The organism is Paenibacillus sp. Leaf72, from assembly GCF_001422685.1.
Taxonomy (GTDB): domain Bacteria; phylum Bacillota; class Bacilli; order Paenibacillales; family Paenibacillaceae; genus Pristimantibacillus.
The window spans coordinates 57672-140046 of record NZ_LMLV01000004.1; the positions used below are offsets into that span (position 1 = coordinate 57672).

80 protein-coding genes, 5 tRNA genes and 7 pseudogenes (1 of these 92 running past the window's edge) are annotated in these 82375 nt (G+C 44.1%); 16 read left to right on the top strand and 76 right to left on the bottom strand.

Annotation, left to right across the window (positions count from 1 at the left end):
• Together ASF12_RS11160 and ASF12_RS11165 are read left to right on the top strand one after the other, a co-directional pair.
• Positions 1-54, top strand: partial view of an S-layer homology domain-containing protein gene (locus ASF12_RS11160; protein WP_056034067.1) — the 3' portion only. It extends 639 nt beyond the left edge of the window; only the last 54 of its 693 coding nucleotides appear in the window; the start codon falls outside the window, past its left edge; its stop codon occupies positions 52-54.
• Positions 55-377: 323 nt separating this feature from the next.
• Positions 378-1295, top strand: coding sequence for a stalk domain-containing protein (locus ASF12_RS11165; RefSeq protein ID WP_056034070.1), 918 nt, complete (start codon positions 378-380; stop codon positions 1293-1295).
• A 100-nt stretch (positions 1296-1395) separates the two neighbouring features.
• Here the strand turns inward: ASF12_RS11165 and ASF12_RS11170 are convergent, their stop codons facing one another.
• From ASF12_RS11170 to ASF12_RS11205, 8 genes and pseudogenes are all read right to left on the bottom strand, one after another.
• On the bottom strand, positions 1396-3117 hold the full coding sequence (locus ASF12_RS11170; RefSeq protein WP_056034073.1) for a DUF4127 family protein: 1722 nt from the start codon (positions 3115-3117) through the stop codon (positions 1396-1398).
• Between the two features lie 173 nt (positions 3118-3290).
• Positions 3291-3372 (bottom strand): annotated as a pseudogene (locus tag ASF12_RS36525) (helix-turn-helix domain-containing protein); the annotation flags it as partial.
• A 672-nt stretch (positions 3373-4044) separates the two neighbouring features.
• Positions 4045-4129: transfer RNA gene (locus ASF12_RS11180), tRNA-Leu, on the bottom strand.
• Positions 4130-4157: 28 nt separating this feature from the next.
• Positions 4158-4233, bottom strand: a tRNA-Lys gene (locus tag ASF12_RS11185).
• A gap of 19 nt (positions 4234-4252) precedes the next feature.
• A tRNA-Glu gene (locus tag ASF12_RS11190) sits at positions 4253-4327 on the bottom strand.
• An 88-nt stretch (positions 4328-4415) separates the two neighbouring features.
• Positions 4416-4504, bottom strand: a tRNA-Ser gene (locus ASF12_RS11195).
• Between the two features lie 5 nt (positions 4505-4509).
• A tRNA-Asn gene (locus ASF12_RS11200) sits at positions 4510-4585 on the bottom strand.
• A gap of 55 nt (positions 4586-4640) precedes the next feature.
• Entirely contained in the window at positions 4641-5123 is a 483-nt protein-coding gene (locus tag ASF12_RS11205) for a SprT family protein (protein WP_442952525.1), read from the bottom strand.
• A 226-nt stretch (positions 5124-5349) separates the two neighbouring features.
• On the opposite strand from ASF12_RS11205, the gene ASF12_RS11210 reads away from it, so the two are divergent.
• On the top strand, positions 5350-5700 hold the full coding sequence (locus ASF12_RS11210; RefSeq protein ID WP_056034079.1) for a hypothetical protein: 351 nt from the start codon (positions 5350-5352) through the stop codon (positions 5698-5700).
• A gap of 78 nt (positions 5701-5778) precedes the next feature.
• Positions 5779-5931 (top strand): cortex morphogenetic protein CmpA, encoded by a 153-nt coding sequence (cmpA, locus tag ASF12_RS34395; RefSeq protein ID WP_099516750.1) that lies wholly within the window; start codon positions 5779-5781, stop codon positions 5929-5931.
• 182 nt (positions 5932-6113) lie between these two features.
• Here the strand turns inward: cmpA and ASF12_RS11215 are convergent, their stop codons facing one another.
• From ASF12_RS11215 to ASF12_RS11245, 6 genes are all read right to left on the bottom strand, one after another.
• Complete coding sequence (locus tag ASF12_RS11215) at positions 6114-6755, bottom strand: nitroreductase family protein (protein ID WP_056034082.1); 642 nt, start codon at positions 6753-6755, stop codon at positions 6114-6116.
• Positions 6756-6901: 146 nt separating this feature from the next.
• Positions 6902-7366 carry an RrF2 family transcriptional regulator gene (locus ASF12_RS11220; protein WP_056034085.1) on the bottom strand — a complete coding sequence of 155 codons (465 nt, stop codon included), beginning with the start codon at positions 7364-7366 and terminating at the stop codon, positions 6902-6904.
• Positions 7367-7468: 102 nt separating this feature from the next.
• Positions 7469-9745: a Tex family protein gene (locus ASF12_RS11225; RefSeq protein WP_155973061.1), complete on the bottom strand. Its 2277-nt coding sequence runs from the start codon at positions 9743-9745 to the stop codon at positions 7469-7471.
• A 196-nt stretch (positions 9746-9941) separates the two neighbouring features.
• Complete coding sequence (locus ASF12_RS11235; protein WP_081418765.1) at positions 9942-10577, bottom strand: MBL fold metallo-hydrolase; 636 nt, start codon at positions 10575-10577, stop codon at positions 9942-9944.
• A 32-nt stretch (positions 10578-10609) separates the two neighbouring features.
• A complete protein-coding gene (locus ASF12_RS11240) occupies positions 10610-11176 on the bottom strand; it encodes a thioredoxin family protein (protein ID WP_056034092.1) in 567 nt (188 codons plus the stop codon).
• 59 nt (positions 11177-11235) lie between these two features.
• The gene (locus ASF12_RS11245; protein ID WP_056034095.1) at positions 11236-11844 is read right to left on the bottom strand and encodes a DedA family protein; all 609 of its coding nucleotides are present in this window, start codon (positions 11842-11844) and stop codon (positions 11236-11238) included.
• A gap of 147 nt (positions 11845-11991) precedes the next feature.
• On the opposite strand from ASF12_RS11245, the gene ASF12_RS11250 reads away from it, so the two are divergent.
• Entirely contained in the window at positions 11992-12303 is a 312-nt protein-coding gene (locus ASF12_RS11250) for a hypothetical protein (protein ID WP_056034098.1), read from the top strand.
• Between the two features lie 112 nt (positions 12304-12415).
• Here the strand turns inward: ASF12_RS11250 and ASF12_RS11255 are convergent, their stop codons facing one another.
• From ASF12_RS11255 to rfbA, 16 genes are all read right to left on the bottom strand, one after another.
• Positions 12416-12595, bottom strand: coding sequence for an H-type small acid-soluble spore protein (locus ASF12_RS11255; RefSeq protein WP_056034102.1), 180 nt, complete (start codon positions 12593-12595; stop codon positions 12416-12418).
• A gap of 25 nt (positions 12596-12620) precedes the next feature.
• Complete coding sequence (locus tag ASF12_RS11260) at positions 12621-12821, bottom strand: hypothetical protein (protein ID WP_235533129.1); 201 nt, start codon at positions 12819-12821, stop codon at positions 12621-12623.
• Positions 12822-12916: 95 nt separating this feature from the next.
• Positions 12917-14362, bottom strand: a complete 1446-nt coding sequence (cls, locus tag ASF12_RS11265) for a cardiolipin synthase (protein WP_056034105.1) — start codon at positions 14360-14362, stop codon at positions 12917-12919.
• Positions 14363-14702: 340 nt separating this feature from the next.
• A complete protein-coding gene (locus tag ASF12_RS11270; protein ID WP_056034108.1) occupies positions 14703-15683 on the bottom strand; it encodes a glycosyltransferase family 2 protein in 981 nt (326 codons plus the stop codon).
• Complete coding sequence (locus ASF12_RS11275; RefSeq protein ID WP_056034109.1) at positions 15673-17079, bottom strand: undecaprenyl-phosphate glucose phosphotransferase; 1407 nt, start codon at positions 17077-17079, stop codon at positions 15673-15675. The genes ASF12_RS11270 and ASF12_RS11275 overlap by 11 nt, the downstream gene beginning before the upstream one ends.
• A gap of 114 nt (positions 17080-17193) precedes the next feature.
• A complete protein-coding gene (locus ASF12_RS11280) occupies positions 17194-18123 on the bottom strand; it encodes a glycosyltransferase family 2 protein (protein WP_056034296.1) in 930 nt (309 codons plus the stop codon).
• Positions 18124-18189: 66 nt separating this feature from the next.
• On the bottom strand, positions 18190-19728 hold the full coding sequence (locus tag ASF12_RS11285; RefSeq protein ID WP_056034114.1) for an alginate O-acetyltransferase AlgX-related protein: 1539 nt from the start codon (positions 19726-19728) through the stop codon (positions 18190-18192).
• Positions 19729-19740: 12 nt separating this feature from the next.
• On the bottom strand, positions 19741-21159 hold the full coding sequence (locus ASF12_RS11290) for an MBOAT family O-acyltransferase (protein ID WP_056034117.1): 1419 nt from the start codon (positions 21157-21159) through the stop codon (positions 19741-19743).
• A 44-nt stretch (positions 21160-21203) separates the two neighbouring features.
• Positions 21204-23111, bottom strand: a complete 1908-nt coding sequence (locus ASF12_RS11295; protein WP_200931610.1) for a rhamnan synthesis F family protein — start codon at positions 23109-23111, stop codon at positions 21204-21206.
• 56 nt (positions 23112-23167) lie between these two features.
• A complete protein-coding gene (locus tag ASF12_RS11300) occupies positions 23168-24022 on the bottom strand; it encodes an NAD-dependent epimerase/dehydratase family protein (RefSeq protein WP_056034121.1) in 855 nt (284 codons plus the stop codon).
• A 33-nt stretch (positions 24023-24055) separates the two neighbouring features.
• Complete coding sequence (locus ASF12_RS11305) at positions 24056-24790, bottom strand: ABC transporter ATP-binding protein (RefSeq protein WP_056034124.1); 735 nt, start codon at positions 24788-24790, stop codon at positions 24056-24058.
• Positions 24791-24819: 29 nt separating this feature from the next.
• On the bottom strand, positions 24820-25593 hold the full coding sequence (locus tag ASF12_RS11310) for an ABC transporter permease (RefSeq protein WP_056034126.1): 774 nt from the start codon (positions 25591-25593) through the stop codon (positions 24820-24822).
• 184 nt (positions 25594-25777) lie between these two features.
• Entirely contained in the window at positions 25778-26626 is an 849-nt protein-coding gene (gene rfbD, locus ASF12_RS11315; RefSeq protein WP_056034129.1) for a dTDP-4-dehydrorhamnose reductase, read from the bottom strand.
• Between the two features lie 11 nt (positions 26627-26637).
• Entirely contained in the window at positions 26638-27690 is a 1053-nt protein-coding gene (gene rfbB / locus ASF12_RS11320) for a dTDP-glucose 4,6-dehydratase (protein ID WP_081418760.1), read from the bottom strand.
• A 34-nt stretch (positions 27691-27724) separates the two neighbouring features.
• Positions 27725-28276 carry a dTDP-4-dehydrorhamnose 3,5-epimerase gene (gene rfbC / locus ASF12_RS11325; RefSeq protein ID WP_056034132.1) on the bottom strand — a complete coding sequence of 184 codons (552 nt, stop codon included), beginning with the start codon at positions 28274-28276 and terminating at the stop codon, positions 27725-27727.
• Between the two features lie 36 nt (positions 28277-28312).
• Positions 28313-29185, bottom strand: coding sequence for a glucose-1-phosphate thymidylyltransferase RfbA (gene rfbA / locus ASF12_RS11330; RefSeq protein ID WP_056034135.1), 873 nt, complete (start codon positions 29183-29185; stop codon positions 28313-28315).
• Positions 29186-29489: 304 nt separating this feature from the next.
• On the opposite strand from rfbA, the gene ASF12_RS11335 reads away from it, so the two are divergent.
• The 3 genes from ASF12_RS11335 to ASF12_RS11345 all read left to right on the top strand — a co-directional run bounded on the left by ASF12_RS11335 (position 29490) and on the right by ASF12_RS11345 (position 33446).
• Positions 29490-31733 carry an O-antigen ligase family protein gene (locus tag ASF12_RS11335; RefSeq protein ID WP_056034137.1) on the top strand — a complete coding sequence of 748 codons (2244 nt, stop codon included), beginning with the start codon at positions 29490-29492 and terminating at the stop codon, positions 31731-31733.
• A gap of 198 nt (positions 31734-31931) precedes the next feature.
• Positions 31932-32972: a M23 family metallopeptidase gene (locus ASF12_RS11340; protein ID WP_155973067.1), complete on the top strand. Its 1041-nt coding sequence runs from the start codon at positions 31932-31934 to the stop codon at positions 32970-32972.
• Positions 32973-32996: 24 nt separating this feature from the next.
• A complete protein-coding gene (locus tag ASF12_RS11345; protein ID WP_063892545.1) occupies positions 32997-33446 on the top strand; it encodes a bactofilin family protein in 450 nt (149 codons plus the stop codon).
• Positions 33447-33799: 353 nt separating this feature from the next.
• Here the strand turns inward: ASF12_RS11345 and ASF12_RS11350 are convergent, their stop codons facing one another.
• From ASF12_RS11350 to ASF12_RS11370, 4 genes are all read right to left on the bottom strand, one after another.
• Positions 33800-34603 carry an ABC transporter permease gene (locus tag ASF12_RS11350; RefSeq protein WP_056034144.1) on the bottom strand — a complete coding sequence of 268 codons (804 nt, stop codon included), beginning with the start codon at positions 34601-34603 and terminating at the stop codon, positions 33800-33802.
• On the bottom strand, positions 34596-35498 hold the full coding sequence (locus ASF12_RS11355) for an ABC transporter ATP-binding protein (protein ID WP_056034307.1): 903 nt from the start codon (positions 35496-35498) through the stop codon (positions 34596-34598). The genes ASF12_RS11350 and ASF12_RS11355 overlap by 8 nt, the downstream gene beginning before the upstream one ends.
• A gap of 661 nt (positions 35499-36159) precedes the next feature.
• The gene (locus tag ASF12_RS11365) at positions 36160-37110 is read right to left on the bottom strand and encodes an LCP family glycopolymer transferase (protein WP_056034152.1); all 951 of its coding nucleotides are present in this window, start codon (positions 37108-37110) and stop codon (positions 36160-36162) included.
• 13 nt (positions 37111-37123) lie between these two features.
• Positions 37124-37555 carry a PilZ domain-containing protein gene (locus ASF12_RS11370; protein ID WP_056034155.1) on the bottom strand — a complete coding sequence of 144 codons (432 nt, stop codon included), beginning with the start codon at positions 37553-37555 and terminating at the stop codon, positions 37124-37126.
• Between the two features lie 428 nt (positions 37556-37983).
• Here ASF12_RS11370 and ASF12_RS11375 point away from each other — a divergent pair, with 428 nt between their 5' ends.
• The gene (locus ASF12_RS11375; RefSeq protein ID WP_046228883.1) at positions 37984-38352 is read left to right on the top strand and encodes a helix-turn-helix domain-containing protein; all 369 of its coding nucleotides are present in this window, start codon (positions 37984-37986) and stop codon (positions 38350-38352) included.
• 1110 nt (positions 38353-39462) lie between these two features.
• Positions 39463-40218 carry a collagen-like protein gene (locus tag ASF12_RS11380; RefSeq protein WP_235533124.1) on the top strand — a complete coding sequence of 252 codons (756 nt, stop codon included), beginning with the start codon at positions 39463-39465 and terminating at the stop codon, positions 40216-40218.
• A gap of 220 nt (positions 40219-40438) precedes the next feature.
• Here the strand turns inward: ASF12_RS11380 and ASF12_RS33625 are convergent.
• A pseudogene (locus tag ASF12_RS33625) lies at positions 40439-40582 on the bottom strand (transposase); the annotation flags it as partial.
• A 182-nt stretch (positions 40583-40764) separates the two neighbouring features.
• Positions 40765-45366: a glutamate synthase large subunit gene (gene gltB / locus ASF12_RS11385; protein WP_056034163.1), complete on the bottom strand. Its 4602-nt coding sequence runs from the start codon at positions 45364-45366 to the stop codon at positions 40765-40767.
• A gap of 389 nt (positions 45367-45755) precedes the next feature.
• Here gltB and ASF12_RS11390 point away from each other — a divergent pair, with 389 nt between their 5' ends.
• Positions 45756-47135, top strand: coding sequence for a stalk domain-containing protein (locus ASF12_RS11390; RefSeq protein WP_056034167.1), 1380 nt, complete (start codon positions 45756-45758; stop codon positions 47133-47135).
• A 128-nt stretch (positions 47136-47263) separates the two neighbouring features.
• On the opposite strand, the gene kapB is transcribed toward ASF12_RS11390, so the two are convergent.
• Complete coding sequence (gene kapB / locus ASF12_RS11395; RefSeq protein WP_056034168.1) at positions 47264-47650, bottom strand: sporulation phosphorelay system protein KapB; 387 nt, start codon at positions 47648-47650, stop codon at positions 47264-47266.
• A gap of 299 nt (positions 47651-47949) precedes the next feature.
• Between kapB and ASF12_RS11400 the strand changes: the two genes are divergently transcribed.
• The 3 genes from ASF12_RS11400 to ASF12_RS11410 are packed head-to-tail and all read left to right on the top strand — an operon-like array spanning position 47950 to position 51743.
• On the top strand, positions 47950-49065 hold the full coding sequence (locus ASF12_RS11400; protein ID WP_056034172.1) for an MGDG synthase family glycosyltransferase: 1116 nt from the start codon (positions 47950-47952) through the stop codon (positions 49063-49065).
• A gap of 49 nt (positions 49066-49114) precedes the next feature.
• A complete protein-coding gene (locus ASF12_RS11405) occupies positions 49115-50530 on the top strand; it encodes an NAD-dependent malic enzyme (RefSeq protein WP_056034175.1) in 1416 nt (471 codons plus the stop codon).
• Between the two features lie 25 nt (positions 50531-50555).
• Positions 50556-51743: an acyltransferase gene (locus ASF12_RS11410; RefSeq protein WP_056034177.1), complete on the top strand. Its 1188-nt coding sequence runs from the start codon at positions 50556-50558 to the stop codon at positions 51741-51743.
• Positions 51744-51858: 115 nt separating this feature from the next.
• On the opposite strand, the gene ASF12_RS11415 is transcribed toward ASF12_RS11410, so the two are convergent.
• From ASF12_RS11415 to ASF12_RS11445, 7 genes are all read right to left on the bottom strand, one after another.
• Positions 51859-52866, bottom strand: a complete 1008-nt coding sequence (locus tag ASF12_RS11415) for a C40 family peptidase (protein ID WP_235533125.1) — start codon at positions 52864-52866, stop codon at positions 51859-51861.
• A gap of 341 nt (positions 52867-53207) precedes the next feature.
• Positions 53208-54107, bottom strand: a complete 900-nt coding sequence (locus tag ASF12_RS11420; RefSeq protein ID WP_056034179.1) for a cation diffusion facilitator family transporter — start codon at positions 54105-54107, stop codon at positions 53208-53210.
• Positions 54108-54279: 172 nt separating this feature from the next.
• Positions 54280-54606 carry an L-rhamnose mutarotase gene (locus tag ASF12_RS11425; protein WP_056034182.1) on the bottom strand — a complete coding sequence of 109 codons (327 nt, stop codon included), beginning with the start codon at positions 54604-54606 and terminating at the stop codon, positions 54280-54282.
• A gap of 31 nt (positions 54607-54637) precedes the next feature.
• On the bottom strand, positions 54638-55690 hold the full coding sequence (rhaS, locus tag ASF12_RS11430; RefSeq protein ID WP_056034186.1) for a rhamnose ABC transporter substrate-binding protein: 1053 nt from the start codon (positions 55688-55690) through the stop codon (positions 54638-54640).
• Between the two features lie 142 nt (positions 55691-55832).
• Positions 55833-56825, bottom strand: a complete 993-nt coding sequence (locus ASF12_RS11435) for an ABC transporter permease (RefSeq protein WP_056034188.1) — start codon at positions 56823-56825, stop codon at positions 55833-55835.
• Between the two features lie 2 nt (positions 56826-56827).
• Positions 56828-57889, bottom strand: coding sequence for an ABC transporter permease (locus ASF12_RS11440; protein ID WP_200931612.1), 1062 nt, complete (start codon positions 57887-57889; stop codon positions 56828-56830).
• 83 nt (positions 57890-57972) lie between these two features.
• A complete protein-coding gene (locus ASF12_RS11445; protein WP_056034315.1) occupies positions 57973-59487 on the bottom strand; it encodes a sugar ABC transporter ATP-binding protein in 1515 nt (504 codons plus the stop codon).
• A gap of 270 nt (positions 59488-59757) precedes the next feature.
• Between ASF12_RS11445 and ASF12_RS11450 the strand changes: the two genes are divergently transcribed.
• Positions 59758-60912, top strand: a complete 1155-nt coding sequence (locus ASF12_RS11450; protein ID WP_063892546.1) for a DUF6688 domain-containing protein — start codon at positions 59758-59760, stop codon at positions 60910-60912.
• A gap of 115 nt (positions 60913-61027) precedes the next feature.
• Here ASF12_RS11450 and ASF12_RS35050 read toward each other — a convergent pair whose 3' ends face one another.
• Both ASF12_RS35050 and ASF12_RS34405 read right to left on the bottom strand, forming a co-directional pair.
• Positions 61028-61423: an immunity 22 family protein gene (locus ASF12_RS35050; protein ID WP_056034195.1), complete on the bottom strand. Its 396-nt coding sequence runs from the start codon at positions 61421-61423 to the stop codon at positions 61028-61030.
• A 412-nt stretch (positions 61424-61835) separates the two neighbouring features.
• On the bottom strand, positions 61836-62003 hold the full coding sequence (locus ASF12_RS34405; RefSeq protein WP_155973073.1) for a hypothetical protein: 168 nt from the start codon (positions 62001-62003) through the stop codon (positions 61836-61838).
• 174 nt (positions 62004-62177) lie between these two features.
• On the opposite strand from ASF12_RS34405, the gene ASF12_RS11460 reads away from it, so the two are divergent.
• Positions 62178-63674 carry an alpha/beta hydrolase family protein gene (locus ASF12_RS11460; RefSeq protein WP_056034198.1) on the top strand — a complete coding sequence of 499 codons (1497 nt, stop codon included), beginning with the start codon at positions 62178-62180 and terminating at the stop codon, positions 63672-63674.
• 306 nt (positions 63675-63980) lie between these two features.
• Here the strand turns inward: ASF12_RS11460 and ASF12_RS33635 are convergent.
• The 30 genes and pseudogenes from ASF12_RS33635 to ASF12_RS34425 all read right to left on the bottom strand — a co-directional run.
• Positions 63981-64168: pseudogene (locus ASF12_RS33635) on the bottom strand (IS66 family transposase); the annotation flags it as partial.
• 78 nt (positions 64169-64246) lie between these two features.
• Positions 64247-64336, bottom strand: a pseudogene (locus tag ASF12_RS36530) (IS66 family insertion sequence element accessory protein TnpA); the annotation flags it as partial.
• Between the two features lie 235 nt (positions 64337-64571).
• The gene (locus tag ASF12_RS11470) at positions 64572-65585 is read right to left on the bottom strand and encodes an ABC transporter substrate-binding protein (protein WP_235533126.1); all 1014 of its coding nucleotides are present in this window, start codon (positions 65583-65585) and stop codon (positions 64572-64574) included.
• Positions 65586-65695: 110 nt separating this feature from the next.
• A complete protein-coding gene (locus tag ASF12_RS11475; RefSeq protein ID WP_056034205.1) occupies positions 65696-66694 on the bottom strand; it encodes a helix-turn-helix domain-containing protein in 999 nt (332 codons plus the stop codon).
• Between the two features lie 214 nt (positions 66695-66908).
• Positions 66909-67664, bottom strand: coding sequence for a barstar family protein (locus tag ASF12_RS11480; RefSeq protein ID WP_056034207.1), 756 nt, complete (start codon positions 67662-67664; stop codon positions 66909-66911).
• 176 nt (positions 67665-67840) lie between these two features.
• Positions 67841-68260: an SMI1/KNR4 family protein gene (locus tag ASF12_RS11485; protein ID WP_056034210.1), complete on the bottom strand. Its 420-nt coding sequence runs from the start codon at positions 68258-68260 to the stop codon at positions 67841-67843.
• 278 nt (positions 68261-68538) lie between these two features.
• A complete protein-coding gene (locus ASF12_RS36315; protein ID WP_327204914.1) occupies positions 68539-68739 on the bottom strand; it encodes a hypothetical protein in 201 nt (66 codons plus the stop codon).
• Positions 68740-68809: 70 nt separating this feature from the next.
• A complete protein-coding gene (locus tag ASF12_RS11495) occupies positions 68810-69259 on the bottom strand; it encodes a hypothetical protein (protein ID WP_056034214.1) in 450 nt (149 codons plus the stop codon).
• 294 nt (positions 69260-69553) lie between these two features.
• On the bottom strand, positions 69554-69841 hold the full coding sequence (locus ASF12_RS11500; RefSeq protein WP_162241891.1) for a pre-toxin TG domain-containing protein: 288 nt from the start codon (positions 69839-69841) through the stop codon (positions 69554-69556).
• 228 nt (positions 69842-70069) lie between these two features.
• On the bottom strand, positions 70070-70327 hold the full coding sequence (locus tag ASF12_RS11505; RefSeq protein ID WP_056034219.1) for an Imm32 family immunity protein: 258 nt from the start codon (positions 70325-70327) through the stop codon (positions 70070-70072).
• A 1-nt stretch (position 70328) separates the two neighbouring features.
• The gene (locus ASF12_RS11510) at positions 70329-70847 is read right to left on the bottom strand and encodes a polymorphic toxin-type HINT domain-containing protein (RefSeq protein ID WP_235533127.1); all 519 of its coding nucleotides are present in this window, start codon (positions 70845-70847) and stop codon (positions 70329-70331) included.
• A gap of 546 nt (positions 70848-71393) precedes the next feature.
• Positions 71394-71795 carry a hypothetical protein gene (locus ASF12_RS11515; RefSeq protein WP_056034226.1) on the bottom strand — a complete coding sequence of 134 codons (402 nt, stop codon included), beginning with the start codon at positions 71793-71795 and terminating at the stop codon, positions 71394-71396.
• A gap of 16 nt (positions 71796-71811) precedes the next feature.
• Positions 71812-72526 (bottom strand): polymorphic toxin-type HINT domain-containing protein (locus ASF12_RS35565; protein ID WP_442952526.1); only part of this gene is annotated, 715 nt, incomplete at its 5' end.
• Between the two features lie 192 nt (positions 72527-72718).
• Positions 72719-73009: an immunity 53 family protein gene (locus ASF12_RS11525; RefSeq protein WP_056034230.1), complete on the bottom strand. Its 291-nt coding sequence runs from the start codon at positions 73007-73009 to the stop codon at positions 72719-72721.
• Between the two features lie 13 nt (positions 73010-73022).
• A pseudogene (locus ASF12_RS36535) lies at positions 73023-73715 on the bottom strand (polymorphic toxin-type HINT domain-containing protein); the annotation flags it as partial.
• Between the two features lie 105 nt (positions 73716-73820).
• Positions 73821-74327: a hypothetical protein gene (locus ASF12_RS35190; RefSeq protein WP_056034321.1), complete on the bottom strand. Its 507-nt coding sequence runs from the start codon at positions 74325-74327 to the stop codon at positions 73821-73823.
• Positions 74328-74343: 16 nt separating this feature from the next.
• Positions 74344-74838, bottom strand: coding sequence for a hypothetical protein (locus tag ASF12_RS36540; RefSeq protein WP_162241892.1), 495 nt, complete (start codon positions 74836-74838; stop codon positions 74344-74346).
• Positions 74822-75136 carry a polymorphic toxin-type HINT domain-containing protein gene (locus ASF12_RS36545; RefSeq protein WP_442952528.1) on the bottom strand — a complete coding sequence of 105 codons (315 nt, stop codon included), beginning with the start codon at positions 75134-75136 and terminating at the stop codon, positions 74822-74824. Before ASF12_RS36545 ends, ASF12_RS36540 begins: the two co-directional genes overlap by 17 nt.
• 279 nt (positions 75137-75415) lie before the next feature.
• Positions 75416-75667 carry a hypothetical protein gene (locus ASF12_RS11545; RefSeq protein WP_056034238.1) on the bottom strand — a complete coding sequence of 84 codons (252 nt, stop codon included), beginning with the start codon at positions 75665-75667 and terminating at the stop codon, positions 75416-75418.
• A gap of 2 nt (positions 75668-75669) precedes the next feature.
• Positions 75670-76002 (bottom strand): hypothetical protein, encoded by a 333-nt coding sequence (locus ASF12_RS11550; RefSeq protein WP_056034241.1) that lies wholly within the window; start codon positions 76000-76002, stop codon positions 75670-75672.
• 286 nt (positions 76003-76288) lie between these two features.
• On the bottom strand, positions 76289-76582 hold the full coding sequence (locus ASF12_RS11555; protein ID WP_056034250.1) for a hypothetical protein: 294 nt from the start codon (positions 76580-76582) through the stop codon (positions 76289-76291).
• Positions 76583-76594: 12 nt separating this feature from the next.
• Positions 76595-76897: a hypothetical protein gene (locus ASF12_RS11560; protein ID WP_056034251.1), complete on the bottom strand. Its 303-nt coding sequence runs from the start codon at positions 76895-76897 to the stop codon at positions 76595-76597.
• A gap of 253 nt (positions 76898-77150) precedes the next feature.
• Positions 77151-77549 carry a hypothetical protein gene (locus tag ASF12_RS11565; RefSeq protein WP_155973079.1) on the bottom strand — a complete coding sequence of 133 codons (399 nt, stop codon included), beginning with the start codon at positions 77547-77549 and terminating at the stop codon, positions 77151-77153.
• Between the two features lie 432 nt (positions 77550-77981).
• Positions 77982-78728, bottom strand: a pseudogene (locus ASF12_RS36550) (polymorphic toxin-type HINT domain-containing protein); the annotation flags it as partial.
• Positions 78714-78971, bottom strand: a pseudogene (locus tag ASF12_RS36555) (RHS repeat-associated core domain-containing protein); the annotation flags it as partial. The pseudogenes ASF12_RS36555 and ASF12_RS36550, both read right to left, overlap by 15 nt.
• Before the next feature lie 145 nt (positions 78972-79116).
• On the bottom strand, positions 79117-79407 hold the full coding sequence (locus ASF12_RS34415; RefSeq protein WP_155973082.1) for a hypothetical protein: 291 nt from the start codon (positions 79405-79407) through the stop codon (positions 79117-79119).
• Positions 79408-79510: 103 nt separating this feature from the next.
• Entirely contained in the window at positions 79511-80074 is a 564-nt protein-coding gene (locus ASF12_RS11575; protein WP_056034262.1) for a hypothetical protein, read from the bottom strand.
• A 14-nt stretch (positions 80075-80088) separates the two neighbouring features.
• Positions 80089-81066 carry an RHS repeat-associated core domain-containing protein gene (locus ASF12_RS35585; RefSeq protein ID WP_081418763.1) on the bottom strand — a complete coding sequence of 326 codons (978 nt, stop codon included), beginning with the start codon at positions 81064-81066 and terminating at the stop codon, positions 80089-80091.
• A 232-nt stretch (positions 81067-81298) separates the two neighbouring features.
• The gene (locus ASF12_RS35590) at positions 81299-81502 is read right to left on the bottom strand and encodes a hypothetical protein (protein WP_056034267.1); all 204 of its coding nucleotides are present in this window, start codon (positions 81500-81502) and stop codon (positions 81299-81301) included.
• Positions 81503-81875: 373 nt separating this feature from the next.
• Complete coding sequence (locus tag ASF12_RS34425) at positions 81876-82025, bottom strand: hypothetical protein (RefSeq protein ID WP_155973087.1); 150 nt, start codon at positions 82023-82025, stop codon at positions 81876-81878.
• Positions 82026-82375 lie beyond the last annotated feature (350 nt).

The following is an 82375-nucleotide window of genomic DNA, read 5'->3' on the forward strand; positions in this document are numbered from 1 at the left end:
GCCGCGCATCCAGCACCAGCTCCAGTCGAGCCGGAAACGGGAGCCGCCGAGTAGACGCAAGCCCGCTACCCGCCCATCCCGTTAAATTCCTGGTGCCTGCCACAATGCTGCATCGAAACAAACACAAAAGCAGCCCACTCTTCAAAGGGAGTGGGCTGCTTTTGTGTTTGTTTGAATAGTTGATTATAGCAAGTCAATATTGAAACATTTCCTCCAGTTCAACAATTAGGAAAAAAGATATATACTCTTATTCGTATATCCTATATAATCAAAAACAGATAATAGTTCTTTATAACTGCATAATTAGGATTAAATTCTCATTATTCTTCGTCATATAGTTCTATTTGTCTATACATTCATATTTAGGGGGATATAAAGTGTATATTAAAAAATCTTTTTTTGTATCATCTTTAGTAGCATGCGGCTTGGTATTTGGAACAGTAGGTATTTTTGCAGCAAGTGGTGTCGAGAAAATCCAAGTATTTCTCAATCACGATATTAAATTCCTTGTTAATGGTTCTTCTTGGACACCTAAAGATAACAATGGCAAAGTAATGGCTCCTATTGTGTATAACGGCTACACCTATTTGCCGGCAAGAGCGGTATCCGAGGCTGTAGGTGCCAGCGTCAAATACGAAAGCAGTTCACAAACGATTCAAATTACAGCTAGTGGAACTTCTTCTTCAAACGAAGGTGTTCCATATAATGACGATACTGACAGTACAAGTACTAGTCCAGCTGCTACACCTGCTCCTACTGCAAAACCGACTGCAACGCCTGCTCCTACTGCGAAGCCGTCTACAACGCCTACTCCTAGCAGCACATCGTCATCCAGCTTTAAAACAAATTGGCCAGCAAATGTGACTCTGAGCAGTGTAAGCAAAGAAAACAAAACACAAGTAGTGCAGCTACTCAAATATTTCTCAGCTGCTTTGGAAACAAATGATTACAGTCAGTTTAATAGCTACGTAGATAAATATGTTGAAGATAAAACCGAAACTAACAAGTACTTCGAGGGTAAAGATTATTCAAAAAAATTATTCAAGGAAACAGTAGAAGGTCTTCAAAAAGCTAATGATAAAAACACGATCAAAAAATATGCAGCCGCTCTGAAAAATGCAACTGTTTCTGATATTAAAGATGGTATTTCTCCTTATAAAAGCGTTTATAGTATGGATGTAAGCTTTAACTTTATACCCGAAGATTTTTCTGCATACAGTAGCACCTATGTATATTTTAAATATCAAACTTTCGCTGACGGATCGTTTGGCTTAAGCAGCATTGATATTCATTAAGATTTTACTTTAAGATTAGCTAAAAACTGAGCCTGGATGATTGACACTCCTTTCCTTTTGATAAGGAATGTCAATCACCCAGGCTTTTTTCTGCTTAATATTAATAATGTTGTCTTCGCAAAACGATGTCTGGCTCCACCGTAATTTCAAAAGCGCGGTCCCAAATAAATTTTGGATTATCCCGCTTCAAAACGACACGGGTATATGGCGCAAGCGACCATCTTCCATCACGGATTTGACGGATCGCGCAGGCCGGGGACGCTGAGCCAATGCCGAAAGCCTTTTGCTGGGCAAGTGTCGTCGTATTTGTCTGCATGCGGCCCTGCAAAAGCGCAGTCAACAGCTCAAAGTCGCTGGTGGAATTGAACAGCCGCATATTTTGATCCGCAGTCACATTCGTATATGGCGAGCGTCCGCGAGACTCCGTGCGTACTTCCGCGATTGTAACAACCTTGTAATAATAGTCCTTCAGAAAACGCTTGAACAGCAGCGAGCCGTGTGCATCCATGGCCGCATCGAGCACAGCCGCATGCGTCTCCATCGTCAGGCAGGCATAACGTGACTGAGCCATGCCAAGTGCCATGCCGATTTTATTGCCGGCCGTATTCCAGCCGCTATAGCCAAGCAGGCTGCCCGTGTATTTGCTGCCTAGCAGCGCCGTCGTAACAGCCGCATTTGCCGCGCCGCCGCCTGTAAAATCAATCACAATCGTCGGCCGCATATTCGCCGCATTTTCAGCCTCACGGCTCACCGCATTTCCCGCTTGGTCAACCGCGGTAATCGCAATGATTTCTATATCGCTCTCGATGCCTTCGCAGCTGTCCACCGCTTCCCCGCCCACAATATCGATATGGCGCAGCAGGTTTTGATGAACATCCATATATTCATAGGGATTCACAATCGCCCGGCCATCCGGGCCAAAATATCGGATTGCAAAGCGCGGCTTGCCGTTCACACAATATAGTTTTTTCGCCATGCGAGCCAGCAAGGAATGTCCTAATCCATCAGCATCCGGCAAAATAATAGCCCGCTCTGGGTTTTGTCCATCCGCGCCGCCAAGCCACTCATTAATCCGATTTTCCACAAAAGCGATCTCATTCGCCTGAATCCCGTCAATATAGGCATCGTCAACGCCAATGGCGACAAAATCAATATAGCCCTCCCTTGCGAGCTGATCCAGCATGTAATACGTCGTCGTCAATTTATGGCGCTTCGCATTATAATATTGCTCCTTATCCACGTAGACGGTATCAGGGAAGCTCGTTCCATCCGGCTGAATATCGTAGCCATTCAAAATAGCCAGCAGCTCCGTCTCCGGCTTACGCGGCTTTTGCATGAGCGTACGCGTCTCGGTATAGGCTGGCATCGCCAGACCGTCTACGAAGACGGTAGAGGCAAGCCGCATAATCGTATCGAGCACATAAATAGGCTTATACGGATAAGCCTGCTTGACCTCGCGAATAACATCAAGCAGCTCAGTCGTCTGCGAGTCATATGCAGGATATGTGCCTTCAGCAGTAGCGCGCAAGCGCCTGCTCCCAATAAGCCCGCCGTACACAAGCATATCCAGAGAAATAATAAAACCGTCCACCTTGGAAGCATGATGAAAAATAGAACGGCGAATATGCTCCGGCTTGCCGAACGTCGGGCCAGAGGTACCGGTCACAAGCGTTCCATCTGTCGTCATGTGGGAATCGAGGCGGTTGCGAATATCTCCTACTGGCGGCACAATTACTTGAATACCAGCGGCTTTGCCTTGCAAAATAATATCGTCCAAATTCGCTGGACGGTCGTCGAGCGGAATGTATAATACTTTTTTCATTTCAATCACTCCATGAAGTAAGGGTAGGCACTTCTCATTGAAATATCTTGTACCTTCACTTATGTAGGTAACCTTTTCGTTAGAATAACAACCATAAAAATATTTTAATTCTTCAGTACAGTTCTCAATCGCCTCAAGAGGACACTTGAAACCCGCATCTGAAAGTGCGGCTGCTCCAAAAAGTAGAAGAGCGCGCGCCTTTTGCAGCCTTAATTGCTTTTGGAATTGCAGCGGGCTCATCGCCGTTATTTCCTTTTGCTAAAGCGATCTTGCTTGCGATTGAACAGCCATCTGATGTTAATGTGAATGAGATAATCGTCAGGCCTACGGCAAGCTTGGCTTAAGTCAAGCCATTTTTAAATTTTACTTAGGGCGTATATGCAACGAAAGCGAGCGAGATTAGGATAGAAGCCAGCATCAATTATATTCCTTCTATATAATGGGAATGTCACAGCTCATAAATGTGAACATATGTGCCAAAAGGCTGTTCTATGTTCTTCGTAACAGGGGGTAACCCGTTACCCCATCATAAAGATAAAATTGGCGGACTCAGGAGCCGCTATTTTAACAAAATCATGTTTAAGACATAGTCTGCGGACTCAGGAGCCGCTAATGCGCAGCAAATAGCCATTTTGACGGGATAATGAGAGCGATAACGGTTTTCCTGTCCGCTTACGGCATGAAATCGATTTAAAAGCCAGAATAGCGGAACCTCAGTCCTCCAAAAAAAGAAGTGAATGTTCCTCGTTTCCTGGCCTCAGCAACAATCACAGGCTGCGGTTCCCCTGCCCTCGTCAGATGAAATTGCTCTCGAATATGCACTATGCAAGGTGCAGCAGACCGATTCCAGCTTGCTTGCACATCCCCTAAATAACTGTAAAATAAAAAGAAGCCTTGAATATCAAGGCTTCTGGAAGTTTTAAGTTATGGTGCGGTAGACAGGATTTGAACCTGCACGTCCATTGGACACTACCCCCTCAAGATAGCGTGTCTGCCGTTCCACCACTACCGCACATTTAGGGAAGTCTTACAAGAAAAGATGGTGAGTCATGTAGGATTCGAACCTACGACACCCTGATTAAAAGTCAGGTGCTCTACCAGCTGAGCTAATGACTCGCACTAACAAAAAAATAAATGGTGACCCGTAGGGGACTCGAACCCCTGTTACCTCCGTGAAAGGGAGGTGTCTTAACCACTTGACCAACGGGCCTTAAATGTCGCACACTGTGATATTAGGCGTAAAAAAAAGACCGGCATGTTGAACGGCCTTCCGTTACAATCACTTTTGAGAAAAAATATGGCGGAGAGAAAGGGATTCGAACCCTTGCGGCTGTTACACCCTAACGCTTTAGCAAAGCGCCCCCTTCGGCCTCTTGGGTACCTCTCCATGTGTGGCTCCCCGAACAGGACTCGAACCTGTGACAACTCGATTAACAGTCGAGTGCTCTACCAACTGAGCTATCAGGGAATATTTTGTTTTTTCTCAGTGTTGCCTGTGAACCGCGGCGACAAGTAATAATTTATCATGTATCTGAATTTAAGTCAAGCGTTTTTAAAAATAATTTTCCACGACATTTTCCGCACGCATATTTTGCAGGATTTATCCGCCTTTTTCGCATGTATTCCATCCCGCATTCCTTGCATACAAGCTTGTACCGAAATGGCTCTACACGGCGCTCCGGCAGCGATTGGCAGTACCTCGAACCGCCCACCTGAGCAAGCAGCCGCTTAAAATCCTCATCCCGGTGACGATAGCCTCTTTTCAAAATATGTAGATGATAATGGCACAGCTCATGCTTAATTATTTTTTCTGTTTCGTCCACACCGAACGTCGATAGTTGATAAGGGCTAATTTCAATATTATGCGACTTCATAAAATATCGTCCGCCCGTTGCCTTCAAACGACCGTTAAAAGTTGCCAGATGTTTGAATGGCCGTCCAAAGCTTTCCAAGGACACCCGCTCCACCCATTGCTGAAGCTCCTCGTCTTTCATCGTCTGCACCATAAATCTTGATTCTCCCTTGTTCATTTGTTCTCTTGCACTCTAGTTTGCCAAATAAAATAACAACCGTAAAGAGGGCCAAAAAAGTGCAGCAAATTCCGACTCGTTTTTCTGGCATTTTTGCAGCCCATACGCTACACTGTCAAGTAGTGATGCACTTTTATGGCACAGCAGCAATAAACAGCTGCATGATGCAGCGAATGTTTTGAGGGGAGAATCCAATCATCTTATGCCAACGATGCGTTTTGTACTAATGAAAAACAATGATCAGGTCTTCTTTGTAGAAATGCCTGATACGCATGCCTATCAATTAAGCGCCCTTAACTTGCGCCTGCACAAGGAGCTGGACAAGCTTACTGCTGAGCAGGTGCCTGCGCTTCCATATGCGATTGCTGAATGTGACCGCGTAGAGCTCCATGACAGCTCGATTCGCATTGCTTCGGGCTTAGACTACATTAACGAGTTGGAACGCGAATTTGCGGCTGTTAAAGAGTCTGCTTACCCGCTTATTGCGCTGCTCACGGAAATTCGTGCGCTGCAAGCTCAGCTTGAGCAATGGTACGAAGATGAAATCGGCTAAATAGGACCTGCACGGACATTCGCCCTTCCCCATATGGTAGTAATACATCAGGGATGACCGGGAGGAGGGCGATCCACTATGCCGCAGTGGCTGTGCAATCAAATGATGCGTGCGTTTCATAAGAAAGATCGCAGGCAAATTAAGCTGCTAAATGAATGCTGGTATTTTTATCGCAGCAAGCAAAGCACCAAGGATACGGACAATAACAACGAATTGACGATTCGCCATTGAGCGTCATAGCAAGCGTAAACGGCTGTCGCTGTCCTCTGGCGGCAAAGCTGCCGTTTCTAGGGTGAAAGATAAGAATTTATAAGGGTGCAGCTTATACATTCTTATCTTTTTTTAAAAAAAGAAGCCTCCGGCTCCCACTAATTGCAGTGGCTGCCAGAGGCTTCTTCGTTTATGATTATGAATTACATTTTGTTGAAAAATGCAATGTCGTTGATCGGCAGACGCGTACTCGGATGTCCGGTTTGGGAAGCTTTGCCGATTGGCAGCAAAATGTTCAATGCATAACGCTCTGGAATGTTCAGCAGCGCTCTTACTTTATCGCGATCGTAGCCGCCCATAGGCACGGTATCATAGCCTTTCGCTTTTGCTACTTGCATAATTTGCATCGATACGAGGCCTGCATCAAATACAGTCACTTCATGTAGACGTTCCTTTGGAATGGATGTGTACAGCTTTTGCGAGTTGGCAGCGAACGATTCGCTCATCTCTTTGGTCATAAGGCCAGCTTCCGCCATTGAACCGTAAATCTTTTCAGCATTCTTATACATTTCCAGGTCGCCCAACACGACGATAACAGCTGCTGCGTCCACAACCTGCTGCTGATTGTTCGAGATAGGCAGCAATTGCTGTTTGAGCTCCTCGTCCGTTACAACTAGAAAACGCCAAGGCTGCATGTTCGACGATGACGGTGCTTTAGCGGCAATTTCCAAAATTTCCGTAATTTCCGCTTCTGTCATTTTTGCAGTATTGTCATAGTGGCGCACCGAGCGGCGATCGCTTAATACTTGATAAAAAGATTGATCCAGCTGTGTTTGTACAGTCATGATAATTCCCTCCGAATATCGTTTATATAAGTGCAATTCTTACTGTGCGTAATATAACACAGTTGATTTCAAAAAAAACATCTGCTACACAAGCAATAGTATAGTCCTCCATCTACTCACTTGTCAATCGTATATTTCTAACTATTTTATAGTTGATTATCTGTTACCTTTTTAAGGTCGCAAACCCGTCTCGTCAGCTGTTCAATTGTCCCTTGACCAAGCATTTCGAGCGCGCTATTTTTGACTCCTTCAGAAATTTCACCAAATGCCTGACGCATTTCCTGTCCAAATTCATGCTCTCCAGTCGTCTGCTCCAGCCCTTTGCATAAAGGCTCGCCTAGTTGAAGCGCTAAATACACATCTGCGAGCGTAATTGCGCCTGCAGAACGGCTTAGCTTGTAGCCTCCGTCCTTGCCTTCCTTCGTTGCCAAAAGCCCCTCGCGGGCAAGCTCCGCCATCACGCGACGCAGCAGCGTTGGCTCGACCTGGAGCCGTTTTGAAATTTCTGCGCTTGTGCATGGCTGATCCTTATGAGCAAGCACAACGAGCGCCTGAAGCGCTATGCCAAACCATTTATGATGGGGAAAAGTGCTGCATTTCTCGGCTTGCATAGATAGTCATCCTCTCTGTCACATAACAGGGTCATTCATTATATTCCCTGTTAAGTATGACGGACTTGCCGACAATCGGCAAGTCCGTCTTTCAAGCTTTTATTAACCTGGCTTGCGCATCGTAAGGCCAACGCGCCCTTTTTTCACATCTACGGTCAGTACCCAGACGGTAACGGTATCCCCTACAGAAACAACGTCCATCGGATGCTTCACGAATTTATCGCTTAATTGGGAAATATGGACGAGCCCGTCATTTTTAAGCCCAATATCGATAAAAGCGCCGAAATCGATGACGTTGCGAACCGTGCCCTGCAGCTCCATGCCCGCTGTCAAATCCTCCAGATTCAGCACCTCGGTATGAAAAATAGGAGCGGGAAGCTCCTCCCGCGGATCGCGTCCGGGACGCAGGAGGCTGTCCACAATGTCGCGCAGCGTTGGAACCCCGACGCCAAGCTCAGGAGCAACGGAAGCCACATCAAGCTCTGTCAGCTTCTGCTTCAGCTCTTCCGAGCCAAGCTGGTTCAGCTTAACGCCCAGATGGGCAAAAAGCTTGTCTACGACCGCATACGACTCGGTGTGGATTGGTGTCGCATCCAGCGGATTGGCCGCTTCAGGAATGCGCAGGAAGCCGATACACTGCTCGTACGCTTTCGCGCCAAGACGCGGCACCTTTTGCAGCTGCGCCCGCTTCACGAAACGGCCATTTTCCTCGCGGTATTTGACGATGTTGCGAGCTGTTGTTGCATTAATGCCTGCCACATAGGACAGCAGCGACGCTGAAGCCGTATTAACGTCTACACCAACATGGTTAACCGCTGACTCCACGACAGCGCCCAGGCTTTCATCCAGGCGCTTCTGGCTCACGTCATGCTGGTATTGGCCGACGCCGATTGCCTTTGGCTCAATCTTGACCAGCTCGGCCAGCGGGTCCTGCAGCCTGCGTGCAATGGACACGGCGCTGCGCTCGGCAACGTCAAGCGAAGGGAATTCCTCGGCTGCCAGCTTGGAAGCCGAATACACGCTCGCCCCTGCCTCGCTGACAATAATATATTTCAGCTCGAGACCAGGCGCAGCTTGGCGGGCTTTAATCAGGTTCGCAATAAATTGCTCCGTTTCCCTTGAGGCCGTCCCATTGCCAATGACAATCAGCTCGACTTTATATTTATCAATCAGGCCATTAATTAAACGCTCCGCTTCCACTACTTTATGATGCGGGGCAGTCGGATAGGATACAGCCACCTCCAGCAGCTTGCCTGTATCGTCTATGACCGCCAGTTTGCAGCCTGTGCGGAAGGCGGGATCGACGCCAAGCACGACATTGCCGCGAACAGGCGGCTGAAGCAGCAGATTGCGCAGATTTTCCGAAAAAATCGAAATCGCGTGCTCCTCCGCTTTATCCGTCAGCTCACCGCGAACCTCGCGCTCAATGGACGGCGCTATCAAGCGTTTATACGAATCCTCAATGACGGCAACGAGCACGCTTCGCACCGCTTCAGCTGTATGATTCCGTAAAATTTTACGACCAACATGCTCATGAATCCGCTCTGTGGACAATTCGAATGCTACCTTCAGCACATCCTCGCGCTCGCCGCGATTAATCGCCAGCACGCGATGAGGAGGCAGCTTGCGCAGCGGTTCATTGTAGCTGTAGTACATTTCGTATACAGACTCCGCTTTCGCATCACGTGCCTCGGTACGAATAAGCGAATGATCAAACGTATGCTTTCGCACCCAAGAGCGAATCGACGCGTCATCCGCTATATTTTCAGCCAAAATATCCATTGCCCCTTGCAGCGCTTCCTGAGCGCCGGGAACACCTTTGGCCTCATCGATATATTTAACTGCCTCGGCGAGCGGCTCTCCTTGACGCGGCTGCGACCAAAGCCACTGGGCAAGCGGCTCTAATCCACGCTCCTTCGCCACGCTCGCCCGCGTCTTGCGCTTCTGGCGATAAGGCCGGTATAAATCTTCGATTTCCTGCAGCTTTACGGACGCATTGATGGCTAAGCTCAATTCCTCGGTTAGTTTGCCCTGCTCGTCGATAAGCCGGATTACCTCACGCTTGCGCTCTTCCAAATTACGCAAATATTGCAGTTTTTCCTCAATCGCTCTAAGCTCGGTTTCATCCAGCTCGCCCGTCATTTCCTTGCGGTATCTGGAGATAAACGGAATCGTATTGCCTTCATCCAGCAAGGCGACAGCCGCTTTCACTTTAGTAACCGGGATAGACAGCTGGACAGCTACGCCTTTAATAATCCGTTCATTTTCCGCAGCTATTTGCTCCGCTGTCCGTTCCACCTTGCCAGTTGGTCCATCGAGCGCTTCACTCGTTATATTCGTCGTCGTATTTGCCAAGCGGTATGCACCGTCCTTTTGCATTTTCATAGCCTGCTTGTTTTGCCGCAGGTGGGCTTCTTCCTATTTTACCATTATGTTGGGCAAGTGTTCAAAATCATTGGACCGCCTATACATTTCAAATGTGCACAGCTACCGGATTCAGCACAAAAAACCGCCAGCCGCAGGCGGCAAATGCCACGCTGGCTGACGGTTATATTGCTTGTAAAAGCCTAAGCGATTATCGCGTAAAAGGATTATTCGCCTTCTCAAAGCCAATCGTTGTCCGCGGGCCATGCCCCGGATATACTTTAACCTCATCAGGCAGCTTGTAAAGCTTGCCCTGAATGGAATCGTATAAATCCCGCTCGCGGCTGCCCGGCAAATCCGTACGTCCAACGGAAAGCCTGAACAGCACGTCGCCGGAAAAAAGATCGTTGCCGCGCAGAAAGCTCACGCTGCCTGGAGAATGTCCCGGCGTATGCATAACGCGAAATTTCTCGCCCAGCAGCTCCAGCGTCATCCCTTCATCCAAGGCGTATTCGGCCGGATCGGTCGTCAACGGCGGCGTTACCTCCTGCCAGCGCATCGAACCATTTTTCCCAGCATCCGTCAGCCAGTCGGCCTCCAAATCGTGAATATAAACTGGGCAGCCTGCCGCTTTGCGAACCTCATCCACACCGCCCATATGATCGAAGTGGGCATGCGTCAGCAAAATCGCCTCAATATGCGTATCGGCAATCCGCTTCAGCACACCTTTCGGGTTCATGCCCGGATCAATGATGAGGCCCCGTTCCTTGCCTGTTTCCTCATCCTTTACCGTGAGGAGGTAACAATTTGTCTGGAGAGGTCCCAGCGCAAATGACTCAACTCGCATTTCACTCATGATCAGCGCTCCTATTCTTCTGTTTAGAACGACTCCAGCAGATCGCGCAGCTCTTTCACAATAACCGAATGATAGCCTGTGCCTTCGCCGTAACGGCGGCCCATTTCTTGGCGAACAAGTCCAAGCTTGTCTTGATAATCCGCTGCTTCACGGTCTGGATTTTCCAGCTTGAATGCGGTCATCGCTTCTTGAACATGCTTAGGACGCGGTCCCCATTGTCCGAGCACATGGCCGCCTGTATCTGCAATAATAACGATCGGCACCGCGCGGCCGCCCATGGTCAAAAACTGCTCCATCGTATCGAGATGCTCCTCCATAATGAGCACCTCTGTTGGAACGCCGCTATTTTCGAGCGCACGGAATACAACCGGAATATTGCGAATGACATCGCCACACCATTCTGCCATTAAAATCAAGCAGCGCAAATCGTCGCGGTTGTTCAGCGATTCGAAAAATTCACGATCGCTTTCATCCGTCCATGCAAACTGATTGTACCAGTCTTGAAAAGCCTCTTTATTTTTCTCCATGCCGTCGATGAATTGCTGCGGGCTAATGCCTTTATTCAATTTCTCTGCTACGCTTTTGCTCATAATTAATTACCCTCTTTCTCCTGTTATATGTATCGTAGGTTCATGCGGATCAGGCTGCATTACGCTGATTTCTTACGTGATTTTCTAAATTTATAAAGCGAATAAACAATGATTAACAATACTGCGAGAATAATAGCTGGAAGCACATAATCCTTCGCCTGCTCATGAATATTTTCCCAATTTTCGCCAAGCGAGCGGCCCAAATGGACGAACAATAGCGCCCATGGCAGGGAAGCAGCTGCGGTAAGTGCAGTAAACAGCCAGAAATTCATCTTCGCCATGCCTGCAGGAATCGAGATGACCTGACGCATGACGGGAACGAAACGGGCTGTAAATACAATGCCGGAGCCATATTTTTTGAACCATTCTTCGGCTAGGTCGACATGCTTCTTTTTAATTTTAATATATTTTCCGTATTTCTCCACCAGGGGACGTCCGCCGAATCTGCCGAAAGCATACAAAATCCAGTTTTGCCCAACCGCGCCGAGCGTTCCAAAAAAGACGGCGCCCGCGTAGGAAATTTCGCCTTTGTACACCAAGTAGCCGCCAAAGCCGAGTACAATCTCGCTTGGAATGACCTCCATCAGCAAACCGATCAAAATCCCAAAGTAGCCAAGGCTTTCAATCCATAAAAGCAGGGTATGCAAAATCTCCGAAATGCTATCCATCACGCTTGCCTCTCACATCCTCTCTAAACTACTGCTTCGTTTGTTATTCTACCACACCGAAGGAAGGCTCATCCAGTCGAAACCGTGCAGGTGACGTTCATGCGGGCGGAAGCATACATATAGAGGAAAGAGAGGAGCGGGTCTGCCATGAAGCCTACTGCCCAGAAGCATGACTCAAGCCTGCCTACCGCTCGCAAAATACGGCGTGCCTGCAGCAATGAGCTGTACCGTACGGCCAAACGTTTAAAGCTGTGGGTGTCCAAAGAAAAGCTTGATCAGGCGGAAAATTTGTATTTTAAGAAGGTAGCAGTCAATCTGCTGTGGATTCACGAGCATAAAAGCAATCGCAAGCTGCTCGCGGATTGGTGGGATGAGAACGTCTCCGCTGAAATCGCCGAGCTATGGGAGACGGACCGAGCGAAGCTAAGCGAAGCCTTCCGCGAGTCGTTTGGCGGGTAAGATGCCCGGCCTGTGGGCATACGAAAAAAGCAGGGTTTTTCTATGGGCCGCTGGCCTGAGAAAATACCCTGCTTTTCATGATATGCTTAGGCTGCGCCTCTTAAAGCGGGAATTACTCTTCCCGCAGCCGCTCCACCGATACCGTTTCCGTATTTAATGGATTGGAGCCCACCTGTACGGTTGCCATGCTGTTCGCTACGTCTACATGCTCGATCCATACGGCTTTCCCATCGAGCTGCACTCCAATTGTTTGCGATGAATCATAGATCTGCTTGGCGCGCGAAACGTCCATCAGGATCCCTCCTTAAGCTTAATTGCTATCTGCCCTCTTCCTCCATCGTATCGGTCGTCGATTCATCAATAAGGCCGTTATGAGGCGTTACATTGCCTCCTCCAAGCCCTTCGTTCACCATACGGTCAATATCCATAAAATAATCGGAGCGCCCTTCATGCTGGGCGTCAACGCCTGTACCATTAGTTGTGTTTTCGCCTGCTGGTTGATCATTCATATCTGTCATTGCCATCCCTCCTTTCTTTAAACAGCTCCTTGCCTACTTGCAAAATATGCCCGATCGGACACTTGTTCATTCATTCCTGCCGTTCAAGTGCCCGCTTATAATAATGGAGACAGCAGATGCGCAGCAGCTTCCGCCATTTTCTGAAGGACTGGCCGCTCCGAAAAACGGTTCAAGCTCAGCTCCTCGCTATCCCGCTCATCCTGCCGAAAATCCCGCTTCAGCTGCGAAATAGATCCCGCATCAAATAAAAGCGCATTTTGCTCATAATTGTTGTAGAAGCTGCGCATATCCATATTCGCCGTTCCCACTGACGCCAGCATGCGATCAATGATGAGCACCTTGGCGTGTATAAATCCTTTTCGATAGCGAAACACCTTAATCCCCGCCTTAAGCAGCGGCTCTACATAGGAGAGCGTAGCCCACAATACAAGCTGGGAATCCCCTTTGCCCGGAATAATAATTCGCACATCGACGCCGCTCAGCGCCGCTACGCGAAGCGCCATCAGCAATCCCGGATCAGGTATAAAATAGGGCGTCGACAAGCATATGCTTTCTTTCGCAGCCATTACCGAAGCAACGACTGATTCCAAGATCGGCTCCCCGATTTGATCAGGGCCTCCAGGCGTAATCAATACGGGATCGTTGCCTTCACAATGATGCAGCGGCATATAGAGCGCTTCGCTCAGCTCTTCTTTTGCAGCAAAAGCCCAATCGCTCCTGAACAGCTGCTGTAAAAAATAAACCGCATCTCCCTCCAGCTGCACATGGGTATCCCGCCAAAACCCAAGCTTCGGATTTTTACCCAAATACTCATCGCCAATATTAATACCTCCAACGAAGCCGATTTTGCCATCGATGACTACGATTTTACTGTGATTGCGGTTGTTCAGCCTCCGCTCGTACCAGGCATGGCGCGGCGGCAAAAAACAGCTTGTCTGAATGCCAGCCGTATTAAGCTCGTGAATATAGGCCTGGCTTAGATTCATGCTGCCGATGCCGTCATACAGCACGCGAACTTTTACCCCCGCCCTTGCCCTCTCGATCAAAGCTTGCTTGAAGCGCTGTCCGATTCTATCATCCCGTATCGTATAATAATCAAGATGAATAAAGCTTTGTGCCCGGCTTATCGCCGCCAAGATCGCCTCGTAGGTATCGTGTCCATTTTGGAGCACATCGACCTTATTGCGCAGTGTAATACAGTGGCCTTTCGAAGCCGTCAACAGCCGGAATAGCTGTTCTTGCCCATCAAGCTCCTGTCTTGCCTTCAAATCAGCAAAGCTTTGCGCATTTTGCGTCAGCTCCCCGGCTTGGAGAAGCTTCTCTTGAGCCAGCCGTTTATGTGTATGGCTGCTTTGGCGATTCACCGGCCGTGCAAGCAGCAAGTAAAGCACAATCCCTAAAATCGGCAGCAGCATCGTAATCGTCATCCAGGCAGCTAGGCGTGTAGGCCTACGATATTCCATTGTGAAGATAAATACAAATTGCAGTAAATAAAGCCCTAGAACGATGGCTAGGGCAATTGTAATCAACCAAACGGACATGATAGGTCCCCCTTGTTGTGACGCGTGCTTAAAGCGGCACATAACCTACTAATTTTTGCAATGTAATATAAAAAAGCAACTTGCGGCTAGAATCCTGCTTATTTAGTGTCCGCGGTTCATCGTTCCATTATGCGCTTGTTTCTTTATAAGCAAGCTGATTTGATATGCAGGAGATTAAAAACACATAACATAACAAAACAGCACGCGCCCCCGATTACCGAATCGGGGGCGCGTGCTATTCTGTCTGCTGGAAGGTTTACTAAGTATCGTTGCTACAATCGCTAATAACCATAAGCAGCTTCATCTATAATTTAGAGAATATCTTTATCTGCTAATTAGGCTAGCCTGTACGTTTCATAGGAGTTGACGCATCGTTAACGCGATGCATTCGGTCCCAAATCAGCTTATGCATGCTGAAATACCTGCACAAAAACACCGGAAGACGTTTATGTTTGATACCCAGCTTGTAGCCGATAAGCTTCGCTGCTGATTCCGCAAAAAGCACAGGTATCAAATGATAACGATGCTCTTTCAGCAAGCATTGGAGCTGGGTTTTGACCAGCTTAAAGCCGGGCTTGCCCACTTTGCTAAAAGGGATAATCCATTCGTTACGGCACATCGATACTCCATTGTCAAAAAAACGCCTGAACTGCTGCATCAGCGTATAATCATGAGAATGGTAAACGCCTGCTTCCGCCGCATAAGCAATGCTGTATCCGTTCATGACACAGGTTGCGGCCATAAACATATCCTCATTAAAAATAACAGGAGCATCAAAGCTGCCCATCTCATAAAAGGTTTCTCTGCGATAGGCCGCACATACATTCGAGCAAATAAACGTTTGAATGCCCATTTGATCAATATCTGCTTTAGATTTCAATCGTGGCTCACGCGGATAGTTAGATGCTCTCGCCAATCGCTCCAATATACCTGCATGGGGATATGGTATTTGCCTTGCGTAGGAGCAGGCGGTTCTAGCATCATCAAGCAGCGGCTGGACAAGCTTTTCAAGCAGCTGTTCATCATATGGCAGCGCATCCTGCGTCATAAATACGAAAAAATCGCCTTTTGCCTGGGCAGCAGCCGTATTGCGCGTACCGCCATGATCAAATTCACTGCGCAGCACCGTCAGCACACGCGTACCCAGTTGAAGCGCCCGCTCTGGTGTACCATCCTCGGAGCTGGAGTCCATAACGATAATTTCGTAGGGCAGTAGTGTTTGTTTCTGCAGCCTTTGAATAAGCTCAACAAACTCCAATCCTGCATTTAATGTAGGAATTATTACCGAAACCTTCACATTTGTACTGCGGTCAGTAAGCATTTTTATTGACAAACCCTCTCACAATCGTCATTACGATGATTTTTAAATCCAAAATAAAAGTCCAGTTTTCAATATAAAATAAATCATGTACGATTCGATCCTCAATGGAAGTATCACCACGCAGCCCATTCGTCTGCGCCCAACCGGTAATGCCAGGACGAATCTGATGCTTGATCATATACTTCGGAATCTCTTCTTTGAACTGGCTAACGAAGTACGGACGCTCCGGGCGCGGACCGACAACGCTCATATGTCCGAACAGCACATTAAAAAACTGCGGCAGCTCGTCAAGGCTCGTGCGGCGCAGGAAGCTGCCAAACTTCGTACGGCGCGGATCATTTTCCACCGTCCATTGGGTGTTGGACACTTCACCTGTCGATACGCGCATCGAACGGAATTTATACATGAAGAAATTTTTGCGGTTCAATCCCATCCGCTCCTGTTTAAACAGAACTGGTCCAGGCGAGGTCAGTTTGATGCCAATGACCGTCGCGAGCATAATAGGTGAAGTAACAAGGATTGCAATAAGCGAAAAAATAATATCAAAGCCGCGCTTCAGTACACGATTACTCAGCTCATCTAGCGGAACATCCCGTACATTTATAAGCGGAATACCGGCAAAATTATCAAAAAACGGCCTAGCGGGCAACAAATCAAAAAAATCAGGGATAATTAGCGTCTTCACGCCAGTCTTCTCGCAAGTCTCAATGATCTGCGCATATTTCTTATGCGCTTCGAGCGGCAATGCGATAATAACCTCGTCAATCGTAAGCTCATTCAGCTTCGCTTCAAGATCGTCCAGCTTGCCGATAATCGGCTGCATGAACTGATGCTCCTCCGCATGTTCACCTTGATAATCATCTAGAAAACCGACTGCTTCATACCCCAGTTCAGGACGCTTCTGCAAATTATGATAAAAGCTGCGCCCCACTGAGCCTGCCCCGACTATTAGCACATAACGCTTGTTATAACCGCGACGTCGAAAGGAGAACAGCATCGATTTTACTACATAACGATAGAGGGCTATAGCAGCAATATTCATCAGGAAAAAGATTAAAAGTAATTCCCGGGAAATATGAACTTCACCTGTGAAGTAAAATAAGCTGAGCAAGAACAGGAAACTAATCGTCTGAATCTGTATAATCTTCAGTACTTCATAGGAATAATTTTTGCGACGCTTAGGCGAATAAAACTGCAAATAAAAACCGACTACGACAGCTGAAAATGAATAGACGGTTCCCCAAACCAAATAGGTGGAGAAAGGAACGGAATTCACATAGGACAGCCAGTCACTATAAAATTTAAGCCAATAGGCGGCAAGAAATACAATTAACGTACATAACAGATCCGCAAGCATATATAACTGGGACAATATCCTCTGGTTTTGCCGGATCATAAATGCAAATTCACCCACATTCTATCAGATTTCGACTCTAGTAATATTGTATCAAAATAAGGATGCAAAAAGAACCCCATATGTTTCCACATGAGATTCTCATTAAATGACTCATTAACTAAGCTTTTCCTTCATCTTGCGATTAACCTGCCTGCGCTTGCGCAGCATAGCAGGCAGCATTTTGATAATAACTGGCCAACAGCCGAGCAGCCCTGGTTCTCTGAGCAGAATATAAGCAAGCTTCGCAGCTTCCACGAAAGTTAGCAAGGGAATCAACCAGAGCAGCTGCCAGCTGATTGGCTCATTTTTAATAAGCGTGAACCAGCGGTTTTGATAGGAGTGCCTACGGATGAACAATGGGACAGAACGGCGCCCTCCCTGCTTCCATCCTCGATGATGCAGCGCACCAGCAGAAGGCACATAACTGGCTTTCCAGCCTAGCTTCTGCGCCCGCCACGCCACGTCTACATCCTCTTTATAGGCAAAATAGTCCTCATCAAAAAACTGGCCGTCGATTTGAATATCACGAATCATTGCCGTGCGATACACTGCCGCTGCTCCGGATACCCCGAATACTTCCAGCGGTTTGCTCCAATTCGCGGCAGGCTCATCAGTGGCCAAATCATAGGCTTGACGAGTGCGGCGCATGCCAAGTCCTGCACTATCCATCTTAGTAGGATCGGAGCCGAGTACTAGCTTCCCAGACACGCTGCCAACTTGCGGATGACTTTCCATGAAAGCTACCGCTTCCAACAAAAAATCCTGACCCAACGTCACATCGGGATTAAGAACCAGAACGTAATCAGCGTCGGTTTGAGCGATCGCCTGATTTTGCCCGCCAGCAAATCCATTGTTATCTTCATTTTCAATAAACAAAATCTTTTTCCCAAATTGCCTTACTCTCTGAGCAGTACCATCTGTTGAAGCATTATCGATAACAATTATACGATCAATTGGGATGGATTGATTCATAACCGCCTTTAAGCACTGATCTATGTCGTCCTCACTATTATAAGTTATTATACAAACACTAGTTGTAGGCATTTTCTTTATCACTCACTGTTCTTAAATTAGTGATTAACACCTCTTTTAAAAATAAATTAAACTCCTTTATTTTGTTACAATTTGATATTCAACTGGAGAATACTGATATTTTTGATCCTTTGAAATAATTACAAAACTAAACTTGCCCTCTTTTTTCAACTCCGAAGCATTTACTGTAAAATTAAATCCCGAATTTGTTAGGTTAGGGTTTTTAAAATGTTCAGATACACTAGTACGAGGAGCACCGTACGATCCCGAATAATATTTATCTCCAACCTTGAGAAATAAATTGGAGGCCACATCATTAGCTTTTGGGTCTAAAGCCCATCCTGAAATATTTACTGCATTATTTATATTATTTATACTAATGCTACCTTGTTGTTGAACAAGTTCATTATTAAAGTAGTCAATCCACATTAATGGTCGATCCTCAACTATAGTTAAATTTTTATAAGTACTATAGTCCATAAATTCTGTAGATGTCGATAAAATATTCATAGTTTTCTCGAAACTTCGCTCGACATTTTCGTAAATAACTATGTCGGGTTTAAGAATTTCTACTAAACTTTTGATTCTGTCCATATTGTCCGTATAAACAAATGTTAATTCTGAAAAACTCTCGGCAAGATATGGTGTCATAAATTCATATAAATAACTGTCACCTAGAACTAGGATCTTGGGTAAGTTGTCATTAGTATTCTGGTAACTTACTGACATATAACTATTTGATAAATTCAACTTATCAATTATATCGTGAGTCTGAAAAGCCGAACTATCACGTTTCAAACTAAATGAGTAATCTTTTTCTGAGAATGAAACAGCATTATATATTTTCACTTCTCGTTCATACGTGGTGATTTTAAAATCATTCCATGACAATACCTTGATATCAGGTAGATACGTTTGAACCTTTTTCATTAATTCTAGATATCCTATAAATGCACCGTAACTATTCCAATGCCCATTATCATAACTTGGCGAATACACTGTTGCTTTATTTTTTGCATGTAATAATGCATCTCTTGGTGTGAAAAAATCTACATTTGTTTTATTTGTTAAGTATTCTTCAACCAAATCGCTCCTTGAAAAATCACCAACCTTCAATATAGTCTTAGGATAATTCTCTGGATAAATAGTTTTCTTATCAAGATTCAACATTGATATAAACGGAATTCCTTCCATATTTAAATAATTATTTATTTGCTCGAGTGAATTTCCCCATTGACTAAGTTGCTGTTCTGATGGCAAGTTCAAATGTTGATAATCCTTAATTATTTCTGGTGTGACATAATAAAGCCAATTGTCGCTCCCAATCATTGTGTCCTTTTTAGTCAACATACCAAATAAATTATACTGAATTACTGTATTAGCCGTAACAAATTTATCTCTAAACCCTAAATTGTCATTAAACCATTCTTCAAACTCTTTTATAAATTGAGTATTTATTCCTCCATCTCCATTTGTAAAAGCTGGAAAGCTAGCCAATACTCTATTTTCAGCAGTGGATATCTTTCCAGATGACTTGTTCACAGCTACTAAAGGGAGTGATATTGCCAAAACAAAAAATACTGCCATCAGTATATTGAAAACCTTATATGCCTTCATGTCTCTAACTCCTTAAAATCTAAAGTATATAAACGGGTTGTAGGTTGATGTAGCCATGAACATTATACATATAACTAACAATATAACAATATAGGCATTTTGAATGAAAAGACTGAAACCACTATGCTCTTCGTACACCCCTACATTTTCTTTTATATACTTTGAAATTGGAATCGAAGCAATGCATGCAATTACCAACATTGTTATGACCATAGGGTCCAAGTAATACCAAACAGTAAACCCTACATCATACGGACTTGTAATACCAAACATAATTTTAAGATAATTAATCGCATGGGTAAAATCAGGCGAGCGGAAAAATACCCAGCCTATAATAACAATAATCATAGTGTACAACCATGTTATAAATTTAGGCACTTTCCACTTAAAACCTGATTTTTTTAGCACACGTTCAATAATAAGAAATAAGCCGTGCCACAATCCCCAAATAATAAAATTCCATGCAGCTCCATGCCATAGGCCTGTGACAATAAAAACAATCAATAAGTTAAAATATACATTTCCTGTTCTATTACCACCTAAGGGAATATATAAATAGTCCCTAAACCAAGATGAGAGAGAAATATGCCATCTACGCCAAAACTCTGTAATGGACTTAGATATATACGGAAAATCAAAATTTTCTTTAAATCTGAAACCAAACATTCTCGCAAGCCCTATCGCCATATCCGAATAACCAGAAAAATCAAAGTATATCTGTAGCGAGTAGCATATAGCACCAATCCATGCTATTGCCATTGTATTTTCATGATATGGCAATCCAAAAATATTATCCGCTACTTGTCCCAATGTGTTTGCAATAATAACTTTTTTTCCTAGTCCCATTACAAATCTTCTGACACCATAAGCAAAATCATCTACTCTTGTGACACGATTATCAATTTGATCATGTACATCAACATACCTAACGATAGGTCCGGCAATCAGTTGTGGAAAAAAAGACTTAAACAATGCAAATTTCAACAGATTCTTTTGAACGTCTACTCTTTTCAAGTAAACATCAATAACATAAGAAAGTCCTTGAAATGTAAAAAATGAAATACCAATTGGCAATATGATATGTTGTATTGGAAACGCTAATCCCGTTATACTGTTTATACTAGTAATAAAAAAATCAAAATATTTAAAGTAAAATAAGAGACCGCAATTTGCAGCGACACCAATCAACATAACTATTCTGCTTATTAAAACGCTAAAATTTTGTTGAGAGAAATTTATTAACAATCCAAATATATAATTTATAAGTATGGATAGTATTATTACTAGGACAAAACGCGGTTCGCCCCAGGCATAGAAGAAAAGGCTAGCTGCTAATAAAAACAAATTGCGGTACTCTATTTTTAGTAAATAATAGATCAATAAAACCAGTGGGAGAAAACAAAATAGAAAAACGGATGAACTAAAAACCATTGTTCTTACTCCTCGTCTGTAGCTAACAAAAATAGATAATGAATCTATCTTTTGTATATAGCTCTTTTTATAGCCTTTAATTTGTTTACTACTCTTGGTGGCAGGTTCTCACGCAGCTTAGTTTTGATGTAAAACTTAAATGATCTTTTTTTACCGATACTATTTCTCACTCCACCTACTATATCACTATGGTGCTGGTATCTATACATCCCATTTTCGAATATAGCCGTGTTTATTTCTCTTAGCATATGGTGTAAATTAGTTATTTCAATTTTTGCGTATTTGTCTGAGAAAACCCATGCCGGATAATACCCTTCATGTTGAGCAACGTAAGGGTATATTCTTTCAATAGCATGCAGGATGGTCCCATCCATGTCATTCGGTTCTTTCGGAAAATCTTCATATTTCCAATCATAATCAATTAAAGTCTTTAATGCCTTCGATCTGAACCAAAACATTGTACCTAAAGGAGCAATCGGCTCTTTCAGCCCATCCATCGGGATATCTTTCATTCCCAACTTCTCCAATAAAATTTTTGTGTTTTTAAAGTTATTTGACCATTCTAGACCAATAGTAGAATAATATATGCCATGGTTTGGCGGTGGCGGGGTTAACAACCCCAATTTTGAATTATCCTCAAAAGTTTGAATGATATTTTCGACAAACTCCCGACTGCCAAGTATATTTTCAAAACATTTATACATGAAAGACTCCCCAACACTGTAAGGCTTAATTTGTGCTGTTTTCTTATCATGTGCAAAGCAAATATAATCATAGTTCATTATAATATCCTTGCTTGCAACCAAAAGTGAAGACACGTCTCTACCTCTATTAGCAATTACCCAAACTTCTAATTTATTGCATTCCAATTTATCAAAAACTTGTAGAATGGCTTTCTTTTTTTCTTCTGTATTAGTAGTAATATATACATCAGCTTCTTTAGGCATTGCTTTTGCATATTCAAAACAGTTTTGAATCAGATCCTCAAAATATAAATGCATTATTAACGCTACATTTGCATTTCCTTGTGTTGTTCTCTTCTCGCTATATTTCGTAGGTAAAATATAATTTAATTGCATGTTCTTCTTAATATCTGCTTGATTGCTAGTCCGTAATACATTATTCCAAATAAGCTCAACATCATAATCAAGATTATTCCTGATATATTCATACGATTCCAAACCAACTTCACCAGTATTATAACGAAGGTAATAGTCATAATAATCAAAAAAGACTTTTCTTTTAACAATCGGACATCGTCTTTTCATTAATTCTAGTGGTGCATAGGTAGTTGGAGCTTGTGTATACTCCTTCAAATCATCCGTATTGATGTAAACATCACATGAAAATCCACTATCAACAAAGTCCTTCGTAAAAATGCCTTCATGAAATGCCATTGATTCAATATAAGAACCAATTGGCCTCATATTATTCCAATACTTTTTAAATTCGAAACTATTCAACATTCTCTTTCTGATTACAATAAAGAATGACTGTATAAAATCCGGAATGTAACCATACTTCATATTTCCTCCAGTCCAGTCATCATCTGAACCGTAATGCTTAGTAATTCCCCAAAAATCTATATTACGTTTATCCATTTCATCAAACATTTCTTTGAAAGGATATAACGGGCCAAACATTGTGTAATTTAATAATACTAACTCATCATAATCAGATAGACTTTCCCACCCTATGTAGTCTATACCTTCTTTGTACGCCCATACATCAAACCCTTTGTTCTCTCTTACAACTATATCTTTTGTTAGTTTTTCAAACTTCTCTCTACCCTCAACCGTTAACTTACCATTACATACAACTACAAGCCTCTCAACATTTTTATTTATATCTTCTAGCATATAAGGAATGTAATCATCAACTATTCCATCTTTATCATAAAACAAAAATATTGCTGCTCTTTTCATATTCGCTTCTACTTTTAATAACGTCATTTATACTGCCCCTTTATCTTTCCTCTGTGAGCTAAAGTTAGTTATGCAACTTCTCTTTACACACGCCAAGTAGTATTTTGCAATATCTTTTGTATTTTTTCATTATTACCCCAAATAGCAGGAGAATCATATGGACGATCTGGGAATGCACCGTACTCTAGCTTAATTTTAAATTCATTTTTGAGCAGGAAGCTTTCAACCATATCTTGTAAAGAGATAGGTGATCCTGAACAACAATTAATAACTCCGTTTATCTCTGACTGCAGGACACTTAAAACTATCTGTTCTGCAAGCTCATCAACAGTTATAAAATCATACATATTTTTACCCGAGGTAAAAGGGAATTTTTCTTTTCCTTCTTGCTCTGCTTGAATTATCTTCGTAAAAATAGATTTGTTTTTGGAATCATCCCCATATATATAAAAAGCCCTTAGCCATTGAAATACAACTTCTCTATCCTTTAAAAGGATTTCGAGGGATTGACGCAAACTGTTTTTTGCAACACCATAAAATGAATAAGGTAACGCTGGCGTATTTTCATTTATTTCACCCTCATGGTAACCAATTTCATGCATCGTTCCCATAACCGAAATTTGCTTCAGACCGCCTTCTAGCATCTTTTTAATGAATTGATAATGAGAATACATATATTTCAAATGAGACTCAGCATTATGAACAAATCCATCTGTCCAAGCCATATGTAAACAAATATCAGGACTGCCAAGCTTCTCGTATACATTATCATTATCCGAAAAAATATTATATTCGATTATATTAGCTCTAAGATCAATGTTACTGGTATTATTTCCAACGGCAATAACTTCAATGCCCATATCTAAAAGCTTTTCTACTACATAACGTCCGATATAGCCCCCGGCCCCAGTTACTAAAACAGTCTTATTTTTAGACATAATACACTCTCCTAAACTTATTCATAAATCGTGCTATTGCCCTTGTAAGTATGCGTTACAAACATCTTCTACTGGGCCTGAGGCAGCAACTTCACCTCTTTTTAACCAAATTGCATTTTTACAAACGTTCCTTACCTGTTCAATCGAATGAGAAACCAATAGTAGTGTTGTGCCACCCATAGTAAGCTCGTCCATTCTCTTTTCACATTTCGCCTGAAAAGCTTGATCACCCACGGATAGAATCTCATCCACAATTAGTAATTCTGGTTTTACAAGTGTTGCAATAGAAAAGCCAAGACGAGCAACCATTCCTGATGAATAATTTTTAAGAGGCACATCTATGAAATCGTGCAACTCAGAAAAATCTATAATTTCCTCGAATCTCTCTAGCATAAATTTTTTTGAATGCCCTAAGACCGCTCCATTTAAAAAAACATTTTCACGCGCTGTAAGCTCCACATCAAAACCAGTTCCAAGTTCTATTAATGGGGCTATGCTTCCACTTACTGAAACCTTCCCTTCAGAGGGTTTATAAATTCCAGATATTATTTTTAGCATTGTACTTTTTCCAGAACCATTTCCCCCAACGATTGCAAAAGAATCTCCTTTCCTTACTTGAAAAGACACATTTTTAAGAGCATAAAACTCATTATATTCAATATTTTTTTTTAAAAGCTTGATCGTATATTCCTTTAAGCTGTTTATCTTTTCTCTCTCAAGATTAAAACGCATTGAAACATTAGTTACCTCAACCGCGAGTTCTGACATACACTTTTCCTTTCTAACGATCGGTTTCTTTAAATATGTAATACAAATTTATGTTGATTTTTATAGAAAATAAAAGCTCCCACAACAATGGAGACAATAGAAAAACTTAAGCATGCAATATTGGTTTGCAGATCCGGAAAGCGGTTATACAGTACAATATCCCGGAATGCCTCAACATAATAGTACATCGGATTTGAATAAATAACTGTTCTCACATAATCAGGAACAACATTTATTGGATAAAAAATAGGTGTTAAATACATCCATGCAGATAGTAGCACCGTATAAAGATGTAACATGTCACGAAAATATACGGCTAAAACAGACATAATAAGTCCCATACCAATTGCAAACATTAATATGTAAATCAATGGTAATGGGAACAGAAGAATAGTTGGAGTAATAGGCGCCCCAGTGACTAACATCACAATTAAAATTGACACGAGCGAAAAAAGAAGCGAAATAAAAGAAGAAAATACTCTTGAGACAGGAAAAATATATTTAGGAACATATACCTTTTTTATTAAAGATCCCGCATTAAGAATTGAACTCATGGATAAAGTAGTTGCTTCAGCAAAAAAACTAAACATAATTTGCCCTGCTAAAAGATAAACTGGAAAGTTAGGTATATCGAATCTGAAAATATTAGAAAACACAGCTACTAATACAATCATCATTAAAAGCGGATTTAATAGACTCCATAAATAACCAAGAACAGATCGACGATATTTCACTTTTAAATCCCTAATAACAAATTGAGCGAGAAGTTCTTTATATTTCCAAAAATTATTTAGATACGTCATTTTCATCGATCCTCAAGTTTTTATTTATCATACACATTAAGCTTGTCCACTTCATCTTATATCCAATGAAGTCAAGTATATATAAATAAAAATAGATTTTGAATTATACACATATTTCTTGCTGAATCACAATCTCCTGCGATTCAGCAAGGCATGCTCTAATTATCCGTTGCAATTTTCATCTCTAGCTAATCCCGATTTTATTTAAATAGCGCCCCAGCGCATCCTGCCAAGTCGGCAGACGTCCGAAGCCCGCATGATCAAGCGTAGCTTTAGACAAATTTGAATAACTAGGTCTTTTAACAATGGTTGGATATTCACTTGATTTAATAAAATTAACTGTGGTGCTATACCCCGCCTGCCGAAAAATTTCAGTTGCAAATTCCGCCCAACTGCAAAACCCCTCGTTAGTCACATGGTAAACACCATATTTTTCTGTTTTTATCATTTCTACAATAAGCATTGCTAAATCCTCAGTAAACGTAGGCGATCCAATTTGATCAGCTACAACATTAATTTTTCCCTGATTTTCACTGAGCTTCAGCATGGTACTTACAAAGTTATTACCATTGACGCCAAATGACCACGATGTCCTAATTATAAAATGTTTTTCTACATTTTGTAGTACTTCAATTTCACCGTCTAATTTGGTTTGGCCATAAACCGATAATGGTTTCGTTTTAGAATATACTTCGTAAGGTATTTTCTCTTCACCAGAAAAAACATAATCTGTACTTATATAAACAAGCTTTGCGTTTATTTCCTTGCAAACCTTTGCTATATTAGCAGTCGCGTCAACATTTATTAATCGGCATTGTGCTTCATGGCTTTCCGCTTTATCAACATTAGTAAAAGCCGCACAATGTATTACAACGCTCGGCAAATAATTTCTAATAAATTCTGCTGTTTTGTCCATATCGCTAATATCTAGCATTTGCCTATCCAGGCCATAGAATTCCGTTCCTTGCGATTCCAGAAACTGGACAATATCATGTCCCAGCAATCCTTTAGCGCCTGTTACTAACACTTTCATGGACATGTCTCCTAAGGATACATTCTGGAGTAATACTCCTTATACTCTCCACTTTTTACATGATTAAGCCATTCTTTATTATCTAGATACCAACGTATTGTCATTTGAATTCCTTCTTCAAACATAACAAGCGGCTCCCAATCTAATTCCTCTTTCATCTTGGCAGCATCTATTGCATATCTCCGGTCATGCCCTAGTCTATCCTTAACGTAGCTTATTAAGCTTTCCGGTTTCTCCAGCTCTTGTAAAACCAATTTCACAATTTCAATATTGGTTTTTTCGTTATGCCCGCCTACGTTGTACACTTCTCCTGATTTCCCTCTATGGAGAACCGCAGCAATTGCACTGCAATGATCTTCAACATAAAGCCAGTCCCTAATATTCAAACCATCCCCATATATAGGAAGCTCCTTGTTTTCAAGAGCATTCGATATCATTAAAGGGATAAGTTTTTCAGGAAACTGGTAAGGCCCGTAATTATTAGAGCATCTTGTTATGCTTACATTTAACCCGAATGTCTCATGGTAGGCTCTTACAAACATATCGGCAGATGCCTTACTCGCTGAATAAGGACTATTAGGAGCTAGAGGAGTTGCTTCTGTAAAATAGCCAGTTTCACCAAGCGAGCCATACACTTCATCCGTTGAAACTTGTAGATACTTTTGATTCGTATAGGGAGCAGTCCAATATTTCCTACATGCATCAAGCAAAACACGAGTACCTTCAATATTCGTCTTCAGAAATATTTGTGGATCGGTGATGCTGCGATCCACATGAGACTCTGCAGCAAAATTCAATACATAATTAGGTTGATATTGTTCGAAAATTTTCTCAACTAATTCACTATCACAAATATCTCCTTTAACAAAAACATAGTTGCTGTTGTTCTCAACTTCTTTCATATTGTCAAGATTCCCTGCATATGTTAAAGCATCAAGGTTAATAATTTTGTAATTAGGGAATCGCTTAAACATGTGCAAAATAAAATTACTCCCAATAAACCCTGCTCCCCCCGTCACTAAAAGGGTTGCTTGTTGTACTTCCCGTTCTTCTTTGACTGACAATTTATTCTCCTCCTAATATATACATATGCATTTGTTATAAGTTTTGTTCAGATAGCGTTTTTAAATTTTTATCTTTTTCAGACAGCAAAACTTCTTCCAGTTGTTCAATCGGCCATTCTATTCCGATCTCGGGATCGTTCCATAACACACCAGCATCGAATTCCGGATAATAAAAGTCAGTACATTTATAGGCAAATTCTGCTTCTTCAGATAAAACTACAAAGCCGTGTGCAAAGCCCTCTGGAACGTAAAACTGTTTTTTATTTTCTCCAGTAAGAATAATTCCTTCCCACTGTTTGTAAGTAGGTGAGTCTTTCCTCAAGTCTACAGCTACATCGAATACCTCACCCGATAATACGCGAACTAGCTTTCCTTGAGCATGCCGATTCTGAAAGTGGAGCCCGCGAAGAACTCCTTTACGGGACTTGGATTGGTTATCCTGCACAAATTTCATATCCAGCCCTGCTGCTTTAAAATCATTAAAATTATATGTCTCCATGAAATATCCACGTTCATCCCCAAAAACCTTAGGCTCTATTATCGTCAAACCTTCAATTTTCGTTTTCACAAAATTAAACTGTCCCATCCAAATCCTCCTCAGTGAATCAGTATTCCCTTAACTTTAATTAAAACCTTCAGCAACCTGCACTAAATATTGACCGTATTCGCTTTTCATAAGTGGACGCGCTAATTCAAGAAGCTGCTCTTTCGAAATGAACTTTTTGTTGAAAGCAATCTCCTCAACACAAGCTATATATAGCCCTTGCCGCTTTTGCACTGCCTCGACAAAGTTGCTCGCCTCTAACATTGTATCATGTGTCCCAGTATCCATCCATGCCATGCCTCTACCGAGCAATTTGACATTTAGCTTCCCTTTGATAAGATACTGATTATTCACTTCAGTGATTTCCAGTTCTCCGCGGGCTGATGGTTTAATACTTTTTGCTATCTCAACTACGGAATTATCATAGAAATACAAACCCGGAACCGCATAATGGGACTTAGGCTTTGTAGGCTTTTCTTCAATAGATAAAACTTTCCCGTTGTTATCATATTCAATTACTCCGTATGCTTGAGGGTTTTTCACAAAAAAACCAAAGATTGTTGCTCCTTCTTCCAGTTTGGTTGCTTCCTCAAGAATCCGTCCAAAACTTTGCCCATAAAAAATATTATCACCTAAAATTAATGCAACTGAATCGGTACCTATAAATTCCTCTCCAATAATGAAAGCTTCGGCCAACCCATTAGGAGATTCCTGTACGGCATATGTTATAAACAAACCTAAATCAGACCCATCACCAAATAATTCTTCAAAAATTTTAATATCTCTAGGGGTTGAGATTATGAGAATCTCCCTAATACCTGCTAACATCAGAACGGATAGCGGATAATAAATCATTGGCTTATCATAAACTGGAACGATTTGCTTAGATATTGCTTTTGTTATAGGATATAATCTTGTACCTGATCCACCTGCGAGAATAATTCCTTTCATCTACCTTAAACCCCTTCCAAAGTATATATAAATAACTAACTATGTATTTCTCTGATCAATTATTATTACAAGAAAAAGATCGAATAAAGTAATTTTCTGACGTTTACGCACAGAGTCATTCTATCAAAATTACTATGCGAATACCACTCTCATTCCTCAAATCCCAGAAAAACCAAGCTAAGACCACTCATTTTAGAAATGAAACTTGTCACTTCTTCACACACCCCCTTATAGTAATCGACTCCCTCATTTGTTAAAATAGTACTATGAAGAAATCTACTACGCATACAAGGAGTACATATTAATGAGTTCAAGGAAAAAAGCAACACAAAACACAGCGGAATTGTCTAAAGAGCAGCCGCTGTTGCAAGGGTTATTGACACTTGGCTTGGCTTTGTTCGTCCTTATTTTCCCATACGAGCGCGGATTGTTCAATGGCTACGAGTATGGCTTTGAGTCTCCCATTTACAACGCGGCCATCTATGGCTACGTTCTACTCGCCGCAACCGCCTTGTTCGCTTATCTTACGGGCTGGAAACTGAATAACCATCGCAGCGTGCTGTCGATTGCAGTTTTGCTGCTTCCGGCCATCTATTGGCTCTCATCGATGCAGGCCGTCTCCAGCTATTATGCCAAATTTATGACGTTTGTCTTTTTCCTGCTCGCTGCCCTGTTTCTGACCAGTCTATATGCCGCTGGAAGAGTACAGATGCGAAAATGGCTGGAATATGGCGTTGTGCTCTCTGCCTATTTAATCGTATTTTTCGGCCTGCTGAACTTGTTCGGCCAGCAATATTACAAGGATGCGATGTGGCTAGCCCACGATGGCTACCGGCTTAGCTCAGTCTTTCAATATTCCAATACATATGCCGGCTTCCTAATTGCCATCTTTCTGATCGCCGCTTATTATGCCGCAACCTGTGAGCGCTGGTATATGCGCCTAGCTAATTCTATTATGCTCGTACCAATTTTAATTTCTTTTTTTCTCGCTTATTCGAGGGGCGCCCTCGTTATTATTCCAGTGATGCTTATTGTACTTCTGCCTTTCCTGAAGCTGGCTAGGCAATTTGCCTATGTCGTCTATGCTGGTCTATCCGCTTTGCTGACGCTCGTTATTTTGGGCAAAATCACGGCTAATACAGAAGCGATTTCCGCAATTGTCCAGCCGACCGAAACGAAAGTGGCGACGACGATTTCGATGTTCGACAAGCTGCCGCTGCAAAGCTGGGCATTGCTTGCAGGCGCAGCCCTTGTTAATGCAGGACTGATCATGCTTATTCACAAGAAGCTGTTCCCTTGGATCGAAAAGAAAAGTGCACGCCTTGCGCAGCGCAAATGGGCGTTTGCTGCTTTTCCCGCTGCTATTGTCGTTGTCGGACTATTGGCAGCCGTATTGCTTATTACAAGCGACGGCATCCGTGATCTGCTGCCTGAGAAAATGGCTTCCCGATTCGAAAACATCAACTTGCAGCAGCACAGCGTTCTCGAACGCTGGACCTTCTATGAGGATGGCCTTAAGGTTGCCAAAGACTATCCGCTGCTCGGAGCTGGCGGAGGCAGCTGGCAGGCTCTATATGAGCAATATCAAAACAATCCATATTGGAGCAGACAGGCGCACAGCTTCTTCATTCAAACGCTAGTTGAGGTGGGCTGGATTGGATTTGCTGCGCTTATCGGGCTGCTCGTTTATGTCTATTACTTATACATTCGCTCGTACATCCGTTACCCTGAACGTCGGGGCAGCCACTTGATCTTTTTTATTTTGGCAACGACGCTTCTGCTGCATAGCGCTATCGATTTTGATATGAGCTACGTCTATTTGAGCGCTTTGCTGTTCATTAGCTTGGGCGCTATGATTGCGCCATATGGCAAATCGCTTGCGTTTAAACAAGAGGCAGAACAACCCGTACAGGGCAGCGCAGTAAAATGGATCTATCCATCTGCCATCGGCGTGCTCGCAATTGTCCTGCTCGTCGGCTCCGCGCGCGCGAACGGCGCAAACAGCACGTTTCAGGATACGTATAATACGGCTGCTGCTGGGAAGGCGCAGCTCAACCAACTGCTGCCTTCACTCAATAAGGCCATTAAGACTTCTCCTGATCATTCCGTGTTTAGCCTGACCAAATACGAATGGCTGATGCAGGTCTATGAGCAGACGCAAAATGCTTCCATGAAAAATGAAGCGCTGCAGACGCTTGCAAGCGGCAAAGCCAATGATCCTTATAACCGTTCGTTCATTATGGCCCAATATCAAAATGACAAAAAGGACGGCAAAACAACAGAGATGCTGCAAGTGCTGGAAGAAGGCATTAGCAAATTCCGTTGGGATATCGAGTTTTATGATCATGCCATTGTTGAATATGTCGCGGCCATTAGCAGTGATGCTGGAAATGCAGAAAGCTACCACAAGCGTGTGCTGGAGCTTAAAGCGGAAGTGGAGCGGCGTATCGCCCAGCTTGCGACACTGCCTCCAGAACAATCGCAGGGACGCGACTTCAGCTTCACACCTGCGATGCAGCAAGCACTAGCTTCTATTGAAACCAAATAAGCAATTGCCACAAGAATAAGCGCCTTTCCGGCCTCGTCTTTAAACGGTTGAATCTATGCATTACTTACGCATAAACCCGTTTTGAGACGTTCCCTAGGAGGCGCTTTTCCTATTTTTCTGACATGTTTCCCGCCGCGGCAGAATAAATTGCATTAGAACGTTCTAAATTCTCATACCGGCCGGAAGGAGAAACCTCTATTGAATCGATCGTCTAATTCAAAGTGGTCGTTTGTAGTCATGCGCGGTGCTGACAAAACCGTCAAGCAGTTTCATGTCTCAAAGCGATCCGTCATTGCGGCCCCTGCCGCAGCTGCACTGGCCGTGTCGGGCTGCTTTGCCGCCCTCCAGATCAAATCGGTCTTCGAGCTGCATGAGCTTGAGGCGCAGCTTCAGGAGCAGGCGACGCAGCAGGATGAACAATCCCAGCAGTATCAGCATACCGTCGCCAATAAGGATGAGACGATCCTCGCCCTACAGCAGCAGTTGGCAAGCCTTGCTCAGCAAACCGAGGACATGCAGACGCGTGTAGATGAGCTGCTTGCACTGGAAAACAAGCTCAAACAGTTCATCGACAAATATGGCAGCTCTGACTCTGGGATAGACACGAGCAGCCACAAGCTTGGGCAACAATCTGAACAGTTGTACAAGCGCGAGCAGGCTTTGGCACAGCAAGCCGGTTATGATACGAGCGGTTCCTTGCAAACGAGCGGGATGTCCTTTCGAGCTTTGGCTTCCTCTACCTCGTTTGACGTTCAATCATTAAGCGCAATGATCGACTCTTTGGAGAAAACGATGGCGCAGACGCTGCGGCAAGCACAGATAAGAAGGCAGCAGGTTGATTCCTATCCATCAGGCTGGCCTACCTATTCGAAGAAGCTGACGTCCAGCTTCGGCTACCGCAAAGATCCTTTTACAGGGAAAGCCGTCTTTCATGCCGGCATTGATATTGGCGGCAAAGCAGGCGATCCTGTTTTCAGCGCGGCGGATGGAACGATTAAGGAAGTCGGTACTGGAGGCTCTGAGGGCAACTATATCATTATCGACCATCATAACGGGCTGAACAGCGTTTATATGCATATGCAAAGCATAGAAGCCAAGGAAGGAGAACAGGTCGTGCGGGGCGAGAAAATCGGCCTGCTGGGCTCTACAGGCAGAAGCACGGGGCCTCATCTTCATTTTCAAATTATGCAGGGCGACGAGGCCGTCAATCCTTTGCCCTACTTGCTTCAACCATCCTAAGCTGCGAAACAAGGAGGTTTTTCCATGTCTATTTTTAAGGAAAACAAACGAATATCCCCTACGGATACACTGATTGGACAGGGGACCCATGCGGAAGGCAAGCTCATATGTGAAGCAGGCCTGCGTATTGAAGGCGAATATCGTGGAGACATTGAATGTGTTGGAGATGTCATCATTGGCGAATCTGGAGTAGCTCGTTCAAATATAACGGCGAAGGATTTGACTGTAGCAGGCAAACTTTTCGGGGATATTACGACAAAGGGTCGGCTCACGATTACTGCAACCGGGCAAATCACAGGAAACATTTATGCCCATTCCTTAATTATTCAAGATGGCGGAAGCTTTAATGGCAGCTGCCATATGGAACGGGGTCAGGCCCCGCTCACACGCCCGCTTTCGGAAACAGACAGCGCAGGGAAAGATAACGCTGCTAAAGACGGCAGCAATCGGGATAAGGCCCGTCAGGCCGTCTAGCAAGCGTCCAGTGTGTGCCAATGAACCACATATAAGCATATAAGCAGCAGCTTGAAGCACTCAGCTGAAACCACATAGAACAAGCAATCGGATTGGATTAGGGGAAGCAGCCTGCTAACAGCATTCGGGAACATACTGTGCAAAAAGCTTCACTTATATTTGAACATACAAAAGCAGGGCAGGCGAATTATCGCCTGCCCCTTTACTTTTTACTTGCTTTTGCTTTTGCTTATTTCTTGCTAATCCAGCTGTGCACCTTATTCAGGAGTCAGGCTGGCAAGGTTCCTTTTTTTCTACGAATTAGAACTAAGCCGGGGCGAGCTCCCATCTCCCATCATGCTTATGCGGCTTCACTACGCGCCAACGTCACGCTTAGCGAATACAAACCAGGTGAGTGCTGCGAATATTGCATAATACACAGCAAGCACGCTTATCGCGAAGCCGAGCGTCCGATCACCAACGTTTCCGGTCAAATAAGGCACCAAATCCAATTGGACGAAAAACAAGTAGTCCACCCATTTATAATTCATCAGGCCGATAAATGGACCGATGGAAATGGAGGAAAATACGAGGAAAATGGATAGCCCGATAGCAAGCCCGCCGCTCCGGAATACCGTTGACAGCATAAACGCTATCATCGAGGTCACAAGCAGGGCAATAAAGCGCATCAAATAATATTTCATATTATATACTGCCGCTGAGCCTTCAAATTGGCCATCAGCAACTAAAAAACCGTGAATTTCTGCAGCCGTTACATTCGTATGGTCAAAAAACAAAAAATTGAACGCAATAGTAAATGCATATAGCAGCACAACCTGTAACACCGCGAACAGCACGACTGAAATATATTTGGACAATAAAATTTTCCATCTCATCCACGGGCGAATAAGCAGCAGCTTAATCGTTCCGCTCGTGAACTCCTCAGCAACGCTCCCCGCCGCAACGACGGATGTGAACATGGCAATAAGCATATAACCTACTGCTGATTCATATTTTACAAGTGTCCACATCGATACCGCACTGTCTTTGGACATAAAATAAACGGGTACGGTCATAAATACAACCAATGCCAGCAGCAGGCCCGTCATAATCCAAGTTCTTGTGCGGAGGTATATTTTCATATTTTCATTCAATAGCAGCTTGCTGAAGTTATACAATATGACCGCCCCCCGTCTTCTCGAGGAACCGATCCTCTAAAGATTGATGCTGTGCCTGAATGCCGTATACTTTAATGCCTGCCGCTACGAGCTTTGCATTAAAGCTAGCGACCGCTTCCTTATCCGCCCCAATGGCAATGGCGTGGCCAGCCCGTTCCCCCGCTATTCCCTCATTAGCCGCAACAGCCAGCGCCGACTCTAAATCGTCCACTTCAAAAACGACCCGCTGCGTTGCATTCTGTTCCGACTCTCTGTTCTTCTCGACCTGGACGACCTCCACTAGCTTGCCCTGCTGGATAATGGCTACCCGGTCGCACATCAGCTCCATCTCGGCAAGCAAATGGCTGGAGACGAATATCGCCAGTCCCTCCTGCTTGGCCAGCCTTTGCAAATAATCGCGAAGCTCACGAATGCCCATGGGATCCAGTCCGTTCGTCGGCTCATCCAGAATGAGCAGCTTGGGCCGATGCAAAATCGCCTGCGCCACACCAAGCCGCTGCCTCATGCCAAGCGAATAGGTATTCACTTTATCATGAATGCGCGAGCCAAGGCCGACGAGCTCCGTCACCTCCTGAATACGTGAATGCTCAACACCCGGAACCATCCGGGCAAAATGAACCAAATTTTGATAACCAGTCATATATTTGTACATCTCCGGATTTTCGACAATGGCACCGACATGGCGAATCGCTTTCTCAAATTGCTTTGAGATGCTGTGACCATCAATTTTGATCTCGCCTTCTGTTATTGAAATGAGGCCGACCATCATTCGGATCATTGTCGTTTTGCCGGCGCCATTGGGACCGAGGAAGCCGAATACTTCACCAGCCGGCAAGTCAAGACTGAGATGATCAATGATCGTCCGTTTGCCGATGCGCTTCGTTACATTTAGCATTTGTACGATTGGCTGCTCCAATTTTTATTTCCTCCTTCTCCAGTGGATCGCATGTCCTGTCACATTTCTAATAGCGATCTAATAATGATCTAACATTAATCTAACTACAACTAACCTTACCTAGTATAATCGAATTAGGAAACGATTGGAATATGTACACGAATCATAGAAAAAGCCTCCTGCTACACAACTTCTGTAGTCAGGAGGCTTTGGGATGCAGGATAAAAGCTCGTTTGATAGGGATCAAAATCAGATTTAGCAGTTAGCGGGATCACTCCGCCTGTTGCGCCTTGCATTTGTGCCTCCAACTTGTTAGCATGGCCAGCTTGGGCCTGAGCACAGGCTCTACAACAACCTAGCCGATTTACTACACGGAAAAATCCGGTTCGGAACAACACATTCGCTTGCCCAGTAGGTATCATGTTTTGGCATCCGACGCAATAGAACTGCTCCTGAGGCTGAATCACCTAATCACTCCTTGTATACTTAATGTATCATAATTTATGTAAAATGTTACGTAATGTATCTGTTTGTTTATATTTTATGGTATTTAGCGAATAATGTCAACAGAAAACTCAAATTTTGTCGCCTTACAGAAACATCGAACCCTGACACCGATATGTCAGGGTCCTTATCCTCTTTTTTATAGAAGCCGAAAGCTTTAAACCGCATCCGTTTCTATGCTCATTTGTTTTTTCAGAAGCTCGTGAATTCGATTCCGCTCCTGATCGCCGACGATGTAATACCATACTTTATCAATCATCGTTCCGCTGCCACTTATTTCAATGCTATCCACCTTTTCGATCCCGGTCCCATATTCTTTAAAAAAGGTTTTCATCTCGTCAAACGATATATTCGTTCTTACATTGTCACCCATCTCCGCAAGCAGATTGCTTATTTGCGTAGCTCCATATAAGGTAAATACATTGGAAATGAGCTGCTTTAGGACGGCGCGCTGGCGGTCATTTCTGCCCCTGTCCCCCTTCGGGTCCTCATATCGCATGCGAGAATAAAGCAGCGCCTGCTCTCCATTCAATTGAATAGGCCCTTGCTCAAACGTATGACCACTGAAATCAAAAGCATAAGGATTGTTGACGGTTACTCCGCCAAGCTCGTCTATGATTTTTGAGAAACCTTCCATATTGACCCGAATATAATAATCAATCGGATAATCAAGAAAATGCTCTACCGTCTGCTTTGACATTTCTACCCCGCCAAAAGCGTAAGCATGGTTTATTTTATCCGTCGTGCCATGTCCAATAATAGCCGTTCTCGTATCACGCGGAATGTTGAACATAAAGATCGAATGCTTGAGCGGATTCACCGCCATGACAATCATGGTGTCTGTTCGTCCCCGATCATTCGTTCTTTCATCTACACCCATTACTAATACGGTGAACGGCTTCTCCGCAGTTATTGCTTCTTCTATGCCGGATATTTGCAGCTCCGAATCTGAGCTGACGTATGGTGTAGATATGATGGGCTCGAACATATCAGCAGCCGTTTTTTTAAATTTTCCATAAAGATACCAGCTGTATAGGGCCGTTCCCAAGCCAGCGACCAGACATACGGTGCTGACGATAATAAGTGAGCGTTTCACCCATCGTTTCACCCGAAGAGCCTCCTCATTTGACAAAAGTGCTTCCTGCGTTCAAACTGCGATATAGCTGATGGATTTTCCGCTGCTGCGGCTGTTGGGCGAGTAATTCTTCGTTTAATAGGCGGGTAATAATGGATTTGATAAGCAGTGGGGGCTGGAAATGCATACCGTACTCGAAAACATTATCCGTTCGTTTACGCCAAACGACATTTCCCTGAAGCCGGATGTTTTTGCCTGAAAGCTTCATGCGGACTTCTACCATGTACATCCGATGTACGGGGAGCCTTAAGGAAGACCAAAAGCATAAACCCTCCTGGCTTAAATTCAGCACTAATACCGTTCCAGTAGATGGACTCATTAAATGGCCATGCCGATTGAGCAGCCTCAATCCTGCTTTAATGCCTGGCCTCAGCTTTAAACGCACCTTGCTGCGTGAGTTTTCCTCTTTACCGTCCATTTATTTCTCCTTATAGGTATAAAGTGATAATGACTTGGAAATAATTTGATACGTTATGTATCAAACTTTTCCTTCACTTTAAGATACAAATTGTATCATGTCAAGCAAAAAAAACGTCTAACAATATTTTTTGCGACATTTCGTTGCAACAAATGCAAATCTAACGTTTCCGTATTAATATAGGTGTAGCAGTTATAATCCAATAAGTGTGTATACAAACTAGGTTTTGCATAGCAAAACCTGCCGTTTATATGTTGTAAGCAAGTTTATGCTTACAAAGATGGTTTGCTTCGCAAACCTAAGTTTATGCTTACGAAGATAGTTTGCTTCGCAAACTCAAGTTAATGCTTACGAAGATGGTTTGCTGAGCAAACTAAAGTTAATGCTTACGAAGATAGTTTGCTTCGCAAACTTTTAGGAGGGGTCATATGAACATAGGCAGCAGAATTGCTCAATTGAGAGATGACAGACACTGGACACAAGAGCAAACCGCAGCAAAGCTAGGCATTTCACGCGCTGCTTTATCTCATTATGAGAAAAATCGCCGGGAACCGGATTCCGAGACATTGAAAAAATTTGCCGATCTATACCAAGTATCCGTTGATTTTCTGGTTGGACGCACCCTTCATCCGCAAACGGTACTTAGTGACGATGTCCGCAATTTTGCCGAGCATTTGGAATTATCCGATGATGAAATATTGGAGAAGTTTAATTTGAGTATTGATGGGCGTAAGTTGACAGTGGAAGAAACGAAACGGTTTATTGCTTTTGTACGAGCGGAGAGAATGATGAATTAGACTATTTATTTGGATGGTGAATTCACTAGCGGCGGCCATTTCTCTGGAGGAATTCCCATTTGCCTAAGTATATCCTTTACATCTAGTTCAATACGGCCTGAATTTTTCTCTGCCATCTTCGTATCCGACTCCTGCCTTATGTATAGTTTGAACAATACTGTTATTATACCCAATACCTTACTGGGAATTTGTCGTAAGGTGGGAGCACGATTGTTCTTTTTTTGTTGTTTTTTTGTCGAATTACGTAGATTTAAGGTAAATATTTTTTGTTTTTTGAAATACTTTTCATTTTTCCTAAATTAGTGAACAGTGCTTGTACGAAAAAGCAAATATTAAAACCTGCCCGCATAAGCAAATGCTTATAAAGATGCAGCATAAAAATAATAAAAAACGGCCCTCAGTTAAGTTTTATTTCTCGACAAATAATCGTTCGAACAAATATAAAAGTAATAATGTCTGTTATGTTGTGACGCCATTAGCCCATCTGAACTTCTGTACCGTTCAGGTGGGTTCTTATTTTATAAAGCTATACCGATTAACCATTAATTTAACGGGCACCATAGTTTAATCATAAAATTGAAAGAACGACTGGACAAGCACATCCAACTGACAAAGTGGTGGGTCATCTCGTTGCTTCCTTAGACGGATTACGTTCAGCCGCTGCCATCAGGCTCTCGCTCCTTCTTCAGCCCATCGTTCATCTTAATATTAATTTATGTAATCATAACTGAAAGAGTGTTAGATTTTGAGCTATAACACTACCCTAGCATAAGCCCAAATTTTTGGAAATAGTTTCTAGTCTAGCCGATTGCAGGTTATTAGTCTATACCTAAAAAAAACGACTCACGTACACTGAACAATCTTTACAGGGAGGTGTCGTGATTGAGTTGTTCCGATATAAAAAAACGGTGTAAAAATAAAACCATAGTGGTGTGCCATCCAAAAGGAAAAAAAAAGAAACGTCGTCATCGCGTAATTAAAAAGCTTGTTTGTAAAAATTGTCCCCCGCCTGAAGGACGGCAATTACTTCAAGGACTTGCGGGAGCGATTGCAGAAGCTGGACCTCAAGGACTTGCAGGAGCACTTGGACCCCAAGGATTAGCCGGGCTCGTGGGAGCAATTGGCGCACTTGGACCCGAAGGAATTGCAGGAGCACTTGGACCCCAAGGAGCAGCAGGAATTGTAGGAGCGATTGGCGCACTTGGACCTCAAGGACTCGCAGGAGCACTTGGATCCCAAGGAGCAGCAGGAATTTTAGGAGCGATTGGCGCACTTGGACCCCAAGGACTCGCAGGTGCACTTGGACCCCAAGGACTGGCAGGACTGGCAGGAGCAATTGGCGCAGCTGGACTGGCAGGACCTGCTGGTCCTGCTGGAGCAGTAGGTCCAGCGGGTCCAGCAGGAGCAGTGGGCCCAGCGGGACCTGGAGGGCCAGCAGGTGGAGTATTAGGCTTTGCAGATTTTTTCGCCTTGATGCCACCTAATAATGCAGCAACTGTTGCTCCCAACACGGATGTAAGTTTTCCGCAAGATGGTCCAATTAGTGGGACTGCAATTACCCGTATAAATGCGAGCTCATTTAACTTGTCTGCAATTGGCACATATCAGGTTTTGTTTCAGGTTAATGTAAACGAAGCGGGTCAACTGATTTTAACACTAAATGGCGCTGATCTGGCCTATACGGTGGTCGGGCGTGCAACAGGAACTACTCAAATAGTAGGAATGGCACTTGTGCAAACAACGGTGATTAATTCAGTACTCACAGTTCGAAATCCTGCTGGCAATTCCACGGCACTCACAATCACTCCATTAGCTGGAGGAACAAGGCCAGATTCCGCACATCTTGTTATTATGCAGATCGCATAGAGGGGAAAATATAATATTTTTCGATAACATGCCAAATATCAAATAGAGGCCGCCCTCTTGTTTAATGTGTGCATGATTAAGCTAATGGAGAACCATAGTGCAATGAATACTGTAAAGACAATCACACTGCCTTATTCAGAGGTTAGTGATTGTCTTTTCAGTGTTCTAACGCCTTCTTGAAGCCTCGACCAGACTCGCTCATATCCGCGTTCCATATTTACCCATTCCGAGTATTCGTTGTTGCTTTATTTTTCGCCTCATGCTTCTTGTAGCCCAGATATGTGTCCATCTCCGCTTCTAGCATCTCTTGAATGGCCTCTGCAAACAGCTCTTTAAGCGCATTTTGCGCATCCTGTGCTGTCACCTATTTGTTCCCCTTAAAAAGAGGCAAAAAAAAGCATCCTCAATGAAAATGAGAATGCTTGTTAAAGATATAATGTGATACTTCATTTGTAGCTTTTAGTGGCGATAGGGATTAACCACATACACAACAGTTAAGTTTACATATCGGAGAGCCGTTTTTCATTTATCTATTGGCAACATGGATCAGCCGCCTGTACGGGCAAGCTCTTTCATGCTGGCTTCAAATGCTGACAGCAGCGCTGCATCTTCCTTCAAACCGGAATCTTCAGCTTTGCGGATGTACTCCAGCATTTTCTTGTAATCTTTCGGAATGACTTTTACGAATTTCTCAAGCGATAGATCCCAGTCATTCAATACACGGCCGCCAATGGCGCTATCCGTATAGGAAACATGGCGTTCAATCAAGCCGCGTAATTCAGCCATATCCGCTTCTTCTTCAAGACGCTCCAGCAATACCATTTCGATATTGCAATGCTTGTAGAAGTCACCTTGCTCATCATAGATGTAAGCAACACCGCCGGACATCCCAGCTGCAAAGTTACGGCCAGTCTGACCAAGAATGACGACTCTGCCGCCCGTCATATATTCACAGCCATGGTCGCCTACGCCTTCAACAACAACGCTCACTCCGCTGTTGCGAACCGCGAAACGCTCCCCAGCAATACCACGAATATAAGCTTCGCCGCTTGTTGCTCCGTATAGTGCCGTGTTGCCGATAATGACATTTTCCTCAGCGGCAAAGGTTGCTTTCGATGAAGGAGCAACAATGACCTTGCCTCCGGAAAGTCCTTTACCAACATAGTCATTCGAATCGCCTTCCAGCGATAGCGTAATGCCTTGAGGAACGAAAGCGCCAAAGCTTTGGCCTGCTGAACCAACGAAGTGGAAGGAAATCGTATCCTCTGGCAAGCCCTTCGCGCCATAACGACGAGTCACTTCACTGCCAAGCACTGTTCCAACAACACGATTCGTATTCAAAATTGGGAATGTACCGCGTACTTGCTCCCCATTTTCCAAAGCGGCTTTCGCAGCTGGCACCAGCTCCTGAACATCAAGCGACAAATCCAAACCGTGGTTTTGCTCCTGCGCACAGTGACGAATAGCACCCTGGGATACCTCCGGTTGATACAACAGCGGCGTCAGGTCAAGACCTTTCGCTTTGTAATGCTCAGCCAGATGCTTCGCTTCAAGAATATCTACGCGTCCAACCATTTCCTGAATCGTCCGGAAACCAAGCTCAGCCATTATTTCGCGCAGCTCTTCACCAACGAAACGCAAGTAGTTGACTACATGGCTCGGATCGCCCATAAATTTCGCGCGCAGCTCTGGATTTTGCGTGGCTACGCCGACCGGACACGTATCCAGTTGGCAAACACGCATCATTACGCAGCCAAGTACAACAAGCGGTGCTGTCGAGAAGCCATACTCTTCAGCGCCGAGCAAAACAGCGATCGCAACATCGCGTCCGTTCATCATTTTGCCATCTGTTTCAAGCGTAACGCGATCACGCAAATTGTTGATCATCAGCGTCTGGTGCGTCTCAGCCAAACCAAGCTCCCACGGCAGTCCGGCATGACGAATCGAGTTCATCGGAGATGCGCCCGTTCCTCCATCATAACCGCTGACCATAATAATGTCGGCACGGCCTTTGGCAACACCTGCTGCAATCGTACCAACGCCAACCTCGGATACGAGTTTTACGTTAATGCGCGCGCGCGGGTTAGCATTTTTCAAGTCATGAACAAGCTCAGCCAAATCCTCGATGGAATAAATATCATGATGAGGCGGCGGCGAAATCAAGCCTACGCCCGGTGTGGAGCCCCGAACCTCAGCAACCCAAGGGTATACTTTACGTCCTGGCAGCTGTCCGCCTTCTCCTGGCTTCGCGCCTTGCGCCATCTTGATTTGAATTTCATCCGCATTGACCAAATAATTGCTCGTTACGCCGAAACGTCCCGATGCCACCTGCTTGATTGCACTGCGGCGGGAATCGCCGTTCTCATCCGGAATGAAACGCGCTGGGTCCTCGCCGCCTTCTCCCGTATTCGAACGTCCGCCAAGGCGGTTCATCGCAATCGCTAGGCTTTCGTGCGCTTCCTTGCTGATCGAGCCGAAGGACATAGCACCGGTCTTGAAGCGTTTCATAATCGATTCCAGCGGTTCAACCTCTTCGATTGGAATCGCCGTTCTGCCATCCTTGAACCTTAGCAATGAACGAAGCATCATATGCTTCTTGTCCTCGCCTTGAACAAGATTGGAGAATTTTTTGTAAAGCTTATAATCGTTGGAGCGAGCCGCCATTTGCAGAGTGTGGATCGTCTGCGGACTAAACAGATGGTCCTCGCCGTCTTTACGCCATTGGTATTCGCCGCCAGACTCAAGCTCCGTTACACGGCCTTCTTGGTCAGCGTAAGCCAAGTTGTGATATTTAAGCGTTTCTTCTGCAATTACATCAAGTCCAATACCGCCGATACGCGAAGGTGTCCAAGTGAAATATTCATTTATGAGTTCCTCTTTCAAGCCAAGCGCCTCGAAGATTTGAGCGCCACGGTACGACTGAATCGTGGAAATACCCATTTTGGACAATACTTTCGTAACGCCTTTAGTAGCAGCTTTAATGAAGTTTTTGACCGCTTTCTCATGCGAAATATTTCTCAGCAAGCCTTGGCGAATCATATCATCAAGCGTCTCAAATGCCAAATACGGGTTAACCGCACTCACGCCGTAGCCGAGCAGCAGCGCAAAGTGATGAACCTCGCGCGGATCGCCGGATTCAAGCAAAATTGCTACTTTAGTCCGCGTACCTTGACGAATCAAATGGTGATGCAATGCGGATACGGCAAGCAATGCCGGAATCGCTGCATTTTCCTTATCGATACCGCGGTCGGATAAAATAAGAATGTTATGCCCTTTGTCGATAACGCGGTCTGCTGCTTCGCACATTTGCTTCAGTGCTGCGCGCAGTCCCTCTTCCCCTTCACTTGCCGTGAAGAAGATCGGCAGCGTAATCGACTTGAAGCCCGGACGGCGAACATGGCGAAGCTTCGCAAACTGTTCATTGGAAAGGAGCGGTGTCTCCAGCTTAATGTGGCGCGCACTTTCCGGCTCCGGATTCAATAGATTGCGCTCAGGTCCGATTGTCGTACCTACTGCAGTAATGATCTCCTCACGAATCGAATCGATTGGCGGGTTCGTTACTTGCGCAAACAGCTGTTTGAAATAGTTGTACAAACGCTGAGGACGATCCGACAATACAGCAAGCGGAGCGTCATAGCCCATTGAAGCAATCGGCTCCATGCCGCTGCTTGCCATAGGCTCAAGCACTTTGCGCAAATCTTCAAACGTATAACCGAAAGATTGCTGGCGCTGCTGTACCGTCGCATGATCAAGCTCAGGCAATTCAGGCGCATCCGGCAAATCTTCAAGATCAATCAAATGCTCGTTCAGCCACTCGCGATACGGGTGCTCTGTCGCAATTTGCTTCTTCACTTCCTCATCGGAAATGATTCTGCCTTCCTTCGTATCGATCAGCAGCATCATGCCTGGACGCAGACGGTCTTTGTATAAAATGTCCTCTGGCGGAATGACAACGGTACCCGCCTCGGAGCCTAAAATAATATGGTCATCCTTCGTCACGTAATAACGAGCTGGACGCAAACCGTTGCGGTCCAGGAAAGCGCCGATCTGCACGCCATCTGTAAAGGCCATTGCAGCCGGTCCATCCCAAGGCTCCATTAATGTGCTGTGGTATTCGTAGAAAGCTTTCTTGTCATCATCCATGCCTTCGTGGTTGGACCATGGTTCAGGAACCATCATCATTGCCGCATGCGGCAATGAACGCCCCGACAAGTATAGGAATTCCAGCGTATTGTCAAACATCGCTGTATCCGAGCCATCTGGATTAATAATCGGTTTAATTTTGTCCATATCGCTGCCGAACAATTCCGTCTCGAACAGCGTTTGGCGCGCATGCATCCAGTTCACATTGCCGCGGAGCGTATTAATCTCACCGTTGTGAATTAAATAATGGAACGGATGGGCACGTTCCCAGCTTGGGAAAGTGTTCGTACTGAAACGGGAGTGGACAAGCGCCATCGCTGTAACGACGGACTCATCATTAAGCTCCACATAGAAGGAGCCAACCTGTTCAGTCGTAAGCATGCCTTTGTAGACGATTTTCTTCGTGGACAAGCTCGGGAAATAGAACATTTCTCCGCCTTCTTTGCCCGAGAAGCGAATGGCGATTTCCGCCCGTTTGCGAATGACATACAGCTTGCGCTCGAATGCCAAGACGTCCTTCAAGCTTTCGTTCTTGCCAATAAATACTTGGCGGACAAAAGGCTTAACCGACTTAGCAGATTGACCGAGCTTTGCATCATTCGTCGGCACGGTACGCCAAGCGATGAGCGACTGGCCTTCTTCACGAATAATAGTTTCAAGATCGTTCTCCAGCGAACGGCGAACGTTCTCATCCTGCGGCAGAAACACCATACCTACGGCATATTCGCCTTCGCTTGGCAGCTCCACTTCCATACGCTTCAGCTCATTTGCAAAAAACGCATGTGGAATTTGAAGCATAATGCCTGCTCCATCTCCCGTATTTGGTTCGCTGCCTTGACCGCCGCGATGCTCCATATTCTCCAGCAACGTCAGCGCCTGGCGAATAATCTTGTGCGACTTTCTTCCTTTGATGTTCGCCACGAATCCCATGCCGCATGCATCTTTCTCAAATTGAGGATCATACAGACCTTGTTTCGGCGGTAATCCAAAAATTTTCTCTTTCATTGTGTGCAACCTTTCTATCAGAAGATTTTTGGGGCGTGCATAACGGAACCAAGCCGATCGCTGTGAGAACAAGCAGTAATGCTTCATCAAACAGGCTTGTTGCTTGATAGCAAAGCGGTTAGCAGAGCCAAACCGCCAGCTTATCACTTTGCATAATTACTCAAACGACTGTATCCGGCAGCGCGCCGAATAGGTGTACACAAACTTTTTAGCTGCACTCGCAGGGAAACGTTCGTGTTATGTTGAATAAAATTAAGCAGCGCTGCGGGGATCGTTTGAGGTTGACCATATTCCGGGCTGTATTCCGCCACTTGCGATTATTACAGTATTTTAACATCAGGCCAAAACGGAATCAATTTAATATTTTCATAATTGGGAGCAGAACGGCAATGTTCGTGTTCTTACTGCAAACTTTATACACAATTATGCAAATGAATGAAAACCCGCTGCTACTATTTTATCAAAAGGAAGTGTCTATGTTGTCTGGAAAGTGGAGGAAAGTGTCGTTTCTATTTATAATTATCGGTTTATTGGTGGCTTCACCTGGCTGGAAAACAGCTGCCGCTGCAGAAGAAGCTGCGGCTGCAACCTATCAAATTGTTGCGCTTGGAGATTCACTTACGGCCGGCTATGAGTATGGCTTTGATGCAAAATCTGTGCCCTATGGCTATGTGGAGCATGTATATGAGCAGGCCTTGTTCCAGGGGCTTCGCGCGGAATATGTCAATTATGGCCTGCTTGGGCTGACGTCAACAGGCTTTAGCCACTTACTTGGAGCGGTTAAAGATGGCAAAAGCGTCTCTGTGAGCGATGTGCAGCCTAGCCTGAAAGATCCGCGTGCCACTAGCATTATTGGCGATACTGCAAAAATCGGAGGCAGCATCCGCGGTGCCGATCTGATCGTCATGACGATTGGCGGCAATGATCTGCTTGGTGTAGCTGCACAAATCACTTCCACAACGACAGATGAGGAGAAGGCACAGCTGCTGCAAGCCTCATTGACTCAATATGAAACGGGACTGACTGCAGGACTGCAGGCGGTAACGTCACTCGCGCCAAAAGCAAAACTCGTGATCGCCGATCAATATATGCCGATTCCGGCAACGATTACGGTTGGCAGCCTAAGCTTTCCTCTGCCTCCAGATGCAGCACGCCTGCGCGAATTTGAATTACAGGCGCTGAGCCAGCTAAACGAAAAGCTAAAAACGATTGTTGCCGCTATAAAAGCGGAAGGCATCGATATTTCCATCACTGAGGTCAGCAAGCCTTTTGTCGGCAAGGAGCTGGAATATACGTCAATCTCCAACAGCGATGTCCACCCGACTCGCCTTGGGTACGCTGCTATGGGTCACACTTATTCTACCACAATATGGAATAAATATTTGAATGTTCGCACTCGCCCAGCGAATGTGCCCGTTTCGGTAGTTGTGCGCGGCAAGGAACTGCCCGCTGCATCCCCTGCCACGATGAAGAGCAATCGCACCTTCGTACCGATGCGCGACATTACAAATGCCATTGGAGCGAAGCTTGACTGGAACAAAACGACCCAAACGGCAACCGTTTCCTACAATAAACATACGGTAGCGTTTACGATTGGATCGTCAACTATACTCGTCGATGGCGTGAAGAAAAAACTGAACAGTCCTGCCGCTTATTTGCAAAAGAACGGCAAAGAGCAAAAAACCTATTTGCCGCTAGCGGTCCTCTCCGAGGAACTTGGCTTGCAGGTTACCTACCGCAGTACACTTCAAGCTGCCTTCATCAACTAGCTTCAAGCTAGGAAAGCAGGCAGGCGCAAGACTACTCATAAATGAAACAAATGGCAGCCGTCCTAAGTGAACGACTGCCATTTGTTTTATCCGATTGGCGCAGCCCAATCCAGAGGCTCCATCAACGGCTACTTGTATTGCTTTCCAAGCTGCTCAAGCAAAGCAAGCCCCTGCTCGGACCAGCGCTTTAACCGGTCAAGCGTAGCCACTTCGGCTGCCAAAGCCGCATGCAGCGATTCGCGGTAATCCGGCACATGGCCGCTAAAGGTCTGCAGCTGGCGCAGCGGAATCATCGTCTTCTCTGTATAGGCCAGCGCCGGCCGCTCATGAAATAGCGGTACATCCGGCTCATACGGATGGTGCAGGTCCCCTTGCTGTGGATGCTTAAGGACAGCCAGCACCTTGAACAAGGCACGGGGCCCATGCAATTCCATTACTTCTCCTACATATAGTCCCGATCTTACTTCCGCTTTTACAATGGCTCCGACTTCAAACGCGCTCCTTGCTTCTTCCATTAAGCATGCCTCCTACTTGAATGCCCATTATAAGTGTAATACTTATAACTGCTTATATTTTAAATGAAACGATCCTAATGAATAATCTGCTTCCGGTTAATGCCATTCTAATCATAAAGGACAATAGCGCCGGCAGGCAAGCTCTGAACCCCGCTGCTTGCGACAGGTAGCTGCATCAGCATATTGAGCAAGCTACTAAAGAACGCAACAGGTGCGGACACTTGCATTTTAATAACCTGGAATGACTTGTGTTCCCAACCTTGGCGACGTATTATGGAATTAGAAAAGTAGGTGACATTATGCGTAAGAAAAGAGTGCTGCTGCTCTCCGAGGGCTTTGGCTCGGGACATACGCAAGCCGCATATGCTTTAGCGGCGGGACTGCGCCAAATTAACCCCGAGATTCAAACCCGCGTTATCGAGCTGGGCAAATTTCTTAATCCGGTTGTCGGGCCATGGATTATGTCTGCTTATCGCAAAACCGTAAGCAAACAGCCAAAAATGGTCGGCCTGATGTATCGCAGCAATTACAAGAAATCGCTTAACCGCTTTACGCAGCTTGCTCTTCATCGCATGTTCTATACACAAACGTCGCAGGTTATTTCCCAGTTGAAGCCGGATCTTATCGTATGTACGCATCCTGTTCCCAATGCAGTCGTAGGCAGGCTAAAGCGTCTTGGACTACATATTCCGCTTTACACGCTTATTACCGATTACGATGCTCATGGCGCATGGGTCAATCCGGAAGTCAGCAAATACCTGGTATCTACCCCGCTTGTGAGAAACAAGCTGATGGAGCGCGGCGTAATACCCATGAAGATAGAAGTGACCGGCATTCCGGTACATCCGAACTTCTGGACAACCTACGACAAGCAGGAGCTGCTGCAAAAGTTCAACTTAAAGCCGATGCCTACCGTGCTTATAATGGGTGGCGGGTGGGGATTGATGTATGAAGACAATCTCCTTGAATATATGACCAAGTGGCGCGACAACATACAGTTGATATTCTGCGTAGGCAGCAATGAGAAGGTAAGGGAAAAAATGCTTTCGAGCACGAAGTTTCAGCATCCGAACATTCAAGTGCTCGGGTTTACGAACGAGATCAGCAAGCTGATGGACATTGCCGATCTTCTCGTGACGAAGCCTGGCGGGATGACCTGTACCGAAGGCATGAGCAAAGGAATGCCAATGCTCTTCTATGAACCGATTCCGGGACAGGAAGAAGAAAACTGCGAATATTTTATCCGCAATGGCTTTGGTGAAATGCTTGATTCTGCTGCAATGGTAGATAAGTGGTTTGCCATGATTCAGGAACCGTATACCTCAGGCCAATTCCGAGAAAGCTTGCTAACGAAGCGCAACCAACAATACGACCCGAAGAGCTGCCCGAATGCCGTCCTGCGTTTAATGCAGTGACGGCGTTTTTGTCAGACTCATCGGCCAATCGATAAGGAGTGGAAAGCGAATGAAGGAACGCAGCATGGACGGTAAAACGATTATTTTACGGGTGGAAATCGATATTCAGCAAGCACAGTTCGGCAAGGCCGCGACGGCTATTGAGACTGCTGGCGGCGATATTATAGCGATTGACGTCATTCATACCGATAAAACAACGACCGTACGGGACTTGACCGTAAAGATGACCGAAGCAGGCACAGCCGATCGTATTTCCTCGGCTCTTGGCACGCTGCCCGGCATCCGCCTTCAGCACATTTCCGATCGCACCTTTCTGCTCCACCTTGGTGGCAAAATTACGGTTCAGCCAAAAACGCCGATACAGAACCGCGACGATCTCTCGCGCGTTTATACGCCAGACGTCGCAAGAGTATGCCAAGCGATTGAACAAGATCCGTCCAAAGCATTTACACTAACGATTAAACGCAATACCGTCGCTGTCGTCTCTGATGGCAGTGCCGTGCTCGGGCTTGGCAATATCGGGCCATATGCGGCAATGCCTGTCATGGAGGGCAAGGCGATGCTGTTCAAGCAATTCGCAGACGTTGATGCGTTTCCCATTTGCCTCGATACCCAAGATACGGAACAGATTATTCAAGCCGTCAAACAATTAGCGCCGGGCTTCGGCGGTATTAATCTAGAAGATATTTCCGCTCCGCGCTGCTTTGAGATCGAACGCCGATTGCGTGAAGAGCTTGATATCCCTGTGTTTCACGATGATCAGCACGGTACAGCCGTCGTCCTGTTCGCCGCTATGCTGAATGCGCTCAAGCTGACGGGCCGAAACATTTCTAATACCCGCTTCGTTATATGTGGTATTGGTGCAGCAGGTACGGCTTGCACCAAGATGCTGCTTGCCGGCGGCGCAAAACATATTATTGGAGTCGACCGTGAAGGGATTTTAACCGCAGACCGCCATTATGACAATGGCATGTGGCAGTGGTACGCCGAACATACAAATACCGAGAAGAAGGCGGGCCATTTGTCCGAGGCGCTTGCTGGTGCAGATGTATTTATTGGCGTATCGGCGGGCGGGATTTTGACCAGAGCGCATATTGAATCGATGAATGCAGAGCCGATCGTATTTGCTATGGCGAATCCCGAGCCTGAAATTCGTCCAGAGCTGGTCGAGGATATCGTTGCTGTGTTTGCAACAGGGCGATCCGACTATCCGAATCAAATTAACAACGTTCTGTGCTTTCCGGGCATTTTCCGCGGGGCACTCGATAGCCGTGCAACTACCGTCAATGAAGAAATGAAGCTGGCTGCCGCCGAAGCGATTGCTTCTGTCATTAGCGATGACGAGCTCAGCCCGATGTATATTATCCCTAGCGTTTTCAATGCCAAAGTCGTAGAAGAGGTGCGAAAACGCGTCATCCATGCTGCTATCGAAAGCGGTGTAGCTCGCAGACATCCGCGCGAATAGCCTCACAGAAAGGAAGAAATGCTACATGTCTACAGCATCCTTGCAGCGCCGGGAAGCGATTCCCGAGCTGCAGATGGTTCGTGCAATGGCCATATTAGGTGTATTATCGGTCCACTCGACCTCCTACGCTACGCTGAAAATGGTCAATTCCGGCTACTATTTCTTATATAACTTTTTTAATATTTTTATGAAATTCGGCACGCCGACCTTTATTTTTCTAAGCAGCTTTGTGCTATTTTACAATTATTATACGAGGCCGCTGGACGCCAAGCTGATTGGCTCCTTTTATAAACGCAGAGCGCTTTATATCATTATTCCTTATTTGGTTTTTTCCGTTATTTATTTCACCCTGCTGCATTACAACTACTATCCAAACAGGCCGCTTGATCAAACGCTAAGCAGCTTCTGGGACAAGGTGTTGACGGGCAACGCCTATACGCATTTGTATTTTGTGTTTATCAGCATCCAGTTTTATTTGCTTCTTCCGTTGTTTCTATGGCTGTTGAAGAAGTTTCCAGCTCTAGTCAAATGGGCAATACCAGCCGGCTTTGCCATTCAATGGGCCTTCGTTCTCATTAATAAATACGCGCTGACGACGCCGATACCGAATAAGGGCAGCTACTCGCTATCCTACTTCTCCTACTATTTGATGGGGGCAGCAATCGGTATCTATTTTCCGAAAATCAAGCATTGGATCATTATAAACAAACAAAATGCGAGCAAAACGCGAGTTGCGGCATGGCTTGCATTATGGTGCCTATGGCTTGCCGCTGGGTTATGGCATGTAAGCATTTGGTATGATACGAGACTTAAAATCGAGAGCTACCACTCGCTGCTGTATGAATTTTTATGGAATATGCATACTTTCTTCTCGGCGCTCGTGCTGCTGCAGCTTGGCTTTCTGCTGTACCGCAAGGCAGCGCCTTGGCTAGTTTCGCTGCTTTCTAAGCTTGGCGCTTTATCGTTCGGCATTTACTTGGTTCACCCGTTCATCCTGTTCTACTACCGCGAATATCCACCTGTGACAGGCAATTCCTTGCTGCTGCACAGCTGGTATGTGGGCGGCTATGCAGCTGCGCTCGTCGGCTCTTGGATTATCGTTTCATTAGCCGCACGGTTTTTGCCTTTCTCCTGGGTGCTGTTCGGCAATTTGCCCAAACCAGGGAAACGGCGGCAAACGCCAATCGCGCCGCAGAAAGACTTTACAGCTTAACCTCAGGCTTGCTCAATGAGCAGCCTCCAGCATCATTGTCGCTTAGCGATGAATGCTGGAGGCTGTCTTTTTTTATAGCAGATGTTTCAAAATTGGTGGTTGTCCCTTGCCCGGCCTACAGCGCGCTGCCTCCATACAAGAATCGATATTCCCAATGGGTGCCTGCTATGCTGCTTATCGTTACGCCGCCAGCCTCATTGGAATATGTATGCAAAATTTTGCCGTCCCCTAAATAAATCCCGTCATGCGTAATCGTTGCTGATGCTTTGTTCGTGCCTGCATAAGCAGAAGCTTTACTTCCCTTATAAGACATGAAAAACATAAGATCGCCACGCTTAAGCTGACGCCAGTCCGACACCGCTTTCCCTCGCTGCGTAATATACTCCCCTTGTCCCCTCGAATCAGCTGGCAGCTTAATGCCTACCCCATCCAGAAAAGCTTGCCTTACAAAATCCGAGCAATCAAATGTGGATGTCGTGCTGCGGCTTGAGCCATATTCATAAGGTGTACCTAAATATTTAAGCCCCGCCGCAATGACGCTTTCCACAGAACCGGTCGATGGTGCTGAGCTGCCTGAACCGCTGCCACTGCCGCCACTTCCACTGCCGCCTGATGAAACGTTTCCTGAGACGCTAATATATTGGGATTGCGAGCTGACAAAGCCAGCTTGTCCAGAAGAATCTTTAATTTCATACCAACTGCCGTTTGGCTGGGATACAATCGCTACCTGCTCACCAGCCTGCAAAAACCGGATACGGCTAGCCGACAGAGAAGCGCCCGTCCGAAAGGCTACCGACTTTTGAATCGTACCTGTTGCCGTGTTTGGCTTCGCTACGGATGATACTGAAAAATAGGAAGGCGAAGCATAGCCTGTCCGTCCAGAAGAATCCTGCAGCTTATACCAATACGCATTGGAAGCATCCAGAATCGTTACCTGTTCTCCTTTTTTAAGCATGCGAATAACGGGAGCCGATGCCGCTGGTGCGCTGCGGAAGTTCACGCCTGCATCTACGGTTGCGCTCTGAGCAGCCATCACTGTGGGAATTGAAGCCGAGACAGAACCCAGCAATAGGGATGCAGTGAAAGCGGCGGTGATCATCCTTTTTTTCATGGTGTGTTTCAAGCTGTACGCCTCCTTGGTTGTTTGAAAATAAATAAATGGTGCTTCAACCATTGTAGGGTCGCCATCTTGCCGCCAGCATCAACCTTTTATCCTATTTGCCAATTTGCCAAATTGGTAAATTGGAAGCATTAAAAATTCGCATTAAAAAACGAAGAGGCCTTCGCATTTGCGAATGACCCCTTCATATAAAGCGCTGCAGCTACTGCTGTTACTCACTTTATTGCTTTTTTAACCCAAGTCAGAAAACAAGACTTTAGTCGCGATAATCAACCGAGACTAAAGGACTAGTTAAATTGGTTTATTTTACCTTGGGAACAATTACATCCCTTTTATTCGACATCTCACTCGACATTTGGCTCGCGTTGCGCAGGCTCCAGCTCATGAGGCTCCACATGGACATGCACACTCATAATATTATGCTTGCGCTCCATGCGATGCTCAATATTATCACAAATGATATGGCTTTCGATTAGCGTGAGCTCTGGATCCACCTGTACAATGACGTCAACCAGCACGTTGCTGCCATGAACGCGGGCTTTAATATCCTTAATGGATTTCACCCCTTTCGTACGTTCAATCGTCGCTCTAAGCGTCGTCAGCTCCTTCTCATCGAAGCCGTCCGTCAGCGCATGGGTCGAGCTGTAGAAAATTTCCCAAGCCGTCTTGCAAATGATAAGACCGACCGCAATTGCCGCTACTGGATCAAGCCAAGGCAGGCCGAACTGCGCGCCGATAATGCCAATCGCTGCTCCCGTACTGACTAGCGCATCGGATAAATTATCTTTTGACGCCGCCATCAGCGCCTGATTGTTGATCCGCTTGGCCAGCCGCCGATTGTAATAATAGACGCTCAGCATGACGACCGCAGAAAATAAAGCGATCCACGCCGAGCTAAGCGCTGGAGCAGCCTCCGCATCTGACCAAAGTGCTCCGACCGCTGTAATCAGTACTTGAATGCCGACCGTTGCCATAATAAAGGACGCAATCAGCGCGGCAATCGTCTCTGCCCGAAAATGTCCATACGGATGATCTTTATCCGGCGGCTTCTGTGAAATTCGCAAACCGATAAGTACCGCAAGCGATGCCACGATATCCGTTAAATTGTTAAAGCCATCCGCAACGAGCGCTCCAGAAGCAAAATAATAGCCGCCTCCAAGCTTTAGTGCGGTAAGCGTCAAATAGGTGGCAATGCTAAGCCAAGCACCCTTCTCGCCCTGCTTAATTTTTTCATACTGATCCAAAGCGTCCTTACCTCATTTCCTAATGATCTCCAAGTAAAGGTATCATACCCGACTAAACCAGAGTGGGTCTAGAGAAACAGTGTTGACCTTATGCGTACTTTTATGCAGCAGGGCAACACTTTACCTTGAAAATCGCATAACGGCAAGGGCTGAGGCGGATCGCTTTAAAACGCTATTTCAGAAAAAAAATTTCGCGAAACGGTTTTATCGGCTCGGCTTGCTCCAAATGAAATGATCCTTGAACCATTTTGGACGTAAGGGCATTCCAGCGGTTGCAAGCATCGCTTTTTGCAATATAGGCGAAGGCCGTTGCCACATCATCGCACTCAAAGCAATAGAAAAACTGCGTGCCATTTTGAAAAATAGAATAGTTGGAGATGCCGGCACTGCGATGCTCTTCCATAATTTCCGGCCACGGATCAAGATGCATCCGGACATATTCCTCCAAGCATTCCTCCTTCACCTGCCAGCTCCAGGCATATTTATTGCTGAGTGCCATGATGCTTCCTCCTTTTTAACCCGGCCCTGTTTTAGTAGACTTCCTTCCACTCTGCAATGTTTGCCGCATCAAATTTGAATGGATCGCCGAGCATAATTTGCGTGCCGCCGACGTCAACGATCACTTCTTTATCACCGAGGCGTCCTGCTGTAAACTTGTCGCCTACCTCGCCTTTAATGGTGCCATTCACTAGTGCGTCAGCCGCATAGCCGGACAAGTAGCCCACATCAAGCGGATTCCACAAGTACATCCATTCACTCACGCCGCTTTCAATATATTCCGCCATTTCGCTTGGTAGGCCCAGGCCCGTCAAATGAACTTTGCCCGTCAGTCCTTTATCGGTAAGCACTTTGCCTGCCGCAGCAATCCCTACTGTCGTTGGCGCAATGATTCCTTTCAGGTCTGGATATGATTTGAGCAGCGCCTCTGTTTCCGATACGCTTTTGTCCCGCAGATCGTCGCCATAAGCGACCTTCACTAGCTCGATGTCTTTATATTTCGGGTCCTCCAGCTCTTTCTTCATCCATTCGATCCATGTGTTCTGGTTCGTCGCCTGCGAAGTTGCACTGAGAACTGCAATTTGCCCTTTACCGCCGATCATATCGGAAATGGCCTGTATCTGCACACGCCCAATACGCTCAGGGTCTGCTTGGTTAATGTGCACCATCCGGCTTTCCCCATTAACTGCGGAATCAAGCGACAGCACCTTGATGCCTTGATCCATCGCTTTTTTCAGTGCAGGCTGCAAGGCGTCGGGATCATTGCCGACGATGGCGATAGACGCAACCTTTTGCGAAATGAGCTCCTCGATCATTTGAATTTGCGCTTCAGCAGTCGGCTGATCCGGCGCCTTCAAAATCGCCTCATGCCCCAGTTCCTCAATCGCCTGCTTAAAGCCTTCCATTTCTTTCTCGCCATACGGGTTGCCCGTATTTTTAAAGATGATGGCAAATTTCTTCTTGCCGCCGCTCGCACCGGTATCGCCGCTGGACTCCCCTGCTGGCTTGCTTCCCGAAGTGCTGCATGCGGCTAAAACCGTTAACACCATGATTACTGTCAAAAATGTCGCTAAAACCTTTTTCATCTGTATTGCCTCCCTTTTATCATTTGTATATAAAAAGCTGCATCTTTCCCGGATGAGCCGGGCAGGCTGCCGCAAACGAAACGCTTTTCTCTCTCTGCTGCCCGCTCCTGTTAAAAATGCAGCCGTTTACCGTGCATTGCGCTTAGCGGCTTGGCTTCTTTGCAGGAGAAGACAGCTTAAGCTTCGGCAGCATAACCGCTACGATGAGCAGCAGACCGAGAATAATAAGCAGCATTTGCGCAGGCACATTGACGAGCCCAAGGCCGTAGCGCAGGAAGCCGATCAGGAACACGGCCAAAATCGCGCCAATCATTCGCCCTTTGCCGCCCGCTGTGCTAATGCCGCCAAGAACAACCATCGCAATAACATCCAGCTCATAGCCTGTCGCTACATTCGGTCTCGTGCTGCCCATGCGCGAGGTGAGAAACAGCGCCGTAACTGCCGCCATCAAGCCCGCCAAGGTGAAGACGATAATTTTCATCCGATCGACGCGAATACCCGAGAAGCGGCTCGCTGTCAAATTGTTGCCCATCGCATAGATGCGCCGCCCGAAGGTCGTGCGATGCAGCAGCACGATGAACGCCGCCGCGAATACGGCGAATACAATGAGAATAAAGGGAACCGGGCCAACGTAGCCCCAGCCAAGAAAGCTGAACCACTCTGGAAACTTGCCTGCCGCTTGATCCTCCAGCAAAATATAAGCGATGCCGCGATAAATAATCATCGTTGCCAGCGTCACTATAACCGAGGAAAGCTCCTTGAACTTGACGATTAACAGGCCGTTAATAAAGCCGCATACGACGCCGACGCCAAGGCAAATCAGCATTGCCAGCGGCATGGGAACGCCCGAGTTATATAAGTCCGCCATGATGACGGAGGATAACGCAACAATCGATGCTACAGAAATATCAATGTCCCCAAGAATGATGATAAGCACCATCGGCAGAACGATAAACGCTTTATCAAGAAACGTCATCGTCGCATCCCGCAGGCTGTCAAAGCTCCAATAATACTCGGACAAATTCATATTCATAATGTTTACGGCAATAAATATCAGCACCAGCATCCATTCCCATTGCATAAAAAAGCGCTTCCATGAAAAGGCCCGGCTGCCCGAAATGACTCGTGTTTCCATCGTTAAATGTTCCTCCTCATGAGGTTATTGCGGTCAACGCCCCGTTTAACGAGCGCATTCGTAATAACGGCGATCAATATAATCGAGCCTTGAATGCCCGTCTGCCAAAAAGGCGATACATTAATAAGCGGCAGCGCATTATTAAGAATGCCGAGCAAGATCGAGCCAAGGATAACACCGGAAACTTTGCCCGAGCCGCCCGCAATGCTCACGCCGCCGAGTACACAGGCCGCAATTACGCTTAGCTCATATCCCATAGCTGTGTCGCCTTGCGCAGAAGCGAACTTGGATACCCATAGCACACCGGCTAGACCAGATAAACCGCCCATAATCGAATAAACGAGCCATAAAATGCGATCATTGCGGATGCCGCTGATTTTCGCCGATTCCGGATTGCTGCCCACCGCGTAAATCTGTCTACCGGTACGGGTGTGATTGATGAAATAATAAAATACGATGTAAATGACGACCGCAATGACGATCAGCGTATTGATGCCGAAAATCGAGCCTGTTGCAATCGCTTTGAAGCTGACCGGCATTTGATGGGCGCTTACCCATTTGCCGCCGCTGGCCATAAAGGTCAGCCCGCGGAACACGTTCATCATGCCGAGTGTGGCGATAATCGGGAGAATGCCCATTTTTGCAATGAGAAACCCGAGTACGACGCCGCACACTAGTCCGACAGCCGTTCCAAGCATAATCGCAATAAGCGGATTGACCTCCGGGAACGCATTTACCGTCAGGGCAGCAATCATACCCGACAGCGCAAGCGTCGCTCCAATTGACAGGTCAATCCCTCTTGTAATGATGACGAGCATCATGCCTGCCGCCAAAATGCTCAAAATCGCCGTATTCGTAATCATGTCGTTCATATTTTCCAGCGTTAGAAAGCTTGGATTGCGCAGCTGCACGATAAGTGACAGCACAATAATAAACCCCAGCAATCCCAGCTCGCGAAACTTCGCGACCACAGCGCTCAGCGACTGCTTCTCTGCTGGCTTGTTTACTAGCCCCTTGGCAGCCATTTTTGTCTCGGCCATTGCCGTCCCACCCTTTTCGTTCATAATGGAATATTCCCCGTTCAAAAATAACGCTTGCGAATCGTCCCGTCTTAGCAGCAGACTGTTCTTGCTATAGCTCACCACCGCTACGCTAGCACAACACCCGGGCTGCGACTTTCCATCGCCGCCTGCAAAATATTTTCCTGCGTCACCTCATCCTTGCCGAGCATCGCCGTCATTCGGCCTTCGCGCATAACGGCGACCCGGTCGCACATCCCGATGATTTCCGGCATTTCCGAGGAAATCATAATGATGCCGTAGCCTTGCCCCGCCAAGGTGCTAATAATTTCATAAATGGCTGATTTCGCCCCAACATCTACACCTTTCGTCGGCTCGTCGAGTATGAGAATATCAAGATCAGCCGTCAGCAGCTTGGCAAATACAACCTTCTGCTGGTTGCCGCCAGATAGCGAGCTGACCAGATTGTAAATGCTTGGCGCCTTGACGTTCATTTTTTGCGCCAGCCTGACTGCTTCCGCCTCTTCCTTCCCCGTATCAAGCGAGCCTTTGCTGACGAAGCGATCCAATGCGGGCAGCGTGATATTGCGTGAAATTTCCCAGTCCAGCACCAGCCCCTGCTTCTGCCGATCCTCCGGCAAGTAGCCAATGCCAAGCTTCATCGCCTGCTGCGGATTATCTACTCGCACCGGCTCGCCCTTCACGAACACATTCCCTTTGTCATACGCTTCAATGCCGAACAGGCCTTGAAATACCTCTGTGCGTCCTGCGCCTACAAGTCCGGTAAAGCCTAATATTTCTCCGCGCCGCAGCGAAAAAGAAATATCCGCAAAATAGCCTGTTCTGCCCAGCCCCTCTGCACGGAGCACTTCCTCCCCCAGCTTTGCCTCCGTCTTCGGAAACAGCTGGGTAATTTCCCGGCCTACCATGGCGACGATTAAATCTTTATTGTCAATTTCATCGACCTGCCAGCTGCCGATATATTTGCCATCGCGGAACACGGTCACCTTGCTCGCCAGTCGATACATATCCTCGAAACGATGGGAGATGAAAATAATCGAAGCTCCCCGATCGCGAAGCCGCTCCGTAATTCGGTACAGCTCCTCGCTCTCCCGCTTCGTGAGCGCCGCTGTCGGCTCATCCATAATGATGATTTTCGCATCGGCGGATAGCGCTTTCGCAATTTCGACGATTTGCTGCTCCGCTACGCTGAGCGACCCCATCAGTGTACGCGGGCTGAATTTTGCGCCAAGGTCATCCAGCAGCTTTTGCGCTTCCTTGTGCATCTCGCTCCAGCGGATGCGACGCGTGCCTTTTTGCACCTTTTCATGCCCCATAAAAATATTTTCCGTCACGCTAAGATCCGGATAACAGGTGACATGCTGGTAAATCGCAGCGATGCCGAGGCGCTTCGCGTCATTCGGGTTTTGAAACTTCACCTTCTGCCCATTCACGTACATCTCACCTTCATCGGGCGCGTGCACGCCGGTAATGATTTTAATGAAGGTCGATTTGCCTGCTCCATTTTCACCCATTAGCGCATGAATTTCGCCGGGTCTCAACTGGAACAAAACATTGCTCAACGCTTTAACGCCGGGAAAAATTTTTGTAATCGCTTTCAATTCTAAAACATATGGCTCCATCGGCTTGCTCCTATTCATCAGCTTATTTAAAGCAAACATGAAATAGCTTTTTTGTGACGCTTTAGATGTTTATTTACTTTCTTTTGTGATTATTCATGTTCGTTGATTTATCATTTCGACATGTTGTGCGCGATTCCTTTTTTTGAAATCGGTTTTTTTGGGAAAATTTTTGAGTTCGCTAGACCGAAATTGGGTAAATATGAGAGGATATAAGGATGAGATTGCGAGACTGCCCAGCGTTACATCACCGTTGTCCGCATAATTTAAGGAGTGAACCGCTTGATTTTGTATCTATTTTTAATTATTGCCTTCTTTCTTTTCCCAATCAGCTCCATTGCTCTCATGATTCGAAGCTGGATTATAGATGAGCGTACATCCGTTAAAAAGGTGCATGTAAAAATAATGGAGCTGCTGTCCTTCATCGCAATGGTAGTGTTTCTATGTGCAGGCTTTCTTCTAAACGACCACGGTGTAGCAGGTGGGTTGCCGCTGCATCAATTGGAACGGACATTACACTTTCGGGATGCGTACGCTACCCTTTCCAATGATTATGTTGTGACCATTATTTGCAGCATGATTTTGAGCGCCTTCGCTTATTGGGGGTTGAAAAGTAACAGAGGAGCATTGTCACCGCTTCTATACACAGCAGCATCTGTCCTCTTAATTGCCAATGTTATATTTGCTATCGTTTATTTTTCGCATACTGGCTTCGGCCATTACGGCGATGATTCCGCTGGAGCCACTCCTATTATTTTGCTGCATTTAGGCTTCGCTTGCTTAATCGGTTTGTATGCAGCTGAGCTTAAGCATTCCGCCAATGCATTTATGCACAGCGCCCAGCAAGAAGAGATTGTGTACAGCAGCAAATGGCTGCGGTTCATGGACTATTTTCGCCAAAAATATTACCGGCTGCCGCTGCTCTGGTCGATTGCATTTTTCCCTGTCATGCTAATCGTCCAGTTGCCGCTTGTCCTGTTCGGACAGCGTCCAGATAGCTTCATCCGTGTATTTCTCGAAACGAGCAGCTTTCATTATTCGAAATTGCCAGCCCCTCCACCGATTCTCGTGCCGGGAGACGGTCATTATTTATGCACCGTTTCGGTGAGGGGGCATCGTAAAATCGTCAAGCCACTGCGTGCCGGGCTTCGGCACGGCAACAGAATCGTCGTCAACCGCCAGCTGCTGGTTGCGAATGCTTTTGAAAATATTATTGAAGAGTACGCGCCACGAACGCACAAAATCATCCGCCGCTGCTATGACAAATATGGCTATCCGCTCAGTAAGCACATCAATCAGCCGTGGTCTGCCGATGTCGTTTACCTGCTGATGAAGCCGCTGGAATGGATTTTCCTCGCCGTATTGTATACGGTCGACCGAAACCCAGAAAACCGTATTCATCGGCAATACAGCGAGCTGCGAAAATAGCCTTTTGACAATAAAAAGAGCAATGAAAAAGAGAGATTAGCTTTGCTTAAAAAAGCAGGCTGATCTCTCTTTTTTTTAAAACGAAAAGGTTGGATTCATTGGACATATGCTGTCATTATGCCTGGTACGGCACACTTCCAATAAACTCCAGCTGTGTGGATGTATCTTGATAGCTCCCCTGTTCGCCACCATACTCGAAGTTGTACAGAATAATGACGGTATTAAATTCATCCAAAGTCATACCTTTTAGTAAAGCGGCAAACTTCGGAATCAATTCCTCCTCATAGGAGAAGCCTGCCAGCAAATTCGCTGCATCGCCACCTCGATCTTCCTCTGCGAAAAATTCAGCTTCCCTGAAATCATCGTCATACCACTCGATGCCAAAATGCCCCGCGAAGGCAGAAGGAATCGAATCTCCATCCTCTGTATAATTAATTTCAAGCAGATCATCGAACTGCTCCTCAGAGCCCAGCTTCCCCAGCCATAATGAAGCATAACCTGCTTTTTCCATGATAGTCCCTCCTGTAGCTTCTCGATAATATTTTCTTCTTTGAAGTCCATAAGCACTTCTTCCCTCCTCATCCTTCAAATCATGAATGATTAAAGCATTTGTTAAAGATAAAGTTGTTGATTTTTGTAATGTGAGATCATAAACATTATGATATCTAACTTTAACTCTGAATGGCTCTTTTGTTTCTAAAACAATTACATAGAAAGATATATCAAGTGTCCCAATGTAATCATCCTCATAATCGAGTTCAACCTCGTACTCCATTTTAACAAATAGTTGTTGTACACCCACGAACCATGAGCATTTAGCTTGTCAGTTATTATTTCATGATTTTTTATAGGGTAAGCGTCAAATAGCCCCCACCTGTTCAACTAGACGAGGGCTAAGTTATGCTGAATTATGATTTAACAAGTTAGCGGAAGTGATGCTGACCGAGGTAACAGCTTGTCCAAAGCTCCTGGATCGTCGCCGGAAAACCAATCGATTGATCTGGTTCATCCTTCGCAAGCGGCCATGGAGCAAATCGCGCAGAGATTGTATGCTGCGATTTCCGTTCATCCTCACCATTCCGAAACCGCACACCGAAACAACCCCGGCCGAAAGACAGGAATCCGCACATTACATGCCGTTTTCTGCGCCATCGTCGCGCAACCTTACAAGAGTGTAAGGCAATTGTCATCTAGATCAATGGCATCAACCTATCTGCTCCTCTATACTAATCCATTGATAGGACTATTTTTAAGGGGGAGTTGGCGTGAGGTTTTTTGAAATGCTGTTATTCTTTTCAAGTGCTTGTTTGTTGGCACTCCTGTTCATTTTCAATCAACGTATCCGAAGATCAGCTTTGCTCCTGACAAGCGGAGCAGGCTCCATTTTTTTAGTGATACATTTGCTTGTCGAAGGATACAGGGTTCAGCTTTTATTTTTATACGGATTTACGATCCTGATGCTTATGCTTTCGCTTATAGACGTTTTCATAACGCCGAAAGTCGTTCGGACTGCCTCGCGAATCCGTAGGGTGCTGGGCCGCCTTTTTATCGTGATTGGGCTAATCGCAACGGGGTGCTTCCTCTATGTGTTTCCCGTATTCGACTTTCCGGCGCCAACCGGCGAGTTGAAGGTAGGCACGCAAGTCTTTCATTTCATCGATCCAAGCCGGGAGGAGACATTTGGCAAAACCGCGACAGGCAAGAGGGAATTGATGGTTCAGGTATGGTATCCGGCTGGCACCGGCAAGTACGCTCCCTTTATTCCCGATACCCAGATTTTACGTTATATGGCCGCGAACTATGGCCTTCCCGGGTTTACTTTTCAACACCTGAAGTACGTATCCAGTCATGCTTATTCGGGGGCCGAAGTCTCTTCGGCACAGACTTCATACCCGCTGATCCTTGCGAATCCCGGCAATGGCTCTTCCAGGTTCCTCCACACGTCGCAAGCCGAAAATCTCGCGAGTCACGGATATATCGTGGCAGTGATCGACCACACCTACAATACATTTGCAACCGAGTTTCCGGACGGTCGAATCACGACCAGCACAACCAACGACTTATTCTCGCCCGACCATGATTACCGGACGAGTAGAGGAAATCGCGACAAGTTGGGAAAAGTTCTAACCGACGATGTGGCGTTTGCACTGGACCAATTCGAGCTCATCCAATCGGGGCAGATTCCAAGTCATCTAAAAGGGAGGATTGATCTCGGTCATGTCGGGGTATTCGGTCATTCCATCGGCGGAGCGACGGCCTATGACGCTTCTTACGATCCGCGAATCGCGGTTGGAATAGACCTTGATGGAGGGCTTTATCGATTGCGTGACAGAGAGGGTCTGCGAAAGCCGTTTTTGTTCATCAACTCGGAAAGCTATTCTGAAAAATTAAAAATGGTGATGGATAACCGGGTCTACACGGATGCAGAGCTTAACCGTATGGGCTCAACAAGAGAGTGGGAGGATCAAGTAACAGAAGATAAAAAGTTGGAGCTTGAACGGATGCGCGAAACGGTCGACGAAGGGGGACAAGTCCTCTATATCGAAAATACGGAGCATTTGAATTTTGCCGACGTACAGTTCATTTCTCCGATTTTCAAAATGCTGGGTATTACAGGAAAGATTGCGCCCGAAAGAGCGAACTCCGTTATCAATGCCTATATGCTGGATTTCTTCGATATGCATCTGAAAAATCAAGGCGGAATCTTAATGAAAGGACCGGATAGCCGCTTTCCGGAGGTGAAGTTCTTAACCTCACTATAAATTACGGAACAGGCTACCTATTTTGATATGCTCTCCTTCAAGTAAACAGGTTTAATAAATAAACCGCTACTTGAAGGGGAGTTTTCCTTTGTCTAAGAAGAACGAATACAATGCGATTGAGAAACTAGCCATCATACAGGAGTTAAAAGCAGGGCAGAGCAGCCGTGTGGAAGTAGCAAAAAAAACATAACATCAGCGTTACCACCTTTAGCAAAGGGCGGTCTACCAATCATCAGGAACGAATAGACATTGTTCTTTACTGTCATGCCCACGATCATGACTACGGGAAGACAGCGGAACAGTATCATTCGCAAATAACCAGTTCTTTCTCCCGATTACGAATGGCTTGATCGAGCGCTTACTGCGATTATTATCGCTCTCGAGCCGACCATCCTTCAGGAAGGCAATTTTCCCCACTGATTCAGGCTGTAAGCAATCGCTCTTCCAAACAGACACTTCGGCAGTGTTTGAGAGCGCTGTTGCTTGAGCCATATTAGAGAAGGAGAAACGCTGCCAGGTGGATCTACAGTGGCAAGAGGTACAAACTGTACGGGAGAAGTCTTTGGATCTGGAGTAGCTGAGGATGATACACGCTTTATTTTGTACAGCCAATATTTCAATTGTTCGACAGAACAATGATTTGCGGAGCACCAAGCTTTCATCGTGAGGCCACTTGCCCGATAGGCAGCCGTGTGTGCCAATCTTGTCTGCGTTGTTCTTTGGCATTCATGAGTTACCCTCCGTATTCAGGTTAATCTCATGATCTCATAGCTAGGTTAGTAGTTGAAGGGGTGGAGAGTTTGACGCTTACGTATAGGAAGCGTGCAAAAAGGGCGCCCCGGCCATATAACGGCTTCAGATGCACCCTCTTTGTATTATCTAGATTGTAATACAATTTTATTTAAGTATATCGTTTGCGAGTTGTTCAAGCAGCGCTTGTTTTCCTAGTGCGGTAAAAGCTTCATTATAATTCTGTCTCGTAGAAAGCTGATAGACTTGAGAATCCTTCACAGCTTTTAATCCGCTCCAAATCTTGCTGTCCTTAAGCACATTTTCTTCACTCTCTGACATAAGAATAATGTGATCCGGGTTTAAAGTGGACAATCCTTCAATACTTGTAACTTTGCCTCCCCATTTGTCCGGATCCGGAATACCCGGTGCTTTGGGCAGCTTCAAGTCGGAGTAAATAATATCAGCAACTCCAGTTGTGGAATAGATTCGCACTTCCTTTGCTGTTGCTTCAATGATGGCAAAAGTCTCATCAGGAATAGCCTTATTAATCTCGTCATGCAGTTGTGCAGCCCGAGCATCGTACTCTTTCAGCCATGCATACATTTCATCCTTTTTATCAAGCACATCCGCCACGAACGCAAATCGTTCCCGGAAAGAGCTGAAATTATAGGGCACTAATACTGTAGGAGCAATTTGGGAGAGTTTATCATAGATCGGTGCCTGAGGGGGACCTGCCAAAATAAGATCAGGAGCCGCCTCCATAATGATTTCTGGATTGGTCTCCGTATTGTACCACCCTGTGTTTAAAGTTTTGCTATCCAGCTTCGCCTGCACAATAGGGGTAAAGAGCGAGGGATCAGCCATATCTGTATTTCCGCTAGCAATCGGCTGGAAACCTAAAACCAGCAGTTCCTCTGTTGCTCCTGCAATATCCACAATTCGTTGCGGATTAGCGGGAATCGTTATCTGCTCCCCCCTTGCGTCAGTAACAATGCGTGTTGCAGAGCCCTCACCCTGTTGTGACACGGACGGTGAAGCAGAAGCGGAGGCTGTTGGTTGCTGTTGCTGAGTATCTGCAGCCTGCTGATTGCCTGTTGCTGAGCCCGAACTACTGCACCCAGCCATTAGCAAGATCATGACAATTGAAGTTAGTTGCACAAAAAAGGATTTCCTTAACACAAATATGCCCCTCTCGAATGATAATCATTTTCAATCACCGATTAAGCATATATCGACAACCGCAGACAAGCTACCAGCCGACGGAGAAAATAACGGTTTAACGGATTTTTTCAGGGCTTTATCACGATGTGTTGCTTATGCCGTTCCCTCCTTACGTCCGACGGAGAGCAGTCAAAAGATTTACGAAACACTTCAGCAAAATGGCTGAAGTTGCTGTAGCCCACAATTTGCGCGGTCTGGCTAACACTCATATTTTCAAAACGCAGCAAGCTCCAAGCTTTTTCCATCCGTTTATCCCGCAAATAGGAAAATACACTTTTACCAAATTGCTCTTTAAATCCGATTTTCAGCTTAAAATCATTTACCCCGCACATCCGCGAAAGCTCGATCAACGAAGGGGGATCAGCCATATGTGATAGTAGAAGCTCTTCCGCTTTCTTGATTTTATCGCGATCACTTCTAGAGAGTCGGCTCGGTCTATATTTTTGGTCTCGTTCAAATAATAAAGATTCAAAATATAAAGAGAACAATTCCAAGGCCTTACTCTCGACATACATTCTGCGCATGGATGAGCTACTAGGGAAATTACGCAACTGGTTGAGAATCTGCAACGTTTCCGGACCTATACTTGTTCGAAACATTCGGAAACTTCGGGTTCCCAAAATATCTGCAAAACTCGTTTTCGTTCTCCCTCCCACTTCCTGCATATAGCTATCGAACAAGAACAGGGGGATACCAATAGCCATTGTCTGCAATTTCGACTGACTTCCATAATCGAACGATACTTGAAAATCTTTCATAAATTGCAGTGTGCAGCAGTTCGGTTCTAATTCATAGGCTGAATCCGAGACACATACCTCTGCATTTCCTTGAAAACAAAAACTAAGCTCTACCATCGCCGCGTTGGATTGAAAGCTTACAATACGCCGTTTATTAAAATTTAAATTTGATTCAATGCATTCAATACCAGAATGGGTAATGAGACGGTTTATTTTTCCTTCTCCAATCACTGAATCGAGCCGTATTTCATCCATTTTTTCATCGTAACGTTGTGGTGAGGATAAGACATTAAAATAACGATTAATGATGCCATGATGTTCAGCTCTCATAATAAACCCCGTGTGGTCGCGCCCTGACCGTCAAACAGTCTGAAAAAATTGTGAATGATGGAGTTTGCCTTTATAAATAATTCATTTTGGATGGGTACAACAATAAGCTCTGTTATTGAAAAATTCATGTTAGCTCCTTTCTTCGATTGCAATTCATATATAGTTAAATTTTTGGAATATGCCGCAGTCTGTTTTTTAACTATATCAGACGAAATTAATTACAGACTAATGCTACATTTCTTACAGAAAATACTTCCTTTAATTGTTGAACAAAACTGATATCTTTCTTCCACTTACTATTAACATTAAGCAGATAAATAACAAATGGTGGCGCTGCACCGAAACCTCCACAAAGACAATCCTCAAGACTTTTAATATCATAACCATAGTAACCACCTGGGCCGTTAATAGCCTCACCAAGTGCACAGAAGAAATCAGAAGAATTTGTTACATTGGCTGTATCAATATAGTACTTTCCATTTTGTTGATCTTGAGAATTATGGCTTGTTTTGTAATGTAATCGGGCAACTTCTATCCATCCTATTCGCTGTTCTTTTGATAACGTTGTCCATACGTTTTTTTCTGTAAGTGATGATCTTCGCATCTCCCAAATCGCTAAATCTTCTTCCGCTGCCACTTGTAACAATTCCCCAATTAATTCAAGCTCAATCCTACACTCACTAAACTCGGACCTGAAATAATATTGAGGCTCTTTTAAAATTAAATAGTAAGATCCTATTGGGATCCCCTCATTATTTAGTATAGTGAGATACAAATTATTTATATATGTTTTGTTTTTCTTGCAATATTCCTTAAACTCATCATTAAATCGAAAATTTTTCAGAATTATTTTATGAAAAACCTCACTATCCATTTTCTCAATACAGTTTCCAGTCAGGCCAATAAGTTCAGAAGAGTTTCCAATAATTAAGTCACTCTCAGCATCTATTAAAGAAAATTTATAAAACATATAGCCTCCATAAGCTTTGACTTATTTCTTCCCACCTTCTAGATACAATGGGCCTGGAAATAGTCTAGATATCCTTTACTCATGATTTAATGCAAATTCAAGCGAGCCATCCATCCACTCCCTTGCTCTTCTGTCTCTCAAAGATACTGAGGGGACTGCCTCCTTAGGGCAGAGAACTAATAGAATTTGCAGATCAACTCACTAAATGAATTACAAACATGTACTTCTTCTATTCCACTATCTGAATCAGACTTACATAAAGATACCGAAGGTTTACTGCCTGACCGATAATCGAAGCAAAAAAGATGCTCATCCTCCCCTAGCCCGAACGGGACTAAGCCAGATGGAATATGTTTTTTCACTGAATTATATTTCTCAAGAATATCAAATTCATCAAATGCCAAGAACGTCAATAAGCAAATAAATTGTATACTACCTCTTCCATCCACCATAATATTTGAAGGAGATGGATAGCCACCTTGATATTTGATTGTATAATTCAGATAGTCTTGAGGAAAATGTATGGCTAATCTCTCCTCAACCATTTTAACATTTTCAATATCAGCTTCATCATAATCTGTTGTCCAAGTGACCATTAAGAATCCACTCCAACCGTTATAAAATCCGTTAATTCTATAATCATTTTCTTCAGTTAATATCGTTTATAGATCATTCTGCTTTGTTATTCAAAATCAATCATTTCATCTATTGCATCTTTAAACCAATCCCAAAATGTAATATATGACTTGCGCTGTTCGTAACCAGGGGATGAAAAATCATGAACAATCTGTACTTCTTCAGTTTTTCCTACTTCAAAACAAGCAATATCATCATTATCAATCCTCCGGGCGAAGGGGATTAATAATCTATTTGGTTATCTCTCTTGCAATCCCTTCAATCTTTGAAGAACTTGATCCTCATTCATTACATTCCATATATCAAAATCCACTAAATTAAGTCTAACTGTCATTAAAAAAGCATCCGGATATTTAAAATCCTTTGGCAGTTGAGAAGTATTTGGTAATTTTATTTGCATGATATAGTTACCATCCCATCCAGTAATATTTGCTCCCAAAGATACATAGTTCCAAACGAATAAGAATACAAACTTCTATGTCCTTGTAAACGCTCCAAAAAATTCATCATCAGCTACTTGCCCATATTGAATGTCTTGGTAATGAGCTGCTACAGTTAGGGCAATTAACTCTTGGTGTTTTATGAGCCTCATCCAATGCCTCCCATCTATCCGGACAACCATAATACAGCTCTGGAATTGTCGGGTTTGCAATAACTCCGAACCAATTACACTCTTGGCATTGCACATTCTCAATTTGCACTCTTTGTAGTTTGTTATTCATGTTGAATAATAAACAAAACATCCACCTGTTCTGATCCCCTAATGGATAGAATGCAAGAGAAAACAAAGTATATTTTTGCACGAAATTCATCATGTTAAAAACCATGTCTAATGCACCAATCCTCTGCCCCTCAATAACAGGATTGTTTACCAGAAGTTTAAAAGCTTTTTTATCTAAAATATATATTAGTTGATTATCAATCTGTTGCTGAGAAATTAACTCATTATTTAGGTTCACTTTGGAGTAAAACCTCCTATACCAAATTTAATTAAGAACTCATTTTCTGTAGACCCCGGTATTGTTTGAGGTAGTAACTGGGATTTCGGGATTTAGCCTCGTATACTTTTCCATCATTTGCAAAATACTTGGCAATCTTCTCATCAGTAGTGACAGACATCAATGTCCTATCCATTTTAAAGGCTTTTGGCAAATCTGTGCCGAATGCACCATGAGCTTGAATACCAGTTTCACTATATGCTATTCGGGTGGCGTCACTTAATAAATGTCCTGTTTCATCATATATTAAATTCTCTAAATAGTTATCTGTCCCCGATATACTGTAACTAGTTCATCCGCTTCACCAAAAATATTCTTCAGCTTCGAACCCGCCAAAATGACACCCTTGGTACCATACTTACCCGCATGCTTCAGACCCGGAATCGGAATAATGCTCAATGTTGCTCCGATTCCTTCGCCCCAACGATCTCCCGCCGAGAGATGTTCGCCAGTAATATAATTGTTACCCGTAAATGCCTGCTGGAAGCCTTTCACCGTGCTTACCCATGGCACGAGATCAGCTAGGCAGCTTCCGCCTTGCATGTTTGCCGCACCCATCACTAGCCATTGAACAATTGGAAAAAAGCTACATCCGCTTGATTTCCGGAAACAGCCTTAGTCCTTGCTATTTTTCAGTGACTAATAAATAAGGGCATGACCATCGGATAAATCTACATCTTTTTTAATTCCCACTATAAGGACACCTTAGCCTAGATACTTTTTCTAAAATCCAATCTATGAGTACAAGTTAACAATCGAGCCCTTTCATCATTAAATTTTTTCAATTATTAACTCACAAGAACCGTCTTCCAGAGAATTAAGATCATCGTAATGCATATGATTTCCTGACGGAACTTCTGGTTGTGCAAGGGTTAGTAACTGCCTAGCTAAGGATCGTAGACCTGCTTCATTCGCTTTAATGGTAATAATGCTACCTTCAATTGAAGACTCGATTGTAAAGTTGTCGTCCCAAACAAACTTTATACCTTCTTCTTTCCGATAATTTGGTATGTTAATTTCAATATTCACATTATTCCTCCAGATAAATATGCAGATTTTGAACAACCATCATTTTCCGTGGCTTACTAGGATTAAGAGCAAGGGTTTCAAAGTTCATATGCGGCCCTCCACCATGTTTGCCTAGAATATCTGTATCCCCCATTCTAACAACACGTATACCATCTTCGGACATAAGACGTCCATTCCCCAAATCTTTATAACCTTTTTCTAAAAACTCTTCAGCTGCTGATAACACATCATTCGTTTTCATTTTCATTCCATCTATAAGTGTGTAGCTAGCAGTTTTAACAAATTCGCAAGTTCCGCCACCAGTATTATGCACCCATATCCCAAAATCACTAACAAAATAGGTATGGAACTCATCCACCGTCATATTGAAAACAGTAGCCTGCCTATGTTCCAATACAATGCGATCTATCTTGAGTGTATTGCCATCGCTCTGAACAAGCAAGTCTCCAACTTTTAAGTCTTTGACAAACGTCCACCCTTTACCTTCTACATAGAACGGATGGTTAAAGAGCAATAGCATTCCAACTGCATCATACGCATAGACGGTTTTTTGTCCCTCCGTATCAATTACGGATAGGAGACGGCCCTGATTTTCGTACGCATACGTCACCTATTTATGTCAACTGGTCGTCACCAAATTGTTCGTTCACAATAACTATCGCGGCAAGTAGCCCATTCGTTGTGGACAATTTGCAGATAAGTCCTAACAATATTAATGGTCAGGCTATCTATCTCAAAAGATGCTTTGCCTTTTCATCCTCCCTATCGGGGCGGCTTATTCTACAATTGTGTAGCATTTTGAATATCCTATTAGAAAACGAAGTTAACAAAAAACAGGTCAATCATGATAGTATCTCACCATGTTCGACCTGTTTGATGTATCGGTATAGGGTATAGCGTTATTAAGGTTAAAAAAGTAAAGTATTGATGTGCTCACAACAATTTCAAGAAATCTTTATGCGGGTATTACATGGGTTAGATGTGTTAGCTGTGTTATTGGTTGAATGATGCGTTCATTCGGCACTGGGTAGCCCCATCCAAAAAGACCTCCGAGAGATTAGTCAAATTAGAATTCTTCCAATGAAATAGCTTCAACGGAACTACAGTGAAAATTGATGAAGTTATACCCATCGTTTTCTCCATATCCGCTATCATCATGAACATGATATCTTTGATTACTATCCCAACCTTGTTCTTTTTTATCATGTATTATCAAACTGTCTGTTAAATATATATTTGTGACTTTTCTTAATGAAAGTTCGGAAACATTATGATACCTAACTTTCAATCTGAAACGTTGTTTCGTTTCTATAACCGATAGAAAGAAAAACAAATCAAGTGTCGTAATATGATTATCTTCATAATCAATGTCAATATCATAGTTAACCGCAATTATTTCCTCATACATCCAAGAACCAAGAGCATTCAACTTTTCAGTAACTATACTGTAATTATTAATATATTGCAAATAGCATCCCTCCTTGTTAGTCAATAAATTCTATTTTATTTGTTGATTTATTAATTTTTCCCAATCTTAATCTCTCTGTTGATTTTTCTACAAAATATTTAAGTTCCTTAGCATTTCTCCCTGCATCTTGATAGATGTACTCGTGCATATGTGGATTTGTGTGGTGAGCAGAGTTACCATGATCACTATAATCAATTCTATACTTTTGTTTCCCTGCTTGGTCATAAATGACTCTAGAATTCTCAATCTGTCCACTAGAACCTAAGCGGCTAAAATCAATTCTAGTCCCCGGAGCCCCTTGCGTTGGAGCATAATTATTTTTGTAATACTCATCAGGTAAAAAAGGCTCATTAGCAAAGTCATCAGCTCCACCCATCCTTGGAATCTCACAATTATGAACCCAAATCCCCAGATTCGATACAAAATATGAATTAAAGTCCTCAACCTCAAAGTTATAAACCGTTGCTTCGCGCGACTCTTTTTCGATCTTGTCTATTGCCAGTTTAGTGCCGTCACTCGAAACAAGCAAGTCGCCGACTTTCAGGTCTTTAACAAACGTCCATCCTTTGCCATCAAGCCAGAATGGATGCTCGCCTGTGACCTCGATGATTTCATCCCCGATGTGGACATAATAGATTTCGTCAGCCTGTTTCTGGAACAGCCCTACGACCTCTTGATTTATAGGCTTTTTATAGGCGATCAAATCATTGAAACAACGTTTAACCATCCATNCTTGCCATCAAGCCAGAATGGATGCTCGCCTGTGACCTCGATGATTTCATCCCCGATGTGGACATAATAGATTTCGTCAGCCTGTTTCTGGAACAGCCCTACGACCTCTTTATAGGCCACTTCGGCACTGGGTAGCCCCCACAAAAAAAGAAACCTTGAAAGGCATAGAACCAATCAAGGTTGTGTAAAATTTAATCGTTAGTTGCCCATAGATAGAAAACCCTCAATACATCTTCAAGATTGCCCGGGCCTCCAGCACCAGAAAAGCAGCCATCCTCTATCTTGCAGTAGATCCAATCTTCTTCGGTTCGTTCAATTTGAATCAAATCAACTTGCTTATCTTCCAACGTAGTACCAATCAAATTTATGGCAACATGCCACCCAGGATTATCAATGGACGTTATTCTAATACCGCTTTCATGCTCCCATTCTCCGTCACATTGTGAGGAATACCACTCTTGTAACCATCTCAAAATATCCACTCATTCACACTCCTCAAAGCTTACCTGGAATTTCCCAAGGGTATGGCTTTCTTCCCCCCCCCGGTGTCTTAGGATCATTAACATGGGGTGTTTCCACCATTTGACCAGTTTGTTTATTAAAGTGCCCTGCTCCCTTGCCATCGTATCTCTCCCCTGGAGTAAACGGATTTGGGTTTCTTGGGTCGGATTTATACCATCTTTGCCAATTCGTTATTTCTCCTGTTTGAGGGTCACTCTTATAGGTTGAATGTTCTCCTGTTGCATCAGGATCATACTTCATATTGTTTTTACTTTTGCCCCCACCAGCTTTGGGTGCACCTGCATTACCCATCCCTGGGATCTCACAATTATGAACCCAAATCCCCAGATTCGACACAAAATAAGAATGAAAGTCCTCAACCTCAAAGTTATAAACCGTTGCTTCGCGCGACTCTTTTTCGATCTTGTCTATTGCCAGTTTAGTACCGTCACTCGAAACTAGCAAGTCGCCGACTTTCAGGTCTTTAACAATCGTCCATCCCTTGCCATCAAGCCAGAATGGATGCTCGCCTGTAACCTCGATAATTTCATCCCCGATGTGGACGTAATAGATTTCGTCAGCCTGTTTCTGGAACAGCCCTACAACCTCTTTATAGGCCACTTCCTCGGTCTTGTCATCTTTTGAGAGAACCTTATCCCCTACCTCGATTTCCTCGATAGGTTTCTCCTCTACTTGTTTCCTGCTAGAAGCCTTTCCCCATTCACCTCAGTGGTAACAGAGTCATAAAAAAGAAACCCTGAAAGGCAAAAGGCCAATCAAGATTTACAAAATTTAGCCTTCACATATTTGAATAATCTCTTTAGGTACAGATTCAAATATCAATACTTCCGGCTTGGAAAAAGGCTTTTTAACTTTATAATCTTGGAGTGTCATCAAACTTGCCCAGTACAATTCTACCCAATGTTCAATACTTTCACCTGTATCAAAATTTAGTGCTTCCTCATCGGTATCCTTCAAATCCTCATAAAATGCTTGGTCGTAGATAGAAAGAGAAATGTCCCCATCAAAAACCAAGATTTTATTTGAAAACACTGGAAAGCAAAATGATTTTGTAAAGCGATTAACAATATCTACCCCGATTGCCTTTCTGAAATTGACCCAATCAGGTGTATTTATAGGTCTGAATTGTTCTGTCACTTCAAGTTTTATCCTACCACCATTGCTATATCGATTGTTTGATTTTGTCATAGAATTTATACCACCCGACATAATTACCTCTTTGGAGACATAATGTTCATGACCTTCGGCTAAGTAGGCGTGATACAACAATTCATTCAAATTTTCACCTCCTAATTTATTTTCTTGAAACATAAGGAAAATGTGAACTTCTGGTTGGATCATCCAAATTTTCAAACACCCTATGACTCCCTGTTGGTGTATCAGGTGTACTAATATTACCGTCAAACTCTTTATAATACTTGGTTATTCTTTGGTTGCTTGGATTATTTGGATTTGGCCAATTTGAGTAGGCTTTATCAGGATTAGTTATTGTCTCTTGTCTTAATTTTCCTACGTCAACGTCCTGACCATATTGTGAACGATTCTTAGTCGATGGTCTCGTTGAATCGAATAAATGTTTTTCAGAGTGAGGATTAACAAAATCACTAGGATTACTTCCTCCACCAGATTTTGTAGGAACAGGATTACCATTAATCGCACAATTATGAACCCAAATCCCTAGATTCGACACAAAATAAGAATTAAAGTCCTCAACCTCAAAGTTATAAACCGTTGCTTCGCGCGACTCTTTTTCAATCTTGTCTATTGCCAGTTTAGATAAAGTCCTCAACCTCAAAGTTATAAACCGTTGCTTCGCGCGACTCTTTTTCAATCTTGTCTATTGCCAGTTTAGAACCGTCACTCGAAACAAGCAAGTCGCCAACTTTCAGGTCTTTAACAAACGTCCATCCCTTACCATCGAGCCAAAATGGATGCTCGCCTGTAACCTCGATGATTTCATCCCCGATGTGGACGTAATAAATTTCGTCAGCCTGTTTCTGGAACAGCCCTACGACCTCTTTATAGGCCACTTCTCCGGTTTCGTCATCCTTTGAGAGAACCTTATCCCCTACCTCGATTTCCTCGATAGTTCTCTCCTCTACTTGTTTCCTGCTGGAAACCTTTCGCCATTCACCTCAGTGGTACCAGATCGGCAAGGAAGTCATTCAAAAAAAGAAACCCTGAAAGGCAAAAGGTCAATCAAGGTTTACAAACTTTAGCCTTCACATATTTGAATAATCTCTTTAGGTTCAGATTCAAATAACTCGGGTATAAAGATTATATTCTTTCTTTTTGCTCCGCTCGATTCATTCATTAGTGGGTAGCCCTAACAACTTGTAGAATCAATCACATGAAAACCAAAATAATCATGATTCAAATGTAGTTCTTTCTGGAAACTCTCCCCCCTCTCTAACCAAGCAAATCACCAATCTTTGAGCTGCTCTATCAAAATAAAATTTGCTAGGAATATTAGGATCAGGTATAGACTCTATCTCGGAAAACTTCTTAGTTAACTTATGAAATTCAATTTTACCCATAACATCTTCATTTGGTCCAAATCTGTAGACAACTGTTTCGTCATCTTCCTGTACTTTTAGTAGCAATACATATGAAGCCAAATTTAATCCTCCTCATGTGGATACCATGGACGACCAGAATCAACCGTTCTATCATGTGCAGTCCTATAGTCTGTTTTAAAAATACCTTCAAATTTAGATTCAAAGAGTTCATGATTCAATAAGTCAATATCTTGTGGTTTAAATGATCCTTTTTGAAGTCTATCCCATGCTTGTGCGATTTCATAATCTGCTTCAAAGCGTCCAACACCATGTTCTTTAATAGGCTCTTTAATAAACAAATGATCTTTTATTCTTCGAATTCTATTCTCAGATATACCTGTATTTTGGGAAATACTCTGTATATCCACATTCGATTTTCTAAAGGAATCATACATTGCATCAGCAGCATCAAGTCGCTTTAGATATGCATCAACTGAAAGTTCTCTCCCACCTGTCTGAACATACCCCGTCCCCCCAGCAAAAAAACGTGATTTCAGCTTCGATCCAGCCCAAATGACACCTTTAGTGCCATATTTACCAGCATGCTTCAGGCCCGGAATCGATTGGAATGATGTTCAGCCACAATCTGATTAAATGATTAGTTATTCTTACAATGAGAAGCCTCATTAAGAACACAAATATACCTGCCTATCCGGAGATAAGCAGGTCAGATAATGTTATCTATATATCAAGTACAATTCCCTTACCAATTATTCTACCGCCACCGTTTAAATTAAATACATAATTTGGTACAATTAAATCTTTAAACACTTCCCCATAAGGCAATTCAATGTGTACAATATGCTTTTCTCCTTTCGAAATTACCCTTTTATCATCCTCTTCTCCTAAGCTAATTTTACACATAATCAATTCGCCATTCACATTAAATGATACCATTAATCCAGAAAATATATCCTTTGTCATTCCACCTTCATTTTCTGGTAGAAAATTGACTTCAGCGACGAGCTTTAACATTTTAAATTTCTCCTAATATTCGTGTATTATCTCAAGAATAGATTGATTAAATATATCATATTTATCTGGATGTACCGTTACAGATCCGCCTTTTAATATCATTTTTTCAACAGGTGTGTGGTCTAATTCATCAATTACACTCTTTAGTAGCTTTACTTTAATAATTGCTGAAGAATCCTTTAAGAAATCCGTCAGTTTCAACACTTCATCAAAATTATATCCGAATTGCTTACCATCAAAACTGTATGGTCCTGGTCTAAAGAGCCGATTATTCATTATGTCATAAAATTCATCTGGACCAACTGCTCGGAACAACTCAACAGTATCTTAAGTTTTTCCCTCAAAACTAAATAAATGCAAGTTTAGCTTTAGACCAAACTTACTTTTCAAAGATGTTGCTACTGCACTTTCGGTAGCTACTTTCTTCAGCTTCGATCTAGCCCAAATGACGCCCTTCGTGCCATATTTACCCGCAGCTTTAGACCCGGTCACGAGATCGCAAGGAAGTCCTGTTCAAAAAAAGAAACCTTGAAAGGCAAGAAGCCTGTCAAGATTAAGGAATTGAAAATTATAGATTAATTGTAAGAATTAAATTATCGGCTACTTCTTTGAAATTCCATTTAGAAAGCACAAATAGCCCTTCATAAAACTGGTCAATATGAATAGTCTTGCAAGCTATTGCATCCTCCTCAATGTTTTCTGAGGCGCATGATATAATCATTAACTTCAAAAATTCAATATCCAACTTGCTACTAAATTCAATGATTCCTTTTTTTAGATTAATAAGTTCAATTGGCGGATTCTCCTCTTCCTTCCAATCTTCAAATATACCTACAAATTCTTGATTAAATAGCTCGATCACTTTATCTAGAAGAAAAGGATTCAAATAAGCTAGCTTCTCCCCAGATATTTCCTCTTTTTTTAAGACCTTCATCGCTAACCTTTCGAATTGAACTACATCGTTCATAAACATTGACTCGTCACTGCTAAAAGTCAGAAACTGAGAGCAATCAAAAACTGCATACGACATATAAACACCTCTCAATAATTAATTTCTATATTTTCCGTTATTAAGATAATCATATAATTGACTTACATCATTACGTGTAGGAGAGGTTACTCCATCATTTTTCGTTTTGCTTCCTACAGAACCTCGAACGTTGCCAGATCTGTCAACATTTCTTTGAGGCTGATGAACATGTGGTGCTAAACCCGCATGCGAATCGCTTCCATATCTCTTGAATTGTCCTCCAGGAGTTCCAACGTTGTTAAATCCCGATGAATTCGTGAATAATTTCGTTTCTTTATCAATAGGCACATTATAATTCACATATCCTTCAAAAGTCCTTTCTCCAGGTTGGGATTTGTACCCCCATCCTTCCAAACCAGAACCCTTCCCATTTATCTCACAATTATGAACCCAAATCCCAAGGTTAGACACAAAATAAGAATTAAAGTCCTCAACCTCAAAGTTATAAACCGTTGCTTCTCGCGACTCTTTCTCGATCTTGTCTATTGCAAGTTTAGTGCCGTCACTCGAAACAAGCAAGTCGCCAACTTTCAGGTCTTTAACAAACGTCCAACCCTTGCCATCAAGCCAGAATGGATGCTCGCCTGTGACCTCGATGATTTCATCCCCGATGTGGACGTAATAGATTTCATCTGCCTGTTTCTGGAACAGTCCTACGACTTCTTTATAAGCTACTTCTCCGGTTTCATCATCCTTAGAGAGAACCCTATCCCCTACCTCAATTTCCTCGATAGGTTTCTCCCCTTCGTCTGTGAGAACCTTGGTTCCTGCTGTAAAGCAGTTACATTCGTAGACGAGTTTTTTCGTCGTTTTTACCGTACCTTCGCCAAAAATATTCTTCAGCTTCGAACCCGCCCAGATGACGCCCTTCGTGCCATACTTACCCGCATGCTTCAGACCAGGAATCGGAATAATGCTCAATGTTGCTCCGATTCCTTCTCCCCAACGATCTCCCGCCGAGAGATGTTCGCCGGTAATATAGTTGTTACCCGTAAATGCCTGCTTGAAGCCTTTCACCGTGCCTACCCATGGCACGAGATCAGCAAGGAAGCTTCCGCCTTGCAGCCATGCAGAGTCACCATCACGGCTTAAGCCAAACGGATCGACATAGGATATCGGGTTGCCATTCACATACGCATAGCGGTTCAGCGTTTGCGAATCGATGATCGAACCTGTCAATACATCCAAGTTGATGAAACGTTTGATTTCTGGATTGTAATAACGCGCACGCATATGGTACAAGCCGTTTGCGTCCGTTGCAACGCCATCCCGTCCATTATATTGGAACGGCTGCTCTGTCGTCCCCATATGACGGATTTGTTCACTATACGGCCCGTATTCATACGTATCCGTTGTCATCCGTTAGAGCGACTCTGCTTCCACGACGGTCATCAGGCTTTAAAATGATTGGGAATGAAAAAACCGTTTCCGTTTGAGTACCGGAAACAGCTTTAGTTTAGGCTCTTATTCAGTGTCTACTAAAAGGGACTTAGCTACATAAATTTTAAGGCAAAACTTTTGTATAATTAGGTATATGTGATGTTTGATCAGGCGTTGCTCCAAATGGGATCACTGTAGCTTTCTCAGGAATTTCAATTCTTGAAATGAGTATACCTTCTAAACATTCATTACACCATATTAAAAAATAGCCCTTCCTCCTAATGGCATCTCCGATATATTCAAAATTGATATTTCCACTACTACAGCTTGGACATTTGAATTTAGGAACATTAGGATATGTCTCTTTAACAATCGCCGCCAGTTGCAACCATTGTTTAAACTTGGAATTTATCAACTATATCCTCAACTCCAAAGCATCCTTTTTCAAACTTGCTTAAAATGGACATATTCTTTGCCTCTGTGCCCCCATCTAATCCTATACCTCCTCTTAAATAATCCTATTTGATAGTTTCAAAACCAATTTCAGATATATTTTCCAAAATCAAATTACTTTTTGAGTTAAAAATTGATTTCATTGAGATAATCTGTAAATTCTCATTTTTTGGGATCGAACCATTTATAAGTATTATTTCTCTTGTAGAAATCCTTATCCATCCAGTTCCAAGTCTTTTATTCCCAATATAATAATCGCTAGGTACCCAGAATGAATTGAACACATCTTCCCAGAATTCCTTCGTGCTAATTCCTTCAAAAATGTATCTCTTTACATCTAGAATATTTTTATAAATTACAAAAATCTCATCACATTCAAGTTGAACTGCATCTTCGCTTAAAGTAGCCGGAATTATGTTGCTTATGCTGTATGCATCTCTTAGTTCAGGAGCAGCGATAAGTCCGCTGCCTCCGATATTAATAACTGTTACTTTTTTTCCACTTTTTACTCCTACATACTCCCCCTCTAATAATAAATTTTTACTTAAGGCCGATATAGTGGAGGGTACCACTTTTTGCCCTCTTAATTTTATTGGTTTTCTCTCACGCTCTAATAATATAAATGACATTTCTCCACTCCTATTTACTGTATATATTCCCCATTTAGTACTCTTTGTATATCGTGTAACAATTCCTTTTTCAATCCGATATCTAAATTATAATTATTTATTATTGCTCTTTTAGCCATTAATTCTAATGCCTCTGGAGAATATCCTGCACTTTGCAGACCATTCTTATATTGTTGCCAATGGTTTACTTCCTCAAGCATATCAACCGTCCTAAGTTTCTGAGGATTCCAGCGGAACCATACTCCACTTTCAATAGAATGACCACCAAACACCGCATATGTTCCTCCCATATCAGCTTTTCTTATAGTCCCCCCTGATGCTCTTACTTCCTTTAACATTCGTGCAAACTTTATTCGCATCGGGTCCCACTTAGGTAAATCTCTAATTAATTGCCCAAAACCTTCACTTGGTAGACCAAAATCACTTCTCCAAGGATCAATATTTTTGGCAAGGTTCGTCTTACCTGAACCAAAAAGCTTCGAACCCGCCCAAATGACACCCTTGGTACCATATTTACCAGCATGTTTCAGACCCGGAATCGGAATAATGCTCAGTGTTGCCCCAATTCCCTCTCCCCAACGGTCCCCCGCCGAGAGATGTTCGCCGGTAATATAGTTATTACCTGTAAATGCCTGCTGGAAGCCTTTCACCGTGCCTACCCATGGCACCAGATCGGCAAGGAAGCTTCCGCCCTGCAGCCATGCGGAGTCACCATCACGGCTTAAGCCGAACGGATCGACATAGGATATTGGGTTGCCATTTACGTAAGCGTAACGGTTCAGCGTTTGCGAATCGCTGATCGAGCCTGTCAGCACATCACGGTTGATAAAACGTTTGATTTCTGGATTGTAATAACGCGCACGCATATGGTACAAGCCGTTTGCGTCCGTTGCAACGCCATCTCGTCCATTATACTGGAACGGCTGCTGGATCGTACCCATATGACAGATTTGTTCACCATACGGTCCGTATTCATACGTATCTGTTATCACGCCGTTGTTATCCGTTAGAGCGACTGTGCTTCCACGACGGTCATAATGATACGTGGCACAACCGATGAAACCTGCTCCGATTTGTCAGTTACATGCCTAATAACTATGAATTTCAAAATTTCTCTAAGTATATCGTTTGCCACACCCATCACTATCCATTGAACAATTGGAAAAAAAGCTGCTTCCGCTTGATTTCCGGAAACAGCCTTTATTCCTTGCTATTTTTCAGTGACTAATAAATAAGGGCATGACCATCGGATAAATCTACATCTTTTTTAATTCCCACTATAAGGAACACCACTCCCACAACCGGGACATTTGTCGGTTCCATATCTCTCGCAATGAAAGCACTATTTCTTGCCACATGATGTGCATTGATTAACAGTAACGGACTTATATGGTCAGGATTTTGATTGCAACTTGGACATTTTGCCATGTTCTTTCCTCCAATGGGTATGGTTCAGTTAAAACGGCTTCATCGCAGCGATTCAGATACATAAGGACTCGACCAAGTACAAGGATAACAGCAAGGGTAATGATGACCCTCACAATATGAAAACTAATTCCTGGTTCTTCTTCCAGATTGGCTCCACAATTCGGACAGTTTGTTGCAGATGGGGCAACGGAATGATTACATTCCGGGCATGGTTGTAGATTCGACATGTAAGGCACACTCCAAAACTTAAAATTATAGCTTTCGATTAGGCATAAGCATCGCCAAAATGAAACCGCTAATAACGGTTGCCCCCATAACGAATTTGAAACGGGTTCGCCGTTCATCGCCGTTTTGCCAATCGTCCAGTTCCCTTTCAAAAGATTTGTTGCATTTTTGCCTCGTTGTTCAGCACTTCCATTGTCAGTTTAGGTTCAGCCGGCGCTTGCAAATAGAGCATGTAATAAGCTAGTTCTAATACGATGATGATGGCCAGCAAGGTCATCATCAGTTTTCTTAGGGTCACAAAGCATCTCCTTCCATATCGAATGATTCAAAATGCTGGATAAACTTTTTGATCGTATCACACTTCATCATTCACTGACATCCAAACACTCACTTCTTTATGTCACGAATTTACGTACCAGTTGACAAGAGTTTACACGATACGCTTTTGCGTAATAAACGTGTGTAAAGCAGGGATATGCATTGACTAAGAAGATCGTGTTGAAAATAACGGACTTGTTACAAGAACATAATATCAGCCTTCACAAGTTGTCTATATAAGTTGAATCAAAGTTCTTAGCAAACCCTAGCAAGGAAAAATGAACCATTTGTCGAATAAGAAACAGATCAATAAACGGACAAGTGGGGACT

Bases quoted from the DNA above. Each gene is read 5' to 3' on its own strand.
- gltB (WP_056034163.1), bottom strand. From the start codon at position 45,366: ATGAAAGAGAAAATTTTTGGATTACCGCCGAAACAAGGTCTGTATGAT.
- ASF12_RS11575 (WP_056034262.1), bottom strand. From the start codon at position 80,074: ATGTCATTTATATTATTAGAGCGTGAGAGAAAACCAATAAAATTAAGA.
- ASF12_RS11220 (WP_056034085.1), bottom strand. From the start codon at position 7,366: ATGCAAGCCGAGAAATGCAGCACTTTTCCCCATCATAAATGGTTTGGC.
- ASF12_RS11440 (WP_200931612.1), bottom strand. From the start codon at position 57,889: ATGAACGAAAAGGGTGGGACGGCAATGGCCGAGACAAAAATGGCTGCC.
- ASF12_RS11305 (WP_056034124.1), bottom strand. From the start codon at position 24,790: ATGTCAGAACTCGCGGTTGAGGTAACTAATGTTTCAATGCGTTTTAAT.
- ASF12_RS11210 (WP_056034079.1), top strand. From the start codon at position 5,350: ATGCCAACGATGCGTTTTGTACTAATGAAAAACAATGATCAGGTCTTC.
- ASF12_RS11500 (WP_162241891.1), bottom strand. From the start codon at position 69,841: ATGCAAGGCGGAAGCTGCCTAGCTGATCTCGTGCCATGGGTAAGCACG.
- ASF12_RS11410 (WP_056034177.1), top strand. From the start codon at position 50,556: ATGTCTACAGCATCCTTGCAGCGCCGGGAAGCGATTCCCGAGCTGCAG.
- ASF12_RS11400 (WP_056034172.1), top strand. From the start codon at position 47,950: ATGCGTAAGAAAAGAGTGCTGCTGCTCTCCGAGGGCTTTGGCTCGGGA.
- ASF12_RS35050 (WP_056034195.1), bottom strand. From the start codon at position 61,423: ATGGAAAAAGCAGGTTATGCTTCATTATGGCTGGGGAAGCTGGGCTCT.
- rfbC (WP_056034132.1), bottom strand. From the start codon at position 28,276: ATGGGACAGTTTAATTTTGTGAAAACGAAAATTGAAGGTTTGACGATA.
- cls (WP_056034105.1), bottom strand. From the start codon at position 14,362: ATGTCCGTTTGGTTGATTACAATTGCCCTAGCCATCGTTCTAGGGCTT.
- ASF12_RS11370 (WP_056034155.1), bottom strand. From the start codon at position 37,555: ATGGACGGTAAAGAGGAAAACTCACGCAGCAAGGTGCGTTTAAAGCTG.
- ASF12_RS11480 (WP_056034207.1), bottom strand. From the start codon at position 67,664: ATGTTTTATAAATTTTCTTTAATAGATGCTGAGAGTGACTTAATTATT.
- ASF12_RS11240 (WP_056034092.1), bottom strand. From the start codon at position 11,176: ATGAGCAAAAGCGTAGCAGAGAAATTGAATAAAGGCATTAGCCCGCAG.
- rfbD (WP_056034129.1), bottom strand. From the start codon at position 26,626: ATGAAAGTGTTAGTAACAGGCGCTAAAGGATTGCTGGGACATGATATT.
- ASF12_RS11225 (WP_155973061.1), bottom strand. From the start codon at position 9,745: ATGCAAAAGGACGGTGCATACCGCTTGGCAAATACGACGACGAATATA.
- rfbA (WP_056034135.1), bottom strand. From the start codon at position 29,185: ATGAAAGGAATTATTCTCGCAGGTGGATCAGGTACAAGATTATATCCT.
- ASF12_RS11270 (WP_056034108.1), bottom strand. From the start codon at position 15,683: ATGCTTACTGACCGCAGTACAAATGTGAAGGTTTCGGTAATAATTCCT.
- ASF12_RS11280 (WP_056034296.1), bottom strand. From the start codon at position 18,123: ATGCCTACAACTAGTGTTTGTATAATAACTTATAATAGTGAGGACGAC.
- ASF12_RS11205 (WP_442952525.1), bottom strand. From the start codon at position 5,123: ATGGTGCAGACGATGAAAGACGAGGAGCTTCAGCAATGGGTGGAGCGG.
- ASF12_RS11390 (WP_056034167.1), top strand. From the start codon at position 45,756: ATGTTCGTGTTCTTACTGCAAACTTTATACACAATTATGCAAATGAAT.
- ASF12_RS11555 (WP_056034250.1), bottom strand. From the start codon at position 76,582: ATGTTAAAGCTCGTCGCTGAAGTCAATTTTCTACCAGAAAATGAAGGT.
- ASF12_RS11475 (WP_056034205.1), bottom strand. From the start codon at position 66,694: ATGAGAGCTGAACATCATGGCATCATTAATCGTTATTTTAATGTCTTA.
- ASF12_RS11445 (WP_056034315.1), bottom strand. From the start codon at position 59,487: ATGGAGCCATATGTTTTAGAATTGAAAGCGATTACAAAAATTTTTCCC.
- kapB (WP_056034168.1), bottom strand. From the start codon at position 47,650: ATGGAAGAAGCAAGGAGCGCGTTTGAAGTCGGAGCCATTGTAAAAGCG.
- ASF12_RS11170 (WP_056034073.1), bottom strand. From the start codon at position 3,117: ATGAAAAAAGTATTATACATTCCGCTCGACGACCGTCCAGCGAATTTG.
- rhaS (WP_056034186.1), bottom strand. From the start codon at position 55,690: ATGAAAAAGGTTTTAGCGACATTTTTGACAGTAATCATGGTGTTAACG.
- ASF12_RS11255 (WP_056034102.1), bottom strand. From the start codon at position 12,595: ATGGACGTTTCGCGCGCCAAGCAGATCTATGATTCATCGCAAACAATT.
- ASF12_RS11510 (WP_235533127.1), bottom strand. From the start codon at position 70,847: ATGCTATTGCTCTTTAACCATCCGTTCTATGTAGAAGGTAAAGGGTGG.
- ASF12_RS11310 (WP_056034126.1), bottom strand. From the start codon at position 25,593: ATGACGTATCTAAATAATTTTTGGAAATATAAAGAACTTCTCGCTCAA.
- ASF12_RS11285 (WP_056034114.1), bottom strand. From the start codon at position 19,728: ATGAAGGCATATAAGGTTTTCAATATACTGATGGCAGTATTTTTTGTT.
- ASF12_RS11565 (WP_155973079.1), bottom strand. From the start codon at position 77,549: ATGAACGATGTAGTTCAATTCGAAAGGTTAGCGATGAAGGTCTTAAAA.
- ASF12_RS11485 (WP_056034210.1), bottom strand. From the start codon at position 68,260: ATGGTCACTTGGACAACAGATTATGATGAAGCTGATATTGAAAATGTT.
- ASF12_RS11375 (WP_046228883.1), top strand. From the start codon at position 37,984: ATGAACATAGGCAGCAGAATTGCTCAATTGAGAGATGACAGACACTGG.
- ASF12_RS11235 (WP_081418765.1), bottom strand. From the start codon at position 10,577: ATGCGAGTTGAGTCATTTGCGCTGGGACCTCTCCAGACAAATTGTTAC.
- ASF12_RS35590 (WP_056034267.1), bottom strand. From the start codon at position 81,502: ATGGCAAAATGTCCAAGTTGCAATCAAAATCCTGACCATATAAGTCCG.
- ASF12_RS11345 (WP_063892545.1), top strand. From the start codon at position 32,997: ATGTCTATTTTTAAGGAAAACAAACGAATATCCCCTACGGATACACTG.
- ASF12_RS11435 (WP_056034188.1), bottom strand. From the start codon at position 56,825: ATGGAAACACGAGTCATTTCGGGCAGCCGGGCCTTTTCATGGAAGCGC.
- cmpA (WP_099516750.1), top strand. From the start codon at position 5,779: ATGCCGCAGTGGCTGTGCAATCAAATGATGCGTGCGTTTCATAAGAAA.
- ASF12_RS11215 (WP_056034082.1), bottom strand. From the start codon at position 6,755: ATGACTGTACAAACACAGCTGGATCAATCTTTTTATCAAGTATTAAGC.
- ASF12_RS11275 (WP_056034109.1), bottom strand. From the start codon at position 17,079: ATGATCCGGCAAAACCAGAGGATATTGTCCCAGTTATATATGCTTGCG.
- ASF12_RS11300 (WP_056034121.1), bottom strand. From the start codon at position 24,022: ATGTCTAAAAATAAGACTGTTTTAGTAACTGGGGCCGGGGGCTATATC.
- ASF12_RS11425 (WP_056034182.1), bottom strand. From the start codon at position 54,606: ATGGCACTCAGCAATAAATATGCCTGGAGCTGGCAGGTGAAGGAGGAA.
- ASF12_RS11355 (WP_056034307.1), bottom strand. From the start codon at position 35,498: ATGCTAAATGTAACGAAGCGCATCGGCAAACGGACGATCATTGATCAT.
- ASF12_RS11550 (WP_056034241.1), bottom strand. From the start codon at position 76,002: ATGTATGATTCCTTTAGAAAATCGAATGTGGATATACAGAGTATTTCC.
- ASF12_RS11250 (WP_056034098.1), top strand. From the start codon at position 11,992: ATGAAGCCTACTGCCCAGAAGCATGACTCAAGCCTGCCTACCGCTCGC.
- ASF12_RS11335 (WP_056034137.1), top strand. From the start codon at position 29,490: ATGAGTTCAAGGAAAAAAGCAACACAAAACACAGCGGAATTGTCTAAA.
- ASF12_RS11260 (WP_235533129.1), bottom strand. From the start codon at position 12,821: ATGACAGATATGAATGATCAACCAGCAGGCGAAAACACAACTAATGGT.
- ASF12_RS11405 (WP_056034175.1), top strand. From the start codon at position 49,115: ATGAAGGAACGCAGCATGGACGGTAAAACGATTATTTTACGGGTGGAA.
- ASF12_RS11290 (WP_056034117.1), bottom strand. From the start codon at position 21,159: ATGGTTTTTAGTTCATCCGTTTTTCTATTTTGTTTTCTCCCACTGGTT.
- ASF12_RS11295 (WP_200931610.1), bottom strand. From the start codon at position 23,111: ATGACGTTATTAAAAGTAGAAGCGAATATGAAAAGAGCAGCAATATTT.
- ASF12_RS11245 (WP_056034095.1), bottom strand. From the start codon at position 11,844: ATGGATAGCATTTCGGAGATTTTGCATACCCTGCTTTTATGGATTGAA.